General features: G+C 54.9%; 101 protein-coding genes, 2 tRNA genes and 1 riboswitch (1 of these 104 running past the window's edge). Of the genes, 35 read left to right on the top strand and 68 right to left on the bottom strand.

Features of this window, described 5'->3' with window-relative positions:
• Window positions 1–8: 8 nt before the first annotated feature.
• Window positions 9–85, bottom strand: a tRNA-Asp gene (locus tag BLV48_RS09980).
• Window positions 86–302: 217 nt separating this feature from the next.
• Here BLV48_RS09980 and syd point away from each other — a divergent pair.
• Window positions 303–887, top strand: a complete 585-nt coding sequence (syd, locus tag BLV48_RS09985; RefSeq protein WP_091826534.1) for a SecY-interacting protein — start codon at window positions 303–305, stop codon at window positions 885–887.
• On the opposite strand, the gene BLV48_RS09990 is transcribed toward syd, so the two are convergent.
• Window positions 888–1556 (bottom strand): DNA-3-methyladenine glycosylase I, encoded by a 669-nt coding sequence (locus BLV48_RS09990; protein ID WP_091826536.1) that lies wholly within the window; start codon window positions 1554–1556, stop codon window positions 888–890.
• Window positions 1557–1746: 190 nt separating this feature from the next.
• On the opposite strand from BLV48_RS09990, the gene BLV48_RS09995 reads away from it, so the two are divergent.
• Together BLV48_RS09995 and BLV48_RS10000 are read left to right on the top strand one after the other, a co-directional pair.
• Complete coding sequence (locus BLV48_RS09995; RefSeq protein ID WP_091826538.1) at window positions 1747–2961, top strand: pyridoxal phosphate-dependent aminotransferase; 1215 nt, start codon at window positions 1747–1749, stop codon at window positions 2959–2961.
• 93 nt (window positions 2962–3054) lie between these two features.
• Window positions 3055–3423 (top strand): hypothetical protein, encoded by a 369-nt coding sequence (locus tag BLV48_RS10000; RefSeq protein WP_091826540.1) that lies wholly within the window; start codon window positions 3055–3057, stop codon window positions 3421–3423.
• Between the two features lie 3 nt (window positions 3424–3426).
• On the opposite strand, the gene BLV48_RS10005 is transcribed toward BLV48_RS10000, so the two are convergent.
• The gene (locus tag BLV48_RS10005) at window positions 3427–3903 is read right to left on the bottom strand and encodes a 3'-5' exonuclease family protein (RefSeq protein WP_091826541.1); all 477 of its coding nucleotides are present in this window, start codon (window positions 3901–3903) and stop codon (window positions 3427–3429) included.
• A gap of 175 nt (window positions 3904–4078) precedes the next feature.
• On the opposite strand from BLV48_RS10005, the gene htpX reads away from it, so the two are divergent.
• Window positions 4079–4969: a protease HtpX gene (htpX, locus tag BLV48_RS10010; RefSeq protein WP_091826543.1), complete on the top strand. Its 891-nt coding sequence runs from the start codon at window positions 4079–4081 to the stop codon at window positions 4967–4969.
• A 64-nt stretch (window positions 4970–5033) separates the two neighbouring features.
• Here htpX and BLV48_RS10015 read toward each other — a convergent pair whose 3' ends face one another.
• From BLV48_RS10015 to pdxB, 3 genes are read right to left on the bottom strand one after another with little or no spacing between them, the layout of a single operon-like run.
• The gene (locus BLV48_RS10015) at window positions 5034–6155 is read right to left on the bottom strand and encodes an ATP-NAD kinase family protein (RefSeq protein WP_091826545.1); all 1122 of its coding nucleotides are present in this window, start codon (window positions 6153–6155) and stop codon (window positions 5034–5036) included.
• On the bottom strand, window positions 6152–6868 hold the full coding sequence (locus tag BLV48_RS10020; RefSeq protein ID WP_254775012.1) for a flagellar brake protein: 717 nt from the start codon (window positions 6866–6868) through the stop codon (window positions 6152–6154). Before BLV48_RS10020 ends, BLV48_RS10015 begins: the two co-directional genes overlap by 4 nt.
• Window positions 6865–8043 carry a 4-phosphoerythronate dehydrogenase PdxB gene (gene pdxB / locus BLV48_RS10025; RefSeq protein ID WP_217632987.1) on the bottom strand — a complete coding sequence of 393 codons (1179 nt, stop codon included), beginning with the start codon at window positions 8041–8043 and terminating at the stop codon, window positions 6865–6867. The genes BLV48_RS10020 and pdxB overlap by 4 nt, the downstream gene beginning before the upstream one ends.
• Before the next feature lie 186 nt (window positions 8044–8229).
• Here pdxB and BLV48_RS10030 point away from each other — a divergent pair, with 186 nt between their 5' ends.
• Both BLV48_RS10030 and trpB read left to right on the top strand, forming a co-directional pair.
• Window positions 8230–8400 carry a hypothetical protein gene (locus BLV48_RS10030; protein WP_254775013.1) on the top strand — a complete coding sequence of 57 codons (171 nt, stop codon included), beginning with the start codon at window positions 8230–8232 and terminating at the stop codon, window positions 8398–8400.
• Between the two features lie 108 nt (window positions 8401–8508).
• Window positions 8509–9711, top strand: a complete 1203-nt coding sequence (gene trpB / locus BLV48_RS10035) for a tryptophan synthase subunit beta (protein WP_091826548.1) — start codon at window positions 8509–8511, stop codon at window positions 9709–9711.
• Between the two features lie 7 nt (window positions 9712–9718).
• Here the strand turns inward: trpB and BLV48_RS10040 are convergent, their stop codons facing one another.
• Window positions 9719–10573 carry a diguanylate cyclase domain-containing protein gene (locus tag BLV48_RS10040; protein WP_091826550.1) on the bottom strand — a complete coding sequence of 285 codons (855 nt, stop codon included), beginning with the start codon at window positions 10571–10573 and terminating at the stop codon, window positions 9719–9721.
• Between the two features lie 159 nt (window positions 10574–10732).
• On the opposite strand from BLV48_RS10040, the gene BLV48_RS10045 reads away from it, so the two are divergent.
• The 3 genes from BLV48_RS10045 to BLV48_RS10055 are packed head-to-tail and all read left to right on the top strand — an operon-like array spanning window position 10733 to window position 12304.
• A complete protein-coding gene (locus BLV48_RS10045; protein WP_091826551.1) occupies window positions 10733–11221 on the top strand; it encodes a hypothetical protein in 489 nt (162 codons plus the stop codon).
• On the top strand, window positions 11218–11835 hold the full coding sequence (locus tag BLV48_RS10050) for an SCO family protein (RefSeq protein ID WP_091826553.1): 618 nt from the start codon (window positions 11218–11220) through the stop codon (window positions 11833–11835). The genes BLV48_RS10045 and BLV48_RS10050 overlap by 4 nt, the downstream gene beginning before the upstream one ends.
• Window positions 11836–11839: 4 nt before the next feature.
• Window positions 11840–12304, top strand: a complete 465-nt coding sequence (locus BLV48_RS10055) for a copper chaperone PCu(A)C (protein WP_091826554.1) — start codon at window positions 11840–11842, stop codon at window positions 12302–12304.
• A gap of 33 nt (window positions 12305–12337) precedes the next feature.
• On the opposite strand, the gene BLV48_RS10060 is transcribed toward BLV48_RS10055, so the two are convergent.
• The 4 genes from BLV48_RS10060 to BLV48_RS10075 are packed head-to-tail and all read right to left on the bottom strand — an operon-like array spanning window position 12338 to window position 15554.
• Window positions 12338–12868, bottom strand: a complete 531-nt coding sequence (locus BLV48_RS10060) for a hypothetical protein (RefSeq protein WP_091826556.1) — start codon at window positions 12866–12868, stop codon at window positions 12338–12340.
• Entirely contained in the window at window positions 12861–13412 is a 552-nt protein-coding gene (locus tag BLV48_RS10065) for an elongation factor P hydroxylase (protein ID WP_254775014.1), read from the bottom strand. Before BLV48_RS10065 ends, BLV48_RS10060 begins: the two co-directional genes overlap by 8 nt.
• A complete protein-coding gene (locus BLV48_RS10070; RefSeq protein ID WP_091826559.1) occupies window positions 13405–14160 on the bottom strand; it encodes a hypothetical protein in 756 nt (251 codons plus the stop codon). The genes BLV48_RS10065 and BLV48_RS10070 overlap by 8 nt, the downstream gene beginning before the upstream one ends.
• A 44-nt stretch (window positions 14161–14204) precedes the next feature.
• Window positions 14205–15554 carry a sigma-54 interaction domain-containing protein gene (locus BLV48_RS10075; protein WP_254775015.1) on the bottom strand — a complete coding sequence of 450 codons (1350 nt, stop codon included), beginning with the start codon at window positions 15552–15554 and terminating at the stop codon, window positions 14205–14207.
• A gap of 277 nt (window positions 15555–15831) precedes the next feature.
• On the opposite strand from BLV48_RS10075, the gene BLV48_RS10080 reads away from it, so the two are divergent.
• Genes BLV48_RS10080 through cydX form a run of 3 tightly spaced genes read left to right on the top strand, consistent with a single transcriptional unit; the run spans window position 15832 to window position 18688 of the window.
• A complete protein-coding gene (locus BLV48_RS10080; protein WP_091826561.1) occupies window positions 15832–17412 on the top strand; it encodes a cytochrome ubiquinol oxidase subunit I in 1581 nt (526 codons plus the stop codon).
• Between the two features lie 21 nt (window positions 17413–17433).
• A complete protein-coding gene (cydB, locus tag BLV48_RS10085) occupies window positions 17434–18576 on the top strand; it encodes a cytochrome d ubiquinol oxidase subunit II (RefSeq protein ID WP_091826563.1) in 1143 nt (380 codons plus the stop codon).
• A 13-nt stretch (window positions 18577–18589) separates the two neighbouring features.
• Window positions 18590–18688, top strand: coding sequence for a cytochrome bd-I oxidase subunit CydX (cydX, locus tag BLV48_RS10090; RefSeq protein ID WP_091826565.1), 99 nt, complete (start codon window positions 18590–18592; stop codon window positions 18686–18688).
• Window positions 18689–18752: 64 nt separating this feature from the next.
• Here cydX and BLV48_RS10095 read toward each other — a convergent pair whose 3' ends face one another.
• Window positions 18753–19532: an enoyl-CoA hydratase gene (locus BLV48_RS10095; protein WP_091826567.1), complete on the bottom strand. Its 780-nt coding sequence runs from the start codon at window positions 19530–19532 to the stop codon at window positions 18753–18755.
• Between the two features lie 77 nt (window positions 19533–19609).
• Window positions 19610–20533 carry a tRNA 2-thiocytidine(32) synthetase TtcA gene (gene ttcA, locus BLV48_RS10100; protein WP_091826569.1) on the bottom strand — a complete coding sequence of 308 codons (924 nt, stop codon included), beginning with the start codon at window positions 20531–20533 and terminating at the stop codon, window positions 19610–19612.
• Window positions 20534–20934: 401 nt separating this feature from the next.
• Between ttcA and BLV48_RS10105 the strand changes: the two genes are divergently transcribed.
• The 10 genes from BLV48_RS10105 (at window position 20935) to BLV48_RS10150 (ending at window position 30735) form a co-directional block, all read left to right on the top strand.
• A complete protein-coding gene (locus tag BLV48_RS10105) occupies window positions 20935–21588 on the top strand; it encodes a peroxiredoxin (protein WP_091826570.1) in 654 nt (217 codons plus the stop codon).
• 317 nt (window positions 21589–21905) lie between these two features.
• Window positions 21906–22796, top strand: coding sequence for an MBL fold metallo-hydrolase (locus tag BLV48_RS10110; protein WP_091826572.1), 891 nt, complete (start codon window positions 21906–21908; stop codon window positions 22794–22796).
• A 13-nt stretch (window positions 22797–22809) separates the two neighbouring features.
• Entirely contained in the window at window positions 22810–23232 is a 423-nt protein-coding gene (locus BLV48_RS10115; protein WP_091826573.1) for a protein tyrosine phosphatase family protein, read from the top strand.
• A gap of 26 nt (window positions 23233–23258) precedes the next feature.
• Complete coding sequence (locus BLV48_RS10120; protein WP_091826575.1) at window positions 23259–24986, top strand: SulP family inorganic anion transporter; 1728 nt, start codon at window positions 23259–23261, stop codon at window positions 24984–24986.
• Window positions 24987–25125: 139 nt separating this feature from the next.
• Window positions 25126–26739, top strand: a complete 1614-nt coding sequence (locus tag BLV48_RS10125; RefSeq protein ID WP_217632989.1) for a tetrathionate reductase family octaheme c-type cytochrome — start codon at window positions 25126–25128, stop codon at window positions 26737–26739.
• Complete coding sequence (locus tag BLV48_RS10130) at window positions 26736–27377, top strand: cytochrome b/b6 domain-containing protein (protein WP_091826578.1); 642 nt, start codon at window positions 26736–26738, stop codon at window positions 27375–27377. Before BLV48_RS10125 ends, BLV48_RS10130 begins: the two co-directional genes overlap by 4 nt.
• Window positions 27374–27691 (top strand): NifB/NifX family molybdenum-iron cluster-binding protein, encoded by a 318-nt coding sequence (locus tag BLV48_RS10135; RefSeq protein ID WP_091826580.1) that lies wholly within the window; start codon window positions 27374–27376, stop codon window positions 27689–27691. Before BLV48_RS10130 ends, BLV48_RS10135 begins: the two co-directional genes overlap by 4 nt.
• Window positions 27692–27702: 11 nt before the next feature.
• Window positions 27703–28914, top strand: coding sequence for a TsoY family (seleno)protein (locus BLV48_RS10140; protein WP_091826581.1), 1212 nt, complete (start codon window positions 27703–27705; stop codon window positions 28912–28914).
• A gap of 31 nt (window positions 28915–28945) precedes the next feature.
• A complete protein-coding gene (locus BLV48_RS10145) occupies window positions 28946–29311 on the top strand; it encodes a hypothetical protein (protein WP_139253906.1) in 366 nt (121 codons plus the stop codon).
• Between the two features lie 38 nt (window positions 29312–29349).
• A complete protein-coding gene (locus BLV48_RS10150; RefSeq protein ID WP_091826585.1) occupies window positions 29350–30735 on the top strand; it encodes a dihydrolipoyl dehydrogenase in 1386 nt (461 codons plus the stop codon).
• 166 nt (window positions 30736–30901) lie between these two features.
• Here BLV48_RS10150 and BLV48_RS10155 read toward each other — a convergent pair whose 3' ends face one another.
• From BLV48_RS10155 to BLV48_RS10245, 19 genes are all read right to left on the bottom strand, one after another.
• Window positions 30902–32917: a putative bifunctional diguanylate cyclase/phosphodiesterase gene (locus BLV48_RS10155; RefSeq protein WP_254775020.1), complete on the bottom strand. Its 2016-nt coding sequence runs from the start codon at window positions 32915–32917 to the stop codon at window positions 30902–30904.
• Between the two features lie 371 nt (window positions 32918–33288).
• Entirely contained in the window at window positions 33289–35631 is a 2343-nt protein-coding gene (locus BLV48_RS10160; RefSeq protein ID WP_091826589.1) for a sensor histidine kinase, read from the bottom strand.
• A 7-nt stretch (window positions 35632–35638) separates the two neighbouring features.
• Window positions 35639–36424 carry a sensor histidine kinase gene (locus BLV48_RS10165; protein WP_175527639.1) on the bottom strand — a complete coding sequence of 262 codons (786 nt, stop codon included), beginning with the start codon at window positions 36422–36424 and terminating at the stop codon, window positions 35639–35641.
• Window positions 36425–36476: 52 nt separating this feature from the next.
• Window positions 36477–37505, bottom strand: coding sequence for an HDOD domain-containing protein (locus BLV48_RS10170; RefSeq protein ID WP_091826593.1), 1029 nt, complete (start codon window positions 37503–37505; stop codon window positions 36477–36479).
• A gap of 43 nt (window positions 37506–37548) precedes the next feature.
• Window positions 37549–38127: a response regulator gene (locus BLV48_RS10175; protein WP_091826596.1), complete on the bottom strand. Its 579-nt coding sequence runs from the start codon at window positions 38125–38127 to the stop codon at window positions 37549–37551.
• A gap of 139 nt (window positions 38128–38266) precedes the next feature.
• Window positions 38267–39952 (bottom strand): complex I subunit 5 family protein, encoded by a 1686-nt coding sequence (locus tag BLV48_RS10180; protein ID WP_091826597.1) that lies wholly within the window; start codon window positions 39950–39952, stop codon window positions 38267–38269.
• Window positions 39949–41442, bottom strand: coding sequence for a complex I subunit 5 family protein (locus BLV48_RS10185; protein ID WP_091826599.1), 1494 nt, complete (start codon window positions 41440–41442; stop codon window positions 39949–39951). Before BLV48_RS10185 ends, BLV48_RS10180 begins: the two co-directional genes overlap by 4 nt.
• Complete coding sequence (locus tag BLV48_RS10190; RefSeq protein WP_091826601.1) at window positions 41439–42902, bottom strand: complex I subunit 5 family protein; 1464 nt, start codon at window positions 42900–42902, stop codon at window positions 41439–41441. Before BLV48_RS10190 ends, BLV48_RS10185 begins: the two co-directional genes overlap by 4 nt.
• The gene (locus BLV48_RS10195) at window positions 42899–43222 is read right to left on the bottom strand and encodes an NADH-quinone oxidoreductase subunit K (protein WP_091826603.1); all 324 of its coding nucleotides are present in this window, start codon (window positions 43220–43222) and stop codon (window positions 42899–42901) included. Before BLV48_RS10195 ends, BLV48_RS10190 begins: the two co-directional genes overlap by 4 nt.
• Window positions 43219–43917 (bottom strand): MnhB domain-containing protein, encoded by a 699-nt coding sequence (locus BLV48_RS10200; protein WP_091826605.1) that lies wholly within the window; start codon window positions 43915–43917, stop codon window positions 43219–43221. The genes BLV48_RS10195 and BLV48_RS10200 overlap by 4 nt, the downstream gene beginning before the upstream one ends.
• Window positions 43917–44195 (bottom strand): Na(+)/H(+) antiporter subunit B, encoded by a 279-nt coding sequence (locus tag BLV48_RS10205; RefSeq protein ID WP_175527640.1) that lies wholly within the window; start codon window positions 44193–44195, stop codon window positions 43917–43919. The genes BLV48_RS10200 and BLV48_RS10205 overlap by 1 nt, the downstream gene beginning before the upstream one ends.
• Window positions 44188–44508, bottom strand: a complete 321-nt coding sequence (locus BLV48_RS10210) for a cation:proton antiporter (RefSeq protein WP_091826607.1) — start codon at window positions 44506–44508, stop codon at window positions 44188–44190. The genes BLV48_RS10205 and BLV48_RS10210 overlap by 8 nt, the downstream gene beginning before the upstream one ends.
• On the bottom strand, window positions 44501–44803 hold the full coding sequence (locus BLV48_RS10215; RefSeq protein ID WP_091826609.1) for an MrpF/PhaF family protein: 303 nt from the start codon (window positions 44801–44803) through the stop codon (window positions 44501–44503). The genes BLV48_RS10210 and BLV48_RS10215 overlap by 8 nt, the downstream gene beginning before the upstream one ends.
• A complete protein-coding gene (locus BLV48_RS10220; protein WP_091826611.1) occupies window positions 44800–45297 on the bottom strand; it encodes a Na+/H+ antiporter subunit E in 498 nt (165 codons plus the stop codon). The genes BLV48_RS10215 and BLV48_RS10220 overlap by 4 nt, the downstream gene beginning before the upstream one ends.
• Window positions 45298–45490: 193 nt before the next feature.
• Window positions 45491–46177 carry a thiosulfate oxidation carrier protein SoxY gene (locus tag BLV48_RS10225; protein WP_091826613.1) on the bottom strand — a complete coding sequence of 229 codons (687 nt, stop codon included), beginning with the start codon at window positions 46175–46177 and terminating at the stop codon, window positions 45491–45493.
• A gap of 4 nt (window positions 46178–46181) precedes the next feature.
• A complete protein-coding gene (locus BLV48_RS10230; protein WP_091826615.1) occupies window positions 46182–47480 on the bottom strand; it encodes an NAD(P)/FAD-dependent oxidoreductase in 1299 nt (432 codons plus the stop codon).
• Window positions 47481–47630: 150 nt separating this feature from the next.
• Window positions 47631–48908 (bottom strand): hypothetical protein, encoded by a 1278-nt coding sequence (locus BLV48_RS10235; protein WP_091826617.1) that lies wholly within the window; start codon window positions 48906–48908, stop codon window positions 47631–47633.
• Between the two features lie 96 nt (window positions 48909–49004).
• Window positions 49005–49565, bottom strand: coding sequence for a rhodanese-like domain-containing protein (locus BLV48_RS10240; RefSeq protein ID WP_091826619.1), 561 nt, complete (start codon window positions 49563–49565; stop codon window positions 49005–49007).
• 13 nt (window positions 49566–49578) lie between these two features.
• A complete protein-coding gene (locus tag BLV48_RS10245) occupies window positions 49579–50016 on the bottom strand; it encodes a DsrE family protein (RefSeq protein WP_091826621.1) in 438 nt (145 codons plus the stop codon).
• 205 nt (window positions 50017–50221) lie between these two features.
• Here BLV48_RS10245 and BLV48_RS10250 point away from each other — a divergent pair, with 205 nt between their 5' ends.
• Window positions 50222–50920, top strand: coding sequence for a cupin domain-containing protein (locus BLV48_RS10250; RefSeq protein WP_422730696.1), 699 nt, complete (start codon window positions 50222–50224; stop codon window positions 50918–50920).
• Here the strand turns inward: BLV48_RS10250 and BLV48_RS10255 are convergent.
• From BLV48_RS10255 to qhpR, 9 genes are all read right to left on the bottom strand, one after another.
• A complete protein-coding gene (locus BLV48_RS10255; protein ID WP_091826623.1) occupies window positions 50900–51376 on the bottom strand; it encodes a hypothetical protein in 477 nt (158 codons plus the stop codon). The genes BLV48_RS10250 and BLV48_RS10255 overlap by 21 nt on opposite strands.
• Window positions 51377–51453: 77 nt before the next feature.
• On the bottom strand, window positions 51454–52302 hold the full coding sequence (locus BLV48_RS10260) for an SDR family oxidoreductase (protein WP_217632990.1): 849 nt from the start codon (window positions 52300–52302) through the stop codon (window positions 51454–51456).
• 30 nt (window positions 52303–52332) lie between these two features.
• Window positions 52333–52776 (bottom strand): phosphate-starvation-inducible PsiE family protein, encoded by a 444-nt coding sequence (locus BLV48_RS10265; protein ID WP_091826627.1) that lies wholly within the window; start codon window positions 52774–52776, stop codon window positions 52333–52335.
• A 102-nt stretch (window positions 52777–52878) separates the two neighbouring features.
• Entirely contained in the window at window positions 52879–53211 is a 333-nt protein-coding gene (locus tag BLV48_RS10270; RefSeq protein ID WP_091826629.1) for a DUF7352 domain-containing protein, read from the bottom strand.
• A gap of 68 nt (window positions 53212–53279) precedes the next feature.
• Window positions 53280–54203, bottom strand: a complete 924-nt coding sequence (locus tag BLV48_RS10275; protein WP_091826761.1) for a LysR family transcriptional regulator — start codon at window positions 54201–54203, stop codon at window positions 53280–53282.
• A gap of 215 nt (window positions 54204–54418) precedes the next feature.
• Window positions 54419–55153 (bottom strand): type 1 glutamine amidotransferase, encoded by a 735-nt coding sequence (locus tag BLV48_RS10280; RefSeq protein ID WP_091826631.1) that lies wholly within the window; start codon window positions 55151–55153, stop codon window positions 54419–54421.
• Window positions 55153–56013 carry a phytanoyl-CoA dioxygenase family protein gene (locus BLV48_RS10285; protein ID WP_091826633.1) on the bottom strand — a complete coding sequence of 287 codons (861 nt, stop codon included), beginning with the start codon at window positions 56011–56013 and terminating at the stop codon, window positions 55153–55155. Before BLV48_RS10285 ends, BLV48_RS10280 begins: the two co-directional genes overlap by 1 nt.
• Before the next feature lie 14 nt (window positions 56014–56027).
• Window positions 56028–57410, bottom strand: a complete 1383-nt coding sequence (gene glnT / locus BLV48_RS10290) for a type III glutamate--ammonia ligase (protein WP_254775016.1) — start codon at window positions 57408–57410, stop codon at window positions 56028–56030.
• Between the two features lie 128 nt (window positions 57411–57538).
• Window positions 57539–58576 (bottom strand): AraC-like transcriptional regulator QhpR, encoded by a 1038-nt coding sequence (gene qhpR / locus BLV48_RS10295; protein WP_091826635.1) that lies wholly within the window; start codon window positions 58574–58576, stop codon window positions 57539–57541.
• Window positions 58577–58996: 420 nt separating this feature from the next.
• On the opposite strand from qhpR, the gene BLV48_RS10300 reads away from it, so the two are divergent.
• Window positions 58997–59878 carry an IPTL-CTERM sorting domain-containing protein gene (locus BLV48_RS10300; protein WP_091826636.1) on the top strand — a complete coding sequence of 294 codons (882 nt, stop codon included), beginning with the start codon at window positions 58997–58999 and terminating at the stop codon, window positions 59876–59878.
• Between the two features lie 32 nt (window positions 59879–59910).
• A riboswitch (guanidine-I (ykkC/yxkD leader) is annotated at window positions 59911–60013 on the bottom strand.
• A 41-nt stretch (window positions 60014–60054) separates the two neighbouring features.
• Here BLV48_RS10300 and BLV48_RS10305 read toward each other — a convergent pair.
• From BLV48_RS10305 to BLV48_RS18975, 4 genes are all read right to left on the bottom strand, one after another.
• Entirely contained in the window at window positions 60055–63090 is a 3036-nt protein-coding gene (locus BLV48_RS10305; RefSeq protein WP_091826638.1) for an efflux RND transporter permease subunit, read from the bottom strand.
• Entirely contained in the window at window positions 63087–64130 is a 1044-nt protein-coding gene (locus BLV48_RS10310) for an efflux RND transporter periplasmic adaptor subunit (RefSeq protein WP_091826640.1), read from the bottom strand. The genes BLV48_RS10305 and BLV48_RS10310 overlap by 4 nt, the downstream gene beginning before the upstream one ends.
• Before the next feature lie 96 nt (window positions 64131–64226).
• Window positions 64227–64652 (bottom strand): YccF domain-containing protein, encoded by a 426-nt coding sequence (locus BLV48_RS10315; RefSeq protein WP_242529982.1) that lies wholly within the window; start codon window positions 64650–64652, stop codon window positions 64227–64229.
• Between the two features lie 303 nt (window positions 64653–64955).
• On the bottom strand, window positions 64956–65129 hold the full coding sequence (locus BLV48_RS18975; protein ID WP_175527641.1) for a hypothetical protein: 174 nt from the start codon (window positions 65127–65129) through the stop codon (window positions 64956–64958).
• Between the two features lie 212 nt (window positions 65130–65341).
• Here BLV48_RS18975 and bfr (BLV48_RS10320) point away from each other — a divergent pair, with 212 nt between their 5' ends.
• Both bfr (BLV48_RS10320) and bfr (BLV48_RS10325) read left to right on the top strand, forming a co-directional pair.
• A complete protein-coding gene (gene bfr / locus BLV48_RS10320; RefSeq protein ID WP_091826641.1) occupies window positions 65342–65815 on the top strand; it encodes a bacterioferritin in 474 nt (157 codons plus the stop codon).
• A gap of 2 nt (window positions 65816–65817) precedes the next feature.
• Window positions 65818–66285, top strand: coding sequence for a bacterioferritin (gene bfr / locus BLV48_RS10325; RefSeq protein WP_091826643.1), 468 nt, complete (start codon window positions 65818–65820; stop codon window positions 66283–66285).
• 206 nt (window positions 66286–66491) lie between these two features.
• Here bfr (BLV48_RS10325) and BLV48_RS10330 read toward each other — a convergent pair.
• A tRNA-Ser gene (locus BLV48_RS10330) sits at window positions 66492–66579 on the bottom strand.
• Between the two features lie 207 nt (window positions 66580–66786).
• Here BLV48_RS10330 and BLV48_RS10335 point away from each other — a divergent pair.
• Together BLV48_RS10335 and corA are read left to right on the top strand one after the other, a co-directional pair.
• Window positions 66787–67767 (top strand): calcium/sodium antiporter, encoded by a 981-nt coding sequence (locus tag BLV48_RS10335; protein WP_091826645.1) that lies wholly within the window; start codon window positions 66787–66789, stop codon window positions 67765–67767.
• Window positions 67768–67780: 13 nt separating this feature from the next.
• Window positions 67781–68725: a magnesium/cobalt transporter CorA gene (corA, locus tag BLV48_RS10340; protein WP_091826647.1), complete on the top strand. Its 945-nt coding sequence runs from the start codon at window positions 67781–67783 to the stop codon at window positions 68723–68725.
• 21 nt (window positions 68726–68746) lie between these two features.
• Here corA and BLV48_RS10345 read toward each other — a convergent pair whose 3' ends face one another.
• Together BLV48_RS10345 and BLV48_RS10350 are read right to left on the bottom strand one after the other, a co-directional pair.
• Window positions 68747–71602 carry a bifunctional diguanylate cyclase/phosphodiesterase gene (locus tag BLV48_RS10345; protein ID WP_091826648.1) on the bottom strand — a complete coding sequence of 952 codons (2856 nt, stop codon included), beginning with the start codon at window positions 71600–71602 and terminating at the stop codon, window positions 68747–68749.
• Between the two features lie 128 nt (window positions 71603–71730).
• Window positions 71731–72198, bottom strand: a complete 468-nt coding sequence (locus tag BLV48_RS10350) for an Lrp/AsnC family transcriptional regulator (RefSeq protein WP_091826649.1) — start codon at window positions 72196–72198, stop codon at window positions 71731–71733.
• A 210-nt stretch (window positions 72199–72408) separates the two neighbouring features.
• Between BLV48_RS10350 and BLV48_RS10355 the strand changes: the two genes are divergently transcribed.
• From BLV48_RS10355 to BLV48_RS10365, 3 genes are all read left to right on the top strand, one after another.
• Entirely contained in the window at window positions 72409–75927 is a 3519-nt protein-coding gene (locus BLV48_RS10355; protein WP_091826651.1) for an indolepyruvate ferredoxin oxidoreductase family protein, read from the top strand.
• Window positions 75920–77113, top strand: coding sequence for an amino acid aminotransferase (locus BLV48_RS10360; protein WP_091826653.1), 1194 nt, complete (start codon window positions 75920–75922; stop codon window positions 77111–77113). The genes BLV48_RS10355 and BLV48_RS10360 overlap by 8 nt, the downstream gene beginning before the upstream one ends.
• 95 nt (window positions 77114–77208) lie before the next feature.
• A complete protein-coding gene (locus BLV48_RS10365; RefSeq protein ID WP_091826655.1) occupies window positions 77209–78594 on the top strand; it encodes a sodium-dependent transporter in 1386 nt (461 codons plus the stop codon).
• Between the two features lie 122 nt (window positions 78595–78716).
• Here BLV48_RS10365 and BLV48_RS19365 read toward each other — a convergent pair whose 3' ends face one another.
• The 4 genes from BLV48_RS19365 to BLV48_RS10385 form a co-directional block, all read right to left on the bottom strand.
• Window positions 78717–87680: a calcium-binding protein gene (locus BLV48_RS19365; protein ID WP_091826656.1), complete on the bottom strand. Its 8964-nt coding sequence runs from the start codon at window positions 87678–87680 to the stop codon at window positions 78717–78719.
• Between the two features lie 10 nt (window positions 87681–87690).
• The gene (locus BLV48_RS10375; protein WP_091826658.1) at window positions 87691–88476 is read right to left on the bottom strand and encodes a hypothetical protein; all 786 of its coding nucleotides are present in this window, start codon (window positions 88474–88476) and stop codon (window positions 87691–87693) included.
• Entirely contained in the window at window positions 88473–89915 is a 1443-nt protein-coding gene (locus tag BLV48_RS10380) for an HlyD family type I secretion periplasmic adaptor subunit (protein WP_091826659.1), read from the bottom strand. The genes BLV48_RS10375 and BLV48_RS10380 overlap by 4 nt, the downstream gene beginning before the upstream one ends.
• Window positions 89916–89993: 78 nt before the next feature.
• The gene (locus tag BLV48_RS10385; RefSeq protein WP_254775017.1) at window positions 89994–92177 is read right to left on the bottom strand and encodes a type I secretion system permease/ATPase; all 2184 of its coding nucleotides are present in this window, start codon (window positions 92175–92177) and stop codon (window positions 89994–89996) included.
• Window positions 92178–92546: 369 nt separating this feature from the next.
• Between BLV48_RS10385 and BLV48_RS10390 the strand changes: the two genes are divergently transcribed.
• Window positions 92547–93938, top strand: a complete 1392-nt coding sequence (locus BLV48_RS10390; protein WP_091826661.1) for an MFS transporter — start codon at window positions 92547–92549, stop codon at window positions 93936–93938.
• A 100-nt stretch (window positions 93939–94038) separates the two neighbouring features.
• On the opposite strand, the gene BLV48_RS10395 is transcribed toward BLV48_RS10390, so the two are convergent.
• The 3 genes from BLV48_RS10395 to BLV48_RS10405 all read right to left on the bottom strand — a co-directional run bounded on the left by BLV48_RS10395 (window position 94039) and on the right by BLV48_RS10405 (window position 98961).
• The gene (locus BLV48_RS10395) at window positions 94039–95454 is read right to left on the bottom strand and encodes an aldehyde dehydrogenase family protein (protein WP_091826663.1); all 1416 of its coding nucleotides are present in this window, start codon (window positions 95452–95454) and stop codon (window positions 94039–94041) included.
• A 74-nt stretch (window positions 95455–95528) separates the two neighbouring features.
• Window positions 95529–96842, bottom strand: coding sequence for an alginate export family protein (locus tag BLV48_RS10400; protein ID WP_091826665.1), 1314 nt, complete (start codon window positions 96840–96842; stop codon window positions 95529–95531).
• A 157-nt stretch (window positions 96843–96999) separates the two neighbouring features.
• The gene (locus BLV48_RS10405) at window positions 97000–98961 is read right to left on the bottom strand and encodes a sigma-54-dependent Fis family transcriptional regulator (protein ID WP_091826667.1); all 1962 of its coding nucleotides are present in this window, start codon (window positions 98959–98961) and stop codon (window positions 97000–97002) included.
• A 104-nt stretch (window positions 98962–99065) separates the two neighbouring features.
• Here BLV48_RS10405 and BLV48_RS10410 point away from each other — a divergent pair, with 104 nt between their 5' ends.
• Window positions 99066–99578 carry a Slp family lipoprotein gene (locus BLV48_RS10410; protein WP_091826668.1) on the top strand — a complete coding sequence of 171 codons (513 nt, stop codon included), beginning with the start codon at window positions 99066–99068 and terminating at the stop codon, window positions 99576–99578.
• Window positions 99579–99634: 56 nt separating this feature from the next.
• Here BLV48_RS10410 and BLV48_RS10415 read toward each other — a convergent pair whose 3' ends face one another.
• The 5 genes from BLV48_RS10415 to peaA all read right to left on the bottom strand — a co-directional run bounded on the left by BLV48_RS10415 (window position 99635) and on the right by peaA (window position 105633).
• A complete protein-coding gene (locus BLV48_RS10415; RefSeq protein WP_091826670.1) occupies window positions 99635–100963 on the bottom strand; it encodes an alginate export family protein in 1329 nt (442 codons plus the stop codon).
• A 106-nt stretch (window positions 100964–101069) separates the two neighbouring features.
• Window positions 101070–102194, bottom strand: a complete 1125-nt coding sequence (gene peaD, locus BLV48_RS10420; RefSeq protein ID WP_091826671.1) for a quinohemoprotein amine dehydrogenase subunit beta — start codon at window positions 102192–102194, stop codon at window positions 101070–101072.
• A gap of 18 nt (window positions 102195–102212) precedes the next feature.
• On the bottom strand, window positions 102213–102539 hold the full coding sequence (qhpC, locus tag BLV48_RS10425) for a quinohemoprotein amine dehydrogenase subunit gamma (protein WP_091826673.1): 327 nt from the start codon (window positions 102537–102539) through the stop codon (window positions 102213–102215).
• A gap of 1 nt (window position 102540) precedes the next feature.
• Window positions 102541–103971, bottom strand: a complete 1431-nt coding sequence (gene peaB, locus BLV48_RS10430) for a quinohemoprotein amine dehydrogenase maturation protein (protein WP_091826675.1) — start codon at window positions 103969–103971, stop codon at window positions 102541–102543.
• Window positions 103972–104043: 72 nt separating this feature from the next.
• Window positions 104044–105633 carry a quinohemoprotein amine dehydrogenase subunit alpha gene (peaA, locus tag BLV48_RS10435; RefSeq protein WP_217632991.1) on the bottom strand — a complete coding sequence of 530 codons (1590 nt, stop codon included), beginning with the start codon at window positions 105631–105633 and terminating at the stop codon, window positions 104044–104046.
• A 424-nt stretch (window positions 105634–106057) separates the two neighbouring features.
• On the opposite strand from peaA, the gene BLV48_RS10440 reads away from it, so the two are divergent.
• Window positions 106058–107548 (top strand): aldehyde dehydrogenase family protein, encoded by a 1491-nt coding sequence (locus BLV48_RS10440; RefSeq protein ID WP_091826679.1) that lies wholly within the window; start codon window positions 106058–106060, stop codon window positions 107546–107548.
• 40 nt (window positions 107549–107588) lie between these two features.
• Here BLV48_RS10440 and BLV48_RS10445 read toward each other — a convergent pair whose 3' ends face one another.
• From BLV48_RS10445 to BLV48_RS10480, 8 genes are all read right to left on the bottom strand, one after another.
• Window positions 107589–108305 carry a GNAT family N-acetyltransferase gene (locus tag BLV48_RS10445; RefSeq protein ID WP_091826681.1) on the bottom strand — a complete coding sequence of 239 codons (717 nt, stop codon included), beginning with the start codon at window positions 108303–108305 and terminating at the stop codon, window positions 107589–107591.
• Window positions 108305–108754 (bottom strand): DMT family transporter, encoded by a 450-nt coding sequence (locus BLV48_RS10450; protein ID WP_091826682.1) that lies wholly within the window; start codon window positions 108752–108754, stop codon window positions 108305–108307. The genes BLV48_RS10445 and BLV48_RS10450 overlap by 1 nt, the downstream gene beginning before the upstream one ends.
• The gene (locus BLV48_RS10455) at window positions 108751–109386 is read right to left on the bottom strand and encodes an NAD(P)H-dependent oxidoreductase (RefSeq protein ID WP_091826684.1); all 636 of its coding nucleotides are present in this window, start codon (window positions 109384–109386) and stop codon (window positions 108751–108753) included. Before BLV48_RS10455 ends, BLV48_RS10450 begins: the two co-directional genes overlap by 4 nt.
• Window positions 109387–109483: 97 nt before the next feature.
• Window positions 109484–110071 (bottom strand): Crp/Fnr family transcriptional regulator, encoded by a 588-nt coding sequence (locus BLV48_RS10460; protein WP_091826686.1) that lies wholly within the window; start codon window positions 110069–110071, stop codon window positions 109484–109486.
• A 113-nt stretch (window positions 110072–110184) separates the two neighbouring features.
• Entirely contained in the window at window positions 110185–111774 is a 1590-nt protein-coding gene (locus BLV48_RS10465; protein WP_217632992.1) for a GGDEF domain-containing protein, read from the bottom strand.
• An 86-nt stretch (window positions 111775–111860) separates the two neighbouring features.
• Window positions 111861–112877, bottom strand: a complete 1017-nt coding sequence (locus tag BLV48_RS10470) for an amino acid ABC transporter substrate-binding protein (RefSeq protein ID WP_091826690.1) — start codon at window positions 112875–112877, stop codon at window positions 111861–111863.
• Window positions 112878–112970: 93 nt separating this feature from the next.
• Window positions 112971–113603: a DUF2238 domain-containing protein gene (locus BLV48_RS10475; RefSeq protein ID WP_217632993.1), complete on the bottom strand. Its 633-nt coding sequence runs from the start codon at window positions 113601–113603 to the stop codon at window positions 112971–112973.
• A gap of 72 nt (window positions 113604–113675) precedes the next feature.
• The gene (locus tag BLV48_RS10480) at window positions 113676–115175 is read right to left on the bottom strand and encodes a RimK family protein (RefSeq protein WP_091826691.1); all 1500 of its coding nucleotides are present in this window, start codon (window positions 115173–115175) and stop codon (window positions 113676–113678) included.
• Between the two features lie 146 nt (window positions 115176–115321).
• On the opposite strand from BLV48_RS10480, the gene BLV48_RS10485 reads away from it, so the two are divergent.
• On the top strand, window positions 115322–115343 hold the 5' portion of the coding sequence (locus BLV48_RS10485; RefSeq protein WP_091826694.1) for a GNAT family N-acetyltransferase/peptidase C39 family protein. Its footprint extends 1097 nt past the window's final position; 22 of the gene's 1119 nt are visible here — the first part of the coding sequence; its start codon is at window positions 115322–115324; the stop codon falls past the right edge of the window.

A 115343-nucleotide genomic window follows, 5' to 3' on the forward strand; every position in this document is an offset into this window, starting at 1 on the left:
GAAGAGGTTGGCGGAACGGACGGGACTCGAACCCGCGACCCCCTGCGTGACAGGCAGGTATTCTAACCAACTGAACTACCGCTCCACTTACTTCATTCACAAACCGGTGCGTTTAAACTCACCCCGTGAATGAGGTGCGCATTTTAAGGAGTTCGCCTGCGTTGTCAATCGTTTATCAGAGATTTTTTTATTTTCCGCCCACCCACCTGCATAGAGTTTCAACGAGGCGATCAGACGGCTTGCAGCGCTGACGGGCATAAGACAGAGTGTGACCAAATCAGAAACCAATCGAAAGCACAGCCATGACTTCAGTTGCCGATAATCATACCGCAAGAGCGTTGGACGCATTCATGCAGCGCCTGACTGATCTGCACCAGCCCGATAGCTGGCCACTCACTCCATACGACCCCGACTGGCCCAGCCCCTGTTACCAGCAGGAAGCCGCCACCGGCGTACGGGTACTATGGCGCCCTGTGCTCAATACTGACGGAACAGACCTGTTTGAGGGACTGAGCAACGCGTTTGAACAACCGATACACTCCTCCGTTATCACTTTCTACAGCCGCTACTGGTCGGATCATATTCCGACCCAGCTGCCCGACGGGCGAGAAATCAGCCTGCTCCAGATCTGGAACCGGGAGGATTTCGAGCGGCTGCGCGGCAACCTGATCGGCCATGCCCTGAGCAAACAGAAGCAGAAGCGCCCGCTCACCCTGTTTTTTGCCACACTGGAGCCGGACACCGATCGTTTTTTCAGCGTCGACAACACGGATGGCAGCATCTGGCTGGAACGAGCCGGCAAGGCACCGCTGGAGCGAATCTCCGACAGTCTGGCCGACTTCCTCGATCAGCTGACGCCTTTGAAACTGCCAGACGTGGAGAGCTGATCAGCCTATGCTGTGTGCCAGCAAGCGACTAATCTGGCACAGAGGACGACCTGACTGCTCTCGCAACTGATTGAAAGCCTCCTGCACCTGTTCCAAGTCACGTTGGGCGGTAGGCTTTTTGTCCACCACGCCCTGCGCCTTCAACGCCACGATTACATCATCGGTTAAAATGAACGTATCCTTGCCCAGCATGCGCAGAAAGTAAGCACCTGAATTGCCGCCCAGCTGTTTGCCGCGCTTTTTGAACAGTTGCCACAGGCCAATGATGTTGTCTTCCGGCCACTGAGCGATCATCCCAGCGACACTGCCATACTCACGCGCCAGGTCGGTCATCAGCACTGCATTGGCGCGGGTCGCCTTGATCTTGCCAAAATGACGAATCAGCTGAGGGTTGTGCATCAACTGCTCCAGCGCCTCGTCACTCATTTCCTCTACCGCTTCCGGGTTAAAGCCGAAAAAGGCCTGCTCGAATGCCGGCCATTTGGCATCAACCAGCGAGTGCTTAAGGCCGGCGCGAAAGATGCGCCGGGTCATTACGGAAAACACCCTGTCATCATTCAGCGCAGCCAGAGTCATTGAGTCCAAAGGCAACGGTCCAAGTATTTCATCAAGTCTTCGTTCCGGATGTAAATTAAGTGCCTGCTCACACAGTTCCGACCAGTTCTTCATGGACACCACCTCCTGTTCAAATCAGGTCTGAAAACAGATCAGTTTGTTGCTCAAGCGGGACCGGGGCGCCATTGTCACGACCAGTACCGAGCGCGTATGATTGGTCACTTTAAATTTGCTGTCCAGTCAGTGCCACGCTCGGCCAGATGCATACGCCCGCCCGTCGCGCCTGGAGCTCAGGAACGAGAAGATGTCCGTCATTCGCAAATCGAATAAGCTGATCAACGTCTGCTACGATATTCGCGGCCCCGTCCTGCAGGAGGCCAAGCGCCTCGAAGAGGAAGGTCACCGCATCCTCAAGCTTAATATCGGCAACCCGGCCCCCTGGGGGTTCGAAGCACCGGAAGAGATCGTGCAGGATGTAATCCTCAACCTGCCCGCCTCGCAGGGCTATTGCGACTCCAAGGGCCTGTTTTCAGCGCGCAAGGCGGTGATGCAGGAGTGTCAGCGCAAAAATATCCGCAATGTGGGCATTGATGACATCTACATCGGCAATGGCGTATCCGAGCTGATCGTCATGTCGATGCAGGGACTGTTGAACGATAACGACGAAATGCTGATTCCGGCTCCGGACTACCCGCTCTGGACAGCGGCGGTGAGCCTGGCCGGTGGCAACCCGGTACATTACATCTGTGACGAGCAGCAGGACTGGTACCCGGACATCGACGACATTCGCAGCAAGATCACCCCCTACACCCGTGGCATTGTCGTCATCAACCCGAACAATCCCACCGGAGCACTCTACCCGGAATCGCTGCTGCTGGAGATTCTGGAGCTGGCCCGCGAACACAAGCTGATCGTGTTTGCCGACGAGATCTACGACAAGATCCTCTACGATGGCGAGCAACACACCTCACTGGCTTCACTGGCTGATGACGTGCTGTGCATCACCTTCAACGGCCTCTCCAAAACCTATCGTGCGGCCGGCTTCCGGTCCGGCTGGATGATCATCAGCGGCCCGAAACACCGCGCCCGCGATCTGATCGAAGGCTTTGAGATGCTGTCCAACATGCGCCTGTGTGCAAACGTGCCTTCGCAGCATGCCATCCAGACGGCACTGGGCGGTTATCAAAGCATCAATGAACTGATCGTGCCTGGCGGGCGCCTCTACGAGCAACGCACCCTGGCCTGGGAGATGCTGAACGACATACCCGGCGTATCCTGTGTCAAACCGAAAGGCGCCATGTACCTGTTCCCGAAACTGGACCCTGCACGCTACCCGATTCGCAACGACGAGAAGTTTGCGCTTGATTTGCTGCAGCAGCAGAAGGTGCTGATCGTACAGGGCAGCGGCTTTAATTACCCTGACACTCAACACTTCAGGCTTGTATTCCTGCCCTCCAAGGACCTACTCACCGACGCCATCGAACGCATCGGCAGCTTCCTGCGTACCTACGAGCAGTGATGCACCTCCGCTGACAACCCGCTCGGGTTGTCAGCAAAATGTCACCTGAATGACATATACTCAAGACAGACCCACCCATGACAGAGAGTCATCATGTTTATCAAGATCAAGAAAAACTGCGGTATTCAGATGGAACACAACGGTCTTGAGAAAGGCCGTCTGGTTCCGGTTACCTCAAACTTTCTGCTCAACCTGAGTCAGGTTGCGGAAGCATCTTTCTACACCATCAAGGATCGCAAGGTACGTCAGGATCTGGAAGGCCACGACATTGAGCTGCCATTGCAGACACGGGTCATCCATCTGCAAATGACCTATCTATACGCGACCTACAAGGAAACCATCAACGGCAACAAGGGCCGCCTGGTGGAGCGACAGTACTACAAGCTTTACTTCTCGCCCGAGAACGTGGATACCTATGAAGAGCTTCGCGGCGTGATCGACCAGCAGGTCGCCAACCCCTGAGCGCTAGGGGGACTCATACAGCACCGTGCGAATGGCGCTGATCAGATCCTCCACATCACGCATCGCCCGATGCCTGCGAAACTGGGTACGGGCGATGAACTGATACTGGATGTGCTGCTCGCCACTGAGCACGGCATCAAGCCCTACCAGCCGAAACGAAGGCTGCATGCCAACTGCTTGATATAACCGACGCAACCAGAAACCATCATAATCAAACGCATCACTGATTACTTCCTCACCCTTAAGTGCCTTATTCAGGCGCCGACAGGCTTCGTCCGCATCGATGCCTTCCTGCTGAAGCAACTCAGGCTCAATTCCATGCAGCTCTTCGGCAAACTCATCCCAATAGGTCCAGCCGGGTACAGATTCCGGGTTAATCAGAAAACTGTCATTGCGACCTGTTTCGGCACAGGCCCATGCAATCTCGATCGGATAGGAGTCCGAGGCAAGACCACTGGCTTCAAGGTCGATACAGATCACGCACTGCTCCCAACTGCTTAACTTCCAAACGGGAGCTCATGATACCAATTTATGTGACGATTCGGGGGACAAAGCGGAAGCAAAATTTTCTTGTCCAGCACAGCACACTGATTGAAACTAACGCACAACACCCCCATCTAATGGGCTAACCCAACTTCAGGAACATTTAACCACCATGATGAGAATTGCACTCTTTCTGGCCACGAACCTGGCTGTCATTCTGGTTGCCAGCGTCACGCTGAACCTGCTCGGGGTTGAACACTACCTCAGTGGAACAGGCCTTAACCTGACTTCACTGCTGATCTTTTGTGCCGTGTTCGGCTTTGCCGGCTCCATCATCTCACTGCTGCTGTCAAAAATGATGGCTAAGATGTCCACCCGCACCCAGCTGATCGAGCAACCCCGCACCGAACAGGAGCGCTGGCTGTTGGATACCGTTGCAGAGCTGTCACAGAAAGCGGGCATCAAGATGCCGGATGTCGGCGTCTTCCCGGCACAGCAGGCCAACGCCTTTGCAACCGGCTGGAACAAAAATGATGCGCTGGTTGCGGTGAGTGCAGGCCTGATGCAGCGCTTTCGCCCGGAAGAGATCCGCGCCGTACTGGCTCACGAAATCGGCCATGTTGCGAATGGTGACATGGTGACATTGGCCCTGATTCAAGGCGTCGTGAATACCTTCGTCATGTTTTTTGCTCGTATTGCCGGTTATGCCGTGGACTCTTTCCTGCGCCGCGGCGAGCAGAGTGGCGGAGTTGGAATCGGCTTCTACATCACCACATTCGTGTTCGAAATCATATTCGGCATTATTGCTTCCACCATCGTGGCCTGGTTCTCTCGCCGCCGCGAATACCGTGCCGATGAAGCCGGCGCACAGCTGGCCAGCCCCCATGCCATGATCGGTGCACTGCAGCGTCTGAAAGCCGAGTACGGCATGCCTGATCAGCTGGAGGGTCAGCTGACCGCCTTTGGCATCAGCAGCCACATGAAGCAGGGATTCATGGCCCTGTTCGCCAGCCACCCCCCGCTGGATGATCGTATTGCTCACCTGAAGCAGATCGGCCGCTAGAGACAAAACCGAAAAGGCGCCTCGACAGGCGCCTTTTCAGCTTCAGGGAAAGTTGTCCGTATGACTACTGATTTACCGGTTTCGCAGCGGGGTAAAGCACAGCATCGCGATAGCCTGTATGCACCTGAATCAGCCCTGCCAGCGAAGCATCCAACTCAGGATCACCACTATCAACGATCAGCGGCCGCCCATCAAGTGCATTCAGCTTGGTTTTGGTCGCCACCACATAGAGACCGCCCCGACCAGCACGCCTGAGCAATTCAGGGCTAAGCTGCTGATTGCCACGGCCGATGATGTGCCCCTGCCCTCCTATCAGAGTGATGACGATCTGCACTGATTGATCTGCCGTTAAGCGCTCCAGCTCGTGGGCAGTACAGTCAGACGCAATCAATTCGCCGTTGCGCACAAGGTCGACACCCAGCAAGGTATTCTCAATCCCAAGCGCATCCATGATGGCCGCCACGGTGGTACCGGAACCGATCAGATAGTTCACGTCCGCGTCCATCTGCTCGATAAAGCCGGCGGCAATATCATCAAGCACCAGCTGCTCATCTTCCTGACCACCGCCGTTTTTAACATGCTGCAGATAGCGGTGCTCGACCGGAACGTTCATTTCGCCAAAAAAGCGAGCCTGTACTCGCCCGGCACGAAAGGCATCTTCATCAAGATCACGCACCTCCTGCCCACCCAGGCTGACCAGCTCACCACGCACCAGCATGGCCAACAACTCTCCTGCGGCGGCAGGTGTAATCGCGTAGACACCGGAGTGAATCTTGACTCCCGCCGGAACACCCAGTACCGGAATTGTATCTTCCACCGCTTCGCAGACATTACGCGCAGTCCCATCACCTCCTGCAAACAGGATAAGATCAGCACCTGACCGTTTCAGGGCTCGCGCCGCAGCCAAGGTATCATCAGCGGTGCTGGGATCGGTCTGTGGCTTACCGATAACCCGGGTGACAAAGCCCAGCTCACGCGCCAGATCAGCCCCCATATCACCGTCCCAGGTCAGTATTTCAATCTCCATGCCCTGGACAGCCATCAGCGCGACACGCGTACGCTCAATGGCACGCGGGACCGCTCCCAGCTCAAGCGCACGTGCAGCAACATCATCACTCCCCTTGAGCGCCACACTGCCACCCAAACCGGCCAACGGGTTAATGATCAATCCCAGCCTGAAGCTCATCTTTCCATCTCCTCCAGGTAGCCGGTATCCAGTAACTGCTGCTGGTAAATAAAGCCCGCCAGAATCAGACGTGTCTCCTCCTCAAGGTCGATGAACTCAATACCATGACTGAAGGCATTGAGCAGTCCAGCGGCAGACTGATACTGGTTGCAGATACGCGCCGGCAGTAACAGCATATGATCCATACCGGCCACACTGACTCGTGCGGTAACATAGAGCGAGTCACCGGGCTGACCGAGAATACGGGCAGCATCAATACGTGCACCTGACAGACTTAGGTCACGGCAGCAGGCCGTAATGGCCGGGCTTGAGCCGGGCAGCGCAAACTCATCCGCTTCAATCCTGACAGTCAGATTCATTGCTACACGGGTGTGCTGGCGCACCTTTTTCAATTCGACCTGCTGCGGGTAGGCCAGATGCCAGTAGTGAAACGGTTGCGACTGGATATGCAACAGGCGGGTTTCGAAGGTACACAGATAATTGCCACTCATCAGCCGAGCGGTAAAACGGGTTCCTGCATGTACCAGCCCCGAGCCGGACGGCTTCGGACCCGTCACCAACAGGCTTTGATTTTCCTTCAGGCCAATCAGCTGAACCGTAAAGCGCTGACGCGGTGAGCGCACTTCCAAACGTACCTTTTCACCGATCACCGGATTCAGTTCAGCCAGCGTTTTCAGTGTTTTGCCTGGCAAGAAGGCGGACATATCGGTCATGCGTTACCTGTCGTCTGTTGCAGTTGTCCCAAGCTGTTATCGATGGTGAAACCCAATGCGTCCAGCTGACGCTCAAGCACCCCACTGGCAGAAACGCGCAGGGTAGCGAATTCTCTGCGTTCGGGATACATGCGCCGCAGCTGATCGAATGCCTTACCTTGCTGTCCAGGTGACAGGGACAACGTAGCGCGCAGGGCTCGATCATCCCGGAAGGGATCATACACCAGCCGCACCGGTGTCAGCAGGTCGGCATCCAGTGACAGCGCCAGGAATTCCACCTCGGCGGCGGGCAATATCTTCTCCAGCTTAATAGTCGCAGGCCGACCAAGATACTCACACAGCGCACGATAGAGCATCCAGCTGCCCCGTATCTTTCCATCCAGCGCATAGCCGGCAATATGCGGCGTCGCTACGGCACAGAGTGCCGCCAGCTGCGGATCAACTTCAGGTTCATGTTCCCACACATCCAGTACAAGCGTCACGTCAGGACGCTGCCGCTTGAACGCCAGCAACGCTCGGTTATCGATCACCGACCCACGGCCGGTATTGAGCAGAATCGCATCCGGTTTCAGCAACGCCAGTGTTTCAGCGTTAAACAGATGCCAGCTTGGCCAGGGCCCTGACCTGACCAGTGGTGTATGCAGAGAGACGATATCAGCCTGTTGCAACAGCGTGGCAAGATCAACAAACCCCGCTTCCCCTTCCTGATCAACCCTCGGCGGGTCACACAACAGCACTTCGATACCCATGGTTTGTAGCCGCTGCTGCAGCCGGCCACCCACATTACCGACCCCTACAATGCCGACCACCTTGTCAAACAGATCGAATCCCCGCTCACCGGCCAGATGCAACAGACTGCTGAGCACATATTCCACCACCGAGTCGGCGTTGGAGCCCGGCGCACTGCTGAAGCCAATACCCTGCCGCTCAAGCCAGGGCAGATCAACATGATCCGTGCCGATGGTGGCCGTGCCCACAAAGCGCACCGGCGTATCGGCGAGGAGCGCCTCATTCACCTGCGTCACCGAACGCACCAACAGTATATCCGCAGCCACCAGGTCATCACGACACAGCTCCCGGCCGGGGCGGCGTACAAGACGGCCCAGGCCGCCAAACAGGGAATCGAGCGCAGGCATGTTCTCATCGGTCACAATTGTCAGTTCAGCTGTCTTCAAGTTCCTATCCTTATCAGGCCGGGGGCTTTACAAATGCCAGTGAATCAGGCTCAATCACGCGCCCCATTATAAGACTATCCCCCCTTCGGGTCATTGAACGGTAACGCTTCCTTGGTTGTGCGCTGGCAGAAAAATCATGATTTTCTTGTTGTCCGGATCTACCGTGATCTGGCTGGCGATTGGGTCGTGACCCAATGCGAGGGCAACCGGTTAACGCCGAAGTGCTATCACCAGACCCTGACCCCCTCCTATCAGGCAGCGCTGCAGTTACTGCGCCAGATCAGCCGCGAACAACGTCAACGAGGCTATCGCCGTACAGCCGCCCATGAAGAACAACTGGGCTTTGATTTCAGTTGAGTTTTTATCACTTCAGCCTTGGCACCCTCACGCCTGCGTTTTATAGTCTCTGACCGCACCAATATGACTGATTGATGGCAGCCAGATGCCTCAGCGCATGGAGAGAGTATGAGCAGATTCGAGTTTTCCCAGATGCCCGACGCCAACGGCTACTTCGGTGAATACGGTGGCCAGCTGATTCCGCCCGAGCTGAAGCAGGTGATGGATGAGATTGACCATGCCTATGAAGAGATCCGCCACCAGCCCGAATTTCAGCAGGAACTGGCCGATCTGTTCACCGACTATGTCGGACGTCCAAGCCCCGTATTCTATGCCCGCCGCCTGAGCGAGAAACTGGGTGGAGCACGCATCTTCCTCAAGCGCGAAGACCTCAACCACACCGGTGCTCACAAGATCAATCACTGCCTGGGGGAAGCCCTGCTGGCCAAATACATGGGCAAGACCAAGGTAATCGCCGAAACCGGTGCCGGCCAACACGGTGTTGCACTGGCAACCGCCTGTGCACTGGTAGGCATCCCCTGCGAAATTCACATGGGTCAGGTCGATATCGAAAAGGAACATCCCAACGTGGTCAAGATGAAAATTCTTGGCTGCACACTGATTCCTGTGACGCGCGGCACTGCCACCTTGAAAGACGCTGTCGACAGCGCCTTTGAAGAGTACCTGAAAGACCCTGACAACTTCATTTATGCCATCGGTTCAGTGGTAGGCCCTCACCCCTTCCCGAAAATGGTGCGCGATTTCCAGAGCATCATCGGCAAGGAAGCGCGTGAACAGTTCCAGCAACGTGAAGGCCGTTTGCCCGATTATGTCACGGCGTGCGTCGGCGGTGGTTCCAACGCCATCGGCATGTTCACGGCATTCCTGGAAGACGAAAACGTCAACCTGGTCGGTGTAGAACCCGCTGGCTTTGGCCTGGATACCGACAAGCACTCCGCCACCATGACTCTGGGCAAGCCCAGTGAAATCCATGGTATGCGCTGCTATGTGCTGGAGCAGGAAGATGGCACACCGATGCCGGTACACTCCATCGCCTCAGGCCTGGACTACCCAGGGGTCGGCCCGCAGCACAGCTACCTGAAAGACTTGGGTCGGGTGCAGTATGAAACCGCCACCGATGACGAATGCCTGGATGCTTTCATGACCCTGTCCCGTGTGGAGGGGATCATTCCTGCACTGGAAAGCTCACATGCCGTTGCCTGGGCGATGCGCAAGGCCCCAGAGCTAAGCCCGGAACAGTGCATTCTGGTTAACCTGTCAGGCCGTGGCGACAAAGACGCGGACTACGTAGCACAGAAACTGGGGCTGTAACGCCCCTTTAGAAGTAATACACCCGCTCTTCAAGCATGATCGACCGGTGCAGCGCCTGCTCTGACCGGTCGATCAGCTCATCCGCTGTCAGACCATCATCCGGGCTCACCGCCACGCCGATATTGATGCAAAGCCCCGGCAGATCCGCTTGCTGCATCTGTTCCAGCGCCGCCGCCAGCTTGTTGATCACCCGCTCAATGGCTTCCGGGCAGTCGATCTGTTCCAGCACCACCAACCAGGCGCCTGAGTCCAGCCGCGCCAGCGTATCACCCTTGCGAATCTGCTCCTGCAGCACTTGCGACATCCGCCTAAGACTGTTGTTGTAGCACCCCTCCGCTTGCTCCGGCTGCTGCCCGCTGAGTTGCAGCGACAGAAACACAACATACTCCTGAGCTCGCTGGGCGCGCTGCAGGGAGTGCTCCAGGCGTGCCCGCACCTTCATGTCTGCTGCCGGCGGCAAGTTGTCCTCACTCAAAGGTGCCAGCGGATGTTGCAGGCGGTACAACGGTGTCATGTCACGCCCAGTAATCAGAACCGAATCGATCGCCTCGTCATCGCCAACTCCGGGGGTCACCTCGAATCGAATCAGACGTGGGCTGGAATCAGGCACCTCCAGCCAGCGCTCCAGATCCTTGCGCTCGTCCGTCACCATCAGTTCACGCAAGACAGGCAACGGGTAGGCCTTGCCCAGCAGCACTTCACGAGATTTGCCGGTGAGACGCGCAAACGCAAGATTACACCAGCTGCAGGTTCCATCCAGACTCAGGACCAGAATCAGCTCCGGCAACTGGTCCATAAGGGCATACAGGTGTTGCGGGTTTACAGCCTGTACTGTTTTTTGTTCTGTGCTGCTGGCACTCATTGGGAGGCTTTCCTGATCTGGTTGTTACAAAGTCTGTCGGGCCTGACACGATAACCAATCCTGCGCCATCTGACCAGATTGTCTCGACCTGTCAGGCCATCAGGTGCGACAATTTGTCACCTTCACGGCTTACCACTGCTCACCTAAACTGGAGCCCGAATGAATACGCGCACCGATACTGCCATGGACTGGCTGAAGCCACTGCTGATGGCACTGTTGATGATCGGCCTGCTGGCCAGCTTCTGGCTGGGTGCACGCTTGATCCAAGAAAGCCTCAGCAGTGGGACGCATGCCCAAACAGTGGACTGTGACCTGCAACAGGGGCCGTGCCAGTTTGAACTGGACGGGGTATTGATGCAGCTTGAAGCAACACCGAGACCTCTGCGGTCATTACTGCCGTTCGAGCTGTTTCTGAAGGTACAGGGTGAACGGGATATTACCCAAGTTAATGCAGAGCTGCAGGGGGTAGATATGTATATGGGACAGAACCGTTTCAACCTCAAAGCTGAACCCGGTAAAAGCAACCTATGGCGCGGACGCAGCGAGCTCGCCATCTGTACCACCGGCGAGATGCGCTGGTACCTTCTGCTGATGCTTGAAACGGCCACCGGGCAGAAACAGGCCCGGTTCGAGTTCAATGCCCGATGAATACACAGCTGAAAACACTCAAGATATTGCTGTTACTGACCGCCTTTCTACTGGCGGGGCTTACGCTCGCGTTCGTATTGCGACCACAGCCAGTCGAGACACGCATTGCACAGGGCGATACCCGCCTTGGCGGCGATTTCACCCTGACTTCTGCCACGGGGCCGGTATCCCTGTCCGACTTCAGGGGGCAGGTTGCCGTTGTATATATCGGCTACGCCTCCTGCCCGGATGTATGCCCCACTGCGCTGGCCGTGCTGACCCAGGCACTTCGCAACCTGGATGACACTCAGCGCGAACAGGTACAGGGCATTTTCATCAGTGTTGACCCGGAGCGAGACACCCCCGAAAAGCTGGCACAATACACCGCTTTCTTCTCACCACGCTTGATCGGTGTTACCGGCAACAAGAGTGAAATCGACAGGGTGGTGAAACAATATGGCGCTTTCTATCGACGCGTAGAGATGCGTGATTCTGCGTTGGGATATGCAGTGGATCACTCATCAAGGCTTTACCTGATCAATCGCGAAGGACAGCTGGTGGACACACTGCTGCACAACAGCACCCCGGATGAACTAACGCTGCACCTTAAACAACTTCTCGCCGAACAAGGATAACATCATGACTCGATTGTCGACTCTGCTGACCGCCCTTTGCCTGAGCAGCTCCATGGCCTTTGCCGCCGATATCAGCGTTGAACAACCTGTTGCCCGCGCCACACCACCGGGCCAGCCTAACAGCGCCGCATTCATGCAACTGGTCAACAAGGGCGAGACAACCGCGCTGGTCGCAGCCAAGTCATCCGTGGCAGACGTGGTTGAACTGCACACGCACACCAATGACGAAGGTGTAATGCGCATGCGCAAAATCGAGAAGATTGAACTGCCCGCCGGAGAAACTACTGTACTGCAACCCGGTGGACTGCATGTAATGCTGATCGGCTTGAAGCAACCGCTGCAGGCCGGCAGTCAGATCGACCTCAGCCTTGAATATGCAGATGGCAGCCAACAGCAGGTTGAAGTTCCTGTACAAATGGCGATGCCGGCCGGCATGCAGATGCAACAGCAAAAACACGGTAGCCACTGAGCCCGGAATGGACCGGAGCCGGCAGGCTTCGGTTCAGCACATCTTGCAGCCGCGCAAGCGTGCATCGAAATGGCTGTAAATTGCCAGGCAGGCTTCCTTCTCGCTTGCCACACCCAAAAATTGACTGTTGTAACCTTCCACATAGTGCATGCTGCGCAGTTCGGGATCCAGCTTGTCCGTCTCAACCCGATACGACTTGAAGCCTACCCGGTAAACACCGGCATAATCCGCATAAGTCAGCTTCCCGCCGTCCACCGTTACGGGCGGGCCTGACCGAGCCAGCTCCAGTGCAGGCACTTTCAGCGGATTGTCAGTGTGCAGAGCCAGAAAAAAGTCTGCCTGCCCAGCGGTATCAAATACACCCAGCACCCAGCTGGCGTCTTCATTCCAGGCATAAAGATACCAGAACACCTCAGCCCCACGACTCAGCGCCAGGCGCTGGTAGTAAAACTGGTCAGAGCGGGCACACTCAAGCGTCAGCAACCGCTCCTGATTTGGCAGTTCACATGACGCATCCGGCAGGCAACTGGCCCAGTCGGTTGCCTGAATCATCAGGTTACGCATATTCACACTCGTCATGTTCGAGGCAGAACTGTTCCGGCTGAAGGGGTTCAGTGCCATATTCCTGCTGCAGTCCCTCCACCAGCGTTCTGACCCGCGGCGGCAACCCCCGCTGCAGTATCATCTGCACCTCAGCCAGTACCGACTGCCTGAAGCCATCGCTGGCACCGATACCGGCACTGAGATTATCGGCACTGAAGTGAAACTTGCGTCCGGCGGACATATTGAAGATCCACTCGTAGGCCTGTGGACGCACTTCAACACGCTCGAACTCGGCCTGTTCATCCGCAGTGCGTCCATCCGGCTTGTACCAGTAACCAAAATCTTCCAGCAGACGACGCTCGGGACCCGCCACGCACCAGTGTGCAATTTCGTGCAGCGCACTGGCATAAAAGCCATGCGCAAAGATGATGCGATGATGCGGATGAACCTGATCGGCCGGCAGATAGATCGGCTCATCGTCACCCGCTACCAGTTCAGTATTGTAGCTGAGAAGAAAAAGGCGGTTGAACAGCCGAATCAGCGGCTGGTAATCCGGTTCAGTCACTGATGTACTCCTGCCAGCGGGTATCGTTGAGCCACCAGGTACTGCCGGTGTTACGATCAATCCTGACCGCCACATACCCTTTGCGATCCTGGTCCGCTCGGTGCAGCAGCACTTTATAGTCCCCTTGCGATGGCGCTTGCTGCTCCTGCAGCGGACGCCATTCACCTCTGTCCGCAAGCCAGGTCGAACCGTTCAGTCGGTGGTAACGCAGCAGAATCCAGTCGCCGTTGCGTGTATAGGTCGTGCCGAGTGCATATTCACCATCCGAGGAACCGGTATTGTCGAGCGAATTCAACACCTGCATCAGCTGCCCGATCGCCATATCCAGCTGTTCACTACCATTGGCAGCTGTTCCCGAGGCTTCAGATTCAACATCCACTTCACTTGTAGCTGCAGTACTGCTGCTGATCAGCTGCAAGCGATTGAGCACCATCTGGTTTTGCTCCTGCAGCCGCTGATTATCGGAGCGCAGTTGCAGCATCTGCTCCTGAATGAGCGTAAGGCGACCACTGAGTTGATCAAACTGGGACTGGCTCGAAATCGTTGGTGCAGCAGGTGGCTGCTGTTCGGGACGTGAGCGATCTTCGCTGGCAGATTGACCGCCAGAGGCTTCTGCCCTTGCACCATCACGCACCTGCTGAGTTTGTGGGGCTTCGTCAGAGGCGCTTTCCGGCCGCGTCTGATTGGTGGCATTACACCCCAAAAGCAGGGCACTCAACAGCAAGGGAGTTAATTTGATGATGCGCACATTAGCCTCGGGTCACCGTAAAATGTGTAGTTATCTTATCCGATCTAGCCGCCGGCATCAGCATTGCCTGAATCCGTTTCATGGCCCAATTGCAAACGCTGCAGCTTGCGATACAGGGTACGCTCACTGACTCCCAGGCGCCGTGCCAGTTCCCGACGTTCACCGCTGAAGCGGGCACTGACTTGCTCCAGATAGCGGTTTTCAAGTTGATCCAGTGGCATCAGCGGCAACGCATCCAGATCCTGCTGCGGCAGCGGTTGTATCTCCAGGCATTCCTGTGGCAAGTGCTCCGGCTGAATAACACCATCATCGGCCAGCAGAATCCCGCGCTCCAGAATGTTACGCAGCTCACGGATATTCCCCGGAAAGGCATAGTGCTGCAGCAGGTCGAGCGTTTGCGCAGCCAGCGTCACCCCCACTCCGCCCGGCAGACGTTGCAGCAGCGACGCCGTCAGCAATGGCAGATCTTCTATACGCTCATGCAACGCCGGCAAGGGTACCGGAAACGCTGAAATCCGATAGTAAAGATCCTGACGGAACAGCCCTTCTCTCACCTGCTGACGCAAATCACGGTGAGTCGCACAGACCAGCCGGAAATCGGCATGTTGTGGCTCAACACTGCCCACGGGCCGAAAGCTGCCGGTTTCGATCAAACGCAACAGCTTGACTTGCAGACTGAGCGGAATTTCGCCAATCTCATCCAGAAACAACGTGCCACCTCGGGCCGCTTCCACCAGCCCCTTCTTGCGACTGACTGCACCGGTAAACGCCCCCCGCTCATGACCGAACAACTCACTTTCAAACAACCCTTCACTCAGGCCGGAGCACTCCACTGTTACGAATGGCGCACGCGCACGCGGGCTGCTCTCATGCAAGGCACGCGCAACCAACTCCTTTCCGGTACCGGACTCGCCCAGCAACAGCACAGTGATTTCACTGGGCGCCGCGCGATGGATCAATGACAACATGCGAGTAAAGGCAGGCGCACGCCCAACCAGCCCTTCCTGATCACTGACCTGCGCCCGCGCTTCGCGTACCTGGTGCATCACTTCCAGAAACCCGGTCAGACGCCCGCGCGCATCGGTCAGCGGCATCATTTCCACATCCACATGCTCGTCACCATAGGGCGTGTTGTGCAGATGCAATACACGTTGACGCTGACCACTCTGACGGCATTCCTTCAACGGGCAGGACTCCCCCGCCTGGTCACAGGGCACCGAATAACCGTGTGACACCTCATAGCAGGTGCGGCCAATCACCTCCCGTTCACCCGCATAAAGGGCACGGTAAGACTGATTGGTTGCCATGACTCTGTATTCAGTCGACAGCAATGCTGCCGGTTCGGGTATTGCTTCCAGCATTGTCGCAGGATCAAACGGCCCGGTTTGTTGCATCGGCTACCTCCACATTTCACCTAAAGCCCTACCGCCACAAATGTCAGCCACGCCACCAACGACTGACATTATTGACGCTCCGCGACACTTTGTCACTTCCACCAACGCCAAGATCAGCGTAAAACTCCAGTCACTATTGTAATCTATACTTGATGAATACTGATTTATGCAAAAATGTTACCCTTTACAAACAAATTGAAATATATGGCACAGGTCCTGCATTATTGCAGGCACACGCATTACGCACTCGGTTTTAACCTGCAACAGGAGACTGGTAATGATCACTGAGGAAATCGTTGATCTTTCCCGGCTACAGTTCGCTATAACGGCGCTGTATCACTACCTTTTCGTCCCGCTGACGCTGGGACTGTCATTCATGCTTGCCATCATGGAGTCGGTTTACGTCATGACCGGCAAGCAGATCTACAAGGACATGACCAAATTCTGGGGCAAGTTGTTTGGCATCAACTTTGCTCTTGGGGTCACTACCGGTCTGACCATGGAATTCGAGTTCGGTACCAACTGGGCTTACTACTCGCATTACGTAGGCGATGTGTTTGGCGCTCCGCTGGCGATCGAAGGCTTGATGGCATTTTTCCTTGAATCAACCTTTGTCGGCCTGTTCTTCTTCGGCTGGGAACGACTGTCCAAGGTCAAGCACCTGATGGTGACCTGGCTGGTCGCATTGGGCTCAAACCTGTCTGCACTCTGGATTTTGGTGGCCAACGGCTGGATGCAGAACCCGGTCGGTTCCGAGTTCAACTACGAAACCATGCGCATGGAGATGACCAGCTTCGCCGAAGTGTTCCTCAACCCGGTGGCGCAGGTGAAATTCGTCCATACCGTTTCAGCAGGGTATGTCACCGCAGCCATGTTCGTGTTGGGCATCAGTGCCTATTACCTGCTTAAGGGGCGCGACCTTGCTTTTGCACGCCGCTCATTTGCGATCGCATCCGCTTTCGGTCTGGCCTCTATTCTGTCGGTGATCCTGCTGGGCGACGAGTCCGGTTATGAGCTGGGTGACGTGCAGAAAACCAAGCTGGCCGCAATCGAAGCTGAATGGCATACCGAAGCGGCACCGGCAGCCTTTACCCTGTTCGGCATGCCGAATGATGAGACCATGAACACCGACTACGCCGTCAAAATCCCTTATGTGATGGGTATCATCGCGACTCGGTCGTTGGATGAAGAGGTCACTGGCATCCGTGACTTGATTGTTGAGCATGAAGCCCGTATCCGCCGCGGCATCTACGCTTACGAGGTACTGCAGAAACTGCGCAATGGTGAAGTGACCGAAGAGCTTGAGGCCGAATTTGATCGCGTCAAAGTCGATCTGGGTTACGGTTTGCTGCTCAAGCGGTATACCGAAAACGTGGTCGATGCCACTGAAGAACAGATTCAGGCAGCCGCCCGGGATACAATCCCAAGTGTTGCACCGATGTTCTGGGCCTTCCGCATCATGGTCGCCAGTGGCTTCTGGATGTTGCTGGTATTTGCACTCGCGTTCTATTTCACTGCCAAGCGCACAGCCTTTACCAAACGCTGGTTGCTCAAAGCGGCATTGTTCTCCATTCCAGCACCCTGGATCGCCAACGAGATGGGCTGGTTTGTTGCCGAGTATGGCCGTCAGCCATGGGCGATCGGTGAGATTCTTCCCACCTTCGTTGCACCATCGGTACTGACCAAAGCTGACCTGCTGGGCAGTCTGGCCGCCTTTATCGTGCTGTACACCCTGCTGGCGATTGTTGAGATCTACCTGATGGTGAGATTCTCGCGCATCGGCCCCAGCAGCCTGCAAACCGGCCGCTACCACCACGAGCAGGATGAGCAATCCGCTTCCGAGCCGGCCAAGGCCTGATCAGGCAAGAGGAGAGATACGATGCTATTCGATTATGAAACACTTAAACTGATCTGGTGGGTGCTGGTTGGCGTGTTGCTGGTCGGCTTCGCCATTACAGACGGCTTCGATATGGGGGCCTGTGCCCTGCTGCCTTTTTTGGGCAAGACGGATGACGAACGCCGTGTGGTAATCAACACGGTAGGCCCACACTGGGAAGGCAACCAGGTCTGGTTTGTTACCGCTGGTGGCGCATTGTTCGCTGCCTGGCCTGCGGTTTATGCCGCGGCCTTCTCGGGCTTCTACTGGGCGATGCTGCTGGTGCTGTTTGCACTGTTTTTCCGCCCGGTCGGTTTTGACTACCGCTCCAAACTGACCAATACCAAATGGCGCAAAGCCTGGGATATGGGGCTGATTGCCGGAGGTGTCGTTCCCTCACTGGTTTTCGGTGTGGCCTTTGGCAACCTGCTGCTGGGCGTGCCCTTTCAGCATGACGAGCTTTTACGCCCAAGCTACTCTGGCAACCTGTTCGGTTTGCTCAACCCCTTCGGCCTGCTTTGCGGTGTTGTGAGCCTCGCAATGCTCTCAATGCACGGCGCCGTCTGGGTACAGCTGCGCAGTCACGGCGTGGTAGAACTGCGCGCCCAGCGTTATGCCCAGTTACTGTCCGTGGTGACACTGGTGGCCTTTGCGCTGGCCGGCATCTGGCTCAGCATGGGCATCGATGGTTATCGCATCATCAGCCAGCCCGCACTGGATGCACTGCCCAACCCGCTGGCCAAGGAAGTTGAAGTCGCAGCCGGCGCCTGGCTGAGCAACTACAGCCTCTACCCGCTCAGCATGCTGGCACCCATCACCGGTTTCACCGGTCTGATTGGCGTCTTCCTCATGGCAGGACGTGGGCGCACAGGATGGTCATTCCTGTTCAGCGCACTGGCATTGGCCGGTATCATTGCCACTGCGGGGGTTTCCATGTTCCCGTTCGTGATGCCATCAAGCCTGAGCCCGAACTCCAGCCTCACCCTGTGGGACGCTGCTTCCAGTCACCTGACCCTGAATGTGATGACCATCGCCGCCATCATCTTCGTACCAACCGTTCTGGGCTACACTCTGTGGTGCTACCGCTCCCTGTGGGCCAAGATTTCGGTGGAATACATTCAGGACAACGATTACTCATCCTACTAAAGGAGATTCAGCCATGTGGTATTTCGCCTGGATTCTCGGTGTGCTTCTGGCCTGCGCATTCGGCATCATCAACGTGATGTGGCTTGAGGCCGAAGATATCGACAGAGATTGATGTCACTGTCGAAATGATCATCTCTCCCCAAAGGCGCCCTCACAGGCGCCTTTTTATCGTCTGATCAACGGTGCGTCCATTCCGGTTTGCGCTTGTTGATGAACGCATCAATGCCTTCCTGTGCATCTGCCGTCAGCATGTTTTCCACCATCACCTCACTGCAGGCCGCATAGGCATCCGACAATGGCAACTCACGCTGGCGCTGGAACGCCTGCTTGCCGATCTGCAACGTGCGACGTGATTTGGACGCAATCTTGCCGGCCAGTTCAGCGACCGCCTGATCCAGATCAGACTCAGGCACCAGACGATTCACCAGACCGATCTCGTAGGCGCGTTGGGCATTGATCAACTCGCCGGTCAGCAGCAGCTCCATCGCATGCTTGGGCTGCACGGCACGGCTCAGCGCCACCATCGGTGTGGAGCAGAACAGGCCGATATTGACACCAGGGGTAGCAAAACGGGCATTATCCGCCGCCACTGCCAGATCAGCCGTGGCAACCAGCTGACAACCTGCGGCCGTCGCCACGCCGTGAACTTGGGCGATCACCGGTACAGCGAGGCTAACGATGCGCTGCATAAGCCCGGCGCAAGTCTGGAAGGTACAACGGTAGTAGTCTTCTTCGCCCTCACCCAGCATTTGCTTAAGATCATGGCCAGCACAGAAACCTTTGCCTGAACCCTTGATCACCACACAGCGAATGGTGAGGTCATCAGCAATGGCATCAAGCTCAGCATGCAACGCCTGCATCAGCTCCATGGAAAGGCTGTTGTAGGCGTCAGGACGGGAAAGCATCAAGGTGGCCACGCCTTCGTGGTCCTGACGCTGCAGTAATGAATGAGTCATGCGGTTACTCCCTTTTTGTTGTTATTCGGGTTTACCCGAATATCGGTCAAAAGGGAACAGCAGGTCAAGCCGGTTTTTCAGACCGAGAGAATATCGATCTTCTCCATCACCTGTACACCCGACCCACCGACTGCAGCTTCATCATCTTCACCCTGTGGCCCGGCCATGGTCTGCATGGCCGGGCCAATACCGTGCGGAAAGCCCAGTTGCAGGCCTTTGAAATCAAACAGTTGTGGATCGGCCAGATGGGAGGGCACCACATTGCACAGGGAGCGAAACATGGTCTCAATCCTGCCAGGATGGGCTTTATCCCAGCCCTGCAGCATCTCCTTGATCACCTGACGTTGCAGGTTCTCCTGCGAGCCGCACAGGTTGCACGGAATGATCGGGAATTCACGCAACTCGGCGTATTCCATGATGTCCTTTTCACGGGCATAGGCGAGCGGGCGGATCACCATGTTCTTGCCGTCATCGGACACCAACTTGGGCGGCATCGACTTCAACTTGCCACCGAAGAACATGTTGAGAAAGAAGGTTTCCAGAATGTCATCACGGTGATGACCGAGCGCAATTTTGTTGGCCCCGATCTCATCGGCAAAGCCATACAGCGTGCCGCGGCGCAAGCGTGAACAAAGACCACAGGTGGTTTTGCCTTCAGGTACCACCGATTTGACGATGGAGTAGGTATCTCGTTCAACGATATGAAACGGCACACCCAGAGACTCAAGATAGGCCGGCAGTACCTCTTCGGGGAAGCCAGGCTGCTTCTGATCCAGATTGACCGCCACCAGCTCAAACCGGATCGGCGCGCTTTTCTGCAGGTTCATCAGAATATCCAGCATGGCAAAGGAGTCCTTGCCACCAGACAGACAGACCATCACCTTGTCGCCGTCTTCAATCATGTTGAAGGCTTCGATCGCCTGCCCCATTTCACGGCGCAGCCGCTTTTGCAGCTTATTGAGGCGGGTTTTCTTCTGCTTATCGAGGCTATCGGTCTGCATGGTTAGTTACTACTGATGACGGGTTAAAAATTGAGCGCAGATTATACATGAATAGCGCTGCGGATAATAAACCCGATATTTTAATGCAGCCCTGATCCATTAAATAAAAAACCTCTAATTTAATGGAACCTTCATGCCCTAAGGGCTATGCTTTTGGGCTGAACTCCAGCATCAACGTGGCGCAGTTCTGGGTTAACCGTGCAGCTGATCTACCCGTACTTCCATGACAGTGAAGCGGCCACTCAACTGAGGCTGGGCCTCGGCGTGCAGTGGGGACAGAGCAATAAACTTCTACTATTACCCCCATTGCCATGTTAAATTTCATTTTGTTATAAGCTTATAATATTGTGTTCTCAGTAGGGGCGCAGCAGCGCCAAATGAATGACAACAGGAGAAACAAAATGGCACTTCGCATTAATGACACCGTACCCAACCTTGATCTGAAAACCGATCTGGGCGACTTCAAACTGCACGACTTCATCGGTGACAGCTGGGCGATCCTGTTCAGCCACCCGAAGGACTTCACCCCGGTCTGCACCACCGAATTCGGTGCTGTAGCACAGCTGGCAGCCGAGTGGGAAAAGCGCGGCACCAAGGTGATCGGTCTGTCCGTTGATGGCGTGGACGAGCACGTTGAATGGAAAGCCGATATCGAGAAATACGCCGGCGCACCGGCCAAGTTCCCGATCATCGCTGACGAAGACATGGGCGTTGCCAAGGCGCTGGACATGCTGCCGGCTGATGCCTACCTGCCGGATGGCCGAACCGCAGCTGATTCTGCCAGCGTACGTGTCGTGTTCATCTTCAGCCCGGACAAGAAGCTGCAGCTGTCCATGACCTACCCGATGTCCATCGGCCGTAACTTCGCTGAAGTCGTACGTGCTCTGGATGCACTGCAGGCAACCTACAAGGTGCCGATCGCAACCGGCGCCAACTGGGAAGTGGGTGATGACGTGATCGTGGCTCTGTCGCTGAACGATGAAGAAGCCAAGGCCAAGTTCGGCGAAATCGACGTCAAACTGCCGTACCTGCGTACCACAAAACAGCCGTCTTAATTCCGGCTGTCACTATTGTTCGAAACAATAGCACCCAACAGCTCTGATACCCATCGGTGCTGATTCCGGTCTGCTTCGGCAGACCGGATGGCACACCGCCCTGATGGCTCGGTTGGCGGTGTGCCTCTCCGGCCTTTCCCATGCCTGTCTGGCAGCACCTGCAATACATACTGGCCAGCATTCTCTTCGCCCCCCTTCCTGGTATGAGGGACATGACTATTGAGCCTATAGGTAAATTCAACCCTTGCAGGGCTGACAACGTTAAATACTCCCTTATTATTAGATAATACTAATATTGTAGGTAGTGGAGACATATCATGAGCAACACCCACACTTCACCGCAGATACCTCAGGTAAAGGCCTTCTTTGATGAGCCGACCAACACCTTCAGTTACGTAGTGCGTGACCCGGCTTCCAATGCCTGCGCCATTCTCGATTCGGTACTGGATTTTGACTACGCCAGCGGACGCACGGATGTACGTTCGGCTGACGCCATCATCGCCTACGTGCAGGACAGCAACCTGCAGGTCAAGTGGATCCTGGAAACCCACGTCCACGCCGACCACCTTTCGGCAGCCCCCTACCTGCATCAGGCATTAGGCGGCAAAACCGGTATTGGCGCCATGATAACAGTGGTGCAGGACACCTTCGGCAAGGCGTTCAATGCCGGCACCGAATTTGCCCGTGACGGCAGCCAGTTCGACCGTCTGTTTGCAGAGGGTGATCGTTTCACCATCGGCAATCTGGAGGGCCATGTTCTGCATACGCCGGGACATACTCCGGCCTGTTTGACCTATGTGATTGGCGATGCCGCTTTTGTCGGCGATACGCTGTTCATGCCGGATTACGGCACCGCTCGCTGCGACTTTCCCGGTGGTGATGCCCGTACTCTGTATCACTCGATTCAGAAAGTACTCAGCCTACCCGCTGAAACACGGATTTTCCTCTGCCATGACTACAAGGCACCTGACCGTGAAGAGTACTGCCATGAAACCACGGTGGCCGAGCAGCGTCAGCACAACGTGCATGTACACGAAGGTATCAGCGAGGACGAGTTCGTACGCATGCGTACCGAACGCGATGCCACCCTGGCAATGCCGGCTCTGATCCTGCCATCGGTTCAGGTCAACATGCGTGCCGGTGAGATGCCGCCTGCCGAAGACAACGGTCAGGTGTATCTGAAAGTGCCAATTAATTTGTTCAAATAAAGAGAACTCATGCATGGATATCAAGGAACTTGAACCTGGCTTTTCGATCTGCCATGCCATCTACCCAAGTGACATGGCAGAACTGAAGTCACGAGGTTTCCGTGCGATCATCTGTAATCGCATGCCTGGCGAGGCGGAAGACCATGTTGACGACGCTGAATTGCGCCAGGCTGCAAAAGCGATCGGTATCGAGTGGGTTGAAATTCCAGTAACCCCTGGTGAGTACACGCCTGAAGCGGTTGAAGCCTTTGGTGTAGCAATCGAAACGTTACCGACGCCGATACTGGCTTTCTGTCGCAGTGGCCGCAGGGCCGTCTCCCTCTGGATTCATAACCAGATGCAACAGGCGACCTGTGACATAGGCCCCCTGCTGCAGGCAGCCCATGCCGCAGGGCACGACCTGCATGAGCAGAAAGATACGTTCATAAAGCGATGACCTGACTCAGGTCTCAAGGGATTTGAGTGAACATTCGAAAGTATTTTCCATTTCTTGAATGGTTGCCGAGCTACCGCCTGACAACCTTTAATCAGGATATTCTGGCCGCGGTGATCGTGACCGTCATGCTGATCCCGCAGTCGCTGGCCTACGCGATGCTGGCCGGGTTGCCACCCGAGGTGGGACTCTACGCCAGTATCGCACCGCTTATACTCTATGCGGTCTTTGGCACCAGCCGTACCCTGTCGGTAGGGCCGGTGGCCGTCATTGCCCTGATGACGGCAGCAGCTGCCGGTGCCATTGCCGCACCGGGCAGTGCCGAATATCTTTCGACCGTGATTCTACTGACCTTCATCTCCGGTTTGATGTTGACGCTGATGGGGCTGCTCCAAATGGGATTTCTGGCCAACTTCCTCAGTCACCCGGTGATTTCCGGGTTCATTACCGCCTCGGCCGTAATCATCGCCTTCAGCCAGCTCAAACACCTGCTGGGCATCGCCGCCAGTGGCCACAATCTGCCCGAGTTGTTAGCCGATTTGGTGAGCAATCTGCCGAATCTGAACCTGACCACCCTGATGATCGGTGCCGGTACTTTACTGTTTCTGTACGGCGCCCGCCGCTGGCTAGTGCCACTGCTGCAACGCCTAGGGCTGAGCAAGGGGCTGGCTGGCGGGTTGGGGCGTCTAGCCCCCATTCTTGCGGTTGTCGTCACCACCTGGATTGCGGCAGCCTTTGATCTGGCGGCAACCGGTCTAGCCGTCGTGGGCAATATTCCGGCGGGTTTGCCGCCGCTGACCCTGCCGTCCGCTGATGCCGGGCTTTGGCAGCAGCTTTGGGTTGGTGCGCTGCTGATCAGTATTGTCGGTTTTGTCGAATCGGTCTCGGTGGGGCAAACCCTTGCCGCCAAACGACGTGAGCGTATTGACCCGGATCAGGAGCTGGTCGGGCTGGGCTGCGCCAATCTTGGCTCGGCTTTAAGTGCCGGCATGCCGGTGACGGGTGGTTTCTCGCGCTCGGTGGTGAATTTTGATGCTGGGGCACGCACCCCTGCCGCCGGTGCCTTTACGGCCGTCGGCATTCTGGTGGTGATCCTCTGGTTCACCCCGCTGCTTGCGACACTGCCGATCGCCACCCTGGCGGCAACAATCATCATTGCCGTGCTGTCGCTGGTGGATCTGCATGCGATCAAACATACCTGGCGTTACTCAAGAGCCGATTTTTCCGCCATGCTGGCTACCATTGTCATTACCCTGCTGCAGGGAGTGGAAGCCGGTATTCTGGCAGGAGTCGGGCTATCTCTGGCGCTGCACCTGTATCGCACCAGTCGCCCGCATAGTGCCGTGGTAGGGCGGTTGAGCGGGACTGAGCATTTCCGCAATGTGGAACGTCATCAGGTAGAAACCGATCCGCATCTGCTGCTGTTGCGGGTGGATGAGAGTCTCTACTTCCCCAATGCCCGTTACCTGGAAGATCGCGTCTTGGAGCTGGTCAGTCAGAATCCGCAGATGCAGCATCTGGTGCTTGGCTGTCAGGCGATCAACCATATTGATGCCTCGGCGCTGGACAGTCTGGAGTCGATTAATCAACGGCTCAAGGATGCAGGTATCCAGCTGCACCTGGCGGAAGTGAAAGGCCCGGTGATGGATCGACTGCAGTTGGTTGAATTCCCGGCGCAATTGAATGGCCGCGTCTTCATGAGTACCTATGAGGCTTGGCAGGTGCTTGCTCAGACAGCGGAGCCTGCAACGGCATGACCCATGACAGTAGAAGCGGCATCTGACTTGCCCTGTTACGGACAAGTGGTAGCAGTATCGGGACTTACCCGCTAGTCTCAAAAGTGTACGTGTTTCGGCAGAGGCCGGTTGCGGCTGATCCTGATCTCGGGAGGAGAATATGGATAGTCTGTTAAGAATGTGCCTTGTATTGGCACTATCAGTGATGTTGGTGCCGGCTTCGGTGGACAAGGCTGGAGCGAGTCTGCCCCTGGGTGACAAGGCTTCAACGGCAGACCACACTCAATTCAAGGCACTGCAAGGCCCCTTCAGCAGTGGGCCCGAGGTAACTCAGGCGTGCCTGCACTGTCATACCGAAGCAGCCAAACAGCTGCAGCAAAGTCTGCACTGGACTTGGGAATATGACCATCCGGTCACTGGTCAGACGCTGGGCAAGCGTCATGTGATCAACAGCTTTTGCGGTTCGGTGACCTCCAATGAGCCGCGCTGTACCAGTTGTCACACCGGCTATGGCTGGGAAGACATGAGCCAGCCGCCACCTCAGGCCGAAACCGCCGTAGACTGTCTGGCCTGCCACGATACCACGGGTGACTATATCAAGTTGCCCGATCAGGCCGGTCATCCGGCCTACACCGCCCGTGAGGTGCCGCCGGGCAGCGGTCAGTGGCAGTCGCCGCCGGATCTGGCCGCCATCGCGCAACAGGTGGGCAGCAGCGGTCGTCACAACTGTGGTGCCTGTCACTTCAATGGCGGCGGTGCCGATGGTGTCAAACATGGTGATCTGGACTCCTCGCTGATCAACCCGGCCCACAGTCTGGATGTGCACATGTCCGCTGACGGAGCTAATTTCAGCTGTGCCGACTGCCACACCACCAGCGCACACAGCGTCACCGGCAGTCGCTACCTGACCAATGCCCGCGATACTCTGGGCGTTGATGTGCCGGGTCATACTGACATGAGCCGAGCCTCCTGCGAGTCCTGCCACGGCATGTCGCCGCACAAGGAAGAAAAGATCAATGAGCATGTGGACCGTGTGGCGTGCCAGACCTGCCACATCCCCGAGTTTGCCCGCGGTGGCATCGCCACCAAAACCTGGTGGGACTGGTCTACTGCCGGACAGCTGGATGAAAACGGCAAGCCGATCACCCGTTATGACGACAAGGGGCACGTGTCTTACCTGAGTACCAAAGGTAATTTCGAGCATGCCGAGAACGCCATGCCTGAATACCGCTGGTTCAACGGTGTGGTGGAGTACACCCTGCAGGATGAAAAGCTGGATATCGCCAACCCGCCGATTCAGATCAACCGCATCAGTGGCAGCGCCGATCAGGCGGACAGCCGCATCTGGCCGTTCAAGATCATGCGCGGCAAGCAGCCCTACGACCAGGTCCATCAGACCCTGCTGGTCACCCATGTGTTCAGCCCGGACGATGACTCGGCGCTGTGGACCAACTTTGACTGGGCCAAGGCGCTCAAGGCCGGTACCGAGCGTGCCGGTCAGCCCTACAGCGGTGAGTTCGACTTCATTGAAACCCAGATGTACTGGCCGATCGCCCATATGGTCGCGCCGGCTGAAAATGCTCTGCACTGCAGTGACTGCCACGCCCGCAGTGGCCGCATGGACGGTATTGAAGGTATCTACATCCCGGCCCGTGACCGTCATCAGTGGCTGGATACCGCCGGCTGGAGTGCGGCTGCACTGGTACTGGCCGGCAGCCTCTTGCATGCCGGCGGCCGTGTGATTGCGACTGTGCGCAGAAGGAGAAAAAAATGAAACGGGAAATGGTCTTCAAACGCTTTGAACGTTTCTGGCACTGGTCGCAGGCGGCGCTGATTTTTTTCCTGCTGACCACCGGATTTGAGATCCACGGCAGCTACAGTCTGTTCGGCTTCGGCCGTGCGGTATCGCTGCACACCACCGCCGCCTGGCTGCTGATCGGCCTTTGGGTACTGGCCATTTTCTGGCACTTCACCACCGGCGAGTGGCGTCAGTACCTGCCGACTACCGACAAGCTGGGGGCGGTAATCCACTACTATGCCGTCGGCACCTTTACCGGGGCTTCGCATCCGTTCAAGAAAACCACACATGCCAAACACAACCCGTTGCAGAAACTGGCCTATCTCTGGTTCAAACTGATGATTTCGCCACTGATCTGGATCTCGGGTCTGCTGTATCTGTTCTACAACCAGTGGGATTCGCTGGGACTGTCCGGCTTGCCTCTGGAATGGGTGGCACTTATCCACACCGGTGCCGCTTTCATGATGCTGATCTTTGTCATTGCCCACGTCTACATGGCCACCATGGGCAAAACCGTGTTCAGCCTGATCAAACCGATGATCACCGGCTATGAGTCTGAAGAAGACGAACACTCCACCGCCGATAACCGCAAACAGGCAGGTTCTCTGAAATGAAAATTGCTGTCACAAGCCAAAACCGTAAAACCGTTACTGGACATGCCGGCCGATGCCGGCGATTCTGGATCTACACAGTCGATGGCGGCGAAGTAGCCGACAAAACGCTACTGGAGCTGAGCAAGGAAGAGTCCTTCCATGACAGCGACAGCAACGCACCTCATCCTTTGGATGGTGTAGATGTTCTGCTGACCGGTGGAATGGGACCGGGCCTGGCACAACGTATGGCTCGCAAGGGGACAGAAGCACAGGTCACATCGGAGACCGATCCTGATGCAGCCATCAAACACTACCTTGATAGCCGGGCTGGGTAAGGATATTACCGATGCTAAGACGTGATCCCGCACAGCCCTGGCACCCAAGTTACTGGCTGGCGTCACTGGGCGCGGGCGGTCTTTCGGTCTCTTTCTTTATGTACCTGATGTGGCTGGTGCCCCATCCGGGCTTCCCCATGCCGACTTGGCAGCATCTTGAAACTGTTCTGAGCGGACAGGCTTCACTCCCAGCTGGCGTGCGTGCCGTCGCACTGTTGGCTACCCTGCTGATGTTACTGTTGGCGGCACTGCACTTAGTGTTGCTGATCTGGAATTTCCGTGAACACCGTGCAGCACGGAGCACAGAGAGCTACAGCAGACTTCTGGGTTCACCGGCAGAAGTACAGTTGATGACCCAGCCACTGACGTTGGCGATGACGGTGAATGTCTGCTTTGCTCTCGGCGCTCTGCTGGTGCCCGGCCTCTGGTCAATCGTTGAGTATCTTTTTCCGCTGGCGCTGTTAGCCTTCGCTGCCATCGGCATCTGGGCGTTGAAACTGTACGGACGCTACATCACTCGCATGCTGGTCAGTGGTGGCTACCGCAGTGAAGAGCATAACCACCTGTCCCCTTTGATTGCCGTTTTTACCTTTTCCATGCTGTCGGTCGGTTTTGCGGCACCCGCCGCCATGTCGCATTATCAAGTCTTGGCGGCCCTCGCCGGTACTTTGTCGATTCTGTTTCTGGTGGTGGCCGTCGTCACCGGCATTCTGGTCCTGATCTCCGGCCTGCAGGCGATGCTGCAACACGGTCTGCAGAATCAGGCTACCCCCAGCATCTGGATGCTGGTTCCCATCATGACCCTGCTGGGGATTGAGTGGGTACGGATGCAGCACGGACTGAGTCATCACTTTTCGGCACCGGTAGAGCAGGGCCGCCTGTTTGTGGTGTTATCGGCCATTTTCATGCTGCAGCTTGGCGTTATGCTGCTGGGTTTTCGCGTAATGCAGCTCAACGGCTACCTCAAAGCTCACCTTAAAGGTGCTGAACGCAACCCGGTCAGCTTTGGTCTGATCTGCCCTGGAGTCGCCCTGTTCGTGATGGGGATGTTCTGGTGGCATCTGGTCTGGGTTGAAAGCGGCATTGTCACGGCTTTTGGAGCGGTCTACTGGCTCGGCATCACACTGCTGGCCCTCGTTCAGCTGCTAACACTGGCAGCTCTGTTACGCCTGAGCGGCCGATTGCTGCGCCACAAATCAGTGCAGATCGCCTCAATGCAGTAGCCAGTAACACTATGACCAGCTAGGAATCATAATGGATTCATCCTCTCTGTTTACTCCAACCGTCCGCCGGGTCATTGTCTTAAGCGTTCTGCTCGCACTGGCAGGTGGTTGGTTGATGGGTCGGCTTACAGCACCAGTGCTGGGCCTGGAAGTCAGTTTTCGCAACGTCAGCGACGTGACAATTGAATCCATACAGCTGGATTTTGGCAGTGCCGATACACAGTCCAGTATTAAGGCTTTTCGCATTGAGCCGGGGGAAGTACGCACACTGGCGCTGAACCACGGTCCCGGAATGGGCTTCAACGTGCAGGTCAGCTACAGTAATGGTCGTAAGCAGGAGTTCTGCGCGTTGCGCGGAGATGAGCGTACTCAGCCAAGGCTGGATTTACGGCCATGAATTTCTAATCACCTGTTCGCAATTGACAAGGAGTTAACATGCGCAAGGTAACAGTTGCCATTATTGGTGCCGGAACTGCCGGCCTTACCGCCTATAGGGCAGCCCGAAAGCATACGGACTCGATACTACTGATCGATCCAGGTCCGCTGGGCACCACCTGTGCCCGTGTCGGCTGCATGCCCAGCAAGTTGTTGATTGCCGCGGCCGATACCGCCTGGCATATGCGCCACGCGGATATGTTCGGCGTGAGTGCGGCCGACATTCAGGTGGATGGCCACAAAGTGATGCAGCGTGTCCGCCGGATGCGCGATCGTTTTGTCGGCAAGGTACTGGAGGGAATGGAGTCAATTCCGGAACAGGATATGCTGCATAAACCCGTGCGTTTTATCTCTGATCATCTGCTGGAAACGGCTGACGGACAGCTCATTGAAGCGGAAAAAATTGTAATCGCCACCGGATCACGCCCTGCTGTGCCGGAATTTCTGCAAAAAGCCGGCAAGCGGCTGCTGCTCAATGATGATCTGTTTGAGCTGGATACTTTGCCTGAGTCAGTTGCCGTGTTCGGTCCCGGTGTGATCGGGCTGGAACTGGGGCAGGCCCTGCTCCGCCTTGGGGTACGGGTGCGCATGTTCGGCGTTGGTGGAGCCGTAGGACCAATCGGTGATGATGAGATTCGCCAGGCAGCTGTTCAATGTTTCAGCGCTGAATTCCCGCTTGACCCCGATGCCCAGGTAAAAGAGATACGTGAAACGGACAGAGCTGTCGAGGTCACTTTCATACATACCGATGAAAAGCCTCTGACCGAGCACTTTGACTATCTGCTTGCGGCAACCGGGCGGCGGCCCAACGTGGATCGACTGGGACTTGATCAGACTCATCTGCAGCTGGATGACCGTGGCGTGCCTGTTTTCGATCCACAAACGTTGCAGTGTTCGGTCGAACACATATTCATCGCCGGTGATGCCAACAACCATCTGCCCCTGCTCCATGAGGCTGCGGATGAAGGTGGCATTGCAGGCCGTAATGCCGCCCTGCTGCCCGATGTACAGCCGGGAGATCGCACAGTCCCGTTGGCCGTTGTGTTTTCCGATCCGCAAATTGCGACGATCGGCATGCGCCCTGCCAATATCCACGAGCAGTTTTCTGGCCGCTTTGCAGAAGCCGTGTATGACTTCGCTTATCAGGCCCGCGCCAAGGTACTGGGCAGAGACAGAGGCTTAATGAAGGTATGGGCTGAAACCGGCAGTGGAACCCTGCTCGGGGCCGAGATTCTCGGGCCTGACGCTGAGCATCTAGCCCACCTGCTGGCCTGGGCCATGCAGCAACAGTTGAGCGTTAGCGATCTTTTGGCGATGCCCTACTATCACCCGGTGCTGGAAGAAGGGCTTCGCAGCCTATTGCGTGATCTGCAGACACGCCTTTGAAGTCATGAGTACAGGCACGACTGGCGCTCTTTCTGTGCCACAACGCTTGCAAACTCTGCTTTTCCTTCAAATGTTCGGCTTGCAACTGTACTTTGAACTCTTCCTCTTTTTGGTGATGTCTAAGACCCAGTAAAAACTTACAAGCCTCAAAGATACAACTAATAATTTATTTGGAATGATAATGCATTAATACGCCAGGAATTTCGGCAGCTGGAACAGGCCTACTGATGAAGAACCCCTGAATTTCATCGCAGCCAAAAGCGGTCAGAAGTGAGAGCTCTTCGGCGGTTTCAACGCCCTCGGCGATCACGCGCATATTCAGACTTTCAGCAATACCCAATACAGCTTTGACAATCCCCTGGTCGGCCGGGTTATGAACCAGATTTTTGATAAACGCTCGGTCAATCTTGATGAAGTCAACGCAAAATTTTTGCAGATACTCCAACGATGAATAACCGGTACCAAAGTCATCAATCGCGAGCGTCACACCCAACTGTTTCAATTCACTGAGCAAAAACAGCGCTTGGTCAGGGTTATCCATGGCGACACTTTCCGTGATTTCCAAATCCAACAGTTTTGGCGGCAAACCTGACAAACGGATCATATGACCCAGCTTACTGGCCAAGTCACCATCCATGAACTGTCGGCCAGAGAGGTTAATACCTACACGTAAACCAAGTCCTTCACGACACCATTCAGACGCTTGCCGAATCGCCTCTTCCGCGACCCAGTAACCGATACTGTGAATTAGCTCCATTTGCTCGGCTATAGGGATAAACTCAGCCGGAGAAACCATCCCCATCTCAGGATGAATCCAACGAATCAAGGCTTCAACACCCACTATACGATTTGAATGTACATCCAGCTGGGGTTGGTAGAGAAGCTTGAATTGGTGCTTCTCAAGCGCATGCCTGAGTTCTGACTCAATATAAAGACGTCGAGCGTGGTCGACCTGACAGCTTTCATCAAAAATTTTGTAGCGACTGCCCCCGGCTTTTTTGACAACCTGACGTGCCTGAATCGCAGCACTGATCAGTTGATTGGGCTCGGAGCCGTGATCAGGACTTATAGCGATGCCCACACTGGTTTCAATGAATATCGGCTGACCGCCCAATTCATAGACTGCTCCAAGTCGCAGTTGTAGATCAGCAATCCAGTTGATGAGTACCTGTTGATCATCAAGCTCAGGTATGAGAATAGCGAATTCATCTGCGCCCAGCCTAGCCATTGGATATAGCCCTTGGGTAGCACTTTGCAGCCGTAAAGAAAAGAGCTGCAGCAACTTATCACCTTCAACCTGGCCGAAGGAATCATTGATCATATGAAAACGAGCAACATCAAGTGTCACCACAGCGCAGGGCTGAGCCTGCTCCAGTTGCTTGGCCAGCAATGCTTGAAAACTTTTCCTATTTGACAGCTGTGTCAGGTTGTCATGATGACGCTGAAATTCAATTGTCTGCCGAGCCTGCCAAAAGTCTGTGACATCCTGCAATACGCAGAGGATCGTATTCTCTGAAGTTTTGCGGGCTGTCATACGAACATGGCGATCGCCATCACCAGCCTTGAATCCATGGCCCAACATTGCTCTTTCATGTTCGTCTGTCAGCAGTTTTTCAAGCTGCTGTCGCACATGCTCTCGCTGCCCAGACTCAACTCGCTGTAAATACCCCTCCAGTCCCATCTGCGAAACGGTTTCAGGTAATTGAAACAACTCAATCAGCCCAGGTGCCCAAGCAAGGGTATCGGTTTTTGAGCGCCATTCAAAAAAGCCCAGCTGAGCAACCTCCTGTGCTTCGTTTTGCATTATGCGCACCTGATCCAATGCACAGGTGATGCGATAGGTTCGCAATGAATATCGAACCCGTCTGATAAGCAACGCCCAATTGATGGGCTTGGTTATAAAATCGGTTGCTCCCTTAGCAAAGGCATTGTCTACTGCCGTGACATCATCCAGCCCTGTCAGCATAACAATGGGCACGTTGGCATCCAATCTTCGGATATGTTCACAGACCTCGAAGCCATCCATGTCAGGCATCACTACATCCAGCAGCACAAGATCGGGGATAGAGTGCGCTTCAAGCCATTCAAGCGCGGCTTGGCCGTTCAAGGCCTGAAATACTTCGTGGCCTTCCTTCTGAATAATCTTGGTCAGTGTCAGCCTCGTGGTAAGATCATCATTCACTACCAGTATGCGGCTTACCCCTGCATCATTTGTATTCAGTTCAAACAATATTCACTCCTGGTATCCGCGTAATTGCAGAAACTTGTACAGAGCACCCTCCAGGCTCTCTGACTCAACGCAGCACTCACATGGAGATTCCCTATGAAAGCCTTGTTTCCATCATCTTATCAATGTCGCTATCACACAACATAAATGGAGACTGTTTTATTGACCCAATGCAAGATGATGGCTGCCAAACTGTTACTTCAAAGACGCAAGCCTGCCTAAACAATGCAATTAAACCATTGTTTTAAATAGCGGACTTTTAATAAAAATCACCAGTATTAAATCCAGTCAAAGTGTATGTTCACACGATTGTGACACAGCAACCATCAATCGGAAGTCCGCGTTTCATGAGACTTTGGCAACGTCACCTTGAAACAGCTACCTTCACCAAGAGTACTCTCAACCTCAATACGGCCTTCATGGGCACTAATGATGCCATATGCGACCGCAAGCCCCAGTCCGGTTCCTTCACCGGGCTCTTTGGTTGTGAAAAAAGGCTCGAAGATATGATTTAGGTTCTCAGGAGCAATACCACAGCCGCTGTCACAAACTTCGAATATTACATTTGTTTCAGTTTGACTTGAGGCTATACGAATGCAGCCATCGCTTCGAATAGCCTGGGCAGCATTAACAACCAATGCCATGATCACCTGGTTAAGCTGTGCTGGCACAGCCCTGATCTGTGGCAGTGACGGATCCAGTCGAGTTTCGACTTTGGCCTTATATTTGTACTCGTAATGGCAGATGACCAATGTAGTTTCGATACAGTGGTTCAGATCACAGGCCTGCCATGCCGTATCACCGGAGTGGGAGAACTCCAGCAGACTCTCGGTAATATGACGGATACGGCGGACGCCCTCCATCGAGTCAGCCAGCAAATCACCTATGTTATCGGTAATATTCACATAGCGCTCTTGAGTTTCCAGTTTGCTCAAATGTTCCTGTTGTCCGCCTGGAACAAGCTCAGAAGCATTCTGGTAGAGGCGTAACAGTGAGGGTACATAATCATTCAGGATACTCACGTTGGCACTGACGAATGCCAATGGGTTGTTGATTTCGTGCGCCACCCCGGTAGCCAGAACCCCAACGGAAGCCATTTTCTCGGACTGCACCAATTGTGCCTGTGTAGATTTTAGTTCAGAAATCAGCCTGTTTTGCTCTTCACGTTCATGCTGCAGATCCACGTTGGTCTGGCGTAACTCTCGCGTCCTCTCCTCTACCCGGGCCTCCAGCACTTGATTCAGTCTGGCCAGACGCCGGTTCGCTTCATCAAGCTCTGCGCGACTGAGTTCAATAGTTTTACCCATTTCAAGCAAACCATTTGAAACGGCACTCAACTCCGTAATATCGGTTGTCACAGGTTCAGGACGATAACGCCCCTGACCGATAGCACTGATCATGCGCCTCAAGCCTTGCATTGGCTGAGACAAACGCAAGCTCACCTGCTGTGACTTGCGGTACAGGTACACCATGAACAGCAGATAAAACGCCAGCAGCCCTAAAATTATTCCGACAGCAATTTGATCCACGCGCGCTTTCAAAGCGTTGGCATCGGCATACAATCGTGCCTGATCAGCAACTACCAGCAAATGCCAGTCGGCACCGGGAATCAGCGACCAGGCAGCCAATTTAGGCTCTCCTGCCATCTCCAGCGCAACGACACCATCCTCTGAGGTGTGAATACCTTCAGCCAGCAAGCTGCTGTCTTGACGCTTGAACAGGTTAAAGGCTTCCGGCTTGAAGGTATCCTGCTTGATCGCTGTCGCGTAATCATGCTCAGTTAGCTCTTTCAGCTGCCAATCATGCTCAGCGGCTTCCGGCATTGCCAGAATTGTACCGCTACTATCAACCAGCAATGCATAGCTGTCCCAAGGAAGGCTCAGGGCCAATACCTGTTGGATGATTTCAGAGACCCTGATATCCAGCCCTGCAACCCCTTCAAGAAAATCGCTGTTGCTACGATAAACAGGCGCAATTGCTGATGCCATCCAACCTTGCCCCGCCGGATCAATGTACACATCCGTCCACACCACTTTACGCTCAGGGTTATGCTCCGCATCCGCTTCATAATAGAAGTTGTAGTCACGCACATTCAGATCGTAGGGATACTGCTCCACCACGTCGAATGCTGGATAAATCCGATTCATTGAATCGTGGGTGTTTATGTAGGCCTGGGTGACCAGCGAACTGCTGTATACCAACTGTTTCATCAACGGGTCGATTTGTACCAGCTTCCAAGCCTTGTTCATTTCGGCAGTGCCCACAGGCGTAATGGATGAATAGAACATGGCGGCACCTTCCGTATCAGCCCGAGTATGCCAAACACCGTTGTCACTCAGGGCATAGCGGGACTTTTCCACATCACTGGCCTCATGCGGTGTGTCATAGGCCTGTGAGATGAGCGCCGCGAACAGATCAGTCATTTCGGCAACGCCATTAAGCTGACTGGCAATCACGTCGGACTCGATGCGTGCCGTTTCCAGCAAAGACTCTTGCGCACTGCGCTGCATAGTAGCGATGTTTTCATCACGGATAATGTAGTTGGTGGCAAGATAGGCAGCGATCAGCGCCAATTCTATGAAAATAATGGGTACCAGAGCATTTCTTATATAGGTACTCCACAACACTCTGAAGACGTTTTGTTCGTGGCTGCTCTGCTGTTTGTTCATACCAAAATCAACTCTGTTTGATTGGAAGGGCCAAAGTGAAGCAAGTGCCTCTACTTGGCCGATTTTCGGCACGAATTTCGCCTCCGTGGGCAACCATTATTTCATGGCAAATCGCTAAACCGAGCCCGGTTCCTTTTCCTGCAGGCTTCGTAGTGACGAAAGGTTCAAACAGACGCGTTTTGATCTCTTCAGAAATCCCATAGCCTTCATCACAGACACTAATTTCAACACGGCTCTCGGCACATTCATGTATACTAATATGAATATCGCCCCCCCTGGGCATAGCTTGGGCGGCATTGACAAACAGGTTCACCAACACCTGAGACATCTGAGCCGGACGGCACCACACCTCAGGCACTTCTGTATATTCGCGCTTAATTTGGCGAACCGTGTATTTCAGTTCGTGGTTAACCAGACGAAGCGCCGTTTCAACCAGTTTTTGCAGGCACACAAACTGCTTCTGACCTTCATCATCATGAGCGTAGTCTCTCAGGTTCGAGACAATACCTTCGATACGCTCGACACCTTCACTGGTTTCATCCAGCAGGATAGGCAATTCGGCATGGAGATAGTCATAGTCATGCCGTTTCTTTAGTCCTGCCAAAGCCTCGGATAATGTTGAATCCAGCTGAGAATCAGCCAGTGCCAATATACTGTCAACTAATTGATCAAGCTCCGCCACATACTGCGTCAGCGTCTGTAAGTTGGTCTTTACATAACAGACGGGATTATTGATCTCATGGGCAACGCCAGCAACCAATCGGCCAAGGGTTGCCATTTTTTCCAACTGCATTAACTGTTGCAACTCCTGATGACCAGGAAGATCACTGCTCTCTAGGGGAATCTTAGTCACCATTTGCCTCAATGGCATCATTCAAAGTGCCATACTGCAGTTTGACAGCGGCATTCAGAATTTCGGTTGCAGGTTCGCAGTCATAGGGCAGATCAGGATCCAGTTGATGCTGTATCGCTTCAATCACTTCTGACTCAAAACCCCATAACTCCAGCAGGTAAGCACTTGCAATATTGTACTCTTGAGAGTCAGCGCCCAGTAACAGTACACCTATGTTGTGCAACAACGCGCTGACCACTGCAAGGTTACGAATATTCCTGCTGACACCTCGACTGTCGGCCAAAGTTCCAACGTGCTCGGCCAACAACAATGCATCACGCATCAATCGATCACCCAGTGCTCGAGGCACAGTGCTGTTGTGTTGGTAAAGTTCAATAATTAATACCAGATTATGAATGGTCTGGAGTCCCAGCCGCATCACTGCCACTTCAACATCGTGAGTACGGGAGTTAAAACCAAAGAAAGGAGAATTCACCAACTGCAACACTCTACTCAGCAGTACCTGGTCGTGCCGAATCAACTCAGCTACCTCAGCGACATCTGGTTCTTGCTGCTCCAAAACATGAGTAATCTGTTGATACACTTCAGGAAGCACGGGGAGGCTTTCCTGCTGCCCCAGACGACCACGCAACGTGACACTCAGAGGCAATTGGTGCAGAACACGTGCCCTTGTCAACAGATCATCAATGACTTCACGCTCAAAGGGTTTGCGGATGACCAAATGTGCGGCTGCTGTTGCTCTGATAGCACTTTCCATCTGAGCATCACCCGAAAGCAACACACGTATAGCTTCAGGCGCAGTATCTGCGACATGTCCCAGAAGCTCAATGCCATCCATTTCGGACATATTCCGGTCAGCCACCACAACCCATGGAGTGAGGCTATCCAGTTGATCCAGCGCTTGTACAGGCGAGCTGAAAAAGTGCATATCCCAATCACGATGACTTAGACGCAGAAGGCGCCTGAGAGCATTAAGTACACCCGGCTCATTATCAACAAACACTATACAGGGCGCGTTCATGTAGCCATCCTTTTCACTACAAATATACACTTGGCCTTTAACATCAAGCTAATGCAGACTCTTGCAAGGGTAGTAATCGTGAAACCGTCTTGGTGAGTGTTTCATTGTCGAAGGGTTTGGAGAGTACGGCATCCGCCCCCTCGTCCCGAGCACGCTGGAGTGACAGCTGATCCAGCGCGGATATGACAATAACCTTGATATGCTCAGTTTCGGGAGTTGATCGGATGAACTTCAAGACATCATATCCACTAACCCCAGGCATCCTGAGATCCAGTGTAACCAGTGCAGGCTGGTACTTGATCATCTGACTCCCACCCTGAAACCCATCCAAGGCGGTCTCTGTCTCATATCCTTCCGCCCTGAGAATACGGGCAATAGAACGTGCCACTGCAGCCTCATCGTCAATGATCAGAATACGCTTATTATTTTCCGCAGCCAAATCAGGCGGGACAGGCATATTGTGCTCATGGAGAAACTGGACAAAGTCCTCAACACGCACTCGGTTGTTTCCTCGTCCAGGAAGCTTGAATCCTTTGAGTGCACCGCGATCTATCCAGCGAATAACCGTTCGCAGATTCACGTCACACATCTTCGCAATATCGCCCGTTGTGAGTGTTTTCATGTCATACCTGATCAGGTTGTTCAGTAATAAGCGGGGTGACCTTCAAGCACCGACAGGATCAACCCAGAGAAGGCCTTGACCTATTTTATAGACAAATGATAAAAATGCGACAGTTGTGACAGGCTTTTCTACTTCTGCTTTATGCCAGCAATAACACCAGTGACACGATAATCAGAAGCCAGGCGCTTTGTGCAGACATCCAAGGCTCGAACCTCTGAGCCCAAGGTAATACTCTTCTCAGGCTGCTGCACAAAGGTCTCATCAATTCAGTGTAGACTATGGGCTGCATTTGGTAAGGAAGCGTTACTCGCTTGCAAAGCACTTCCAAGGGGGCAACCAGATCACCCGCCGGTACTCTGGGGGCACGCAAATGAACTTTAAGGGATATCCCACCCAGCAGAAAAGCCAGCAGTATCGGCCATAACAGTGTCGGCAATGCATTGAGTTGGTCGACCGGCACTGACTCAATTGCCAGCGGCAGACCGGGTGCAAGCAAAGGGAACAGTACCAGACTGGTCACTAGCGTCAGCAGCCAGCCCACTGCTCTGCGCGGATCAGTTCCATTCTTGTTTGTGTGCTGCCATTGCAGCCAGAGGAACCTCAACACCAGCACCATAGTTGCAACGGCGCCGGCACTGAGCAAGCTACTCAGCCAGGGCGCCAGCCAAAGGGACAACCCTTCTGGCACCAGCGCCTGCTTCATGGCCAGCTTGGCATAGGCTCCACTGGTAAAGGGCAAGCCGGCCAGTGACAGCCCCGGCAATGCCAGCAGCAGCCAATACAGCCCTCGCGGAACAGAAGCACATGGCGATGATATGCCCACCGACAGAAACATCGCCCCTTTGGCCAGGCCATGATGCAGTGCGTACAGGCCAATCAGCGGCAGCAACCAATGGGCACGCTCGGGCTCAGCCAGCGCAATACCCAGCATCAGCGTCATCAACCCCATCTGGCTGATGCTGGAATAGGCCAGCACTGCCTTCGCCTGCTGCTGACAGACACCGATCAGCGCAGCGCCGAGCGATGCCACAACACCGGTGAGTGCAAGCACCGTACCCGGAAGTTCATAGCTCGCCAGCCCCAGCGGCAGGGTCAGTAGCCATCCCAGCAAGCCCGCCTTGATCATGGCTCCGCTGAGCACGGCACTGGCCGGCGTCGGCGCAACCGGGTGAGCCAGTGGCAGCCACATGTGTAACAGTGGAAGCCCGGCCTTTACACCAAAGCCACACAACAGTAGCACCATGATCAGCACAGTATCGGCTGATGCCGCGATCGCACCGGGCAGGTCAGCCAGCAGCAAGCTGTCAGCGGCACCTGCCGCCAGAACCAGTCCTGCCAACAGCGCCATCTCACCGAACACCGCCATGATCAGGTATAGCCGTCCCGCCCTGAATGCATCAGGCTTGCGCTCATGCACAACCAACCCATAGCCGGCAAAGGTCATCAGCGCAAAAAAGGTATAGAAACTGACCAGATCCCCCGCCAGTACCAACCCCAGATTACCGCTGAGGGTCAGCGCCCAGAACAGCGCAAAGCTGGTTCGTCGAGCCTTGATGTAGCCCGATGCAAACAGCCCTGCAAAGCTCCACAGTAATGCCGTCAATAAAAGGAACGGCTGGCGCAGCTCATCAAGTTGCCAACTGGCTCCAAGCAACAACCCAGGCAGCTCCAGTTGCCAATTCCCGGGCCCCATCAGAGCCAATCCCAGCGCAGGCAGTGGCAACAAGGGAAGCACGGGCCACAGCAGTGGCCGTGTTGCTCGGCTCGGTACCAACAGCAACACGCACAGCGGTATTGCAACAGCGCTCAGAATCCAAAAGGTCATGGCAGGTACTCCCGTGCGGCGATCAGCTTAGCCCAGCTCAGAGGACTAAGGGGCAGAGCAGCAAACAGGCCCACCAATAGAGTCAATACGGCGGTTACCAGCGGAGGCCAAAGCAGCCAGCTATGGGTCTCCAGTTTCCCCCAGCGCCGCTGCTCAGACCAATCATATTCCGGTTGAAACCAGAGGCGGTGAATCACAGGCAAAAAGTAGGCGGCATTCAGCAGACTGCTGATCAGCAGCACTCCTATAACCCACTCCATCTGGACATTAAGTGCCCCTGTTCCCAGGGTCCATTTGGTAATAAAGCCTGCCAATGGTGGAACACCGATCATGCCAAAGGCCGCCAGCGTGAAAGCGGTTGACGTCAGGGGCATGCGCTTTCCAGCTCCATTCAACTCATGGATTTTGTGAATGCCAAGTGTCTCGGCATAATTACCGGCACAGAAAAACAGCGTGATTTTCATAATCCCTTGATGCAACAGATGGACCAGACCACCCACTGTTCCCACCGGACCGAATACTGCAGTGCCCAGCACGATATAGGACACCTGGCTGACGGTGGAAAAAGCCAGCCGCCGCTTCAGGTCCGTCTGAGCCAGCGCCCGGACAGAGCCATATATAATCGTAAACGCCGCCAGCCAACCCAAAGGTTCCAGAACACCCAACAGGGCAGCAAACTCAATGCCGTACAGGTCATACACAACCCTCACGATACCGAAGGCACCCGCCTTGACCACCGCCACTGCATGCAACAGCGCACTGACAGGCGCAGGTGCCACCATGGCCTGTGGCAGCCAGCCATGCAGTGGAAACAGCGCCGCTTTGACGCCGAGCCCAGCCACCAGAAGAACAAAAATCATAATCAGCTGAGAGTGAAGTTCTTCATTAAGATCAACCAGTTGGCCGATTTCCTGAAACGATAGATCACCTGCCAGCCCCTGCAGCCAGATCATGCCCAGCAGCAATGCAGCCCCGCCACTGAGCGTATAGATAATGTAGTTACGCCCGGCCTGTAATGCTTTCTCCGTTCCCCGGTGGACCACCAGTGGGTAGGTGGAGAGCGTCAACATCTCGTAGAACAGGAAGAAGGTGAAGAGGTTGCCCGCCAGTGCAATACCCATGGTACTGGCCACGCAGAGACTGAAAAATCCGAAAAAGCGGCTGCGATTCGGCGAATCTTCGAGGTAGCCCACTGCATAAATGGTGGTCAACAGCCACAACACGGCCGACAGACCAGCAAACATCATTGCCAGCGCATCGGCCTGCAGCTCAAAGCTGACACCGGGCAGGATCTCGTAGCTGAGGCCATAATCCAGCTGATGAATAACCCCCCAGGTCATTACCCCCACCAATACCACCTTGATCAGGGCTGCCAGCAGGTTGATACCAGTACGCAAGCGGTGCCGCTGCTCCGGCAGTGCAAAGATGATCACCGCTGCAAGCATTGAACTGAGCAGCGCCAGTATCGGGATCAGAACCAGCTGGGTCATTGCACCTCCTCGAACGGCAGCGCCATCACCGACAGGACCTGGCTGCCCGCCAGGCCCAGCCCCAACGAGGCCACTGCCAACAACATTGCCACCACTTCAAGCCGGCGATCCGGATGGTAAAAATGATCCTTCTCATCCCTTTCCAGAAACGATGCGCGATAGATGCGAAACACATAAGCCGCCGACAGCAGACCGCCCCCCACCAGCACCAGTATCCACCACCACTGGCCCGACGCCATACTGGCCTGTAGCAGCATCCACTTGGCCGCAAAACCACCCGAAGGCGGCAGCCCCATCAGGGAGACGCCGGCCAGACCAAAGGAAAACAGTGAAAACGGCAGAAAGTGGCTGACACCCGCCAATGCATCCACACGATTATTGCCCACCGCCAGAATCAGGTTGCCCGCCGCCAGAAACATGGCTGATTTTGCCAGGGCATGGCTGATCACCTGCAGAGTAATCCCCTGCTGCGCCTGAAGTGATACGGATGCATCAACCCCATATGTAAGCGGAAACAGCAGGAACAGATAGCCAATCTGGGCAACCGAAGAGTAGGCCACCACCTGTTTAAGCCGTGGTTGGCACCAGGCCAGCCAGCTGCCCCAGATCACGGCAGCGGCTCCCAATGCTCCAATCAGCTGAGCCATCCATTGGCTGGCGACAGCCTCCCCTGTTTCCAGCCAAATCCGTGCTGCAATATAGAACGATGCCTTGACCACCAGTGCTGACAGCAGAGCACTGACCGGTGATTTTGCAATGCCATGCGCCGGCGGCAGCCAGCCGTGCAAAGGGAACAGCGCCGTCTTGAGCGCCAGCCCCACCAACATCAGTACCAATGCGGGACGCATCAGCTCCGCCTGACCCATCAGTCTGACCTGATGTGCCACCTCGGCCAGCGAAAGCGTACCGAACTGACCATAGATCAGTGCCACACCCAACAGATAGGCCATGGAGCCTAATAATGCCGCCAGCAAATAGCGCAGTGCCGCCCGCAGCGCCTCCGCCTGCCCACCCAGAGCCACCAGTCCAACCGCTGCGAGACTGATCAGCTCCAGCCCGACATAGAGGTTGAACAGATCACCACCGATCCAAACCGTATTCAGTCCAGCCCACAGAAACCAGTACAGCGGCCAGAAATAGCGCTGCCAGGGCTTGTCAGGCTTCAAATAGATACCGGCATGAATGCCACAGCCACTGGCCACCAGTGTCGTTAGAAGCAGGAAGGTTACGGCAAGGCCATCCAGACGTAACTCAATTCCGAGGGGAGCATCCCAGCCGGCCAGACTGTAGTAGAAACCTCCTTCCTGCTTCACCAGCCCCCAGAGTCCGACCGACACCAGCAGTTGTAACACCATACCCAGCCAGGCCAGAGCACGCCCCTGCCTGAAATCCAGCAGCAACGAGGTGGTAGCCAGTGCCAGCGGTGTAAACAGCAGCCCTGCCATTAACCAGTTGCTCATGGGGCTCTGTCCTCCTTCGAGCCCTCAGCACCGTTACCCAGTTCTGTGCATCCGGTCAGATGGAAGTAACGCCGTATCAGCACCACCCCCAACGCAGTGGCAGCTATGGATACGACAATACCGGTCAGCACCAGTGCTTGAGGAACAGGGTCAGGCCCGTTATGGTGCTGCGCCAGACCCACCAGGATCAAAAAGGTGGCTGAACCGATCAGATTCAGTGCCAATAACTTGCGCAGCAGATGCCGCAGGCCAACCAGTCCCAGTAGGCCGATTCCCCAGAGCACAACGCCTGTCAGGGCATACAGCAAAGGTGTGCTCATTGTTCACCTTCCTCATGCTCACTGGCGTTATTCACCGGCGCCGAAACAAACAGAGCCAACAGAATCATGCCGATCGACAGCGTCAACAAGGTTTCGATTGACAGAATCAATGCTTTGCTGAGTCCCGGCGGATAGGCCAGAAACGCCTCACCCGCGATGGCACTCGCTAGCCCCACCAGCAGGAAAAGGGCAAATCCGAGCACCAGCCCTATCCTCAGCAACAGGCCCGGACGCAGGAAATCGAGCGGCATGCCGGTCAGCCGCATCAGCACACCGGTTGCCGCCAGCATCGCACCTGCCTGAAACGCACCGCCGGGCCGGTCCGCTCCGGCCCAAAGCAGGTAGGCCGCCAATAACAGCATCAAGGGTACAAGCCAGCGCAACAACGCCCTGAGCAGGGCATCAGCGGTACGCAGTTCCGGATCTTCCAGCGAGCGAGTCCGCGCCATGGAGATCCCCACCATTGCCGCAATCACCAGCACTGCAATTTCAAGCAGGGTATCGTAGCTGCGAAAATTCAGCAGTACGGCGGTTACCGGGTGCTCAACCCCGCTTGCAGCGAGGTTGTTCTGTAGCAATCGAGGCAGTTCAGAGCCCGAGTCAAACGCTGCCAATTGCCAGACCGCCCGCCCCAGCAGTGCCGTCAGCATGATGACCAACAACAGGACCGACACATATGCAGTGGGTGAGCGCATCAGTTTTCCTCCTCGGCCTGGCTTTCCAAGCCATGGCTGTTGCCACGACGAAAGTGACTCACCGCATCCAGCAGCAATACGCCGGTGAGCCCGGCACCGATGGCGGCTTCAGCAAGGGCAAGATCCGGCGCCTGCAACCGTACCCAACACACGGCCATCAGCAGACCAAAAGCGATAAACACCACCACTGCACGGAACAGATCGCGCGACAGCAGTGCGGCGGCAGCGGTCGATACCAGTGCCAGTGCCAGCAACAGGTCCAGCAGCCATTCAATCATCACACCGCTCCCGTTGCTGCATCGGGCGTTCATGCATGCGAACGGCTCTTGCCACCAGATGCGCCGAGGTTGCACTGGCCGCAAGTGCAACCCACCAGATCAACAGCGTTTTCAAGCTACTGGCCAACGATGGCGTCATCATCAGTAAGGCCAGAGTGATCAGTCCCAGTCCCAGATTATCGATTTTGGTCAATGCGTGAATCCGACACAGTGTATCGTCGAACCGAAACAGCCCCAGCGTTCCCAAAGCAAAGAAAATACAGCCGCTGACTAACAGCAGCACCTGCACGACAGGCAACAGCCACTCAATCATCTCCATTCCCCTTTACGGCATGTCGATCCGATCGGGCACTTTCGATCCGCACAACACGCGTCACAAAAGCGGCAACTGAAAACACGGCCAATACCGCCAGGATCAGCGCCACATCTCTCAGGGACGGCATCTGTTGTGCCTCGGCCAGTACCAACAGCAGCGCAACCCCCGTAGTACCAAACAGCTGCGAGGCCAACATCCGGTCGGCCGCCGTGGGCCCGCGCCAGATGCGGACAAACCCCAGCATCAGCGTCAGTAGAAGAAACAGTGCAACAAGGTGCAATACCAGTGTCATCCGTCTCCCTCCCGCTGGCCTGGCGTAAGCCCAAACAGTGCTGCAACCCTGGCTTGCGTGTACTCAAGGTCCTGTCGTACCGGCTGAGTCAGATCCAGGCAATGCAGCTCAATCTCATTACCCTCCAGGGTTACACTCAAGGTGCCAGGCAAGAGTGACAAGGTGTTGGCCAGCACCCAACGGGGAGCACCTTCCGGCAGCGACAGCACGGCACGCAAATAGCCGGGGGTCACCGGTAAAGAAGGTGAAAGCAAACGTCGAGAGACATCGAATGCAGCAAGCAATGAGCGACTAAGGAAAAACAGCACGAATCCGGGCAATGCCTGCAGACGGATGAGGTAACGCGACGGAGGAAACAGCAGCAGCGAGATCCAGGCAACCAGAAAACTGACAGCCAAACCGAACACAAGACCGGACGCATCACCGTCGGTCAATGCCCACCAGACCAGCGAAAACATCAGCCACCGCAGTACTAGCGTCGGGAGTCGGGACATGGGACCTCCTGCTCGTTTGTATCAATGTCTGAACTGACCACGAATCAAGCGGTTAGGTTCAGCCTAACACAGAACAAGAAAGCCCGCGCAGCCTCGTTTATCAATCCAGTACGCAAAGGTTTCAAGCAGGGGCGGCAAGCCCTGGTCCCGGAGAAATGGCCAGCCAACTCAACTGGGAAGGGGTTTACAACACTCAGTGGTGCAGCTCCAGCCCCTGCAGATCCTGCCAGCTGAACGTCAGGTCTCGGCTATCGTTCAGCCAGAGACTGACATAGGGGTTGGAAGCCGTTCCGGCATGGAACTGCACCACTGCCAACGGTGATGAAGCCCGGGATATGCTCAGGGTCTGCACCCTGTTCGGCGTGATTGCATGATCACGCACCCCATTGCGGAAACCGTTCTCCATCGGGTGGCGAACCTGAGCCCTGACCTCCCCCGCTCCACCTGCATCAGGCATGGCAACACGGGGGGTGTGCATCGTCATTGTCTCGGCGGCAGGGGCTGGCCCTGTCAGACAGCCACTCAGCGCAACACGGACCTGAACTTCTGTTTGCCATTGCCGCCCTGTATTGCTTTGGGCACGAATGACAACCCGCTGCGACTCACTCAACCGTATCCGGGTTGCCAGCCTGATCGGAACCACGGCCTGCAGGAATTCAAAACGGATCACATCCGGCTCAGGGTTAAGGGGAGCCTGCACCTGTATCGTTTTCAGGTATTCACCGGGATCAAGCCGCTCATCAAATGCGATCCGCAACGGCACCTGCGCACCATCCTCAATCACGGCGGGCAGTTGCACCTTAAGCCCTTGCATGAGCACCGGCTCGCCCCCCAAGGCCGGGTTGGCCAGCAGCAACAACAGCGCAACCCAGTGGCGCATCGAATCAGCCGCCCCAGATATCAGCGGTGGTGGCACGATACCAGCCTTCAGCCGACCGAGCTTCAGACTGACGCAAACGAGGTGAAGCCTCCAACGGGCTCAGATGATCGGTACCGGGCTTGAGCACCAGAGCCCCCTGATCCACTTCATACTGACCCGCCACCGAAATGGCGTAGCCCGGCTCTACCAGGCTGTAACAGATATTGGACAGTTGCGGCGTGACAACATCCTGCCCTGTCAGCTCGCTGATGATGGCCGCCACTGCCACGCGCGCCTGCATGCCGGCGGCAAACCCGGATTTGGGCATGGGGGCCGCAATACAGGCATCCCCTATTACATGTACACCCGCGGCATGACGAGACTCAAATGTGTCCGGATCAACCGGTACCCAGCCACTGGCATCGGTCAGTCCGGCCGTTGCCGCAATACGACCGGCTTGCTGCGGTGGAATCACATTGAGCACTGCGGCACGGTGTCGGGTGGAAAAGTCGGTTTCTACCTCCCACCGCTGCGGATCCACACGCATCACTTTGCCATCATCCGACAATCCAACCCACTCAACTCGATCACCATAGAGATCTTTCCACGCCGACATGAAAAGGGCCTGCTTCGAAAAACGGTCCTTGCTGTCCAGTATCAACAGTTTTGAGCGCGGTTTGTGCCGACTGAGATAGTGCGCGATCAGGCTGGCACGCTCGTAAGGACCCGGCGGACAACGGTAGGGATTGCCAGGCACCGTGATGATGACGCTGCCACCATCCGGCATCGCTTCGAGCTGACGACGCAAGAGCAGCGTTTGTGGCCCCGCCTTCCAGGCATGCGGCACCCGCTCGGCGGCCGCTGCATTGTAACCCTCTATCGCATCCCAGCGCAGATCAATACCGGGCGAGACAATCAGGCGGTCATATTCAATTCGGGCGCCATCGTCCAGAATGACCTGTTTGCGAATCGGATCAATATCCAGCGCCTGCTGACGCCGATGGCTTACCCCTGCCTGTATCAGTCCGGCATAATCCTGCTCAATAGCCTTTAGCGGCAGCAGGCCGGCCAGTACAAGATTGGAAAAGGGACAGGTATAGAAACGGCTGGCGGGTTCAACCAGAGTGACATCCAGCTGCGGTGCCTGCTGCCTGAGCAAGCGCGCCGCCGTGGCACCCCCAAAGCCGCCACCGATAATCACCACCCGGCCTTCGGACGGGCGGCCTGACAGCATACGCTGACACCCGCCCAGCAGCAGTGGGCTCAACAGCAGACCCGCCAGCAGCGTGCGTCTTGAAACAGCGGAGATGTTTCTCTGCTTCATATCCCTTCCCGTCTGGACCATTGCGGTTTGAGACTAGCAAAGAGAGCAGTGGCTGAAAGCAGTACTTTAGAACCTTTTATCCAGCCTGTGGGCAAACTCAAGAAACTGTTATGCACTCAAGGAGTGGCAGTCGCCCAGATGAAAAAACGTTCAAATCCGAGTAAACAGCCACAACATGGCCCAGCACACCAGTAACATCACCGGCGCATAGAGTCGATTCAGCCGCATCAACTGGACAGCCGGTATGGAATAGCGTGCCCGCAGGCTGAGCTGAACTCCCGACAGAGGGGACAGTCCCACACCCAGTGCCCACCCCATCAGCATGGTCAGCCCGAGCAGGTTCGGGTCACTCACGCTCGGTGCGAGAATACTGCCCACCAGTACGACACTGGTCACCGGGTGCATGCCAGCAAAGGCGAGCAATATGAGTACCAACAGTGTGATACAGGCTTCCAGAGCACCATAGTGTTCCGGTGCAAGCGCCAGATCAAACGCGCTCAAGCTGGACGCCACGCCAGCCGCCAATACTGCAGCGGCCAGAAACAGCATCACCTCTCCTGCCAGGCCCGGCAGACCTTCATGGATATGGTTCAGCAGACGTCGACCACCCTGTCGTTTTTGACGCAACAGCAGCCAACTGACGGCAAACAGGATGGAGATCAATGTCACCAGCGTCAGCACACTGATCGCAGGCCATATCTCATGACAGATCACCACCAGAACGGCCAGCACAAGCGGCATCCATAATGCCTTCAAGTGCATGGGATAGCCGCGCGCCTGCTCAACAGCAGGTGCTCGCGCCACTTCCCACATGCTGAACAGCAGACCTGCCAGCGCGACCGGCAAACCAAACAGCACCAGAGTTTTCAGTTCCGCCCCGGGGGCGCTTACCAGTGTTAGCCCCATGGCTGCAAAAAACGGTGACCAGAAGGCACAGATGCTGAAACTGCGCAGCAATACCAGCGCCTGAACCGGTTGCAGTGGCTGACGAGCAGATAGCCGATCCCCCACAATCAGCACGGATGAAATATTGATCACCGAACCGATCAGGTGCGCCCCCAGAAGCGTCTGCCACAGTGCCGTCCGACCACGCGGCAGCTGCTCATCACTGTGTACCCCCTGCATGGCGACAAGGCGCAGAAAGCTGACCCCGACCAGCATGGCCAGCACCAGGTAGTTGGCCTCCAGCGCCTTGAGCAAATATTGTGGGTCATCACCATAGACCGTACCAAACAGAAGCAGCGGGGCACCTGTCAGCAGAAGAACAGCGGTTTGCTTGCGCTGCGCCGACTTGAGTCGCGGCCAAAGCAGCAGGGCCGAGATCCAGACAGGAACACCTATAAGATAGCCGGGAAGAACTGAAAAGAATGCGTTCAGGACAGCTGCAAGTGCCATCCCGATCAACAGGTAGCCTGATAGAAACAACATGCACCTCGGGCGAAAAAACGAGGCGGCGAGAATAGCACGCCTGCCGGAAAGCCGACAGGCGCAAGAGCGGGACCTGCAAGCCCCGCCACGGGAGTATCAGCGGTCGATACGGTAGATTTTTTCAGGGTTTGGCTTGCTGCCCCAGGGCAAACCAGAGTTCTGCCAGCCGTTCTGGATGCGGAACCCGGCATTGTCTCCAGCCTTGATGCTGTCACCCTGAAAGCCGTTAATTACATAGGTCGCATTGGGAAAGCCGTTCTCGCGCAGAAATTCGGCACTGGGCAGGCCACGCTCGCTGCCCGAACGGCACATGGTGATGACGGTCGCATTCTTGTCCAGACCACGCTGTATCAATGCCTGCTCTACCTGAGCGGCAAAGTCAGGATTCTGATACAGGCGGAAGCGGTTTTTCTGCGCATCCCACTGACTACGGTCCACCATCAGGTAGGGAATGTTCAGATCCACCTCGTCGGTGAAACCGATGAACATGATCTCAACCGGATCACGCACATCGATGAACAGCACCTCATCACGCTTTTCCTGTACCAACTCATAGGTCGCTTCAGGCGTAATGCCGATTTCATCATTCGCCTGTGCAGCCGCCATCGGCATTGCCAGAGCTGCACTGAGCAGCATCGGTGTCAGCAGTTTTTTCATTAAGCCGTTCTCCTTAGAAGCTGAATACACGCGTCTCTTCAGACGTCATCTGTTTGGCAATGGCAGGCGGTGTCGCCACGCCAACACCTTCGCGCAGGGCTGCCTTGTCATGACCGCCATTGGGCAGATACAGCGCACACACGTTTACATTGGCGCCACCTTTCTGCAGCTTCATCAGCAGCTGTTCAGGGGTCACATCACGTGGCTTGAGGGGTTCATTGGCGGTTTCGCTGAGGGCCAGGTCCCCTGCCTTGTCGCACAGCAGTACATCAACCTGAGTACCCTGCTGCTGCATGGCGTTGCCCAGCACCATCGCCATGCCCTGAGTCTGCAGCGACCCACTGTTGACCAGAACCAGCGCCTTTTCGACCTGCTGGCCGTCAGCCTGAGCCGCCAGCGGAGCCATCAAACTGGCCCCCAGCAGCAATGCGGTAAGTTTGCCTGCTTTCATGAATACCACCTTTATTATGCAATTTAAGAATATAGTTCTTTTAAATGCGAATAATCTAATTAACAAGGAAAACTACACCACTCCCCCGCCACTGTAAAGCCGATTCCCTCCGCCCGGGCCGGTTAAAGGTCAAACTGTTATGCGACAGCCAACGTACTACAATGCACAGGCTTATGATTAAACAGAAAACTTTCCTGCAGGAACAATGATGATACCGACAATGCTCAACATGGACTTCAGTCAGCACGTTGTGATTGGAACATCCAACCTGGATTGGATCACCAGCCCTGCGGCGGGGGTGTTGCGCAAGCCCCTGGAACGAGAAGCCAAAGAGTCCGGCCACACCACCAGTATTGTGCAATACCGGCCCGGGTCAGCCTTTTCCAGCCATCCACACCCGCTGGGTGAGGAGATTCTGGTACTGGACGGCGTGTTTTCGGATGAAACCGGTGACTACCCGGCCGGCAGTTACATCCGAAATCCACCCGGTAGCCAACACGCGCCCTTCAGCCAACAGGGATGCACGCTGTTCGTGAAACTGAATCACTTCAGCCCGAACGATCTGGCACAGGTACGTATCGACACCCAGAGCACGCCATGGCAGCAGGGACAGGGAGGGCTTGAGGTGATGCCGCTGCACCACTTCGAAACCGAGCATACCGCACTGGTTCGATGGCCAGCCGGCGAACGCTTTCAGCCGCATCGTCATTTTGGTGGCGAAGAAATTCTGGTGCTGTCAGGCGAGTTTCGGGATGAGCACGGCGTATATCCCGCCGGCACCTGGCTACGTAGCCCGCACTTGAGCGAACATTTCCCATGGGTTGAGCAGGAAACCGTCATATTTGTGAAAACAGGCCATTTACCGCTGCACTCACAATCTCAATTACCGGATACGGATCTTTGACCGTTTGACGTTATGGCTGGGTGTCAGCAGTTCAAGCTCGGCCCCCAGATCTTCCAGCTCATCATAACCTTCCAGCCGTAGTACCTCGCCCTCCTGAGTCGTCATCTGGATCTGCTCCAGGTGATAACTACGGTATTTGAGGCGCAGGTCGAGAATATGACTGATATCGACCTTAATTCGGTTATCACCCTGAACCAGGGTGAGGGTTTTCGCCTGATTATCCAGCTCGATTTCCGGATAGGCCGAGCGCCCATGTCGTACATGCTGAAACAGCTTGATGAAATAGGCCGAGCAGGCTGCAACACCCAAGGCCGGAACCAAGAAATCAGCCACTGCCGATGCCTGAAACAGATAGTAGATGCTGATCACAACGGCAATTACGAGCCCGAGCATCCAGAGCAGATGGCGGGCTGTTTGGGTCCGGTAATAGCGGGTTGAAATGCGATACGACAACACGGGCTTTGACTCTTGATGACTGACAGAAACCGCGAGTGTAGAGATGACCGATCAGGATGGGAATCCCTTGAGTATACTCAGTCGGCGTTCTCCTTCTCCGCTGCACGACGCAGTAACGCATCCAGCCAACGGGCCGGCAACACGCGCCGGAGATACCCCAGCAGGTAGGTTGGGACGGTCACATAGTAACGTACCCTTGGCGTCCGAGCGGTCAACGCGGACTGCAGCGCCTTGAACACGGCCTCCGGCGGAAGAGTAAAAGCCGAGCCCTCCTGCTCACCCGCTTCCAGCCGATTCAGAACGCCCCGGTAGGTATCCGCATGTGCACTGTGCTCGGTATCGATGTTGCGCTTGAAGGCGACAAGGGCATTTTCCCGGAAGGCGCTGGTGATAGGCCCCGGTTCAATCAGTGAAATATGAATACCACTGCCATGCAGTTCCTGACGGTAAGTGTCGGTGATCCCTTCCAGAGCAAATTTTGAGGCGTTATAGGCGCCACGGTACTTCATCGCGACCAGCCCCAGAACCGACGAATTCATGACGATTCGTCCCCTCTGCTGCCGACGCATGACAGGAATCACGAGGTTCGTCAGCTCAACCCAGCCAAACAGGTTGGTTTCGAACTGGGCTCGCAACACCTCACGGCTCAGATCCTCAACGGCCCCGGGCTGGCCATAGGCACCGTTATTGAACAGCGCATCCAGACGTCCGCCCGTCAACATCATGGCCTGCTCAAACCCGGCCCGAACAGACTCGGATGAATCCAGATCCAGCACGAAGCTTTCCAGGCCCTGAGCTTCCAGCGAGGCAATATCTTCCGGGCTGCGAACCGTTGCCAGTACGCGCCATCCCGCTTTTTTCAGTTCAAGCGCACAGTGACGCCCTATACCGGTTGAGCAACCGGTAACCAGAATCGTTTTCTCCACGTATATTCCTTCAATATTCCTCGCGGGCGGTCAGTGCCCGCCTTCCTCACTGCCATAACGCTGTACCACCCAATAGGCCACACTCATGGCAACCACTATCAGTGCCATGCCCCAGAGGTATTCAGCCGGCGTGGTATCCAGGTCAAGAATAATCACCTTTCGGGCAATGGCCATCAGAGCAGTCGCAATGACGATTTTGACATGGATAACGTTGTCACGCAGATAGATCGTGATATTGATAAAGATTTCGATGGCGATCAGTACCGCCATAAAGGCACCAAAGGTGGCCAGCATGTCGGAAATGGTGAGGATGTATTTGGGAGCGGCCAGCAGCTTCTCATATAGCGTCCAGCCCACGTCAACAACGCCCATAATGATCACGAAAACCATCAAAATGGCCAACAGCCGAACAGACCACTTGATCAGCCGATTAAGGAAATCCATTAACCGGGCATCATTGTCTTTATAATCCATTTCTGACTCCTGATCTGTTGAGCAGGCTGAAAATCATACTGAACGAAAAAGGGCCGGATAGCTACTGCTATCCGGCCCAGGGGGTGTCAATTAGCAGCTGGGTCAGGCCGCTACGTTGCGAAGATGCGGCGGCGTATGGGGTGACTGAGGCGCCGCGCTCTCTTCCACCCTGAACAGGTGGTAGGCCTCTGGCCCGAAGGGGTCCAGCGCCGTATCCATGTATTCATAATGCATCGCCACCGGCTTTCCGGTCATGGTAACCTTGAAGCTCGCATCGACGTAAGGAACGTCGGCCCTCAGCGGCTCTTCAGCCCAGAGGAACAAGCCTTTTTCAGCCACCAGATACTCGAAGCGTACAATGCGGAAACCTTCACGCAGGCGCAGTGTGGTCAGTGAATCGGACGCATCCAGATGGTATTTGTGAATTGCTTTCATGGCCGTGGCCCTCTTCTGATTGCTTACGGATTTATATTGGCCAAGCATCACGAAAGAAAAAAGCAGATTTATTCGTCTCTTTCATCAGATTTAATCTGATGGTTTTGGGTACCACGGGCACAAATAGCCTCAACAGCGGGGTTATGGATTCGACTTGAGCGCGTCACGGCGAACAAGCGATCCTGAACTGCCTCCACCTCACCCAAACATTCCACTTCGTACTGACGGCAGACTTCATCGGCAATCATGGCAGGCGCTGCAAACACGCCCATACCATGATGACCAAACACCTTGATCAACGCACTGTCATCCACTTGGCCCCGGACTGAGACTCGAATCCCCTGATCATTGAACCACTGCATCAACTGACTGACATGCGGCGCATCCACGGCATTCACCAGAAACGGCTGCCCCTCAAGGTTTGCTGGAAAAGGTCCTTTTAACGTATTGGCCAATTGGGGAGCAGCAAACAGCATCATCGAAGAACTGCCCAACTCATGCAGACGAAAGCCCGAATCATGCGCCAGCACCGGCGGGTGGTCCGTAAGCACCACATCCAGATGACGCTTGCCCAGATCGGACAACAGATACCGTGTGCGCCCCGTTTCACACACCACATTCACTTCACGCTCCAGCTGCAGCGCAGGCTCCAGCAGGCGCCAGGCAATAAGCTTGTGAATGGATGCGGAAACGCCCACAGCCAAGCGCATAGGGCGTGATTCCAGCGGTACCTCCATAGCCTGCTCAAGCGCTTCAGCCGCTTCAAATATCTCATCGGCATGGGACTGAACCCTGAGCCCCAGATCCGTTAAGCGCAACCCCCGGCCCTCTCGACGAAACAGAAGCCCACCCATTTCGCTTTCAAGCGCAGCGACTTGGCTACTCAGCGTTTGCGGTGTCAACTCCAGGATCTGGCCAGCACGCGCCATACTGCCTTCTCGGGCCACAACCCAAAAGTGATACAGGTGCCGGAAGTTCAGTCTATTCAACATGGCAGAGCTCGATTCTTGACTGTCAGGGTTAGAGTCTACCTCAACCTCAGTCACACAAAACCTCATTCAGAGTGCAGAACCCAAAAACGCCACCCGAAGGTGGCGTGTCGTGGTACGACCGAATCAGGATTTTTTATCAGTATCCAGATAGAACACCGGCAGAATCATCGCCAAGGCGAGGATATTTTTAATCCTGGTTGCCAATGCGTTTTCCTCTAAACCTGAGTGGTGTCGATCAAGTCCAGCCAACGGTTAACCAGCGTGCGAGCAAAGTCCGTCTGCGCCGCCTGGTACTGCGTAAAGTCCTGTTGTGCCTGTGCGATAAGTTCCGCTATGTGAGCTTGATCCTGGGCAGGATCGCCAAGCAACTCGCGGCGGTTCCAGGTATCCACGATCTCCGGCGTCACTTCAAAGTGGCATTGGAAGGCATAGATCAGATCGCCCAGACGATAGGCCTGATTTTTGACCGCCTTACCGCTCATCAGTAACGTAGCACCTTCAGGCAGGTCAAACGTGTCCGAATGCATTTCGAACAGCTTCGGCTGTAACTCAGTTCCTTTCAACAGCGGGTCGTCTTGCCCCGCTTCAGTCAGTTGCAATGACGTAAAACCGTACTCCAGAAAGCCCTGTGGCTTAACTGCCGCACCAAAGGCATAGGCAATTGACTGACACCCCAGACAAGATCCCAGCACCGGCTTGCGAGCGGAAGCGAACCGACGAATCAGATCAGCCAAGTCATCGAAATAGGGCTGAAGCAACGGGTCATGGACACTGACCTCACCACCAAAGACGATCAGGCCATCAAACGCGTCAATATCCAGCGGCAGCACATCACCCTTGCGGCGATAAAACCAGTGCAGGGTTCCCCCACGCTCTGCGACGACTTCGCCTATACGACCCGATTCTGCGGGCCCGTCCATCCCGCCAGCCATGATGGCGACAATTCTCATCAGACGACTCCTTTCTCCAGATACTCGTCAAGACCCGGTGTGCGATAACCGTCTTCGCGGTAGGTGATCGGGAAATAGCCTTCATCGACTTCGTTGGAGCCCAACTTCTTGTACTTGCCGTAGATCGGGCCATTTCCGATGCTTATCCGTTCCGGATTGAACTGAATATCATGCTGGAAGAAGTGTGCTGCCAATGCTCGTCTCGGCACATCAGCCTTATTGACCCGAGAACCATGCCAGAGCCAGCCATCGTGGAAAGCACCGCCTCCCGGAGGCACAACAATCGGTACCAATTCCAGCTCAAAACCATGGATTTTGGCCCACTCTCGCACCTCTTTCAGGTCATCTTCGGGGCCATGAAATTGCATGATCGGTTTGGCTTCACCCCATTTGTGTGACCCTTTGATATATACCAGCGTGCCACCATCAGCCGTCGTCTTATCCAGCGCTACCCAACAGCTCACCAACTCAGGCTTGTCGATCCAGAGCGAGTACATACTGTCCTGATGGAAACCGATTGAGCGACCGTTCACCGGCTTCCACAACAGATTGTCGATCATCAGCCGGGCACCATCCCATCCGCCCAGCTCTGCACATGCCTTGCCGAGATTCTCGGACAGGATGTGGCGGGCAACGGAAAGGTCTGATTTCCACGCATTACAGATCTGCTTGGTAAAGGGCGGCTCACCCACTGGCAGATTCACTTCATCCGGTTTGATGCCCGTTTGATAGTGTCCTTCAAAAACCCCTTCAAAATTTTCCAGAATCTCGGCAGCGGCTTCCGGTTCAATGATCTTGTCGACGATCAGGAACCCGTCTTCACGAAATTGGGCGATCTGCGCTTGAGTCAGTGTGATCATGTTGGATGCTCCAATCAGTAAAAAGTCAGATAGCGGTTGATTTCCCACTCGGAAACGGCGCGATGGTATTCATGCCACTCTTGCCGCTTCAATCGCAGGAAACTGTCGATCAGACGTTCGCCCAACGCTTCGGCAAGAAAGGTATCTTCAGCCAGTGCTTTCAAGGCTTCATTCAGGTTTTCAGGCAAGCGGGCAACACCAAGTTCATCTACCTGCTCGGGAGTCAGGTCGTAGAAGTTGATGGAATGAGCTTCTGGGGCCTCAAGCTCACGATCAATCCCATCCAAACCGGCCGCTATGATGGCAGCCGTAGCCAGGTAGGGGTTCATGCTGCTATCGCCGATACGCACTTCAATCCGACCATAGGGAATACGCAGCATGGCGGAGCGGTTGTTATCGCCATACGCGATGAAAACGGGTGCCCAGCTTGGGCTTTGCGGTGTGCCCGTGATCAGGCGCTTGTATGAGTTGACCGACGGACACAGCAATGCAGCCAGTGCTGGCGCGTGTTCCATGACACCGGCGATGAACTGATAGGCCGTTTTCGATAGCCCCATGCCGCTGGGATCATTAGCATCATGGAAAATGTTATTGTCGGCTTCATCCACCAGCGAGCAATGTACATGCATGCCATTACCTGTGGTGGTGGCGGATAGCTTGGGCAGGAAACTGCAAATCGCCCCCAAATCATTGGCAACCTCTTTTGCCGCCATTTTGAAGAACTGCATGTTGTCCGCCGACTGCAACGCTTCATCGTATTTAAAGTTGAGCTCAAACTGGCCGTTGGCATCCTCATGGTCAATCTGATAGACATCAAGCCCTATCACCGTCAGCGCGTCGTACAGCCCTTCAAGGAATGCGGCGTTGCGAGTCAACCCTTGATAGTCATACGTTGGCCTGTCGAGGGTATCAGTGGAATCAAACGGAACCACTCTGCCCTCCTGATCTCGCTTGAGCAGATAGAACTCCGGTTCAAGACCGGTCATGAAACGCAGGCCACGCGCTTTCAAGCGTGCGGTCTGTGCCGCCAATACATTGCGCGGGTCCAGCGGATAAGGCGCATCGCCAACCATACCGGTACCACGAATACAGGCGTAACCGGGCAACCAGGGCAACAATGCCAACGTGGACAGGTCAGCGACCATCATGAATTCAGGGTCTTGCGGTGTCATATCGAAACCGAGAATTGCACCACCGGCAAAACCTGCACCGGTTTCAGACAGACCTTTCAGGCAATGGACAGGAACCGCTTTGCTCTTGATGCCGCCATGCAGGTCGACAAACTGAGCCAATATATATTTGACGTTATGACGCTCCAGAAAAAGACAGGCTTCTTCAAGCGCGTTCTCTGGTGGGCAAACCCATACAGAAGGCAGAACATTTGGCATCTGTGACATGGAAACCATCCTCGTAGATGTTGGACGGTTTCAGTGTCTCAGAGGGGGTGGGAAAAGCAGTTGACTGCAGAAACTGAAGTTTTGACTTCTGGCGCCATTTCGTTGGCACCGGATATCAAAGAGGGAGATTACCGCACCCGCCAGTCACTGGGACTCATGTTTTTCCAGCGGATGAAGGCACGGGTGAACGCGCTGACCTCAGAGTAACCCAGACGGTAGGCCACTTCGGAAATGCTGAGGCGCTCATAGCCAAGGTAACAAATGGCCAGCTCCTCACGCACTTCATCGATAACCCCCTTGAACGACTGTTGTTCCGCTGACAGCAGACGTTGCAGCGTGCGCGATGACAGGTTGAGCCGGCTGGCGACCCGATCCAGGCTGACCTCTCCACTGGGCAACAGCTCGATAATTTCACTCTTGGTGCGCTGCACCGTACTCAGATTCTGTTGCACCACACCAGCCAACTCCAGAATCGAGCCACGGGTAACATTGTTCAGCATTGCATTGGCATCAGGCATCGGCTGATTCAGACAGGACTCACGGAACAGGATCAAATTGCTCTCTTGCCGAAACCGAATATCACACTGAAACGCTTCACGATGCTGCCCCGCATCAACCAGCGCCGGATGTTGAAAGTGTACTTCGAGCGGTGACCACTGATCACCCATGGCACGGCGCAGTACATTATTGAGCATGCCTACTGTCAATTCGGCGTCTTGGCGCCGGTCCATGATATCGCCATCCAACAGACGATATTCAAGCTGGCAGATGCCATTCCTGACTGTCATTTGAAGCAGACTGTTACGCTGAAATACCGGAAAGTACTCCTGCATACTGTGGATCGCCGCCCGCAAGTCTGGCGAGGTGATCGCATGAAAACCGAACAGCCCCAGCCCTTCAGGGTCGAACTGCTCACCGAACCAGAGCCCAAAGTGCTCGTTATGGGTAGAGCGCGCAGCCTCATGCATGGAGTTACAATAATGTTTCAGTGGAATGTGGCGATTAGGCTTCTCATAGAGGCCGGATTTCAAGCCAGAGCGTGCCAGAACTTCTGCACTGTGTCCGCCCTGTGCCTCAATGAACTCTTCCAATCCCAGCGTGACGGATGCCAGCACACTAGAGGGTACATGGTTGCTGGCAGGGCCTCGTTTGGTATTCAACAACATGATGCAGACCCTGATCTGTGATTCGTACACAGAACGGATGCAACAAGCAGGCCACTACAGAGCATAATCCGGTAACAGGCACCGCACCTGATCCCATGACAACATAAAACCGTCCGTTTCCGCTCCCAGGTGGGGCACGCCTGAACACCCTGCCACAAATCAGGGCGCGCCAACGAAGGGCTGGCGCAGCACCAATAAAAAGGACAAACCGATTATGCCTGACGAATCGCCAACCAGCGTCTCCAACTGCCATACTCGGTGATCTCTTCAGCACCGGCCAAGCTTAAAGATTGCATGTTGCGATGATCACCTCCATCTATTAAGCTCAAAATCAGGTTACGGCTGCGGTGTTGTTTAGCAAGCCGAACCACGCCCGTCGATGACTATGCCAAATCAAGCCCCTTTTTGGAGATAATAACCATGTATAACCGCCTTCCAGTATTTGGGGCTGCCTTGCTGCTTGCCACCCAAGCAACTGCCGCACTACAGGTCAACATAGAACCTACTACCCTGCTGACCAACGAAGACGGCTCAGCGGTCACCTACTTTGTGGTTTTGGATCAAGCGCCCAGCGCTGGCGAGACTGTCACGGTAACACCATTGAGCGGCGACGTGACTGAGGGGACGGTCAGTGGCGCAGTCTTGTTCACAGATGCCAACTGGGACGTGCCACAAACGATCGCCGTTACGCCCGGTGCATCAGGCGACGGCAATGATGGTGAAGTCATGTACACGATTGTGCATACCACGACCGCAACGGGAGGTACCGCTTCATTCGACGGCGCACCCTCTTCGAGCGTTGTTAGCGCCACCAATCGAAACATCGAAGGCATCAATACCATTGTCATGGACCCTGCCAGTGGCGGCGCATTCTATCTAACCGAGGGAACATCGCAGACTGTAACCGTATCGGTGGCTGGCTTTTTCGCGCCCACAAATGATATCTCTATCGGTGTAAGTATCGCCGGGGCCGAAGCAACGGTGACGCCCGCAACGGTAATCCTTACCGCTGGTAATAGCTATGAGGCAACGTTCAATGTAACAGCAGTTGATGATACGAACATAGACGGTGATCAGCCATTTACCGTGGTGGTAGACCCGGCTGTCAGCGCTGATCCCAATTATTCCGGACAGAATTTGAGTGATATCAATGGCGTGGCCCTTGATAACGATGTGGCCGCGCCACCGCCAGCACCAGCACAGGTAACACCTGTTCCGACCTTGCCCCTTTTCGGCATACTCGCTCTGAGTGGCCTGCTTGGCCTGTTTGGCATGTTTGGAATGCGCAAGACCAAAGCGTAACAGACCAGTGCAACCATGAAGCCCGGCAGCACATCTGCCGGGCTTTTGTCCTATCGTGCAACCCCTCACTGAAAGATCGAGTGCTCTCGGACCAGTCACAGCAACTGTGCAGCCGGAACCCTGGCGCACTATTGGTCAAATTGTCTGTCGCGTAATGTCGGCAGCATGCAGCCGTATCAGGTCTTGCTGACCTTGAACCAGAGCGCGTACAACGCAGGTACAAACAGCAGGGTAATCAGCGTACCCACCGCCACGCCACCGATCAGTACATAGGCCAGAGGCCCCCAGAACAGATCCAGCGTCAGCGGAATGAAGGCCAGCATCGCAGCCAGTGCTGTCAGAATCACCGGGCGTGCCCGCTGCACCGCTGCTTCAATGACGGCGTCACGCACCGCCATGCCGGTGTCGAAATTGTCCTGCACCTGCTGGGTCAGAATCATGGTGTTGCGCATCAGAATCCCCCCAAGGCCGATCAGACCCAGCAGCGCCGTAAAGCCAAATGGCTGCTGGAACAGGAGCAGTGCTGCCACGGCTCCCACCAGTCCAAGCGGAGCCGTAGCCACCACCATGAAAGTGCCCGAGAAGGAGCGCATCTGCAGCATGATGAAGATCAGCATCAGCGCCAGCATCACCGGCTGCAACTTCTGAATGGAGGCATCCGCCTTGCCGGACTGCTCAACAGAACCGCCGATGTCGATGTGATAGCCCGGTGGCAGCCCGGCCCGCAGCTGTGCCATCTGCTGCCAGATGGCCTGGGTCACATCCGGTGCCTGTGCCCCCTGCACATCCGCCTGCACCGCCAGGAAAGGCTCACGGTTGTAGCGTTTGATCACCGGATCTTCATAGCGGATCTCAAGTTCACCCAGCTGCTGCAGCGACAACTTTCGGCCTTCTGCAGTCTTGATTTCGAGCGCCTCCGGCAGCAGAACACCGTCACGCGCACTGCGCGCCACCACCTGCACACTGCGGATATCCTGCCGCACCTCAGTGACAGCAAGTCCGTTCAGCTGCAACTGAAGCTGCCTCGCCACCTCGTTCGGCGTCAGCCCCATCAGGCGCAGGCGTTCAGCGTCCATATTCAGATGGTAACTCGGTGCCCGCTCGTCCCACTCCAGATGCGGGATCACGGTATTGGGATGTGCTTCCATCCGTTCACGTATCTGATGTGCAATACGTCGCAACTCATTGGCATCGGGCCCCATAACGCGGAAGCTGACAGGCCAGACCACGGGCGGACCAAACAGCAGTCGTATCACCCGCACCCGCGCCTCGGAGAACTCGCCTGCGGCAATATGCCGATCCAGCTCAGCCATAATGCGATCACGGGCCGCGGCATCCTCTCCAATGGCAATGATTTTGGCGAAGGCAGGGTCAGGCTGTTCGGGATTGGCCGAAATAAAGAACCGAGGGGCTCCGGCTCCCACATAGGCCGAAAGGCTTTTGACCTCTTCCATCTGTGACAGAATCGCTTCCAGCTTGCGCACGGTTGCATCTGTCGCGCCAATGGCACTGCCCTGTGGCAGGTAGACCGAAACCAGTACCTCCGGGCGGTCCGAACTGGGGAAGAACTGCTTCTGTACCTGTGTGGCCATGCCGATCACACTCAGTACAAGCACGCCTATCGTTGCGGCCACCACCGTCTTGCGAAAGCGTACACAGGTGCCAATCAAGGCACGCAGACGACGATACAGTGCCGTTTGATACAGATCACCGGGGGTGTGCTGATGATAGTCCGGCAGCAGCTTTACACCCAGATAGGGCGTAAAGGTCACTGCGACCAGCCAGGAGATCAACAGCGCGAATGCCAGCACCCAAAAAATATTGCCCGCATACTCGCCCACGCCGGATTGGGCAAACCCGATCGGCACAAACCCCACCACCGTAACCAGGGTGCCAAACAGCATCGGTGCCGCCGTGACATTCCAGGCATGGCTGGCCGCCTGCACGCGGTCCCAGCCTTCCTCCATCTTCACGATCATCATCTCGATCGCGATGATCGCATCATCCACCAGCAGTCCCAGTGCGATGATCAACGCCCCCAATGTGATGCGGTCAAGATTGATGCCGGCCATTTTCATCAGCAGGAATGTCAGGCCGATGGTGACCGGAATTGCGATCCCGACCACAAGGCCGGCACGAAAACCGATCGCCAGAATGCTCACTGCCATCACCACCAAAACCGCGACCAGAAACTTGACCTGAAACAGGTTGACTGCCTGACTGATCGCCTCGGTTTGATTGGTCAGCATCTGCAACGACATGCCCAGAGGCAAGCGCGACTGCTCGTCTGCGATGAAGGCTTCAAGACGCTCACCAAATTCGAGCCCGTTCTGACCGGATTGCATCACGACACCCAGCAAAATGGCGTCCTTACCATTGGCTCGTACCAGATAGCTCGGTGGATCTTCATATCCCCGTCGCACTTCGGCCAAGTCAGACAGCTTGATGAGCTGCCCTCCTACTCTCAGCGGCACCGCCGCCAACTGTTCAGGGTCGGCCAAGTCTGCCTCAATGCGCAGATAGGCACGCGGGCCATCCAGGTCCACAAACCCCGAGGCCACCATCCTGTTGCTGGCTTCGATGGCAGCAAATATCTGCTCTGGGGTCAGGCCGAGATTGTTGAGCCGATTCATGTCAAATTCGATATATACACGCTCAGGGCGCTCACCCAGCACCAGCGCCTTTTGCAGACCCGGCAGACGCTGCAAACGATCACGAATCGACTCGGCTTCACGTGTCAGTTCGCGCATCGGCATGCCCGGGGCCGTCAGGGCGATCAGCGAGAAGTACACATCCGAAAAATCATCATTCACAATGGGGCCGATCACACCGGCGGGCAGGCTGGCGGCTTCATCCTGCATCCGCTTGCGCACTTCATAAAACAGATCGGGTACCACCTCGCTGGGCGAAAAATCTTCAAACTCCACCTGCAGATCCGCACGCCCCGGACGTACAGTGGTTTCAACCTTGTTCAGATATTCCACTTCCTGGATGCGCTTCTCCAGTCGATCAACGACCTGATTCTGCAGCTCTTGCGGGGTTGCTCCGGGCCAAACCACCGACACCACCATCACGCGAACGGTGAAGGCCGGATCTTCAGCCCGCCCCAGTGAAAGGAATGCATACACACCGGCACACACGGACAGAATGATGAAAAACAGCGTGACGGAGCGCTCACGTACCGCAAGCGCCGAGAGGTTGGGAAAGCTCATTGTGCCTGCTCCCTCACATCCATTCCCGGCGTCAACAGATGGGTGCCCAAGGCAATAATGCGGCTGCCCTCGGCCAGTGAAGCGCGAATTCTGGCCTGCTCGCTTTCCAGTGACAGAACCTCAACCGGAACAGGCTGTGCCTTGCCCCCCAACACCTGCCACACCTGCGGGCCGCCGCTGCGCTCATCCAACGCCCCCAGCGGCACACTCAGCGTGACACCTTGCTGATCCTGGTTCAGCAGTACCTGCACCACCATACCCAGGCTCAGGGCGTCAGAAGGCTGTTCTATGCGGTAGCGCGCACGCCAACTGCGGCTTTGCGGGTCCGCTGCACCGGCAACCTCACGCAAACTCAGCGGTAACACCCTGTCTTCCAGTTGCAGCTTGCCACCTTCGGGGGGACGCACACCTTCGGCAAGATATACCTCAACCTCCAGTGGACCCTCTTCAACCAACACCGCCAATGTCTGCCCCACCGCCACCACCTGGCCCGGCTCTGCACTGACCTCGGTCAACACACCCGCCCTGTCAGCTGCAAGTTTGGCGTAACCCAAGCCGTTGCGCGCCTGTGCCAGCACCGCCAGTGCGGCATCACGATGGCTTTCCGCTTCACGCAACGCCAGCTCAAAACGATCCAGTGTCTGCCGACTTACAAAATCACGTTCAACCAGTTGCTGTTGACGCTTTAACTCGCTGCGGGCAATCGCCAAAGCCGCTTCAGCGGTTTTGACCTCAGCTTCCGCCACTCGAACCGTTGCCATCAGGTCGCGTGTATCAAGCTGAAACAGCAGCTGCCCGGCCACCACTCGCTGCCCAGCATCGACATGCCGTTCCAGAATGCGACCGGGGACCTGAAACGAGACAGGGATTTCGTGACGTCCCTTGACCGTACCCGACAATTTCACCCATGCACTGTCATGACTCTGCACTGCCACTGTTCTGACCCAGGGAGCCGGTGTCGTCTCTGGCGAAACGGATTCGTCACCGCTGCACCCGACCAGTAGCAGAGAAAGCAGAATCAGAGGAAGTGTCAGTCGCATGGCAATATACCCGATGGTCGCGTCGATTCAGTTGACCCAATCGTAAAATATTAGAGACAACAAATATATATTCGCAACGTATTGAATACTGGCTGGTTACTCAAGCGGGGTGTTGAAACGAGTATCACTGCGGACCACTGTCTGCCCCACCGGAGCCAGCGCAATCATCGCCAGTTTGAGGTGCTGAATGCCGAAAGGAATGCCAATGATGGTGATAAAGCAGGCCAGTGCCGACATTAAATGACCAATTGCCAGCCATATACCGGCGAAAATGAACCAGATGATGTTGCCAATCAGCCCCAAAACCCCAGTGCCAATATCGTCACGACCCGTCAAGTCGCGACGGTTGACCGGTTCCTTGCCGAACGGGAAAAAGGCAAAACTGCCTATTACGAAGCATGAACGCGCCCAAGGGATACCCACAATGGTGATTAACGCCAGCAAGCCGGCCAGCCACCAGGCCAACCCCATCAGCACACCACCCAACACGAACCAGAGAATATTACCCAGTACACGCAGCATTTGAATGATCCCTCACATATGCAAATAAAGTTCGAGCCATTGTTCCACTATTTATCCAGTAGAGCGAGAGGCAAGACAAGGGATGTTCTCTCCCTTAATACATACAAAAAAGCCGAGCCCCTCACGGGGCCCGGCTTTTTACTGGTAAGCCAGAGATTACTTGGCTTTCTTGAGCAGTTTTTTCAGACCTTTCAGCTTGCCTTCGTGCTTGGCAATTTTAGCCTTGCGTGCCTTGATCTCTTTCTTAACAGCTTTGGTCTTTACTTTGTTCGCCATGGTCGTTCTCTCCATCTAATGAGCAGACTATTTCTGTAGCGAAGCATGTTCGGCTACGAAGCTGCGAATAAAACGTCGAATTTCACGTGCTGCACTGGTATCCAGTTCATCACAAAGCGCGACAAACTGATCGCGATCTTCATTATTGATCCGGATAACCAGCTGGCTGTTTTTGGGTCTGCTTTTCTTTTTACCGCTCATTAAAAGCCTCCCAAAGCTGCCTGCAGCGACTATCGACTGACAATCATATGTATATACAAAGCAAACCATAGCAGCTGACAGAGGCAGGGTCAAACTGCCTTAACCAGAGGCAGACCTATTCACATCTTTGCTAAACTGTTGACCAGCTTAAACGTGCAACCGCATTCAAATCATCGGGGCCAGCAAAGGCATCCGATCTCAGGGAGACAATGATGAAGCATGACGATACGCTGGTGCAGCAACTGAACAGGGTACTGACGCTTGAGCTTACATCCATCAACCAGTATTTCCTGCATGCTCGTATTTTCAGGAACTGGGGGCTGGAACGACTGAACCACAAGGCCTACAAGAAATCGATTCTTGACATGAAGCAGGCCGACCGGTTGATTGAGCGCATTCTGTTTCTGGAAGGGCTACCCAACCTGCAGCACCTGGAGCGCTTGCGCATCGGTGAAGATACCGAAGAGATGCTGCAGGGGGACCTGAGCCTTGAGACTGACCAGATTGCGCTGCTGCGTGATGTGATCGCCCAGTGCGAAGCCGGTGGTGATTATGTCAGCCGCAAGCTGCTGGTCGACATTCTGGAAGAAGAAGAGGAACACCTGGACTGGATTGAAACCCAGCAGCATCTGATCCGAGAGGTAGGTATTCAGAACTACCTGCAATCGGCCATTGAGGAGGATTGATTATGCAAGGCAAGCAAAATGTCATTGACGCACTGAACAAGCTACTGGCCGGCGAACTGGCCGCCATGGATCAGTATTTTATCCATTCGGAAATGTATGCCGACTGGGGGTTCAACAAGCTCTATGAGCGCATCGCGCACGAGTTTGATGATGAAAAGGGTCACGCCAAATTGATGATTGAGCGCATATTGTTCCTGGGCGGCACACCGGACCTGGTAACACGCGAGCCCATTCATGTCGGCAAAACCGTCCCGGAAATGCTGCAGAATGACCTGAACACCGAATATCAGGTCGTGCATAACCTTAAACAGGTCATTGCGCTGTGTGAACAGGAACAGGATTACCAGACCCGAGAAATGCTGCGTCAGCAACTGGCCGATACCGAGGAAGATCATGCCTACTGGCTCGAAAAGCAGCTGGGGCTAATCAACCGTGTTGGCCTGCAGAACTACCTGCAGTCACAGATGTAATTTTGGGGACCGACCTCCAGGCGCGGTCGGTCATCCCCTCTGTTTTAACATCCGGCCCACAGCGTGTGATCGAAGAGGGAGCTAGCATTATAAGTCTCGGTGAATCCACCGAGGCTCTTCAGAACCGTCCAACAGGCGCTGCCAATCAACAAGAGACCCTGTATTGATTCAACGATACTGATTTGCTTGAGTTTAAACATGGGAAATGGCGGTCAGGGAGGGATTCGAACCCTCGATACGTTGCCGTATACACACTTTCCAGGCGTGCTCCTTCAGCCACTCGGACACCTGACCGCATTGTGCAATTGATGCTGTTTTTGGCTGTCATGGCGACCGCCTCATCAATTGAGGTGCGCATTCTAGCAGACTGATTTCAAAGCACAACATCTGGCTCTACTTTTTTTGTCGGTGCCTGTATCCAGACCAAGACGTGGGCCATTTGGCGGGGTATCATGCCGCTATTGCACAAACCGTTCGACTATTCAGGGAGTTCTGTTACAGATGTTAATGCCAATTTTGGCCGTGGTTGGAGGTCTGGCTCTACTGGTGTGGAGTGCTGACCGTTTTATTGACGGAGCGGCAGCAACCGCGCGTTTTGCCGGGATGCCACCTTTACTCATCGGCATGGTAATCATAGGTTTTGGTACCTCTGCTCCCGAAATGGTCGTTTCGGCTTTTGCTTCGGTCCAGGGCAACCCTAACTTGGCACTGGGGAACGGCTATGGCTCCAATATTGCCAATATCGCACTTATTCTGGGTCTGACCGCCCTGCTCAGCCCTATTGCGGTTCATTCCCAGATTTTGCGCAAAGAGCTGCCGCTGCTGACCGTGTTCACTTTTCTCGCGGGTTACCAGTTGCTCGATGGACAGATTACGCGCGCTGAAGCCGTGGTACTACTGATTGTGTTCTTTGCCATGATGGGCTGGTCAGTCATGCAAGGCATACGCCAGCGAGGCGACACCCTCGGCAACGATATGGAACATGAACTGGAAAGCGAGCCAGCCATGACATTGGGCAAGGCCATCTTCTGGCTGCTGCTGGGGCTGGTATTGCTGATCGTGAGTTCCAGAGTCCTGGTGTGGGGCGCTGTGGACATTGCCAGTGCGCTTGGCGTCAGTGATCTGATTATTGGTTTGACTGTAGTGGCAATCGGCACCTCCCTGCCGGAGCTGGCGTCCTCTATTATCGCTGTACGCAAGAACGAACATGATCTGGCTTTGGGCAATGTGATCGGCTCGAACATGTTCAACACCCTGGCGGTTGTCGGTATTGCCGGCGCCATTCACCCGATGTCATTCAGTCCTGAAGTCCTTACCCGAGACTGGGTCGTAATGGCGGGCCTGACACTGTCGTTGTTTATTCTGGGCTATGGCTTCAGAGGCAAGGGCCGAATCAATCGCATTGAAGGTGGCTTGCTGGTGGCGGTATTTGCTGGCTATACCACGTGGCTGATCTACGGTGTAATCGCCACACAGGCCTGACAGGGAGACACAGATGATCCGCACATTCACGCTAGAACACGGCAAGCTGCGTGAGCAGGAACAGCTGGCCAGTGATGGGTTGACCACTGCCAGCTGGATCGACCTGCAAGATGCGGATGAAGTCGAGCGCGCCAATGTGGAGCAATTGTTTCCGGAAAGCTTGCCGGATGCGGATGAGGTCGAAGAGATCGAGTCCAGCGCACGCTACTTTGTCGAAGGCAATGACCTGCATGTCCATTCCCTTTTTCTGTACCAGAGCGAGGGGCGCTTCAAAACGGCAACGGTTGCATTCACCCTGCAACCGGAGCGTTTGATCAGTACCCGTGACGTAGAGCTGCCTGACTTTCGCCTAACCCGCCTGCGAGCACGGCGCGGATGGGTTGAAGCCACGTCCCCACTGCAGATCCTGACCGCACTGTTTGAGCAGAAGGTGGACAACCTGGCTGACCAGCTTGAAGACCTGCATCGGGACCTGGAACAGCTCAGCGTCGAAGTACTGGAGAACCGAGACGCGGAGCTTGGTGACCAATTGGATCGGCTGGCCAAGCTGGAGGACAGCAACGGCCAGATTCGTCTCTGTTTGATGGACACGCAGCGCTCGACCTCGTTTCTGCTGCGACACATCCGCGACCAGAAACGTGAGGTCAAAACCTTCCGCGAGATTCTGCGAGACCTGGACACGCTAATGGCGCATGCCACCTTCGTGTTCGAGAAAATAAACTTCCTGATGAATGCTGCCCAGGGTTTTATCAACATCCGCCAGAACCAGATCATCAAGATCTTTTCCATTGCGGCGGTGGTGTTTCTGCCCCCCACACTGGTAGGCACCGTTTACGGCATGAACTTTGAGATGATGCCGGAGCTGGAGTGGGTTTTCGGCTATCCGATGGCGTTGGGGCTGATGATCATTTCAGCCATCTCGCCCTACCTTTTTTTCAAGCACAAGGGCTGGCTCTGAAGCCACCGCTTCAGCCCCCCTTCATTTCAGCTTCAGCTCAAACTCACTGGCGGGCAACGGACGGGCGTAAAAGTAGCCTTGCGCAATATGGCAACCTGCTCGGCGCAGGAACTCACAGTGCGCTTCGGTCTCGACACCCTCCGCTACTGTTTTCAGCCGCAGATGGCGCGCAATATCGATAATGGATGAGGTGATCGCCACATCATCCTCATCGTCCGGGATGCCCATAATGAAGGTTCGATCGATCTTGAGCTTGTCCAGTGCAAACCGTTTCAGGTAGGCCAGACTTGCGTAACCGGTACCAAAATCATCCAGCGCGATACGAACGCCCAGTTCACGCAGCTGATGCAGAAGACTGACTGAACCTTCAACATCACTCATCAGCACACTTTCAGTGACTTCAAGCACCAATTGATCGGCCGGGAAGCCGCTTTCTGACAACGCAGCCTTCACCTCGTCAACCAGCTCAGGTCGGAACTGTACTGCTGACACATTCACCGCCATGCTCAGCGGCTTGCCATGGATACGATCCCATTCACGCGCCTGGTTGCAGGCCTGCTGCAGCACCCAGGCACCAATTGGAATGATCAGACCAGTCTCTTCCGCCAGCGGAATAAAACGATCCGGCATCACCAAACCCTGGCTACTGTTCCACCGCAGCAAGGCTTCACAGCCAGTGAGGCAGTTGCTGGAAACGTCATATTGCGGCTGATAGTAGAGCTCAAGCTCATCACGGCCCAGCGCATCTCGTAATCGCGTTTCCATCAACAGACGTTCGGAGACCTGCTGGTTCATCGCCTCAGTGAAGAACTGGAAGTTGTTACGCCCCTGCCCTTTGGCGTGATACAGCGCCGTATCAGCATTCTTGAACAACGTATCAAAATCTTCACCATCACCGGGATAAAGTGCCAAACCGATACTGGCTGTGGTGACCATCGTATGATCTTCAACCTGTAAAGGCTCCGCGATCAGTTGCAGGTAGCGTGAAGCCAGGCCTGATAGGTCAGCCTGTTCACCCAGATCCGGCAGCAGGATTACGAATTCGTCCCCCCCCAAGCGACTGATGGTGTCACTGTCACGCGCCTGCTCGGAAAGCCGGCTCGCAATAATCTTGAGTACCGTGTCACCACTGCCGTGACCCAGCGAGTCGTTGATGTTCTTGAACCGATCCAGGTCAATAATCAGCAGTGCAGCCTGCTCATGGCGTCTGCGTGCACGAGCAATTGCCTGAATGGTACGATCACGCAACAGGCGACGGTTGGGCAAGTCCGTGAGCGGGTCGAAGTCAGAGAGGTAACGCAGCTGGTCTTCTGCCTCCTTTCGCTCAGTCATGTCGGTCAGCATGGCGACATGATTGCGCACCGCACCCGCCTCATCCCGAACCAGGCTGATCGACAGCCATTGTGGGTATATCTCGCCACTGCGTCGTCGGTTCCATACCTCACCCTGCCATCTACCCTGTTCCTGCAAGGTCTGCCACATCCGCTCGAAGAAAGCCGAACTGTGGCGTCCGGAAGCCAATAACGCCGGCGTTTTACCCACCACATCTGCTTCCGGATAGCCTGTAATACGAGTGAAGGCAGGGTTGACCGCCATGATGCGGTTGTCGGCATCGCTGATCATGGCCCCCTCACTGGCTGACTCAAACACCTGCGCCGACAGTTTCAATTCATCCGCCGTACGCTCAAGCTCAACCTGACGCTGGTCGATCTCCTGCTGGTAACGGCGCATCAACGTACGCAGCCAGCGTGAAATAATCCAGGCGACCAGAATGGCGGCCGCCATGGCAAACAACAGGACCAGAATCAGCCACTGCAGATCATGCTGCAGTTCCTGCTCCAGCTTGGCTTTTTGCATTGCCAGCACTTCGTCCATGCTTTCTTGATAAATCCCGGCAATGAGCACCCAGTCCCACTCGGGGACGTCCTGCACCAGCGACAGTTTATGGTGAATTCCTTCAGCACCCGGTTTGTACCAGTCATACTCAACAAAGCGCCCCTCGGGCGTTGCCTGTTCAAGCAGCCAGTTAACCATCTTGCGGTGTTCAGAGTCGAGTTGACTCACCAGCTTTCCGGATGAGCCGGGGCGCGTTGGCGAAAGCAGCACCTGTCCATTTTTATGCAATACCGCGATGTAGCCCTCATCTCCAAACGTCAGCGCCTCAAGTCGATTCAGTGCCTGCTGTTTGAGATCGTTCTCGACCTGGTAAAGGTAATCGCCGGTGCCGATAATCCAATCAAGCGGTTCAAACAGTTCCACATAAGCGATTTTTTCCCGCATTTCATCCGGGTAATCCGGTGCATACCAGAGGTAGCGCGAAAAACCGGCCTGATTCGGGTTCTGCACTGCCTCAATCAACCCACGCATGATGTAGTGACCGGTATCATCCTGGTTATCGAGCAGGGATTTGCCTTCAATGTCAGGACTGATCGGCAGCAGCATGCATTCACCTTCAAGCGTGTCGATGAAAATATAGCCTCGCCCATCGAAGAAGCGCAGATCGCGCAGTGCTTCACGGATCAGTTCGCCAACCTGCTCCTTTGCACCATCGCCATGCAGCTGAATTTCCATGTCATAGATCGACTGGGCCAGCTGCATCGCCTGACGCACCTGAGCCTGGATATTGTCACGCAGAACAGCTTCAGTTTGCTGGCGAGTAAAATTGATGTAATCGAGAGTGGCATCCACTTCCTGACGCAGCTTTTCCTGACTGCTTTGCTGCAGCGAAAGGCGTTGCTGGCGCAGCCGTTCATGGCCATTCTGCCAAGCCGTCATCACAAAGAAGGCCGACACCAGCAGCATGAGTACAAGCACGGTACCGATGAAGGCACGGGTCTGATAGCGTGGAAGCGTTTTTGAATCAATCGTCAGGGGCATGGTTTCATCTGGCCCATCTACATCTGGGCAAACTCATACAGATTCAGCTCCCTGCCGCCTGCTGAGAAGTTATTGAAATTTCATGTTTTATAACATTGAGTCTACACAGTAGCAAACCCGCAACATGGCTAAAGCGGAAGATTCTGGGTGTTCTTGATCTCACGCAAGGCAAAATTGGAGTGTACTTGGGCAATGCCTTGAAGTGTAAAGATCTTTTCATTTAGAAAACGATCGTACGAAGGCATGTCCGGTACCACTATTCGCAGCACAAAATCAGCATTACCGGTTACGGCAAAGCACTGCAGCACCTCAGGGTAGGTCATCACCTGCTGCTCAAATTCAGCCGTACTGTCGATGTTGTGTCGCTGCAGCGAAACCAATGCAAACACACTCAGCGCCTGCCCCAATACCTGCGGATTAAGTCTCGCCGCATAGCCCTCAATGGCGCCCTTCTCTTCCAGAGCCCTCACCCGGCGCCAGCAGGCCGCTGGTGATAAACCCACCTGCTCAGCCAATTGCTGGTTACTGATGCGCCCATCCTGTTGCAGATGATCGAGTATCCGGCGATCAAAACTGTCCAATTCAACCTGTTTCATTTGGTAACACTCTATTTTTTTCAAATATTATTTCTTATATAGCAAAATAAAGAAATAATTTTTCCAAATCCAGTGAAACCGTTGTTCAAATAGCAAGCACCTTTACCCGCCTTGTCCCTACAATTTACAGCCATGAATACGGGCTCGTCCGCTCTGCCATCCGGCGGCGTCCCGGATAACAACAAGATCCAACACAGAGAGGTACCGGGTATGTCTGTCAATGATGCCCCCACGCTCGATGACTATCGTCTCGAGGATCGCTATCTGCGCGACACCGGTCGCGTGTTCCTCACCGGCACTCAGGCGCTGGTTCGCATTCCATTGATGCAGGCACGCCTCGACAGGCAGAACGGCCTCAATACCGCTGGCCTGATCAGCGGCTATCGTGGCTCACCGCTGGGCGCCTACGACCAGGCACTCTGGCAGACCAAAAAGCTGTTGGATGAACACCGCATCGATTTCGTACCCGCGATCAACGAAGATCTGGCAGCCACCATTATTCTCGGCAGCCAGCAGGTCGAGACTGATGCCGACAAGCAGGTCGAAGGCGTCTTCGGTCTTTGGTATGGCAAGGGTCCGGGCGTCGATCGCGCCGGGGATGCACTCAAGCACGGCACCACCTACGGCAGCTCGCCCCATGGCGGCGTACTGGTCGTCGCCGGTGATGACCACGGCTGTGTATCCTCCTCCATGCCGCACCAGTCCGATGTAGCGTTCATGGCCTGGTTCATGCCAACCATCAATCCGGCCAACCTTTCCGAATATATGGAGTTTGGTCTCTGGGGCTACGCCCTGTCCCGTTTTAGCGGCTGCTGGGTGGGTTTCAAGGCGATCTCCGAAACCGTCGAAAGTGCGGCCTCTGTCGAACTCAAGCCGTTGCCAACCTTTGTAACGCCAACCGACTTCACACCGCCGGCGGATGGCTTGCACTACCGTTGGCCGGACCTGCCCGGGCCTCAGCTGGAAACCCGCATCGAGCACAAGATGGCAGCGGTTCAGGCCTTTGCCCGCGCCAATCCCATCGACCGCCGTATCTTCAACACCGACAATGCGCGCTTCGGTATCGTGACCACCGGCAAGGGCTATCTGGACCTGATGGAAGCGCTGCAGCTGCTGGGTATCGATGCAGCACGTGCCAAAACGCTCGGTCTCGATATTTATAAGGTCGGTATGGTCTGGCCGCTGGAGCGCAAGGGCATTCTCGATTTCGTTCACGGCAAGGAAGAGGTGCTGGTGATCGAAGAGAAGCGCGGCATCATCGAAAGCCAGATCAAGGAGTACATGTCCGAGCCCGACCGCCCGGGTGAAGTGCTGATCACCGGCAAGCAGGATCAGAACGGCGAGCCGCTGATTCCCTATGTGGGCGAACTGAGCCCGAAACTATTGGCCGGCTATCTGGCTGCCCGTCTGGATCGCTTTTTCGGTGTGAAGTTCAGCAACGGACTGGAGCAGATCAACTGCTCGCTGGGCATTACCGACCCGGGTGGCGTGCGCCGCATGCCGTACTTCTGCTCCGGCTGTCCGCACAACTCCTCTACCAAGGTGCCCGAAGGCAGCAAGGCGCTGGCCGGTATCGGTTGTCACTTCATGGCCTCCTGGATGGGACGCGACACCGAATCCCTGATTCAGATGGGCGGTGAAGGCGTCAACTGGATCGGCAAGAGCCGTTACACCGGCAACCCGCACGTGTTCCAGAACTTGGGGGAAGGCACCTATTTCCATTCCGGCTCCATGGCGATCCGCCAGGCTATCGCCGCCGGGATCAACATCACCTACAAGATCCTGTTCAACGATGCTGTGGCCATGACCGGTGGCCAGCCGGTTGACGGCCAGATCACCGTTGACGCCATCGCCAAGCAGGTCTCCGCCGAAGGTGCCAAGCGCGTGGTGGTACTAAGTGACGAGCCGGAAAAGTACAAGGGCCATGAGTCCCTGTTCCCGCAGGGCGTGACCTTCCACGACCGTTCCGAGCTGGATGCCGTGCAGCGCGAGCTGCGCGAGATTCCGGGCTGTACCGTGCTGATCTACGATCAGACCTGTGCCGCCGAGAAACGCCGTCGCCGCAAGCGTGGCCAGTTCCCGGACCCGGCCAAGCGTGCCTTCATCAACCATCACGTCTGTGAAGGCTGTGGCGACTGTTCCACCCAGTCCAACTGCCTGTCCGTAATTCCGCGCGAGACTGAGCTGGGCCGCAAGCGCAAAATCGACCAGTCCTCCTGCAACAAGGACTTTTCCTGCGTCACCGGCTTCTGCCCGAGCTTCGTGACCATCGAAGGCGGCCAGCTGCGCAAGTCGAAGGGACTGGATCTGGGTGCCGAACTGGAGCAGCGCCTGCATAACATCTCTCAGCCTGCCGTTCCCGCACTGCAAGGCAGCTATGATCTGCTGGTCGGCGGCGTCGGCGGTACCGGTGTGGTCACTGTGGGTCAGTTGATCACCATGGCGGCACACCTGGAATCCAAGGGCGCCTCGGTACTCGACTTCATGGGCTTTGCCCAGAAAGGCGGCACCGTGCTGAGCTATGTGCGCCTTGCACCATCACCGGACAGCCTGCACCAGGTGCGGATCGAGAACGGTCAGGCCGATGCCATGGTCGCCTGCGACATGGTCGTGGCCACCTCGCAGAAAGCGCTGAACGTGCTGCGCCCGAACCACACCCGTATCGTCGCCAATGAAGCCGAGCTGGCCACGGCCGACTACGTGCTCTACCGCGATGCCGACATGCAGGCCGATAAACGCCTGAAGCTGTTGCAGGATGCCGTGGGGCAGGACGCTTTCGATCAGCTGAATGCCAACCTGATCGCCGAGAAACTGTTGGGCGACACCGTATTCTCCAACGTCATGATGCTTGGCTTCGCCTGGCAAAAAGGCTTGGTACCTGTATCACTGGACGCTCTAATGCGGGCCATCGAACTCAATGGCGTGGCGATCGAGCGCAACAAACAGGCCTTTGGCTGGGGCCGTCTGGCGGTAACTGATCGTGACTACGTAATGTCGCTGCTCAGTGAAGAAGCCCGCGAAAAGACGATCACGCCTGAAAAAGAGACGCTGGAGCAATTGATCGAGCGTCGCATGAAACACCTGACGGCGTACCAGAACGCCGACTGGGCCGAACAGTATCGTGTACAGGTTGAACAGGTCCGCCTAGCCGAAACGGCGTTGGGACAGACAGATCTGCCCCTGACCCGCAGCGTGGCCCAGCAGCTGTTCCGGCTGATGTCGTACAAGGACGAGTATGAAGTTGCACGACTGTTCACCCAAACCGATTTCCTGCGAGAGATCGAGCAGACCTTTGATGGCGACTACCGTATCCACTTCCACCTGGCACCCCCACTGCTGAGCCGGAAGAAGGATGCTCGTGGTCGTCCAGCAAAACGCCAGTTCGGTCCGTGGATGCTGAGAGCCATGAACGTTCTCGCACCTTTGAAGGGGCTTCGTAACACAGCGTTCGACCCCTTCCGTTTTTCCGCCGATCGCAAGCTGGATCGTGCCCTGCTGGCGGAATACAGAGAGCTGCTTGGCCGTTTTGCCAAGGAGCTGAACGCATCCAACTACAGTTTTGCCCTTGAGCTGGCAGAACTGCCGTCCGAAATCCGCGGCTACGGCCCCGTGCGCGAGCAAGCAGCCGAGGGTGTCGCCCAGAAGCGCACATTGCTGATGAAAGCATTCGAGACCGGACAGGCTACGCTGATCAAGCTGGCCAAAACCGAGGAGGAAGCCCATGTTTGAACAGCTGAAAACTCTGCCACAGGACCCGATTCTGGGGCTGATGAAGGCCTTTCGTGAAGACCCGAGAACCGACAAGGTAGACCTTGGAGTGGGCGTGTACCGGGACGAGGCCGGTCAAACACCGATCATGACTGCTGTACAGGCTGCCGAACGGCGTCTGCTCGGAACGGAAACCACCAAGGCCTACATCGGTCCGGCCGGTGCCGAAGGCTTCAATCAGCTGATCGGTCAGCTGATGCTGGGGGCTGGCCATAGCGCTCTGAGTGATGGTCGCGCCACCGTGGTACAGACACCCGGTGGCTGTGGCGCCCTGCGGATGGCGGCCGAATTTCTCAAATTGTGCCGACCGGACACCACTGTCTGGATCAGCACCCCAACCTGGGCCAACCATATACCGCTGCTGGGCGGGGCTGGCCTGACTATTCGCGAATATCCCTATCTGGACCGCACCACCTTAAGTGTCGATTTCGATGCCATGATCTCGTGCCTGGAGCAAGCCGATAGCGGCGATGTGGTGCTCCTGCACGGCTGCTGTCATAATCCGTCCGGCGCAGATCTGGACGCCGATCAGTGGGCCGCTATCACGGACCTGATCGAGCGCAAGGGACTGCTGCCGTTTATCGATATGGCCTATCAGGGCCTGGGGGAAGGGCTGGAACAGGATGCACAGGGCGTTCGCCTGATGGCAGAGCGGCTGCCTGAAGTGATTGTTGCCTCCTCCTGTTCCAAAAACTTTGGCCTGTACCGGGAACGTACCGGTGCCCTGATGCTGATTGCCGCCACGCCCGCACAGGGCAAGGCGGCGGCCAGTCAGCTGCTGAGTGCGATCCGGTCGCACTACTCCATGCCGCCTTCGCATGGCGCAGCGGTGGTCGAGCTGATCCTCGATTCACCCGAGCTGGCACACCAGTGGCAAACAGAACTGGGCGCGATGTGTGATCGCATCCTGGATCTGCGCGCCGCTTTCAGTAAGGCACTGGCCCCGGCAGGTGACTTCAGCTTTATCGAACGGCAGCGCGGCATGTTCTCCTTCCTGGGGATTACGCCACAACAGGTTCAGATCCTGCGCGAGGAGTTTGGCATCTACATGCTGGATTCCAGTCGGATCAATATTGCCGGTCTGTCCGCCGCCACCCTGCCCTGCGTCAGCGAAGCGATCAGGGAGGTAAGTGGACGCACAGCCTAATTTGTTTTACCGGGCCTCGCTGCAACAACAGCGGGGCCTTTCAGTCAGCACCGGCCTCTGACCGATAACAATAACGAAACCGGAGAACTCACACCATGAGTCAAGCAACATCCAAAGCACACCAGCAGGCGGGCAGCCTCTGGTCGTCCCGCATGGCCTTTATTCTGGCCGCCGTCGGCTCAGCCGTCGGCCTTGGCAACATCTGGAAATTCCCCTACATTACCGGTGAAAACGGCGGCGGCGCCTTTGTTCTGGTGTACCTTGCCTGCATCGCCATCGTTGGCATTCCCGTCCTGATCGCGGAAGTGATGATCGGCCGTCGCGGCGGTCAAAGTCCGGTGGCGAGCATGCGCGAGCTGACCGCCACCGAGGGCACTCGGAAAGGCTGGCGGTTGATCGGCTGGAACGGCATTGTGGCCTCCTTCCTTGTCCTGTCCTTCTATTCCGTCATCGGTGGCTGGGCACTGGTCTATGTATTCAAAGCCGCATCCGGCATGTTTACCGGAGCCGACGCCGATGCCATCGGCGGCACATTTGGCGGCATGCTCGCCAGCGCAACAGACCTGTTGCTTTGGCACAGCGTGTTCATGGCGATCGTGATTTTCATTGTGGGTCGCGGTATTCGCTCCGGCATGGAAAGAGCGATCAACACCCTGATGCCACTGCTGTTCGTACTGCTGTTCATCATGGTGGGCTACGCCATGACCACCGGCAAGTTCGGTGAAGCGGTCAGCTTCATGTTCTCGCCCGACTTCAGCAAACTCACCACTGAAGGGATACTCACCGCACTGGGCCACGCGGCCTTTACCCTGAGCATCGGTATTGGCGTTATGATGGCCTACGGCTCTTACCTGCCACAGAAGGTCAATATTGCGCGTACTGCCATGACCATTGCGGTACTGGATACAGGTGTCGCCCTGATGGCAGGCCTGGCCATTTTCCCGCTGGTGTTTGCTAACGGGCTGGAACCCGGCGCAGGCCCCGGTCTGATCTTTGTCACCCTGCCGCTGGCATTTGGCCAGATGAGCGGCGGTGTAATCTTCGGCACCCTGTTCTTCGCCCTGTTGCTGGTGGCCGCACTGACATCCGCCATCTCCATGCTGGAGCCCGTGGTTGAATGGCTCGAAGAGCACAAGGGCATCAGCCGTGCCAAGAGCGCCCTGGGCGGTGGTCTGGCAATTTGGCTGGTCGGCGTCGGTACCGTACTGTCATTCAACAACTTGGCTGATTTCCATCCACTGGCCTTCATCCCGTTCTTTGAAGGCAAAACCATTTTTGACCTGCTCGACTTCCTTGTCTCCAACCTGATGATGCCACTGGGCGGTCTCGCCATCGCGCTGTTTGCCGGTTGGGCCATGAAGCGCCAGGGACTGGATCAGGAGATCGGCTTGAAAGGCGGTGTTTACAGCGCATTCATGTTCGTACTGCGTTTCCTGACTCCGGCAGGGATTGCGGTGGTGTTCCTGTATAACTTGCTGTAATGCCGCGCCGGATGACAGACGCCCCGGAACTGAGGCTTTAAGCCGACAATAAAAAGCCCCACTCCAACTAACTGGAGCGGGGCTTTTCCACCGATGAAATACCGGATTCTGATTTCGCCTCGTTAGGTGCGAACTTGCCAGGTATTCGCGATTGTTGCCTGTATCTGTTGTTCCTCTGCAGCCGTCAGCACAATTTCCCCATCAACCGGTGCACCGAAAGCTGCCATGGCGGACACCAATTGTTCGATCTGTGTGGCAGAGATTACAGCATCGTCGGTCCGAATACTGTCCAGCTGCTGGGTGGAGCCACTATACCAACCCTGTACCCTGACCTGGTCACTGCTGTTGCGGAAGTCCGCAAGCAGATCATCTCCATCGCGGGAAAACCAGAGATCGGATTCGTCGATACCATCCGCGAGCTGCAGCGTATCGGCATCACCACCGCTGGACTGATTGTTGATACTGTCCTGACCATCACCTGTTGAGTAGTAATAGGTATCAGAACCTTCTCCACCCATCAGGTAGTCATTCCCCTGATTGCCCTGCAACCAGTCATCACCTGCTCCACCATCGATCAGATCAGCATCGGAGGAAGCAATAATGATATCACCATCGGCCGTTCCACTGACCTGGGTACCAAAGTTCCGCTCATCCGGCATGCCCTGATAATCGGGTGACCCTGCGCTGTCCGGATTGTTCAGACCAAATACGCTGAAAAACTGATCGGATGTAATTTCGCCGCCGGAGGCAAACTCCACTCGGTCGATAGCAGCATCTCCGCCCAAGAAGAAGCTCTTCAAAGTAACAGCATCATTACTACCGCTGACGCGCAGAATCAAGTCATCACCGGATCTCATCAGACCACTGGATACCTGGCCAAAGTCGATATCTTCGAAGCGAAGTACGTCGATACCGCCTCCAGTATTATCGATGGTGTCCCCCCCATCTCCTGAATAGAACAGGTAGGTATCGTTACCTCGACCACCGAGCAGTGTATCGGAGCCCTCATTTCCACTGAGGGTGTCATCCCCGTTCCCGCCGGAAAGCAGATCATCGCCCTCACTGCCGGCAAGCTGGTCATTTCCATTAAAGCCGGAGATCAGATCCGAACCGGAAGTTCCACTCAGGGTACTGTCGTCTCCGACGGTTCCCTCTATGAACTGATCGTAACCGGTACTTCCCCCGGGTGCGGACAGCCCAAATGCACCGAAGATCTGATCCGAAGTCAGTGAGCCGCCGGATTCGAACTCGATGGTCTCGATTATCGCATTGCCATCAACGAAGTAGTCCTTCAGGGTCACTTGCCCGGATGCACCACCCTCTACCTGAAGGATCAGGTCATTACCCGACTTCATCAGACCGGAGGCAACCTGGTTGAAGGTGATACCTGCGGAAAATAGCAAAGTATCAGTCCCACTGGAGTCGCTCAAGGTGACCTCGCCAGAGGTGAATATGTAAGTATCGTCACCTTTGCCCCCCAACAATCGATCATCCCCCCCATTACCGATCAGAGTGTCGTTTCCTGCACCACCAACCAGAATATCTGCAGAAGCCGTACCGTTGATGATATCGTCTCCACCCAATTCAGCCACAGGATCTTCGCCAGTACCGGTTTCTCCCCCGGCATCATTACCCGGCTCACTACCATCTCCCCCTTCTCCGTCCTCAGGCACTTCAGCTGTCGGAAGATCTGTCAACATGGAGGCTATCTCACTGGCCATGATGGAGTAACCGCCATCGGTTGGTTGCACATAGCTAATTGAATAATCCCCGCCAAGAAAGTGGTTGATGACCCGCACCTGTTGTTCCAAATCGCCATCGACTAGAATCACCAGATCATCACCATCCTGATGGTAGCTAAGGCGGCTACGATCCAAGCCATCAAGGAAGAATATGCCATCACTACCGCCGCCAGTATTATCGATGGTATCCACTCCCTGACCCGCCGAGTAGTAGTAACGGTCATCGCCTTCCCCACCCTGCAGTTCATCATTACCATCCTCGCCAGCCAAAATATCGTTCCCGGCGCCACCGATCAGTTGGTCGTTGCCCGAACCACTGCCGGTGCCATTACCCCCGTATAGCTGGTCGGACCCGTTACCGCCCTCTATGCGGTCATCCCCCGTCATGCCGAATAGCGTGTCATTGCCTGCCAGCCCCTGAATCAGGTCGCTGCCGGAGCTGCCTGCCAACTGCTCCCCGGAGTCAGTACCGCTGATCACCGCATCGTAGTCACCACCGGTTTCCCCGGCCGACACGCGCTGATCGATCTGAGTGGTATTGATCATGTAACCACCGTCCGGTTGCACCCAGTCGATGGCACTCTCTCCACCCTGAAAATGGTTCAGAACACGGACGCTACCCTCGGAACCATCATCTATAAGGATCAGCAGGTCATCTCCAGCACGGGTAAAATGCAAACGATCTTCACTGATACCCGAGCCAAAAAACACCCCATCATTACCACCATCAGAGGTATCGATGACATCATGCCCATCGCCTCCAAAATAAACATACTTATCATCACCAGCACCACCAGACAGCTGATCGTTACCGATACCACCACTCAGCTGGTCACTACCATCACCGCCAAGCAGAGTGTCGTTACCGGCTCCCGCATCAAAGTAATCGGCTCCGGAACCGCCATCCAGCAGATCATCGCCACTACCGCCAAACAGGCTGTCATCATCGGCGCCACCATAAAGATAATCGGCACCCTCTCCACCTTGCAGACTATCATCACCTGCATCGCCTTCCAGCGTGTCATCACCGGCACGGCCTACAAGATTATCAGCCCCTTCGCCGCCGATCAGATGGTCGTTCCCCTCCTCTCCATCCAGATAATCATCCCCGGCTTCACCGTAGATCAAGTCATCACCGGTCCGACCCCAAACTTGGTCGTTGCCATCCCCGGCATGAATCTCTTCGTTCAGATCCCGATAACCGAGCAGGGTATCGTCGCTTGTCGTGCCCCGTGTGACAGAAGCCTCTTCAATTTCCAGATCCGAAAGTTCGCTACTATCATCAAAGAGGAAGCGATTGATCTTGAAGTGGTCGGTAGGCTCGGCGAACCATTTTTTAACCAGAATACTATCGGTGCCATTGGAGTGCTCGATACTCAGATCATCGCCATGGCGGATAAAGCTCAGATCGGTCGCAACTATTCCCGCACCAAACACCAGAGTATCGGTAGAGGGATCGATATTGCTGAATGCTCCATCGATATGGGTTTCAATCAGTGTGTCTTGGCCATCGCCGAGACTGAACAGATAGGTATCATCACCATAGGAGCCATAGAGAGTATCTGCACCGGTACCACCGGCCAGAGTATTAGCGGTGAGTGCCCAGGGGTCACTGTAGGCAACCAAGGTATCCTCTCCGGCACCGCCGAGCAGTGTATCGGAACCCTGGCCATAGAGCTGGTCGTTGCCGTCTCCGCCTGACAATGTTCCCTGGCCTTCCAGATAATCGTTGCCTGCATCGCCGGAGAGCTGACCTACACCGTACAGCTGGTCATTACCGTCCCCTCCAGAGAGCCGATTATCGTTACCACCTTCGGCATACAGCAGATCATTACCATCTTCACCGTACAACTGGTCATTACCGCTGCCACCATAAAGGCTGTCGTCATCCTGACCGCCGAACAGTTGATCGTCCCCTTCGCCCCCATAGAGGGCATCATTGCCGGTGTCGCCGAACAACTGATCGGTGTCGCTTCCACCTTGAAGCAAATCTGCGCCTTCACCTCCCGAGAGCAGATCTTCTCCTTGTTCACCATATAGCTGATCATCACCGGCATCACCATTGAGCTGGTCATCTCCCTGGCCGCCATAAAGCGCGTCATTCCCCGCACCACCCGATACCGTATCGGCACCCGCTGCTGCATACACAACGTCCGAACCGTCCTGAGCATGGATCACTTCGTCGGTATCAAACCCATTGATCTCGTCATCCAGATCGCTGCCCACCACTGCCTGAGCCACCAGATCAGCGAAGCTCCAGACAACACCATCGGAGAAACGAACCTCCTCAATACTCGAGGCCACTGCTGCAGAGTCACTGCCGTCATACTGGTTTTGAATGGTCAGCCAATCATCACTGCCAGGAATGAAGAGAAGAAGATCATCGCCGACACGGCGTACACGCAGTTCTGTTGAGGCTATATCGGTAAGCTCAATGGTATCCTCACCGGAGGCGTCGATAATGACATCTGCACCATCACCGCGGCTAAAGAGAAAGGTATCGTTACCCGAACCACCATTGATAGTATCGGCTCCGGTGCCACCGGAGAGCTGGTCGTGCCCGTCTTCCCCTTCAATGAGGTCGTTATTCGCCCCCCCAAAAAGCCGGTCATCACCACTGCCTCCGTAAAGCACATCGTTACCATCACCTCCAGAGACAATATCCCGCCCCCCAAAAGCACTAACCCAGTCATTTCCGTTGCCCGTCTCAATAACGTCATCGCCAGAGTAGGCCCGAATCACATCATCAGCCTCAGTGCCAGCCAAGGTGAGCAGGTATAATTGAGAAGCATCAATCAGCCTCTCCAGACCGGCAGTGTTCCTCACCCGAATACCTGAAATGGCAACTTCATCCTTGAACAGAGATGACAGTGACACTTTGTCATCCGGGCTGTCAGGGAAGGTAACTTCAAGATCCACCCCATTTCGGCGAAATACCAAGTTATCCAAGGGTAGATCGGACAGGTATATAGTCACTACATTCTCGTAGCTATCATGAATGAAGTCTTGGCCGTCACCGCGTGCAAATCTGTATTTATTAGTGCCAGAACCTCCATCAAGTGTATCGTCTCCCAGGCTCCCTTGCAGAAAATCATCACCGGCACCACCGATCAGACGGTCATTGCCAGCTCCTCCATACAGGGAATCCTGTCCACTCCCCCCTTCCAGATAGTCACTCCCTTCGCCTCCGGTGAGTGTGTCATTGCCTCCCTCGGCGATAAGGCGGTCATCACCCTCACCACCGTCCAACACGTCATCACCCTCACCGCCATAGAGAGTATCTTTCCCCTCGCCGCCAGAGATTAGATCGTTGCCATCACCACCCCGAAGGGTATCCTGGCCTTCGCCACCATCGAGTTCATCGTTACCGCCGTGCCCACTTATCTGGTCATCACCCCCTAATCCTGACAAAATATCGTTTGACGCATACCCCTCGATCACATCATCGTCGGCACTTGCCTGCAGCACCATGGCTTTCACATCATTGATGCCCCAGACTGAGCCATCCTGAAAGTGGATCTCATCGATGGCCGTTCCATCACCTGCTTCACCGCTAAAGTAATCGACAATGCGGATGCTATCGACAGAGGAAGTCTGAAGCAGCAGATCCATATTTACTCGGTTAACGGCAACGGACCCAACCTCGATACCGGCTCCAAACTCGATGACATCTATCTTGCTTTCGGAGTCCCCGGCGGCGTTATCAATAACATCCTTGCCATGACCCATATCGAACAGATAAGTATCACTTCCCCGTCCGCCTATAAGCCGATCATTTCCATCGTCTCCCGATAGATGGTCATCTCCATCATCCCCCATCAGCACATCGTCACCGATGCCACCGGATAGCCAATCATCCCCGGCAAGGCCATGAACCTTATCGTCCCCGCCAAGAGCATCAATGCTATCACCGGCTGCCGTCCCAAATATCAGATCATCATTTCCGGTAATCGATGATTCGGTCAGCAACGTCAGTATTTGCGCCTCATTAAGGCTGGTACCGTCTGCAAAGCGGATTGTCTCTATTGCACCAAAATCAACCGTTCCGTCGAAATCGAAAAAGTTGTCTATGCGCAGAGAACCGGCTTCAACACCATTTTCATCCCTGACAGTAATCCAGACCGTTGTGGTGTTACGCGAGAATGAAAGTCTCTCCTGAGTAACCCCTTCTCCAAAAACAATCTGGTCCAGCCCTCCACGGTCAAGAATCGTATCTGCACCCTGGCCTGCAGTGAAAAAATAACTGTCATTCCCTGCTGAACCATACAGCCGATCATCTCCAGACATACCATAAAAAACAGATCCATCATGACTGCCATACAGTATGTCGTCATCCCCGCTCCCAATTCTTGTAGAAAAATCGAAGAACGGAGCCAAATCAGGATCTGAAGAGGTGATAAATTGAAACGCATTATCACGCTGACCACGATAGTCAGGTGAGTAAGTTCCCAGATCAGTCAATACAGCTATGATGCCTTCAACCCGATCGGGATAACCTTCGGATAACAATGTGCTTAATATGCCATGCAGCTCATCCCAATCGACTTCAATTCCATGAGCATCTGAGCCAAATGCCGACTTGATAATATCCAGCTCTCCGGCATATTCAGTTTGTGCAAGTATCTGAGCTGCAGTAAAACGCTTGAATTCAAGATACTCTGCAATAAGCAAAGGCGCAGCCTGGCCATGAGGATTGGGATCACGCTCTCCCCAACACCAGGTTCCCAGGTAGGAATGACCCACCAGGTTTTCCAATGTGACGAGTTGTCGGGCATCCATCACATGCCCATAAACCTTGCTCGGATCACGGCTGTATGGGTCAACGCTATCTGCTCCGGCCCATCGGTAAATAAGGCCATCAAGCAGAGTGTCACGGGTAGCGGGGTCGGTTGCTTCAACATACTGATTCAATAACGAAACCAGTTCGGTATCATGAACCATCGCCTGCCAGAGATCCTGCACCTTGCCAAAACCTTTGGCATTCGCCAGCGATACCACCTCCGGAGTCAGCTCTACGTCACCACTATTCATACGGCGGGCAGAATCTATCTTGAACCAGACATCCGCCGCCGTGGAGGCTGTGCCATCACTGAGCATCACGGTGGATACCTGGCGGTGGGCATGACCATTGTCATCAATATAATCCGACGCAGCGTATTCGGTGCTGACTGAAACCACGCCGGCATCAGCCAAACTCTGAAACTCTCCGCTGTCACTGACGCCGTTGCCGTTCAAGTCGCGCCATACCTGAAGGTTCTCATAAGAGGCATCTTGTGAATCGACAATACCATCGCCATTGTCATCGTATTCCGCCAACGCCCGAAAACCATTCTCCGCAGTATCGCCATTATCGAGAGTGCTGTAGTTGCCAAATAGCTCCGTGCCGTTACTGATACGTCCGTTTCCATCACGATCATGAACCAGCAAGCCATCATCAGGGCTGACCCAACCGGTCATTTCACTTAGGCCGTCAGCATCCAGATCAAAATAGCTTGAACCGACCTCAAGCGTCTCAATACCATCGCCATCCAGATCTATAACGATGGGAGAGGTACGGTTTTCCGCATCGTCAATAACCGGCGTTTCGTCCTCGTCCTCTTCCTCCTCTTCGGTCAATACAATTCGCAGAGACACTTGCTCTTTACTGTAGTTTTGAATCTCTAAACTGCCGTTAACCGTCAGCGTCGAACCATTCAATACATAGGTATTACCACCACCGTAGTAGGTGTCTTCAGGATCGTTTTCTGTACGCGATCCTCCGGTAAGCAACCGGTTGTTAAAGAGAACCTGCCCCTTTCCATCGGCATCATTGACAATTTCCTGGGCATCAACATAGTAAGTATCGAACCCTGCGCCTCCTTTCAGCGTATCCTGACCAGAACCACCGCGCAGGACATCGTTGCCAGCTCCACCATCCAACAGGTCATCACCCTCACCACCTTCGAGATGGTCGCGACCGCCTTCACCGTAGAGTTCATCATTATCGCCCTCCCCATACAGAACGTCGTTATCCGAACCACCATAGAGGACATCATCACCCTCACCTCCAGTGAGGTAGTCGTCGTTATCACCTCCATACAGGGTGTCATCCCCTAGATAGCCAAGGATGTCATCATTTCCCGCTTCCCCATTCAGGGTATTATTACCGTCGTTTCCAAATATATAATTATCAAGGCTATTGCCCGTGCCATCTATATGGTCAGTTTCTGTCAGTATGAGGGATTCTAAATTTTCTGTAAGTGAGTAAGTTATGGAAGACTCTACCCGATCATCTCCTTCATTTTCATATTCGATGACTTCATCATTTTCATCATCAACGATATATGTATCGTCTCCGGTACCGCCATACATTTGATCGGCACCACTCTTACCATCGAGAGTATCGTTTCCTGCTCCACCGTAAAGTTCGTCACTTACCGATAGACCAATACCATATAAAACATCATTACCAGAACCAGCAATGATGGAAACACCATTATACGGAATAACTTCCGTTATATTAAAATAATCTACTGGATCAATCACCCCATCGTTATTGACATCTTTGCCATCATATATAACATACTTTCCATTATTATCTTCAAATGTGATAATTTCATTTGATATTAAACTTGATAACACGCTACCGAATAATAAAAGAAAATATTCTCTATTAATCGCCAGATTAGCAATATTTAATTTTTCTTGATTTTCAGCCTGATTGTTTAGACTTTCAAGTATTTTCCAGTCACTGCTAATATAATTTTTTTTAGAAACTGATCCGATAAACTTTATTGGAACCTGCCTTCCTATTCCAGATGGGTCTATTTCGTCTTCCGTTAAATAGTTAGTTACATCTGCTAAAATCCCATCACCATCGTAATCGAAGTTATCATCATCAGGTTCAACACATATATTTCTAGCTTCCCTAGTACCATCGGAATTAACGATAAATAGTGCATCATCATTAATCAAGTATCTTCCACTGCCGAATACATATGCTCGCTCAGCATAGTCTGAATCATATATTCCTTGATAATATTGTTTTACTGAAACATATTGATTGTTCAAGTTTATATTATAATAACCAAGTATATCAGCCTTTGTATATATACCTGGAGGTAAAACGCTTGCGCCTTTATAAAAAGCATCATCACCTTCAAGAAATTTTCTTACATATCTAAAACGCTCTACACCAACAAATCGTCCACCTCCAGTTGTCATGAATTCATCCATACCAACAGTCAATTCCGTCCCCAGCTCATCCCTAAGACGAATAAGCTGCTCATCCTTTAAGTCTAAAGGAGGTGAATTCTGATTAAATAAATATCTCGAAACGACTTGCTCTATTGTTGGCATACTCATAAAAAGGCTCCTATATTCTATTAATCTCTTCCGTGTTCATACCATTATCAGTACTTCTGGTCAGTATTTCACCGCAGTTCGAGACAGTTGCTGTGATACGATTTCCATAGGAAATGTTATTTTCAATCCATTTCTTTGATTGATCATAAGCACTGCTTTTCATATGCATATAATCTATCTCAGACTGTCCATATCTTTTATTATCACAACAATCTATGTGAACAACAGTTAATTTAATACTAAAGAAATTATTACCATACCCATTAAGGCGTTGAAATATAGTTGGGGAAAACCTGTCCTCATCTATTAAAAATGAATCAACTTTTCTTATATCGCTTTCAAAATAAGCAGTGCTATTTCCATAGCTGGACTCCCTATCATTCCTAGTGCCATAATGAACCAAAGTTAATTTAAACTGTGGATAAACAAAATCCAAATATGAATTTTCCATGGAGATATTTTCTATATTGAAATTTTTCTCAAATGACATACCATTATTAAATGATTTATTTATCACATCAATAAAATCAATATCATCATATCCAGGTATGATACCTATTATAGAGCCATGACCAGGGTATACTTTCTCCCACTCTATAAAATTTTTTATATTCATACGTATTAAATTAATTATAAATCTTTCCTTTAGCTCATCATCATTCAAAATTCGACCTTCAGATATACATACTCCATAATCATTTATTTTTATCATGGAATATAAAAGCAACAAAGTGCATGAAATAAAAACAAAAAATATCATACGTATTAATTTAATTTTTCTTTTATAGATCATCATCTTTCTTCCACACTATCCATCTTGTACTTCAGCAATGGCGTCAATATATATTCGATCAAAAGCCGCTTGCCGGTTTTAACCTCTACACTCACGCCCATACCCGGTACCAGATTGACTTTTTTCCCTTCCACATTTAGCCAGGTTTTATCCATACTGACAGTGGTCTTATAAATCAGCCCTTGTTGTTCATCGGCAATAGCGTCGGCGGAGATCTTTTCGATTGCGCCATCAATCACGCCGTACTTGGTAAAGGGGAAGGTGTGGATCTTGATCTCGGCGGATTGGGCGGTTTCGACGAACCCGATATCCTGGTTTTGCAGCCAGGCTTCCACTTCCAAAGTCTGATTCTCCGGTACGATCTTCATCAGTTCCTGCGCAGAGGTGACGACACCGCCAACAGTATGGATCGCCAGATCCTGGACGATGCCGTCCACTGGTGAGGTCAGCAGTTGTTTGCGGTTCAGGTCACGGGCTTTATTCAGTTCCTCCTGCAAGCTCAGATACGCTCGGTCCAAGTCAACTCGTTGTTGCAGATATTCGGAGTGCGTGCTGGCTTGCAGAGAAGCTTGTTGCTGTTGTAAATCAGCAATCTGGGCATTGAGCTGTGCTTGCTGGGCACGGGCAGCGGCCAGGTCTTGCTGCTGTTCAATCCTCTCCTGCTCCAGCTCCAGATACTGCACTCGAGCCGTCATTTTCTTGTCCATCAGGGTTTTCAGCGCTGCTACGCGTTGACTGATCAGTGGCAGGGTGCCACTGAGTTTGGTAATGAGGGTGGCATTAACCTGTTTTTCCGCTTTTTTGTTCAGCAATTGCTGCTCCAATTGCCGATATTGAGCCTGATAGGCCTGCTGTTGCTGAGTCAGCAAGAGCTGCTGCTGCTTCCTTTGATATTCACTGGCTTCAGGCAAACGACTCTTATCGCCAAAATTCATGCTGTTCGCTTCATCACGCACAGCATGTGGTGCTTTGAATTGTGCTGGTTGATTAAAACTGCCGACAAATGCTGCTAACTGCTCCAGACGCCACGCGTTAAGACGGTTTTGTAAGACTTCCTGACTGAGGCGCTTTTCATCGGCAGCGGTTTGTCCCTGATCAAGTATGACCAAGGGATCACCGGCTTTGACCTGTTGACCTTCATGGACGAGGATGCGGGAAACTATGCCCAGTTCGTAAGGCTGGATTTGCTTCACCTGCCCAGAGGGAACAATCTTGCCTTCAGCGGTAGCGACAATATCAACCTCGCCAACACAAGCCCAAATCACGCCAATGCTGAACAAAGCCAACAGGGTCCAGGCAGTTATCCGTGTAGCAGGATGGGGCGGCTTTTCACGAATCTCCAACGCAGCAGGCAGAAATTCCACTTCCTGACGCGCCACATGCCGGTCACCCAGTTTGGCACGTTGCTGCCACTTGTCTTTAATACGATGTAACAGCCCCATCTGTTTCTGATCCCTGTGTTGAGTCCGTTCCAATGTTGAGCCTGGCTATCCTTAGCCGCTATCCATCACACATTGCGACTATCCTTGCGTACTTTCTTCTTTATGCGTTTGTCGTATAGGGTTTAATGGCCTAGCCCCGCTTTGTAACTGATACAAGGCGTGGTAATGCCCCTTGAGCTTGATAAGCGCGTCATGGCTACCGGTTTCAATAATCCGCCCCTTTTCCATAACAAGAATACGGTCACAGTGACGCACGGTGCTGAGACGGTGAGCAATGATGAAGACGGTACGATTACGGCAGATGGCAGACATATTCTGCTGGATGATTCGTTCCGACTCGTAATCCAGGGCACTGGTGGCCTCGTCAAAAATCAGAATTCGAGGGTTGGTAATCAAAGCACGAGCAATAGCGATACGTTGCCGCTGTCCACCGGAGAGATTGCAACCGTGCTCCCCCACCGGGTTGTCGTATCCTTCTGGCAATTCCAGGATAAATTCGTGGGCACCGGCCAGTTTGGCGGCTCGCACCACTTGTTCCATTGGTAACCCCGGGTTACTCAGGGCAATGTTCTCCCGAATGCTGCGATTGAAGAGGAAGTTTTCCTGCAACACGACACCTATATTCCGCCGTAACCAAGCGGTATCGACCATCGCCAGGTCAACACCGTCAACCAGTACCCGTCCACCTTCGGGTACGTACATGCGCTGAATCAGTTTAGTCAGTGTGCTCTTGCCGGAACCGGAACGGCCAACAATGCCAATCACTTCGCCCGGCGGTACTTGCAGGGATATGTCGTTGAGAATGCGTGGTCCATCCGGGCGGTAGCGAAACTGAATATGCTCGAAAGTGACCTTACCCTCCAATGATGGCAGCGTACTGCGATTGGGGTTGTAACCTGGTTCAGTCGGGGTATTAAGGATATCCCCCAAACGTTTGACGGAAATGCCCGCCTGCTGGAACTCCTGCCATAACTGCACAAGTTTAAGGATCGGCCCCGAAACGCGACCGGCTATCATATTGAAAGCAATCAGCTGGCCAACGGTCAGGGCACCATCGATCACCAGATGGGCGCCGTACCAGATAATTAGTACAGTGGTGATCTTGTTGATGAACCCTGCGATCTGATTGGCGATATTGTTGAGGTTCTGGGTCCGGAAGGAGGCGGTGACATATTTCGAGAGCTGGTCTTCCCACTTGCGTTGCATCTGGGGCTCTACCGCCATCGCCTTCAACGTTTCAACACCGTTGACCGCCTCGACCAGAAACGCCTGGTTTTCGGCACCGTGCTGAAATTTCTGCTCCAGGCGATGCCGCAAGATTGGGGTGATGAAGATGGATAATGCGATATAAAACGGGATGGTCATCAAGACAATCACCGTCAGGGTTGGGCTGTAGAGCCACATCACGGCAAAGAATACGACCGTGAAAAACAGGTCAATCACCAGAGTCAGTGCAGTGCCGGTGATGAAGTTGCGGATGGTATCAAGTTCTCGCACCCGAGCCACACTCTGCCCGACCTGCCTCGCCTCGAAATAGGAGAGCGGTAAAGAGACCAAATGATTAAACAGGCGCGCCCCTAGCTCTACATCCACTCGGTTGGTTGTATGGGAGAACAGATAAGTGCGCAAACCACCAAGAATTGCATCGAACAGGGCAATTACTACAAAGCCGATGGCAAGCACATCCAGGGTTGTAAAGCCACGGTGTACTAACACCTTGTCCATTACCACCTGAAAAAATAGCGGTGTAACCAGAGCAAACAGCTGCAGAAAAAAAGAGATCAAGATCACTTCGCCAAAGAGTTTGCGGTATTTAAGCAGCGAAGGAATAAACCAGCGGATATCGAATGCTTTGAACTGCTCCACCAACCCACTTCGGCGGGTCAGCAAGATTAGCTCCCCTCCCCAGACCGACGCCAGCTCGCTCTCGGTAAGCGAACGGGGCTGAGCTATACCCGCTTCCATTATCAAAACCTTACCCTGCTCCTCACCTGACTCAGCATGAGATACCCGGGCGATGATAAAGAACTCTCCTTGGCGATTGATGCCGATGGCAGGAAGAGAGGCGTTATTCAACTGTTGAAAGGTCTGGGTAGTTTGCCGGGCTTTTAGCCCAAGCCGCTTGGCTGCTCGGAGGATCTCCATGCACCCGAAGGGTTGCCCAGGGATGGCAAACTGGTGGTGTAGCTGCTGAGGTTCAGCGGGCATCTGGTGAAAACGCAGAACTGTGGTCAGTGAAAACAGACCTGTATCCATGGTCATTAGCTTAAAATCATCCTTGACAAAGCCATTTCTATTAAAAGATCCTATTTCATTAATTCTCAAAGTGCAAATTGAGACCCATAAAAATTAACCCGCTTATTATTCTATCGCGCTCATACGATGACATTACCTCTCTAAATTTGGGAGGACTGTGGCTGTCTCCGCTTCACATCCTTAATCCTTGTAAGTGCGATGGTAGTTTAGCTCATTGGTATGGCTTGGCGACCAAGATCCTTGCTGACCTTGCTATGAAACTAGAGCTTTTCAACACCCGCCGGCTTTTCTTTGTGCAAAGATGTAACAACCGTTACAGACCAGGCATGGGCAGATTAGAATAAAGCTGTTGTCCATGAAGAACAGGAACTCTCGATGACCGCGTCTCAACCCTCTGCGTATGAGTCAGCCTCAGTGCGCTGGCTCACGCTGATCAGCATCTGTGTCGCAACGTTTCTGATGCCGTTGAACATGTCCTCCGTCAACGTCGCTCTTCCGGCCATTGCCGCTGATCTGAGCGCTGATGCGGTACTGGTCAGCTGGATTCCAACCATGAATCTGCTCGGTGCCATCGCCCTGCAGCTTCCGGCGGGTCGTATCGCTGACATGATCGGACGCAAGCGGGTATTCCTGAGCGGACTGCTGCTGTTTACTCTCAGCTCACTGGCGGTAATCATCATCGACAGCATCGGATGGCTGCTGTTGGTGCGTCTGCTGCAGGGGATCTCTGGTGCCATGATTTTCGGTACCGGTATGGCTATTGTGTCTCAGGTGTTTGCCAACCACGGACGTGGTATGGCGCTTGGGCTGACGTCTACGTCAGTCTATCTGGGGCTGACCTGTGGCCCGCCCATCGGAGGATGGCTGACTGAGTGGTGGGACTGGCATGCCGTGTTTCTGGCACCGTTGCCATTAGCGATCATCTGTGCGCTTCTGGTATGGCGGCACGTGCATGAAACCGAACGTCAGGCAGACGAGCGGCTGGACTGGATCGGCAGCCTGCTGTTTATCGCGGCCTCAAGCCTGTTCTTTGTTGGCCTGGCAGAGCTGCCCACCATCAATGGCGGCCTGCTGGCACTGTGTGGCCTGCTGTTGCTGGCCGGGTTTGTGTATCAGCAGGAACACTCACCTCACCCACTGATTCGTCTGCGGCGCATGGTGCAGAACAAAATCTTTTTCCGCTCCATTCAGGCCTGCTTCTTCATGTATGCCGCCAACTATCCGCTGCAGTTCCTGCTCAGTCTGTATCTACAGTATATCCGCGGACTATCGCCGGCCGAGGCCGGTCAGCTGATGCTGCTGCAGGCGATGATGATGGCGCTACTGGCACCTTTTGCCGGTCGCCTTTCGGACCATTTTGAACCTCGAATACCGGCCACTCTGGGTTGCCTGATGTTTGCAGCTGGCTTTCTTATACTGGCTATGCTGGATCAGGACAGTGGCAATATGCACGTCATCATTGCGCTGCTGGTCATGGGTACCGGCTTTGGTCTGTTCTCGTCGCCCAATAACAACAGCGCCCTCAGTGCGGTACCCACCGAAAAGCTCAGCATCGGCTCCTCACTGCTGAATATCTCCCGCACGCTGGGCAACATGTTGGGGATGGCCGTTGTGGTATTCCTGTTCAACATTATGCTTGGCAATGAAAGGATTACACCGGAGCAGTATCCGGCCTTGATGAATCTGTTGAAGCTGGCGTTTGTATTGTGCTGTGGCTATGCCTTGATGGCCGGATGGCGGTCCTGGTCACGTGGCAAGGTCAGGTAGAAGCTGGTAGAAGCGAGGTCAATGAAGGGAAAAAGCCGGGGGCCGAGGCCCCCGGAAGCACTTCCGTAGCGTTGAACTTTGAAGTGAGATGATGAAAAAATCAGCCGCGGCTGATGTTGAGCAGTTGCGGAGCCGTGTATTCCAAAAGTCCTTCTTCGCCAAACTCCAGGCCAAAGCCGGACATCTTGCAGCCACCGAAGGGGCAGTGGGGCAAGACTTCAGCATGGTTGTTGATCCAGGCAGTACCACATTCAAGCCGTGATGCCACCTTGCGTGCCGCCTCGATATCGGTGCCCCAAACAGAGCCACCCAAACCGTTGACGTTATTGTTGGCACGGGCCACTGCATCGTCGATATCGCTGTAGCGAACCACCGGCAGTACCGGGCCAAACTGTTCTTCATCCACCAGACGCACGCCATCACTCAGGCCTGCAACGATGGTTGGCGGGTAGAAGTAACCGGCACCGGCCAGCGGTGCACCGCCAGACAGAATCTGTCCACCCTGCGCCTTGGCATCTTCGACCAGCTCAGACACCAGATCAAACTGTGCCTTGTTCTGTACCGGACCAAAGGTCACACCCTCGTCCAGCCCTGGGCCAACTTTCTGCTCAGATGCAATTTTGGCCAGACGCTGGCACAGGTCGTCATACTGAGATTCATGCACGTACAGACGCTTGAGCGCGGCACAGGTCTGTCCCATGTTGAGGAATGCGGTCTGGAAGATGGCAGGCGCCACCTTGTCCAGGTCGGCATCCGGCAACACGATACCGGCATCATTGCCACCCAGCTCAAGCGTCAGGCGCTTCAGGTTATCGGCCGCCTTGCGCATGATGTCCTGACCAGTCGGGGTGGAGCCGGTAAAGACAATCTTCTGAATGTTGGGATGAGATGTCATGGCTCGGCCGATACCGCCCTCGCCAGTAACAATGTTGGCCACGCCCGCGGGCACGACCTGATTGATCAGCTCAACCAGTTTCAGTGTGCTGAACGGCGTAAATGAGGACGGCTTGGACACGAAGGTGTTACCAGTACGAAGCGCTGGCATCAGGTGCCAAACCGCAATCATCAGCGGCCAGTTCCAGGGGGTGATCGACCCCACCACACCCAGCGGCTTGCGGTGCAATTCAACAAGACGCTCAGGGCTGTCTTCGATCAGCTTAACCGGGATATCCAGATCAGCCGTATAACGAGTCCAGCCGATGGCACCACCGACTTCCATCTGCGCCAGTGCTAGGGGCTTGCCCTGCTCAAGAGTCACCAACCGTGCCAGTTCTTCTGCATTGGCCTCGATCAGATCGGCAATCTTGTGCAGCATCGCCTTTCGCTCGGCATCGGGCGTGTGCTGGTAAGTCTTGAACGCTTCGGCAGCCGCCGCAACCGCCTGATCCACCTGCTCCGGCGAAGCAGCCGGACAGTCCGCAAAGGCCTCTTCAGTCGCCGGATTGATCACCGGGAAGGCATCACGGTCACCCTGTACCGCCTGACCGTTGATGAAGAGTGAAAATGTAGTCTGCATAAAAAATCCTTTGTCTACAGATGACACAGCCGATGCAGGCACCGGCTGTGTGTTGTTCAAATGCTTGGTAGAAATCAGAACGGAACGATCGCAATCACCTGACCGTAGACGTTGGTGTCGTTACCACCCAATTGTGATCCGGCGCTGCTGTCAGGCTTGTAGAAGCCGACCAGCGGGCTCACGATCAGATTTGGTGTCACCACCCATTCGGCATAGAGATCCAGTTCCTGACCATCCATGAAACCTGCATCGGTATCGCTGAAATTGAAGTACAAGGCACCGACACTCAGCATCTCTGTGGGATTAGCTTTCACACCTACATGGTGAACATCAGTTCCTGTATTGAACGGACCGGCATAGTTGGCCGCCACTTCACCCTGGAACCAGGTGCCGTAACCACGGTTGAAGCCGAAGAACAACGGATCAAAGCCTTCATCGAAGCTGGAATAGCGGTAGTTTACGCTCGGCGACCAGGGCATGTCGGCAAAGGTCCAGCCTGCTTCTACATACCAGGCATCACCATCTGCCTGAGAACTGTCGCCCTGATCCTGGGTGACGATTTCACCGGAAAGGAACAGGTTTTCGACACCGGCGTTGCCCTGATAGCGCAAGCTCAATGTCTGCTGTCCGTCACGATGTGTCGCGCCACCATTCATGACGTCCAGGCCCTCAATGTAGGCCACACCAAAGGTGCCTTCCGGCATCACGTACTCGGCATTAATACCCGCGAGTTCCATTTTGGACTGGGCTACGTTGTCAGACTCCAGCCAGAACAGGTCGGCACGCATTCCTTCGGCACCACCGACACGCACGATGGCAGTACGGTCAAACGCTTTGCGCGCGGCCAGCCAGTAGGCACCGCCACGATCCATCTCTGGTCCAAGCGCATCACCGAAGTTCAGCGCATCGCCATTGATCAGGAAGCCGTCACCAATGGAGAAATTCTGACGGCCAAAAGAAAACTCCAGACCATCTTCACCCAATGCCGGGATCAGGCTACCGGAGCGCCAGCCCACGTATGCATCTTCAAGATCCGTTTCACTTTCATCACCTGATGTGAAACCACCGGCATCACCATCGCCCCAGGTTGCCGAGCTGACCAGATTCAAACCACCAAATACACTGGCACCGGAGCTGTAGGCATGGCTGCCGGACAGACCATACTTGATATAACCTTCCTGCCAGCTGGAACGACCCGGGTCGGTTTTAGCACCCAAACCATAGCTCTCTTTGCTGGTAAAAACGCCAAATACCGCCTCAATGTCGAGGTTCAGTTCGGTGCCGTTTTCGCTGTGAAGGGTATAGGCAGAAGCAGAAGCTGACAGGCCTGCCGCAACGGCAGCCGTCAGGAGGTATCCGGAAGTGCGACGGAAGATCTGATTTTTCATGGGCGTGATTCCTTGGGAACATGTCCGATAGCCGGACGTCCAGCTACCGTGTCTACGCTGTGTATTATTGTTAACGACACTAAGCGTAGAACGCCGCTGTAAACCAGTTTCGTGTTTATTGTGTGAACTTGTACCCTTTTGTAACAAGTTGTAAATATCAGGCCAGACCCAGGGATTTCATGCGTCGATACAACGTGGCACGACTGATCCCCAACTCGGTGGCGGCCGCCGTGACGTTGCCTTGCTGCTGCTCCAATGCCTGACGAATCAGCGCCTCCTGAGTTTCCTGCAATGTGCCACAAGGAGCGGGAGCGTGCACCAGTTCATCCAGGAACTCATCACTCAAGTGATCTTCACTCAGGCGGGTTTCTTCAGGCTCCATAAAGGCCAACGCCACTTTCAGTACCATTTCCAGTTGGCGCACGTTACCCGGCCAGTGATATTCGGACAGTTGCTGCAGCAGCTGCGGCTCAATGCTAACTTCGGATCGACCCAACTGACTCAGCAAACGTTCACACAGACCTTTAAAATCACTACGCTCACGCAGTGCCGGCAGCCGAACACAGACACCGTTCAAGCGATAGTACAAATCTTCACGGAAACTGCCTTCTGCCACCATCTGTTTCAAATTACGGTGCGTCGCGCCGATCAACGCAATATCCAGTACCACTTCCTCGGCACCACCTAATGGAGCCACCTTACGCTCCTGCAGCACTCTCAGCAGGCGAGCCTGCAGCGACAGCGGCATATCCCCGATCTCGTCCAGAAACAGAGTCCCGCCATTCGCCTGCTGGAAGCGCCCAACCATGCCACCCTTGCGAGAGCCCGTAAATGCCCCTTCCCGATAGCCAAACAGCTCGGACTCAATCAGCCCTTCAGGAATAGCGGCACAATTGACTGCTACAAAGGGCTCCCCTGCGCGGGCACTGGTACGGTGCAAGGCCTGTGCTGCCACCTCCTTGCCACTGCCAGTCTCGCCACTGAGAAGCACCGGGATATCCTGATCCAGCGCCTTTACAGCCATGGTCATCGAGCGCTGCAGCCTGGGCTCACCGGCCGCAAAGCACTCCAGCGGACGGGGCTGTCTATCTGCTGCAGGAGCAGTGCCGGGTTTAAGGTTGGGGGCCAACCCGGTAAGACGCTTAGGAAACTGCAGCAGCTCACAGAACAGTTCGCCCGCCCGGGTTTGCAAAGAGGCGATACGTTGGCGCATACAGGTGTTAAGCAAAACACCGATCTTTTCTCCCACCAGCTCATCCAGCGTCCGGTTGACGATCTGTTCACGGCTGCGGCCCAACAATTGACAGCCCTGCTCGTTGATGGCCAGCAGGCGACCTTCCTCATCCAGTGCCACCAATCCCTGCCATGCCGAGCGCAAATACTGCTGGCGGGTATGAAAAGCCAGTACGATCTGATTCTGGTACTGACCCGCGAACAAACGCCCCTCGATACTGCGGGCAGCCAGCTGTACGACTCCCAGTGTATCCTGAGGCTGGCTGTTGCGGCCGATGCGTGTCAGATCCAATACACCAATCAGTTGACCGCTCGCATCAATCAGAGGGGAAGACGTGCAGGAAAAATGAGATACCGTATCGAGAAAGTGCTCTTCCTCGTTGATCAGAATGGGGCGGCGCTCTATGACGGCGGTACCGATAGCGTTGGTTCCCCGGTGTGTTTCACTCCAGGAAACACCCTGACGCAACGCCAACTGCCTTGAGGGGGTAATGATGTCATCACTGCCTTCAAGCGCCAGAATGCGAGCATCCGCATTGGCCAGCATGATCAGCCCCTGATCACCAAACTGGTGCGCCAGCTGCTCTATTTCGGGCATGGCCGCATGAATAAGCAGCTCGTGTTGCTGACGAAAACCCTTCAGGTCGTTGACCTCGTCAATCAACTGCTGCGACTGACTGGAGTTGGTCAGCCCTGCATCAAGGCTGCGCCGCCAAGAAGCTTCAATTTCATCACGCAGATAACCACAGGGGAGTTCTCCCTCCTGCTGCAGCCGCTCACGGGCAACGCGGGCGGCATGAACGGGATCACTGATCAGATCCTGACGTAAACGGGGTGCCATGTTTCCGGCCTCTTTATTGTTATTTTCCGGATATAATATCGACATAAATTGTCACTCCTGTATACGCCAAAGACAGTCGAGGCGCAAACCTCTCGCCGCTCTCTTACTGTCACAGAGCAATATACAGGCCAGTGTTCACAGGAGCCCCCATGAACCGTTTAATGCTTGTCTTTATCGTCCTTTTCATCAATGGCTGCGCGACGGTCCCATCCGATTTGCGCTCAGGGCCTGATCAGGCTCTATTGCCGTTTTCTGAGGCCTCTACCGTAATAACTCATGGCCAAGCCGCCCGCTGGGGTGGCGAGATTGCCCATGTCAGCAACCTGCAGCAGGGTAGCCAGCTGGAGGTGGTTCAGTTTTCACTCAATGCCAGCGGTCGTCCGCTGAAAACGGATAAAAGCGGTGGTCGCTTCAGAATTCTGGTACCAGGCTTTATCGACCCAGCCATTTATGCGCCCGGCAGATTGGTAACCGCGCTGGGCACCTTTACCGGCATCAAGCAGGGCAAGGTCGGCGAGCAGGAGTATGCGTTCCCGACACTGGAATCAGAACAGATACACCTTTGGCCCGAAATCAAGGATCCGCCGGTGCATTGTGACTGTGACCCGTTTTTCAGCAGCCCCTTCATGATGCGGCCCATTATTGTCGTGCCTGCAAAGTAGTTCAGGCTGGGCGGTTTCCCGCCCTGCCCTTCAGCTGCATCCGTTCCCGACCTCGATCAGAACGGTACGATTGCAATCACCTGACCGTAGACATTGGTGTCGTCTGTGCCGATCTGGCTGCCGCCATTGGCGCTGCTGTTATCAGGCGTGTAGAAACCGATCAGCGGGCTTATGATCAGGTTGGGTGTGACCACCCACTCGGCATAAAGATCCAGCTCCTGTCCGTCCAGGGCTCCGGAGCCCCCAGCGGTATCACTGAAATCAAAAAACAATGCGCCAATACTCAGCATCTCGGTTGGACTGGCTTTTATCCCGATATGATGGACATCGGTATCCGAATTGAAGGGGCCTGCATAGTTGGCGGCCACCTCACCCTGGAACCAGGTGCCGTAACCTCGGTTGAAACCGAAGAACAGCGGATCAAAGCCTTCATCGAAAGTGACGTAACGGTAGTTCACGCTCGGTGACCAAGGCATGTCGGCAAAGGTCCAGCCCGCTTCCACATACCAGGCATCGCCATCCTTGCGCGTATTGTCGCCCTGATCCTGAGTCACGAACTCACCGGATAAAAACAGGTTCTCGACACCCGCATTGCCCTGATAGCGCAGGCTCAGGGTCTGCTGACCGTCACGGTGGGTATAACCCAGTGCCTGAGCGTACTTGTCATTGACCCCCAAGCCTTCAATATAAGCCACGCCCACGGTGCCTTCAGGCATCACATACTCGGCGTTGATACCGGCCAGCTCGGTCATCGCCTGCGCCGGGTTATCTGACTCAATCCAGAACAGGTCGGCACGCAAGCCTTCGGCACCACCGATACGCGCGATAGCAGTGCGATCAAACGCCTTGCGCGCTGCCAGCCAGTACGCGCCACCTCGGTCAAAATCGTAGCCACCGCCATTAAGCGCATCACCCAGGTTCAGGGCATCGCCATTGATCAGGAAACCATCGCCAATGGAGAAGTTTTGGCGGCCGAATGAGAACTCCAGACCATCATCACCCAATGCCGGGATCAGGCTGCCGGAGCGCCAGCCCACATAGGCATCTTCGAGATCCGTTTCGCTTTCATCGCCCGTGGTAAAGCCGCCGGCATCACCGTCACCCCATGTACCTGAACTCACCAGATTGAGGCCTCCATAAACACTGGCCCCTGACGGGTAGGCATGGCTGCCGGAGAAACCGTACTTGATGTAGCCTTCCTGCCAGTCGGAGCCGCCGCCTTCAGTTTTGGCACCCAGCCCATAGCTTTCTTCACTGGTGAAGACACCGAACACCGCTTCAATATCAAGGTTCAACTCAGTGCCATTTTCACTGTGAAGCGTGTAGGCCGACGCGTGCGCCGACATCAGTGCAGCCACCGTGGCCGCGAGGATCGTCTTTGTCATTCTGCAGTACTCCTGATACTCCTGTCTTTTGGCACCGGAAAAGGGCCCGGACTTGCGTCCGGGCAAACCCGGTCAGGCCATGAGTGCAGACAGGGGAATGATGAAATCAGCGGATGAAAACCTGTGAAGTAGAGATCGCCATATCGCCACCGGGCAGCTGGATGTTGCCCAGCTTTTCCATGCTGTCGGCATCGTAGATTGCTACGTCATTGAACGTGCCGCCCAAATAGATCTTGGAACCTTCGTGGTTGATGGCAACACAGTAGTAGGAATGATCCAGCTCGGCGGCGGCGATCAGCTCCTTTTTCTCGATGTCATATTTGGCCAGACGGTTAAGTACGCCAAACACCAGGTTCGGGTCCTTGGGCGAGCGCACGCCACTGAAATAGATCTCGGTGATCGGACCAAAATCCGTTGTCTCGGTCTCACCGGTTTCAAGGTTGATATTCATGAAACCATAGATCCAGTCAGCCGTGTCCAGGTTGTAGCTTTCATCCTGAAACTTCGCAGTGGTGTAGAGGATGGTGAAATCCTTGGACGGGGCCTGTATCGGCCAGGCGTTCAAGACATCCGGTGGTGCATACAGGGGACGTTCCCAATTGCGGCTGGGAATGGCAACTCCGACCTCACCGGTGTTCACATCCACCTTGTAGATGTCGGCCCCGGCCATGTAGAGCGTACCATCGGCACCGGTCTGCATTACGGTCACCTGTCGCGGTGACGGAAAGGTACGAACCGGTTTGGCATCAAGCCCCGCACTGGTGTCGTACACCGCCAGGCGAGCCGGCTGAACGCGATAGTGGTCGCGGTTCAGCATGGTGGGGTTCTGTACTGCATACAGCTCCGAACCATCCGGGCTCAATGTAAACGAGAAGATCGACTTGGTGCGTTCGTTCTTCTGCAATGACATTTTGGCATGGAAGGTAATGTCACAGTTGTCCAGATTAACGCCATAGATATCCTCATAGCGGTTGTTGAGGATATAGGCTGTTTTTCCATCCGGGGCCATCTGAGTCACACCAGGGCCAAATGCATCCGGCAGATCGCAACTCTTGTAGAGGCTGTCGCTCTGCAGATCGATCACATGCATGTTGTTGGGGTAGTTGGCCACGATCATGTATTCGTTGCCTTCCTTGAGTGCCGGCCCCTTGGCCAGCACGGCACCGGACAGCGTGGTGCCCAACACCAGTGCCGCCGCCGGGATCAGAGATGTAAATCGCTTGTTGTCCATTATCAGGTCACCCTCGGCTTAGTTCTTGTCTTTCGGGAACACGGTACCCAGGTTGCGCCAGTCATCTTTCGAGTTCATGGCGTCCTTGTTCCAATCCGGGTAGGTATTCATCATGTCCGGCACCTGTGCAGGCCACCAGCAGGGGTCTGCACAGCCATATAAATCAGCTTCCATCGGCTGGCACAGCGAGGTTACGCCGCCAAAGGCATCGATCTCCCAGCCCGGGTCGGTAGTGGCGGTACAGCCTGCCAGTGAACTCATGGCCACGATCTCTTCCACACTGTCGTCGGCCACGGCCTGAGTGAGCAGCTGAGCCTTGTTGTTGATCGCTTTGAGATGTTTCATATCAGTGCGCCCTCCGCGGCGAGATGTACTGGTCTATGAAGGCGGGGTTGGCCGCCATGATGCGGCTGTAGACTTCGATGCCGAAGTCGACCCAGTCTCGCATCAGGTCGCAGTAGTGATAGGTTGGATGAGTGGGATCCCCGTAGCGGGCATAGCTTTCGTGATAGCAGCCGCCTGAACACAGGTTGCGGATGCGACAGCTGGCACAGCCGGTATCGGTTCGATCGAGCCGCTTGGAGAGAAAGTCCCCCAGCTCCACCTGCTGGACACCGGTTTTCACATTGCCAAACGTCGGCATGTCGGACCCGGTGAACCGGTGGCAGAGATTGAGTTCCCCCTCATGATCCACCGCCAGCATTTTCAGGCCGGCGCCACAGGGCAGGGCCTTTTTATGGCCTTCGTGCAGGTCGGTGATTAGCTGATGCATGTTGGAGAAACCGATATTGCGGTGCTCCAGTGCCGCATCGAGATAGCGCTGACCAAGGCGTTTCATGCCGGCAAACACTTCGATCAACTCTTCTGAACTGAGGTTATAGCTGCTGATGTCGCCAGAGGTAACCGGTGCAAAGCCCACCTCAGAAAAGCCCATCTCGTTGAACAGGTGATCCCAGATCCGCTCCACCTCTGTGGTGCCACGGGTCAGCGTGACACGCGCTCCGATGGGACGTGAGTCGTACCGCTCCAGCAGCCTCAACGCCTTGCGACGCACAACATCGTAAGTACCCTGGCCACCCACGGTGATACGGTTTTTGTCATGAATTGCCTTGGGGCCATCCATGCTGACCGACAAACCGAAACGATGGGCATTGAGCCAATCGATGATCTCATCGGTCAGCAGTGTGGCATTGGTGGTCATGACGAAATCGAGCTGTTTGCCCAGTTCGGCAAAGCGGCGCTCGCAGTAGTCCACCATCGCTTCAATCAGCGGCCGGTTGCTCAGCGGCTCACCGCCAAAGAACACCACCGTGTAGCGTTCTTCGTCGGGTGATTCGCGCAGCAGCATCTCCACCGAATCAATTGCAGTCTGCAGCTCCATCTTGCGACCGGCGGACGGGATATCCAGGTCTTCCTTGTAGCAGTAGGTACAGCTGAGGTTGCAGCCGGTATTGACGTTCAGTACCACGGTTGTGAGTGGAAACTGATCAACCCGGCGGGTACCGATTTCATCCGTCAGCGGCCGGCCATCATTGACCAGCTCCAGCGCCAGCAGCTCTCGCACCGTTTCGGTAATCTCCTGCTCCGTGAAACGGTTGCTCAGCTCGGCCACCAGCGCTTCGGCGGAGTGTTCCTGTCCGCGCAGCCGATCGAGAATGTCCGACGTCAGGTTGTCCAGCGCAAACAGCGAACTGGACGGTATGTGGAACAACATGCGGGTATCCCCGACCTGCACTTCATGCAGGTTGTGTTCCACCAGATCGAGTACAGCGCCCATGTCTGTTCTCCCCTGTTAGGTTGCCATCCGGATGCCTGCAGGCATCCCCCCTTCTCTGCCATCGGGCATCTGTCAGGGGATCGGAGGGTTGTTCCAGCGCTGTACCGTCACAATCATCTGCCCTTCGGCATTGTGCGTGTCGTCGCCATCCATCACCGTTGCCTGTACTTTCAGGTTACCGGCGTTGTTGGTCATCATGCGTCGCTCAGGATTGGGACCCGCAGCGGCTGGCGTGAATACACCAGTATCCGGGTTCATCTGGCCGGTAAAGCGAACATCCCCATCAGCCTCGGCCACTTCATCAAATGGCGCCACTGCCCATTGCGCAGGCATCATGCCGATGCGGTAGTCATCGTCGGTACCGGGCTTGCCGTCCGGCCCAACGGCCCAGGCTTCAGCTTCAAAACGAGCCTCCACTTTCGGTGTTGAGCTGCCATTGCCACCCACACGGGCCACGGCAAACTCCGGCACCACTTTCACCTGAGCGATGCGATCATAGACAGCAAAGCGCCCGCCCTGAGCGTCGCCCACACTCACCTCATGAATGCCCGAGGCGGCCTCGGATGCTCTGGCACGTACCTTGATCAGGCTGTCGCTTTCACTGATCACCTCGATAACATCAATGCCCTGGCCCAATACCGGCATGCCCTTAAGACCTGTACCGATAATGCTGACCTCAGCTTGGTTGCCCGCCCTGATGTAAGCCGGCTGCAGTGCCAGTACCCGGCTGTTGCCATCGGCACGCGCCGCTACCACATCAGCCCCCACTTCATCGTGATCACGCAGGAACATGCGACCTTCCAGCTGCCCATTGCGCAGCGCAAACACCTGTCGCATGGCGCGCCCATCGATCTCAAGATCCGCACGCCACTCATAGCCGGTATACACCACCGCCATGCCCTGCCCCTGAATGGGAGCGCCGTCGTCATACTGGCCACTGAGGCTGACTTGATACTGATCCTGACCCTCTGCGGGCATGACCTTCATCTCGGCATGGAAGGCGCCACGACCCGGCATATGGCCCACCAGCGTCCAACCACCGCTGACCGACGCTGCCGGCTGCTGCTGCCATTGATCCCAGGCTGCGGATTCCATGGGCAAGGCTTCAGCCAGATGCGGCACCATCTGATTCAGCGCAAGCTCGAACCAATCTCGATCACGCGCCAGCGCCTGAAATTCGGTTGTAGGCCACTGGCCCAGATGGAAGTGCACCAGATGCTCCCACTCTTCAGCGGGCCGACGCTGCAGCAGCACACGTGCTCCTGAGTGACAGCGGGCACACATCTCGGTAAATTCCTGCGATTCGAACGCTTCAGATGTATTCAGACGACGCTCAAGTGCATAGCGGGCTCCTTCGGTTTCTTCCGGTGCCAGCCCCTGCCGGTCTGCCAGATATTTCACCAGCGTGCGCCGGTCTTCATCGCTGATCTGCAGGCCATGCATGATCTGCATGCGGGCAATTGTCATCAACCAACCTTCCGGCGTTTTGCGTTGATGGCTGATACGGCTCCACTGCTGGTCTGCCTCCTGGGTGTGGCACGCCAGACACTTGCTGCTGATAATCTGCTCGGCACTGTCGTTGGCCATGGCCGTCTGAGCACTCACCGCCAGCGCCAATGCCAGCAGCCCCCCGCCCAGCGGTTTCAGAGTTGTTGTATTCAAGGTCCGACCTCCTTCTGTGGTCATTGCAAGGGGCATCTGTCGGGACGCCCGTCGAGATCCAGGTCAATGTTGAGTCACAAAGGAGGTAGCACAGCCTGTGCCAAGTTCATCTTTTCAAAACAAAACAGTCACTTGAGTGAAATATTACGACTTTCGAACCCGTCAGCCAGGCAGCGTAATCTGTTTAATATCGCGACACCTGTTTCATCCTGAGACACACGCCCATTTTCACGGCCTGACGCCGGAATAGCGGGCTGAATCAGATTCAGACAGTTGTCTCATTCTGCGACAGGCCATAACAGCCAGAACATGGGCACATGAAAATAAAGTTATTAATTTTCATATAGTTAGAATTTAGTCAAAACTGGCACAGCCATTGCGATACAGGGGAGACAGACTCAACGACAACGATAAGAGGTTCACCATGACGGAGTTTGCCCTTCACTCTGATACTCAGGCTTTCATCAACCGTCGCCACAACCTGCTGATTGGCGATCAACGCCCTGCCGGTACTGACGGCCGAGAAATTGATGTTATCAATCCCGCCACTGGTGAGTGCTTCACCAAAGTGGCATGCGGCACCGCCGCTGATATTGATCAAGCCGTCGCAACGGCACGCCAGACGTTCGAGGACTCCAGCTGGAGCCGCATGACACCGGTCGAACGCGAGCGACTGTTATGGCGTTTTGCCGATCTGATCGAGGCCAACGCCGACTCGCTGGCCGAGATCGAGTGTCTCGACAATGGCAAGAGCGTCGCCATCGCCAAGGGAGTGGATATCCAGCTGGCCGTCAACTTTCTGCGCTACATGGCCGGCTGGGCAACCAAAATAGAGGGCAGCTCGGTACAGCCTTCGGTGCCCTTCATGCCCGGCGCGCAGTTCCACGGCTACACGCGGCGTGAGCCGGTTGGTGTCGTAGGTGCCATTGTGGCCTGGAACTTCCCGTTGCTGCTGGCCTGCTGGAAGCTTGGCCCGGCACTGGCGACCGGGTGCACCGTCGTACTGAAGCCGGCTGAAGATACCCCTCTGACCGCGTTACGCCTGGGTGAATTGGCACTGGAAGCAGGCTATCCGCCCGGAGTGTTGAACGTTGTCCCAGGACTCGGTGGTGATGCCGGTGCAGCCCTGTCTTCGCACCCTGATGTCGACAAGCTCACTTTCACCGGCTCGACCGGTGTCGGCAAGCTGATCGGCAAAGCCGCCATGGACCACATGACGCGGGTTACCCTTGAGCTGGGCGGCAAATCACCCACCATCGTGCTGGAAGACGCCGATCCGCAGGAGGCCGCTGCGGGGGCCGCCAATGCGATCTTCTTCAATCAGGGACAGGTGTGCTGTGCCGGTTCGCGCCTGTATGTGCAGCGCAAGCTGTTTGACAATCTGGTGGCGGATATCACCGATATCGCGGCCAGGATTCGTCTGGGTAACGGACTGGACCCAAACACCGAAATGGGGCCACTGGTTTCCGCCGTGCAGCAGCAGCGGGTACAGGGCTTTATCGAAAAAGGGCTGGCCGAGGGTGCCAGAATCACCACTGGTGGTGATCGTCAGGGGCCCGGCTTCTTCATCCAGCCCACGGTGGTGGTGGATGTGGATCAGCGTTCAACACTGGTACAGGAGGAGATCTTCGGCCCGGTACTGGTGGCCATGCCGTTTGATGACATCGATGAGGCAGTCAGAATTGCCAATGACAGCCAGTATGGCCTCGGTGCCAGTATCTGGTCGAATAATCTGTCGGCGGTCCATCGCATGATTCCCCGCATCAAGTCCGGCAGCGTGTGGGTCAACTGTCACACCGCACTGGACCCATCGCTGCCGTTTGGCGGTTTCAAGCAATCCGGTCTCGGGCGGGAAATGGGCGCGGCCTGTATCGAGCACTACACCGAGATCAAGTCGGTACTGATGAAGGTGTAATCAGCCTTGCCGGTGGTAGCCAAGCCTCTGCCGGCATCCCTCAGGCGCGGCGGTAGCTGCGGATGTTGAATTGCGGCTGGAACCCCAGTTTGCGATACAGCGGCTCGCCAGCCGCCGAGGCCTGAAGACAGACATAATCAGCCCCAGCCGACTGCGCCCTCGCCAGCAGTTCGCACATCAATGCATATGCAATCCGCTGCCCCTGCAACTCAGGCGGTACTCCAACCTGATGCACCCCCATAATCGGTCCAGTGCGGTAGAGAACTGCTGTCGCAAGCGGTCTTCCCTCTCCCCATGCCCAGAGAACCTCCACGTCCGCCTGCCGACGCAGTTGGTCGATTACATCAACGTCCAGCCGGTAGCCAAATGCGCGTCCACACAGGTCCGACCACTGTCTGGCCTGTTGTCGGCTGTCGATCAATCTGACGTCCAGCCGAGCACTGGCAGGCGGCGGTGCATAAGCCTCCAGGGGCAGTATCATCGCCAGCTGTTCAAGCCCCACTTCCAACCCGTGTTGACTCAAAGCGCTTTCCAGAACCCGGCTGGACTCACCCGCATGCCAAACAGGAAACAGGTAGTGGGCCGGGATACACTCAATAGCACTCAGGCCATCGGCCGCTTGCCGGGCAGGGCTGTGCCAACACCGGTGTGGCCAGCGCGTCGAACAATGGAGTCCTCCTGCGGCTTGTGTAGCACCCATTAACTGCCAAAGACCTATTAAATTATCGACATTGGCACGTTCAAGCAGCGTTTCCATCAGGTTTTCTCCCAGTAAATCAGGCTGACACCGGCCACCAGTATCAGCAGACCCATCACACGTGTCAGATTCATAGGTTTCACCGGCTGATCAAACCAGCCGAAGTGACTGGCAATCACGGCGAGTACAATTTGGCCGGTCAAGGCAAACGACATCATCGGCCCTACGCCCATACGCGGGATCAAAAAATAAAACATGCCCACACCAAAAGCACTGATGATACCGCCTCCCCAAAGGTACAGAGGCACCGCCTGCAGGCGGTCCACGCTGGGCATGCCCGCACGCTGAAACACAACCACCAGCAGGGACACCAGACACGCTACCGCAAAAGCGACTCCTGTCCCCAGCATGGTGCTGCCCAACTCCACTCCAAGCCGGGCGTTGATGCCCGCTTGAATCGCAATGGCACCTCCGGCAGAAAGCGCCAGCCAAGGCAGCAGACTGCTCACGCCAGCACCCGGGTCATCACCTGCGCCGGCAAACGCACTTTCGGCAGGTCTGCGACGGTATCCTCGGCGTGGCGCACCCCCAGAGGACAGATCGCCACACTCCTCAACCCCTGATCGGCAAGCCCCAGCAGCGCATCATAGCCGGCAGCATCAAACCCGGTCATGGGACAGCTATCAATGCCCAGCAGAGCGGCACTGGTTAAACAGGTCCCCAGCGCCAGATATACCTGTTGGTCGGCCCAGTGTGATTTCTCCTGATCGGTCATATTGTTGAAATAGTCCCTCAGGTGCGCCTGAAAGTCCCGATACGCCTCGATATCGCCTCCCCGTTGCCGCGCCATGAGTTCGATATGCGCAGCCACAAAGGCTTCATCTATCCGTGTCACGGCGGCAAAGACCAGCAAATGGGAGGCGTGGACAACCTTATCCTGTCCCATGGAATAGGCCAGCAGATCAGTGCGCAGCTCAGGGTTGCTGATGACAAGAATACGGTAGGGCTGCAGACCAAAGGCGCCTGGGCTCAGGCGTGTCGCTTCCAGCAAGGGTTCCAGTTGCTGTTGCTCGGTGGTCAGTGTGGTATTGGCAAACTGTTTAACGGCATAACGCCAGTTCAACGCATTCAAGGGGGACATAATCGACTCCAGTCTTGTGGTCACATAGCGGGATGCCCGCTGACTGGGTCCAGATTACGCACGTCGGCCCTGCCCCTCATTTACATAGGTTGATCACTCAGGATTTTTTTCGAATCCGGCTTAGCTGGGTCGGTGTCACCCCTAGATGGGATGCGATGTGATACTGCGGCAGGCGTGTCAGCAGCTCGGGATACTCCCGTTGAAACGCCTGATATCGCTCGGCTGCATCCTGCTGTACCAGACGTATCTCGCGGGTATCCTTGTCCAGCAACCAATGCCTCTCAAGGTAGTGAATGTGGAACAGTTTAAGATCTTCACTGCGATACAGAAGATCGCGAAAGGCCTGAAAATTGATTTCGATGATGACCGAGTCTTCCAGCGCCTCTATCGAATGCAATGAGGGCTCCTGGCGCAGCAGAGCGGTCATTGACCCGGGGAAGCGACCTTCCTGAAAGAAGTTCTTGTTAAATTCATTGCCTTTCTCATCCAGAACAAAGACCCGAAACAACCCCTGACATACAAAGGCAAAGGAGCGCGGCACCTCACCCACCCGGCATATCTGCGTTTGCTTTGTAACCTGCCGGTAATGACAAATCTCCGTCAACGCCTGCCAGGTTTCATCCGATAGCGGATAATAGCCGGACATGACTTCGCGTAACTGGATAAATGCCTGTTTCTTATTCATTTTGCCCCCACCTGCTGACGCCGCAGTATACGCTGAAAGCCAGACGCTATTGGAAGGGCCGTAAATACACCGGTAGTTCAGACCGGATGCACGGTTCGATCGCGCAGGCGGCTTTAGTTGGCAACCTGAACCCTGTTGCGACCGGATGATTTGGCTGCGTAAAGCGCATTATCTGCGCGGTGTATAAGGGTTTCGACGCGCATGTTGAGGTGTGGCCTGTTTGAGGCCACGCCAAGACTGATGCTGACATGTCCTGTCGGCCCGTGAGCGTGTGGAATCCTCACCCCTGCCACAGCAGCCCTTAATTGCTCGGCGAGCTGTTTCGCGTGGGAAAGATCCAGCCCCGGCAAAAGAACGATGAACTCTTCGCCCCCGTAACGCGCAATCATGTCACCGCTGCGCTTCAGCTGATCTGACATCACTTGTGCCACCTGACGCAGGCAATCATCACCCGCCTGGTGCCCATAAGTATCGTTAAAGCGCTTGAAAACATCGACATCAGCCATCACGATGGCCAGCCTAGTGCCGTCGCGTAATGCCCGTCGCCACTCATGTTCAAGCTGTTGATCGAATGAGCGACGGTTGGGTATGCCGGTCAGGGCATCGGTTGTACTCAAACGCTCCAACTCGGCATTCATCTTTTGCAAATGCATGTTCGCCTGCTCCAGCTGCTGCTCTGCCTGGCGACGAGCATCGACGAAAACCGCAAAGCTGGCCCCCATCGTGCTGATTTCATCACTGCCTGATTCAGGAACAGGCACCTGCTTACCCTGCAGATGTGCCTGCATTGCAGCATTGAGACGATTTATCCGGAGTACGATATGGCGCCGGATATACATAATGGCACCGAACGTTATGGCGAGCAGAGTCAATGATGCCAGCAACAGTCCAAACAACGAACTGCGAATCAGCTTCTGGTGGTCTGTAATGGCCTGTTGAGCCGACGCTTTCAGCTGCAGATGGTAGCTGAAACTTGCCCCTGTCAGCTTTTGGGCCAGTACCCGGGTTTCCCGCGCCGTTGCCAAACTTGCCCGCGACGCCTTCAATAACGGTCCTCGGCTCCTGAACGCTTCAGGCAATACTTCGGTAAGCTGACGGCGCAACTCGAGCAGTTCTTCATCTTCAAGTGGCAATAATGCCAGTTTCTGTAACGCTTGCTCACAAGCGCGTTCCAGTTGTGCTACATGCCCCGGACGTTCAGCACTCAATGCTGACGAAGCGGCAACCAGTGCGGTCAGCGCATGACTGATAAAACGCTGCTGGTCAGGAGACTGCGCACCGAAGTCACTCAGCGGTAACCGTTGCTGTAATATGAATAGTGTGTCGATTAACTGAAGATGCTCGGTTTGTAGTTGTTTTTCCAGTTCAAGGCGCTGATCCAGCTGCCCCAGGCTCAGGAAAAACGGCTCCTGCCAACGATCAAGCTCTCTGTTTGCTGCCCTATCGGCATCGGCTGACGACGACAACTGCTGCAGTCGGTCACGTGCAGAGCGGTAAAGGCCAGCCAGATTCTCTGTCCGCTGACTGCCCGCACTGATGGAGCGACGGCTACCCACCATCATTTCAAACACTTCAGCAGCAATGATCTCTGCATCTCGGGTAAGTTCAGCGGCCGCCATGGCACGGCCAAACTCACGATCTGCCAGGTTACTGAACCCCTGGTATTGCTGGAACATCACATAACCAACAGCTGATACAGCCATCAGATACAATCCGAAAATTGTACCGATGATCAGTGTCAGTCGAGTACCTATGCTTGTGTGCGGTTGTTGCATAACGGCGCTGGAGCTCACAGAAACAGGGGAGCAAACAACAAGCCACCACGCGACCAAGGCTTGTTCACTCCCTGCTCCATCCCGATAGCTGTATCAGGACCATAGTGACGCTGGTAGATTTCACTGTAGTTACCAACACTGGCTATCACCTTGCGCGCCCAGTCATTTGGCAACCCCAACTGGCTTGCCAGATCACCTTGCTGCCCCAGCAGATTAAGAATTTCTTGATCCTCCGTGCTGTTCAAGACCTGATCAAGGTTGCTTTGGGTTATGCCCTTTTGATCGGCCAGAATGGTGGCGTTGACCACGGAACGGATAACACGCTCCCAGCGGGTTTCATCGTTCCGCACCATTGGGCCTATAGGTTCACGAGACAGTGTTTCAGGCAGGATAATATAGTGTGCCGGGTTGTCCGCACGGTTGGCGCGGTTGGTTGCCAGGTTCATTCGATCGGCGCTGTACGCGTCGCAATGACCTCGAAAGAAGCTGTCGCCATTGGAAAACTGAACTTGCGCGTCAATACCTTGCTGTTCGAGTGCATTAACAAGGTTTTTGTGAGTTGATGTGTTTTCAGTCACGCAGACCGTTTTGCCCTGCAGGTCTGACAGCATTGAAATGCCACTGTTGGCACGGACCATTACGCCCTGGCTGTCAAAGAGATATACCGCCGGGAACACAACCTGATAGCGGTTTTCTCGACCCAATGTCCAGGTCGTGCTGTACATCACCACATCCGTCTGGCGCTGCTGCAGAGTGGTAAACCGTGTCGTGGCATCAACTTCCACATACTGCACCCGTTCGGGATCACCGAACAGCGCAGCCGCCGTGGCGCGGCAAAAATCAACATAAAAACCTTTCCAGGTTCCATCCGTGTCGATGGCACTGCGACCGGGGTCATCCGGAAAAACACCACAGCGAATATCACCATGACGCATGACTTCATCCAACGTATCGGCATGCACCGATGACAGAAGCATGACATTCATGGCCATCACGATCAGATAACAACAAAACCGGCGAAGAATCGGCATACATGAACCCTTGGCGTTTGGCGCATAACAGCGATGCAGGTCATTCTACCTGCAGAGTTCAGCAGCACCAGCAAAAGTGTCACCGCCGTTCGTCTACAGGGGCTCCAGTGACCGCAACTGCCTGTCATGCAGTCGGTTCATCAGCACCAACGCCAGTATTGCGCCAGCCAACGCCCAAGCCATATCGGACTGGGTATCCCAGACATAGCCCTGAGTACCGAGAAACGCCTCGGCACCCTCCTCCGAGATCAGGGCTACCCACCACTCGATCAACTCGTAGAACGCACTGAACGCCAGACAAAAGCACACGATAAAAAAGTTACGCCATGCCGCTGACGGGATCACCTTCAGCCGGATCAACAGCTCACGTGCAATCATTGCCGGCACTAGGCCCTGCACCAGATGGCCCACCTTGTCATAGTTATTCCGTTGCCAGTCGAACATTTCTCTGAGCAGGTCGAAGAGCGGCACCTTGGCATAGGTGTAGTGAGCACCGACCATAAGAATGATGCAATGAATCAGGATCAGTACATACAGTAACGGCGTCAACGGAAACAATCGACGTGTCGACAACAGTACGGCCGCTCCAATCATCGCCGGAGCAGCTTCCAACAGCCAGGTAACGCGGTCAGCTGGCTCCCAGGCCGACCAAACCAATACCGGCAAAAACACCAGCCCCCAAGCCATAGAGCTAAGGGTACCGGGCAACTGGCGAGTATCTGACATGCAGAACTCCTTATTCAGCCATATTCACACCACTATGTACCCAGCAGGATCAACTGATGTAGGCTGCATATATCAATGACCGATTCCGAGACGGCGCCGTTCCATTCTGCGCAGAAATTCTTCCATGATCATGCGATAGAGGCTGTCCTTGAGATAGAGGTCCTCTACCCCGGAATCGATACTGGGATTATCGTTCACTTCGATCACCACCACCTTATCACCGGACTGTTTCAGGTCTACCCCATACAGACCATCACCTATCAGTTTGGTTGCCTTGAGCGCAGCCCTAACCACCTTCGCCGGCGCCTCATGTACCGGCAGGGTCTCGAAACCACCCGATTCGGCCTGGCCGCTGCTGTGGTTATAGATCTGCCAGTGACCACGGGTCATCAGGTACTTGCAGGCATAGAGTGGCCTGTTGTTGAGAATGCCGATACGCCAGTCGTATTCCGTGTACATGTATTCCTGTACCAGCACAATGGCCGACTGTTTGAAATACTCATCGGCCTGACGCAGCAACTCCCCCGGTGAACTGACTTTGACCACTCCCTTTGAAAAAGCCCCATCGGGGATCTTCAGCACCCGCGGATAGGTCAGAGACTCGGCCAGTGCCTGCACCTCCTTTTTACTGTCCTTGAACAGGAAGTGGGTCTCCGGCATCGCAACGCCATTGGTGGCCAGCAAGTCTGACAGATACACCTTGTTGCAGCAGCGCAGAATCGAAGTGGGGTCATCAAATACCACCAGCCCTTCATGTTCGGCCTTTTTGGCAAAGCGATAGGTGTGGTTGCTGATTGAAGTGGTTTCACGGATGAACAGGCCATCATATTCAGCCAAATGGCTGAAATCTTTCTTGCCGATCAGGCTGACATCGATGCCCAACTGACGCCCGGCACGGATGAAACGTTTGATCGCCATGGGATCGGAAGGTGGCAGCACCTCTTCACGATCCACCAGAATCGCCAGATCATACCGGTATTTGCGACGTGCCGTGGGCTTGCGCCACAGTTTGCGACTGAACGTATCGATGGCAGTGGCAAACAGATCCTCTTCAGCACTGTTAAGCTGTTTCAGACTACCCGCCTTCAATGTTTCGATCTGCCAGCTTTCCCCCTTGCGGAAGGTCAGATGCAGGATGGGGCAAGGAAAATGTTCGAAAATCTGCCGCGCCAGATCCTGCAAGGGGGCAAACAGGGTCTGCCCGAAGCAGATGGTCACTTCCAGCTGTCGATCAGCTTCCAGTTGCTGACGCAGCAGCGCATCTTTACTGACCAGCTTGCCCAGCAGCTCGTTCAGATTCTTCATGTTCAGGCCGTAGACAGACTTGCGCCCCAAGTCATTAATGGTCTGAATCGATGGAATCACTTTGTGGCCGCGCGCTTCAGCCAGCAGCGAGGTGTAGTAGCCGTAACTCAGATAGCGATAGTTGCGGCACAGGTTGATGATCTGAACCGGTGTGCGGTCCTTTCGACTGCCTTGCGCCAGGTACTCATGGGCACTCATCAACTGCTCGGCGGGATAGAACGCCTGCCAGTCCTCTTTTTTGTCTACAACAATTTTCAGTTTGGTCATGGTATTCCCTGCACGTAAACCTGAGTGTCACTATGGAATGCATTGTCCGGTTGCGCAATCAGGGACAAATAATATTTCTGCTTGCCACTGGCTCTACAGGCAGCTCCAGCAGTAGGCTAGAGGCATTCCCTTGAGTGGTAAGAGCCATGTCAGACAGTGTTCAGTTAC

It is taken from the genome of Marinobacterium iners DSM 11526 (genome assembly GCF_900107855.1).
Taxonomy (GTDB): Bacteria; Pseudomonadota; Gammaproteobacteria; order Pseudomonadales; family Balneatricaceae; genus Marinobacterium; species Marinobacterium iners.

Excerpts from the sequence above, each read along its gene's own strand:
- BLV48_RS10220 (WP_091826611.1), bottom strand. The coding sequence starts at position 45,297 with ATGTCCCGACTCCCGACGCTAGTACTGCGGTGGCTGATGTTTTCGCTG.
- peaD (WP_091826671.1), bottom strand. The coding sequence starts at position 102,194 with ATGGACAACAAGCGATTTACATCTCTGATCCCGGCGGCGGCACTGGTG.
- BLV48_RS10310 (WP_091826640.1), bottom strand. The coding sequence starts at position 64,130 with ATGCGACTGACACTTCCTCTGATTCTGCTTTCTCTGCTACTGGTCGGG.
- BLV48_RS10480 (WP_091826691.1), bottom strand. The coding sequence starts at position 115,175 with ATGACCAAACTGAAAATTGTTGTAGACAAAAAAGAGGACTGGCAGGCG.
- BLV48_RS19365 (WP_091826656.1), bottom strand. The coding sequence starts at position 87,680 with ATGAGTATGCCAACAATAGAGCAAGTCGTTTCGAGATATTTATTTAAT.
- qhpR (WP_091826635.1), bottom strand. The coding sequence starts at position 58,576 with ATGTTGTTGAATACCAAACGAGGCCCTGCCAGCAACCATGTACCCTCT.
- BLV48_RS10175 (WP_091826596.1), bottom strand. The coding sequence starts at position 38,127 with ATGAAAACACTCACAACGGGCGATATTGCGAAGATGTGTGACGTGAAT.
- corA (WP_091826647.1), top strand. The coding sequence starts at position 67,781 with ATGATCCGCACATTCACGCTAGAACACGGCAAGCTGCGTGAGCAGGAA.
- BLV48_RS10455 (WP_091826684.1), bottom strand. The coding sequence starts at position 109,386 with ATGTCCCCCTTGAATGCGTTGAACTGGCGTTATGCCGTTAAACAGTTT.
- BLV48_RS10270 (WP_091826629.1), bottom strand. The coding sequence starts at position 53,211 with ATGAAAGCAATTCACAAATACCATCTGGATGCGTCCGATTCACTGACC.
- ttcA (WP_091826569.1), bottom strand. The coding sequence starts at position 20,533 with ATGCAGACCGATAGCCTCGATAAGCAGAAGAAAACCCGCCTCAATAAG.
- BLV48_RS10315 (WP_242529982.1), bottom strand. The coding sequence starts at position 64,652 with ATGCTGCGTGTACTGGGTAATATTCTCTGGTTCGTGTTGGGTGGTGTG.
- BLV48_RS10285 (WP_091826633.1), bottom strand. The coding sequence starts at position 56,013 with ATGATCACACTGACTCAAGCGCAGATCGCCCAATTTCGTGAAGACGGG.
- BLV48_RS10465 (WP_217632992.1), bottom strand. The coding sequence starts at position 111,774 with ATGGCTGTATCAGCTGTTGGTTATGTGATGTTCCAGCAATACCAGGGG.
- BLV48_RS10240 (WP_091826619.1), bottom strand. The coding sequence starts at position 49,565 with ATGAAAAAACTGCTGACACCGATGCTGCTCAGTGCAGCTCTGGCAATG.
- htpX (WP_091826543.1), top strand. The coding sequence starts at position 4,079 with ATGATGAGAATTGCACTCTTTCTGGCCACGAACCTGGCTGTCATTCTG.
- BLV48_RS10020 (WP_254775012.1), bottom strand. The coding sequence starts at position 6,868 with ATGACCGATATGTCCGCCTTCTTGCCAGGCAAAACACTGAAAACGCTG.
- peaB (WP_091826675.1), bottom strand. The coding sequence starts at position 103,971 with ATGGGCGCTGTACTCGATCTGGTGGAACACAACCTGCATGAAGTGCAG.
- BLV48_RS10385 (WP_254775017.1), bottom strand. The coding sequence starts at position 92,177 with ATGACCATGGATACAGGTCTGTTTTCACTGACCACAGTTCTGCGTTTT.
- BLV48_RS10140 (WP_091826581.1), top strand. The coding sequence starts at position 27,703 with ATGCTAAGACGTGATCCCGCACAGCCCTGGCACCCAAGTTACTGGCTG.
- cydB (WP_091826563.1), top strand. The coding sequence starts at position 17,434 with ATGCTATTCGATTATGAAACACTTAAACTGATCTGGTGGGTGCTGGTT.
- bfr (WP_091826643.1), top strand. The coding sequence starts at position 65,818 with ATGCAAGGCAAGCAAAATGTCATTGACGCACTGAACAAGCTACTGGCC.
- BLV48_RS10445 (WP_091826681.1), bottom strand. The coding sequence starts at position 108,305 with ATGGAAACGCTGCTTGAACGTGCCAATGTCGATAATTTAATAGGTCTT.
- BLV48_RS10080 (WP_091826561.1), top strand. The coding sequence starts at position 15,832 with ATGATCACTGAGGAAATCGTTGATCTTTCCCGGCTACAGTTCGCTATA.
- BLV48_RS10210 (WP_091826607.1), bottom strand. The coding sequence starts at position 44,508 with ATGATTGAGTGGCTGTTGCCTGTCGTGCAGGTGCTGCTGTTAGTCAGC.
- BLV48_RS10015 (WP_091826545.1), bottom strand. The coding sequence starts at position 6,155 with ATGAGCTTCAGGCTGGGATTGATCATTAACCCGTTGGCCGGTTTGGGT.
- BLV48_RS10350 (WP_091826649.1), bottom strand. The coding sequence starts at position 72,198 with ATGAAACAGGTTGAATTGGACAGTTTTGATCGCCGGATACTCGATCAT.
- BLV48_RS10345 (WP_091826648.1), bottom strand. The coding sequence starts at position 71,602 with ATGCCCCTGACGATTGATTCAAAAACGCTTCCACGCTATCAGACCCGT.
- BLV48_RS10335 (WP_091826645.1), top strand. The coding sequence starts at position 66,787 with ATGTTAATGCCAATTTTGGCCGTGGTTGGAGGTCTGGCTCTACTGGTG.
- BLV48_RS10145 (WP_139253906.1), top strand. The coding sequence starts at position 28,946 with ATGGATTCATCCTCTCTGTTTACTCCAACCGTCCGCCGGGTCATTGTC.
- BLV48_RS10160 (WP_091826589.1), bottom strand. The coding sequence starts at position 35,631 with ATGAACAAACAGCAGAGCAGCCACGAACAAAACGTCTTCAGAGTGTTG.
- BLV48_RS10245 (WP_091826621.1), bottom strand. The coding sequence starts at position 50,016 with ATGAAAGCAGGCAAACTTACCGCATTGCTGCTGGGGGCCAGTTTGATG.
- cydX (WP_091826565.1), top strand. The coding sequence starts at position 18,590 with ATGTGGTATTTCGCCTGGATTCTCGGTGTGCTTCTGGCCTGCGCATTC.
- BLV48_RS10230 (WP_091826615.1), bottom strand. The coding sequence starts at position 47,480 with ATGAAGCAGAGAAACATCTCCGCTGTTTCAAGACGCACGCTGCTGGCG.
- BLV48_RS10040 (WP_091826550.1), bottom strand. The coding sequence starts at position 10,573 with ATGAGTGCCAGCAGCACAGAACAAAAAACAGTACAGGCTGTAAACCCG.
- BLV48_RS10390 (WP_091826661.1), top strand. The coding sequence starts at position 92,547 with ATGACCGCGTCTCAACCCTCTGCGTATGAGTCAGCCTCAGTGCGCTGG.
- BLV48_RS10365 (WP_091826655.1), top strand. The coding sequence starts at position 77,209 with ATGAGTCAAGCAACATCCAAAGCACACCAGCAGGCGGGCAGCCTCTGG.
- BLV48_RS10115 (WP_091826573.1), top strand. The coding sequence starts at position 22,810 with ATGGATATCAAGGAACTTGAACCTGGCTTTTCGATCTGCCATGCCATC.
- BLV48_RS10305 (WP_091826638.1), bottom strand. The coding sequence starts at position 63,090 with ATGAGCTTTCCCAACCTCTCGGCGCTTGCGGTACGTGAGCGCTCCGTC.
- BLV48_RS10095 (WP_091826567.1), bottom strand. The coding sequence starts at position 19,532 with ATGACTCATTCATTACTGCAGCGTCAGGACCACGAAGGCGTGGCCACC.
- BLV48_RS10355 (WP_091826651.1), top strand. The coding sequence starts at position 72,409 with ATGTCTGTCAATGATGCCCCCACGCTCGATGACTATCGTCTCGAGGAT.
- BLV48_RS10180 (WP_091826597.1), bottom strand. The coding sequence starts at position 39,952 with ATGACCTTTTGGATTCTGAGCGCTGTTGCAATACCGCTGTGCGTGTTG.
- BLV48_RS10075 (WP_254775015.1), bottom strand. The coding sequence starts at position 15,554 with ATGCAACAAACCGGGCCGTTTGATCCTGCGACAATGCTGGAAGCAATA.
- BLV48_RS10265 (WP_091826627.1), bottom strand. The coding sequence starts at position 52,776 with ATGGATTATAAAGACAATGATGCCCGGTTAATGGATTTCCTTAATCGG.
- BLV48_RS10205 (WP_175527640.1), bottom strand. The coding sequence starts at position 44,195 with ATGATTGAATGGCTGCTGGACCTGTTGCTGGCACTGGCACTGGTATCG.
- BLV48_RS10150 (WP_091826585.1), top strand. The coding sequence starts at position 29,350 with ATGCGCAAGGTAACAGTTGCCATTATTGGTGCCGGAACTGCCGGCCTT.
- BLV48_RS10130 (WP_091826578.1), top strand. The coding sequence starts at position 26,736 with ATGAAACGGGAAATGGTCTTCAAACGCTTTGAACGTTTCTGGCACTGG.
- BLV48_RS10275 (WP_091826761.1), bottom strand. The coding sequence starts at position 54,203 with ATGTTGAATAGACTGAACTTCCGGCACCTGTATCACTTTTGGGTTGTG.
- qhpC (WP_091826673.1), bottom strand. The coding sequence starts at position 102,539 with ATGAAACATCTCAAAGCGATCAACAACAAGGCTCAGCTGCTCACTCAG.
- BLV48_RS09990 (WP_091826536.1), bottom strand. The coding sequence starts at position 1,556 with ATGAAGAACTGGTCGGAACTGTGTGAGCAGGCACTTAATTTACATCCG.
- BLV48_RS10410 (WP_091826668.1), top strand. The coding sequence starts at position 99,066 with ATGAACCGTTTAATGCTTGTCTTTATCGTCCTTTTCATCAATGGCTGC.
- BLV48_RS09995 (WP_091826538.1), top strand. The coding sequence starts at position 1,747 with ATGTCCGTCATTCGCAAATCGAATAAGCTGATCAACGTCTGCTACGAT.
- BLV48_RS18975 (WP_175527641.1), bottom strand. The coding sequence starts at position 65,129 with ATGAGCGGTAAAAAGAAAAGCAGACCCAAAAACAGCCAGCTGGTTATC.
- BLV48_RS10045 (WP_091826551.1), top strand. The coding sequence starts at position 10,733 with ATGAATACGCGCACCGATACTGCCATGGACTGGCTGAAGCCACTGCTG.
- BLV48_RS10000 (WP_091826540.1), top strand. The coding sequence starts at position 3,055 with ATGTTTATCAAGATCAAGAAAAACTGCGGTATTCAGATGGAACACAAC.
- BLV48_RS10195 (WP_091826603.1), bottom strand. The coding sequence starts at position 43,222 with ATGAGCACACCTTTGCTGTATGCCCTGACAGGCGTTGTGCTCTGGGGA.
- BLV48_RS10055 (WP_091826554.1), top strand. The coding sequence starts at position 11,840 with ATGACTCGATTGTCGACTCTGCTGACCGCCCTTTGCCTGAGCAGCTCC.
- BLV48_RS10280 (WP_091826631.1), bottom strand. The coding sequence starts at position 55,153 with ATGAGAATTGTCGCCATCATGGCTGGCGGGATGGACGGGCCCGCAGAA.
- BLV48_RS10200 (WP_091826605.1), bottom strand. The coding sequence starts at position 43,917 with ATGCGCTCACCCACTGCATATGTGTCGGTCCTGTTGTTGGTCATCATG.
- BLV48_RS10400 (WP_091826665.1), bottom strand. The coding sequence starts at position 96,842 with ATGAAAAATCAGATCTTCCGTCGCACTTCCGGATACCTCCTGACGGCT.
- BLV48_RS10380 (WP_091826659.1), bottom strand. The coding sequence starts at position 89,915 with ATGGGGCTGTTACATCGTATTAAAGACAAGTGGCAGCAACGTGCCAAA.
- syd (WP_091826534.1), top strand. The coding sequence starts at position 303 with ATGACTTCAGTTGCCGATAATCATACCGCAAGAGCGTTGGACGCATTC.
- BLV48_RS10165 (WP_175527639.1), bottom strand. The coding sequence starts at position 36,424 with ATGCAGTTGGAAAAAATGGCAACCCTTGGCCGATTGGTTGCTGGCGTT.
- BLV48_RS10235 (WP_091826617.1), bottom strand. The coding sequence starts at position 48,908 with ATGTTGTTTCTATCAGGCTACCTGTTGATCGGGATGGCACTTGCAGCT.
- BLV48_RS10470 (WP_091826690.1), bottom strand. The coding sequence starts at position 112,877 with ATGCCGATTCTTCGCCGGTTTTGTTGTTATCTGATCGTGATGGCCATG.
- BLV48_RS10185 (WP_091826599.1), bottom strand. The coding sequence starts at position 41,442 with ATGACCCAGCTGGTTCTGATCCCGATACTGGCGCTGCTCAGTTCAATG.
- BLV48_RS10250 (WP_422730696.1), top strand. The coding sequence starts at position 50,222 with ATGATGATACCGACAATGCTCAACATGGACTTCAGTCAGCACGTTGTG.
- BLV48_RS10460 (WP_091826686.1), bottom strand. The coding sequence starts at position 110,071 with ATGAATAAGAAACAGGCATTTATCCAGTTACGCGAAGTCATGTCCGGC.
- BLV48_RS10405 (WP_091826667.1), bottom strand. The coding sequence starts at position 98,961 with ATGTCGATATTATATCCGGAAAATAACAATAAAGAGGCCGGAAACATG.
- BLV48_RS10225 (WP_091826613.1), bottom strand. The coding sequence starts at position 46,177 with ATGCGCCACTGGGTTGCGCTGTTGTTGCTGCTGGCCAACCCGGCCTTG.
- BLV48_RS10300 (WP_091826636.1), top strand. The coding sequence starts at position 58,997 with ATGTATAACCGCCTTCCAGTATTTGGGGCTGCCTTGCTGCTTGCCACC.
- BLV48_RS10415 (WP_091826670.1), bottom strand. The coding sequence starts at position 100,963 with ATGACAAAGACGATCCTCGCGGCCACGGTGGCTGCACTGATGTCGGCG.
- bfr (WP_091826641.1), top strand. The coding sequence starts at position 65,342 with ATGAAGCATGACGATACGCTGGTGCAGCAACTGAACAGGGTACTGACG.
- BLV48_RS10125 (WP_217632989.1), top strand. The coding sequence starts at position 25,126 with ATGGATAGTCTGTTAAGAATGTGCCTTGTATTGGCACTATCAGTGATG.
- glnT (WP_254775016.1), bottom strand. The coding sequence starts at position 57,410 with ATGTCACAGATGCCAAATGTTCTGCCTTCTGTATGGGTTTGCCCACCA.
- BLV48_RS10060 (WP_091826556.1), bottom strand. The coding sequence starts at position 12,868 with ATGCGTAACCTGATGATTCAGGCAACCGACTGGGCCAGTTGCCTGCCG.
- BLV48_RS10105 (WP_091826570.1), top strand. The coding sequence starts at position 20,935 with ATGGCACTTCGCATTAATGACACCGTACCCAACCTTGATCTGAAAACC.
- trpB (WP_091826548.1), top strand. The coding sequence starts at position 8,509 with ATGAGCAGATTCGAGTTTTCCCAGATGCCCGACGCCAACGGCTACTTC.
- BLV48_RS10110 (WP_091826572.1), top strand. The coding sequence starts at position 21,906 with ATGAGCAACACCCACACTTCACCGCAGATACCTCAGGTAAAGGCCTTC.
- BLV48_RS10475 (WP_217632993.1), bottom strand. The coding sequence starts at position 113,603 with ATGTCAGATACTCGCCAGTTGCCCGGTACCCTTAGCTCTATGGCTTGG.
- BLV48_RS10050 (WP_091826553.1), top strand. The coding sequence starts at position 11,218 with ATGAATACACAGCTGAAAACACTCAAGATATTGCTGTTACTGACCGCC.
- BLV48_RS10375 (WP_091826658.1), bottom strand. The coding sequence starts at position 88,476 with ATGATGATCTATAAAAGAAAAATTAAATTAATACGTATGATATTTTTT.
- BLV48_RS10360 (WP_091826653.1), top strand. The coding sequence starts at position 75,920 with ATGTTTGAACAGCTGAAAACTCTGCCACAGGACCCGATTCTGGGGCTG.
- BLV48_RS10135 (WP_091826580.1), top strand. The coding sequence starts at position 27,374 with ATGAAAATTGCTGTCACAAGCCAAAACCGTAAAACCGTTACTGGACAT.
- BLV48_RS10170 (WP_091826593.1), bottom strand. The coding sequence starts at position 37,505 with ATGAACGCGCCCTGTATAGTGTTTGTTGATAATGAGCCGGGTGTACTT.
- BLV48_RS10215 (WP_091826609.1), bottom strand. The coding sequence starts at position 44,803 with ATGACACTGGTATTGCACCTTGTTGCACTGTTTCTTCTACTGACGCTG.
- BLV48_RS10395 (WP_091826663.1), bottom strand. The coding sequence starts at position 95,454 with ATGCAGACTACATTTTCACTCTTCATCAACGGTCAGGCGGTACAGGGT.
- BLV48_RS10440 (WP_091826679.1), top strand. The coding sequence starts at position 106,058 with ATGACGGAGTTTGCCCTTCACTCTGATACTCAGGCTTTCATCAACCGT.
- BLV48_RS10190 (WP_091826601.1), bottom strand. The coding sequence starts at position 42,902 with ATGAGCAACTGGTTAATGGCAGGGCTGCTGTTTACACCGCTGGCACTG.